Genomic DNA, 111,269 nt, shown 5'->3' with positions numbered 1-111,269 from the left:
GGCTCAACCCGAGGCACCTGCCGAGCCTGCGGCTCAACCCGAGGCACCTGCCGAGCCTGCGGCTCAACCCGAGGCACCTGCCGAGCCTGCGGCTCAACCCGAGGCACGCGCCGAGCGGGCCGTAGCTCCGGGACCCGCGAAGGAACCCGACACCAAAGCCCCGCCGAAAACGCCGCGAAAGCGTGGCCCTAGGAAGGCTGGCTCATGAGGGCTCCGGTCTCAACGTACAGGCTGCAGATCCGCCCCGAGTTCACACTGGACGACGCTGCTGCGCTGACGGGGTACCTCGCCAATTTGGGCGTCGACTGGGTGTACGTTTCGCCGATCCTGACGGCGGAAAAAGGCTCCCAGCATGGCTACGACGTTACTGATCCCACGGCCGTCGATCCGTCCCGTGGCGGCGCCGAGGGCTTGGCTGCCCTGGCAAAGGCTGCGAGGGAAGCGGGTCTTGGGGTCCTGGCGGACATTGTCCCGAACCACGTCGGCGTTGCTTCGCCTTGGCAAAACGCCTGGTGGTGGTCGCTGCTGAAGGACGGCCGCGACTCCCGTTACGCCGAAGCGTTCGACGTCGACTGGGAGGCTGGCGGCGGGCGGCTTCGGATCCCGGTTCTTGGAAGTGACCAGGACCTTGACCAGCTTCAGATAGTGGACGGCGAACTCCGTTATTACGACCACCGCTTCCCGCTTGCCGAGGGAAGCTACGCGCAGGGGGACAACCCGCGTGACGTCCACGATCGCCAGCACTATGAGCTTGTGTACTGGCGTAGGGCTGATGACGAACTCAACTACCGCCGCTTCTTCGGCGTCTCCACCCTGGCAGGGGTCCGGGTAGAGATCCCCTGGGTCTTCGATGAGACACATGCCGAGATCTCGCGTTGGTTCCGTGACGGACTGGTGGATGGCCTAAGGGTCGATCACCCGGACGGCCTGGCCGATCCTGCTGGGTACCTGCTGTGGTTGCGGGCAGCCACGGGCGGCGCCTATGTGCTGGTGGAGAAGATCCTCGAGCCGGGCGAAGAACTTCCGCCCAACTTCGAGTGCCAGGGAACCACCGGCTATGACGCGTTGGCCGACGTCGACCGTCTTTTTGTCTCCCCGGACGGGGAGGAGCCACTGAACGCGCTCGATGCCCGCCTCCGCGGCGGGACTGAGCCTGCCGATTACGCCGCCATGATCCACGGAACCAAACGCGGGATCGCGGATGGCATCCTGCGCTCGGAAATCCTGCGGCTCACCAGGCTGGTGCCCAAGAGCCCAGAGTTTCCGCCCGGTGAGGTTGCCGATGCGCTGGCGGAAATCATCGCGGCGTTTCCCGTGTACCGAACGTATCTTCCCCATGGCCGCGAGGTCCTGGTGGAGGCCGTCGAACAGGCTGAGCGAAGCCGACCCGAGCTCGCGGCGATGCTCAAAGGACTCCTACCCCTGCTCCTGGACGCCAAAGCCGAGCTTGGCCGTCGGTTCCAGCAAACATCCGGCATGGTGATGGCCAAGGGCGTTGAGGACACGGCCTTCTTCCGCTACACGCGGCTGGGGACGCTGACTGAAGTGGGAGGCGACCCCACGGAGTTCGCCATCACGCCGGAGGAGTTCCACCAGCGGATGGCCCGGCGGCAGTCCAAACTGCCGTTGTCCATGACTACGTTGACCACCCACGACACCAAGCGCAGCGAGGACACTCGGGCCCGGATCTCAGTGATTTCCGAGGCCGTTCCCGAGTGGGAAGCTTTCCTGGACCGAATGCAGGAACTGGCACCCGTCCCCGACGGTCCGTTGGCTGCGCTCGTTTGGCAGGGCGTTGTCGGTGCCTGGCCTGCCACCAGGGAACGACTCCAGTATTTCGCGCTGAAGGCGGCACGCGAGGCCGGAAACTCCACTCGCTGGACCGACCCCAACGCCGAGTTCGAAGCCAGCTTGAGCGCAGCCATAGACGGTATTTTCGACAACCCCGAAGTGTCCTCGGCACTGGAGGCATTCGTCGATCTGCTGGAACCGTATGGCACGTCGAATTCACTCTCAGCCAAGCTGGTTCAACTCACCATGCCGGGGGTACCTGATGTGTACCAGGGCACGGAGTTCCGGGACGGTTCGCTGACCGATCCGGACAACCGCCGGCCGGTGGATTTCCAGGCCCGCCGCGATGCGCTGGCAGACCTCGACGCCGGCAAAAAGCCCGAGTCTTACTCTGATGAGGCCGCCAAGCTATTGCTCGTGTCCCGGGCCTTGCGGCTGCGCCGCGATCGGCCAGAACTCTTTGGCGGCTACCATGCGGTGACCGTCTCGGGAGTGGCTGCCAACCACGCCATCGCGTTTGGCAGGGGAGCGGACGACGGCGGCACCGTCACCGTCGCCACAAGGCTGCCGCGCACCTTGGAGCGCGACGGCGGCTGGCGGGACACCGTCGTCGAACTTCCCCGGAGCGCCGTGGACGCATTCACCGGCAGGCAGTTCCCCGCGGGTCCAGTGCTCGTCGCGGACCTGCTCGAACAGTACCCGGTGGCCCTTCTGGTCCCCACAGACTGAAACAAAGGCCGCAGAGATCCCACGATCCAGGCAACCATCAAGCCACCGTTAGGGAGATACATGCCGCACCAAGCCACCACGCTGAACCGCTTTGACGTCTGGGCCCCCAATGCGGGTTCGGTAACCCTCCTCGCCGGAGGCACGGAATACGGTATGACGAAAGGCGCCGGCGACTGGTGGCGGGCGTCGAATGCTCCCGAGGGAAACGATGTCCAGTACGGCTATCTTGTCAACGGGGAGGGGCCCTTCTCGGATCCGCGGTCACGTCGGCAGCCTGACGGCGTGCATGGGCTGTCCGCGACCTTCGACGCCGGTGCCCACCAGTGGAAAGACGGTGCGTGGCAGGGCAAAGCGCTCAAAGGCTCCGTCATCTACGAATTGCACGTCGGTACGTTCACCCCGGAGGGCACGCTTGATGCCGCCGCAGGGAAACTGGATTACCTGGTTGAACTGGGTATCGATTTCATCGAACTGCTGCCCGTCAACGCCTTCAACGGAACCCACAACTGGGGCTACGACGGAGTGCTCTGGTACGCCGTTCACGAGCCATATGGTGGTCCGGCCGCCTACCAGCGCTTCGTGGACGCTGCCCATGGTGCAGGACTAGGCGTCATTCAGGACGTCGTTTACAACCACCTCGGACCAAGCGGGAACTACCTGCCGAAATATGGTCCCTATCTCAAGTCCGGGGAGGGCAATACTTGGGGCGACTCCGTCAATTTGGACGGTCCCGGATCTGACGAAGTGCGCCGCTTCATCCTGGACAATGCAGCCATGTGGTTGCGTGATTTCCACGTGGACGGGCTGCGGCTTGATGCAGTCCATGCCCTCAAGGATGAGCGTGCTGTGCACATCCTCGAGGACCTGGCGATCGTGGCGGACAGTATCGAAGCGGCGTCGGGAGTGCCGCGGACACTGATTGCCGAATCCGACCTGAACAATCCGCGGCTAATCTACCCCCGCAACTCCAACGGCTACGGACTGGAAGGGCAGTGGAGCGACGACTTCCACCACGCCGTCCACGTAAACCTGACCGGGGAAACTACCGGCTACTACGCCGACTTTGAGTCGTTGGCTGCGCTGGCCAAGGTTCTTGAGCACGGCTTCTTCCACGACGGCAGCTACTCCAGCTTCCGGGGGCGCCACCACGGCCGGGACATCAGACCGGACCTTGCGCATCCCACCGCGCTGGTGGTTTGCAGCCAAAACCATGACCAGATCGGCAACAGGGCCACAGGCGACCGCCTCACCGCAACACTCTCTCCGGGCAAACTGGCTTTGGCCGCTGTCCTAACGCTCACCTCTCCCTTTACGCCGATGCTCTTTATGGGCGAGGAGTTTGGGGCCTCCACCCCATGGCAGTTCTTCACCTCGCACCCCGAACCGGAACTCGGTGAAGCCACGGCAAAGGGCCGGATCAAGGAGTTCGAACGGATGGGCTGGGATCCGGCCGTGGTGCCGAACCCCCAGGATCCGGAGACTTTCCGCCGCTCCAAACTGAACTGGGAAGAGGCATCGAAGGACCACCATGCCCAGCTTCTGGGCCTCTACAAGGCCTTGATCCGCCTTCGGCGAACCGTTCCGGAACTTTCCGGCGGAGGTTTTGGCCAGGCCGGCGGTTTTGGCGGAGTCACTGTGGAGTTCGACGACGACGAAGGCTGGCTGAGCTTCTCCCGCGGTGACGTAACCGTGGCCTGCAATTTTGGCGCCGAGCCATTTGAAACCCCGTTGGATGGCGCAATCCTGTTGGCCACGGATACCGGCGCGGAGCTCAGCGACGGAGCTCTGAGGCTCCCGGGCGAGAGTGCCGCCGTCGTACGAGTCACGCGCTGAAGGTGACCACGACCACATTGTGGACGCTCACAACGCGTCCTCATCGGCGGTGGCAGGATTGAACGTATGACTTATTCGGCTGCGGAAAACCGCTACGAAACCATGCCCTACCGCCGCGTCGGACGCAGCGGACTCAAGCTTCCGGCTGTCTCCCTTGGTCTCTGGCACAACTTCGGCGACGACAAGCGCTTCGACGAACAACGCGCCATCCTGCGCCGTGCTTTTGACCTTGGAGTCAACCACTTCGACCTCGCCAACAACTACGGCCCGCCAGACGGCACCGCGGAAACAAACTTCGGCCGCCACCTGCAGGACGACTTCAAGCCTTACCGCGACGAACTGGTGATCTCCACCAAGGCTGGCTACTACATGTGGCCCGGCCCCTACGGTGAGTGGGGTTCCCGCAAGTACCTCATTTCCAGCCTTGACCAGTCCTTGAAGCGAATGGGCCTGGACTACGTGGACATTTTCTACAGCCACCGTCCGGACCCGGAAACACCGCTTGAGGAGACCATGGGGGCCTTGGATTACGCGGTCCGTTCGGGCAAGGCGCTGTATGCCGGCATCTCCTCTTACACCCCGGAACAGACAATCGAAGCAGCGCGGATCCTCAAGGAAATGGGTACGCCGCTCCTGATCCATCAGCCCAGCTATTCCATGTTGAACCGGTGGACGGAGAACGGCAGCCCCAACCTCTATGAGGCACTCGACCAGGTGGGTGCCGGGTCCATCGCATTCTCGCCGCTGGCGCAGGGCCTCCTCACCGATCGCTATCTGGACGGTATTCCGGAAGGATCCCGGGCTACCAAGGAACGTTTCCTGTCCGCCTCCTCGATCACGGAGGACAAGCTTGACCGGATTCGTGGGCTGAACAACATCGCTGCAGGACGCGGGCAATCGCTCGCCCAGATGGCGATCGCCTGGATCCTGCGTCAGCAGCCGAAGGGTTCGCCGGTGACCTCCGCGCTCATTGGTGCCTCCAGCGTGAAGCAGCTCGAGGACTCGCTTACTGCCGTGAAGAACCTCGACTTCAGCACTGAGGAGCTTACGGCGATCGATGAATTTGCGGTGGAATCGGACATTAATTTGTGGGCGCAGAGCCGCCATCAGCACGCAAACTGATATATTAGTCCTTGTCATAATTGGGCGGGCCTGGCTGGAACAAAAGCCAGGCCCGCCTGTGTTGGTTAGAATGCAAGGGCGCCGCTTGGCGCTAAGCCCGTGCGACGCCGCAGGCCCCGCAGGTCCCGTCGCGCACGGCAACCAAGGTTTGTCCTAAGGAGTTCCGTGTCTTCCAATCCGATCCGAGTTGCCATTGTGGGCGTGGGTAACTGCGCCGCATCACTGGTCCAAGGCGTCCATTACTATCGGGACGCCGACCCTGAAGCTACTATTCCGGGCCTGATGCACGTCGAATTCGGCAAATACCACGTCAACGACGTCCAGTTCGTTGCCGCTTTCGATGTAGATGGCAAGAAGGTCGGCGTGGACTTGGCTGACGCCATTACCGCCAGCGAGAACAACACCATCAAACTCGCGGACGTTCCGCCCACGGGCGTAACGGTGCAGCGCGGACACACGCTGGATGGCCTGGGACGCTACTACCTTGAAACCATCGAGGAGTCCACGGAGGAGCCGGTGGACGTTGTCCAGGCCCTCAAGGACGCCCAGGTGGACGTTATGGTGTGCTACCTCCCCGTCGGCTCGCAGGACGCCGCCGAGTTCTATGCCCAGTGCGCCATTGACGCTGGTGTGGCGTTCGTCAACGCCCTCCCGGTCTTCATTGCAGGCACCAAGGAATGGGCGGACAAGTTCACTGCTGCCGGTGTTCCGATTGTGGGCGACGACATCAAGAGCCAGATTGGCGCCACCATCACCCACCGCGTGATGGCCAAGCTGTTCGAGGACCGCGGAGTCACCCTCGACCGTACGTATCAGCTGAACGTCGGCGGCAACATGGACTTCAAGAACATGCTGGAGCGCGACCGCCTGGAGTCCAAGAAGATCTCCAAGACCCAGGCCGTGACCTCCAATGTCGAAGCTGAGCTGAAGGCCCGCGACGTACACATCGGCCCGTCTGACTACGTTGAGTGGCTCGATGACCGGAAGTGGGCCTTCGTCCGCCTTGAAGGCCGCAACTTTGGTGACGCTCCCGTATCCCTCGAATACAAGCTGGAAGTTTGGGACTCCCCGAACTCCGCCGGCGTGATCATCGACGCAATCCGTGCCGCCAAGATCGGCCTGGACCGCGGCATTGGCGGCCCCCTGCTTTCTGCTTCGAGCTACTTCATGAAGTCCCCGCCGGAGCAGTTCGACGACGACACTGCCCGTGAGAAGGTGGAGGCCTTCATCCGCGGCGACGTCGAGCGCTAAGCAACAACGCTCCCTCACCATTTTTGGTGGGGGAGCGTTTTGCTTTTGAAGGACTAAGTGGGGCTGTCGAAGCGTCGGATCGCGTGACTGGCCTGCGCAAGGGCCAGCATCTTGAGCATGAGTTGCGAATGCATGTGCATTCCTACCGCCGCCGTGAGGATCGCGTCGTCAGTACTTGTCGATGCTGCCGTCAGGTCAAGGTCGAACCCTGCCACGCCGTCCACCGCCCGGCTGTAGGCGTCCAGCAGGTCCATCGGCAACGTGATCCCCAAGCTCTCCATCACGGCGATGTGCCGGTTTAGGGCGTCCCGTGCGTCACTATCAGCGTCCGGCCAGTTGCGCAAACGTACGACGGCGTCTCCCGCTCGCGTGCGGGTGACGTCACCGTCGTCGACGGCAAGGTCAAGGACCACACGCTGGACCTGGGCCAACACCGCAAGGCGAGGGGCGCCGTCGTCGGCCATTGCCAGGATGCCACGGATCTGTTCGATATTGAGGTGGACTATGTGCCTCAGCGCTTGGATTATTTGGAGCCGTTTGATGTGCCGCTCTGTGTAGCTGGCGCGGGTGGCGTGAACGGCTTCTCCCGGAGGCAGCAGTCCTTCCCGCAAGTAGTACTTGATGCTGGCTGGCGTGATGCCTGTCCGCTCGCTGAGTTCCTTGAGTTGCAATTCGGGCCTCCGGGGACAAGATAGCGGGCGGCCAGCCAACTATCTTGATGTACATTCATTGGATAGTGGCTCTATCTTAGAGGCATGGAGCACTGGAATGTATTGCTTGTCAGCCACGTAGCGGCAGCTCTTTTCGCACTGGCAATAGGACCTGTTCAAATATTCAGGCGCCGTCGCGACCGGATCCACCGGACCGTGGGATACCTCTGGGTTGGGGCTATGTATTACGTCTGCTTCAGCAGTTTCGGGATAGTCTCGGCCGGTCATTTCACGTGGCTTCACGGGTTGTCCGCCTTCACGATCGTTACCGTGACCCTCGGCCTCATCAGCGCTATGAGGCGCAATATCCGCTCCCATCTGGGCAACATGGTGGGGAGCTATGTTGGTATCGCCATCGCGTTCGGATTCGCCGTCGGCGTCCCTAGCCGGAGCATTCCTCAGTTGCTCGCCTCGGATCCAGGCACGGCGATCTTTGTGGCGGCTCTGGTGCTCCTGAGTGTCGCGGCTTTGTATGTGTCCCTTTTCCGCGGCAATTCGAAGATGCCCGCTCCGCGCCAGGCCGCTGCTGGTCGTGGTCGCACCTTGGCGGACCACAAAGTCCGATGACCGGGTCCGGAGTCGGCTAGGGGTTTGGTCTCTGCTGTGGGCGGCTCGGTACCTCGTGTCGGTTTCGCGGAAGTGTAAATCCGACGACGGCGAGCCAAGCGAGGCCAACAAAACGGACCACAGGCAACACGTAAACCGCGGCGGGCCATAGGAGGCCGAGGAACGACAGCTCACCCAGGGCTGCCAGTACGAGTCCGGCCCAGGCCATCCAACGAGGCGTCAGCCCGAGGATAAGGGAAGGAACGGCGATGCCGGCTATCAGTAGCCCTATGCCGGTGGCGAATCCGATCCCGCCGAGGCCAAACGCGAGGTTGGCAATGAGGTGGACCACGGTGGCGGGTGTGTTAGTGGCGGCCTGCCCGAGTGTCCAGATCAAGAGGCCGGCCACTGCGAGGGTGAGCGAGGCTGCGATTGCGCCGAAGAAGCCGATGCCTGGACCTGGCACTCGCACGCCCAGCCTGAGAAGGCGCGCGTATGTGGTGGCTCCATAGATCCCAATCGGTACGGAGGCGCCGAAGGCCAAGAACCCGTTGAGTGTTGCCGGGAACGCATGGTCGAAGAAATAGCGTGCGACGACGTCCGGGGACGAAGCAGGCGCTGGGTAGGGGGCGCCGGAGAGCAGGAGGGGCACTATGACCGAGGCGATCGACAGGCCCAGCGTGACGATCGCGAGGATCCCCGCGTTGGGGCCGTCTGGTCGACGGCCTTGTCGGGCGGCTTCCTGGCCTGCAGGCGGAGTGGATAGATCAGTCATGTAATTAATTATTCAGCTAGTGAATCATTCAGTCAATGCTGTATTCTGGAGGCATGCCAGACAAAGGGCGCCCTGCCCGTATCGGATTCCTTCTCTCCCAGCTGGGAGCCCACGCAGTCGAGCTTTTCGCGACCCAAACCCGTGCCTTGGGTGTAACGCCTTCAGAGGCAGGCGTGATTCGGATTATTGGCCGGTCCCCGGGAATCAGCCAGCGCGAGCTTGCAGAACTTCTGGGATCGGTCCAGAGCAGGGTGGTCGCGCTCATCGACAGGCTTGAGGGCGCAGGCCTGGTCACCCGGACGCGTAGCGCCGCGGACCGCCGGGTTCAGGAGCTCCGGCTTACGCCGTCCGGGAATGACGTGCTTGGCAGTCTGCGGCATGCTGCGGAGGCGCAGGAGGCTGCGATTGTCGATGGATTGACGCGGGAGCAGACGGAAGAGCTCCTTGCGCTGCTATCGAAACTGAGTTCGCTGCGTGGCCTCGACGCTGACGTGCATGTTGGCTACCGCGACGCGGCGCATCACGATCCCGCGCGCTGAAAGGGCCCGGCGCGCTGAATGAGCCCGGCGCGCTGAGTGGGCCTGCCCGCTAAGGCGAGCTGAGGGTCCGCGCGCTGAAAGGGCCCGCGCGCTGAAAGGGTCCGCGCGCTGAATGGGTCCGTGGGCTGAACGAGCCCCGCGCGGTGAGTGGGCCTGCCCGCTAAGGCGAGCTGAGGGTCGGTGCGCTCAATGGGCCCGCGCGCTGGGGCCAACTGAGCTGGACAGGGGCTAGAACAGGCCTATCGGACGCCCTGTGGAATCAACATCCATTCGCATGGCCGCGGGCTCTTTCGGCAGCCCCGGCATGGTCATCACGGCACCGGTGAGGGCCACGATGAAGCCTGCGCCGGTCTTGGGGATCAGCTCCCGCACGTGGATGGTGAAGCCCTTTGGAGCGCCGAGCCGCGATGCCTCATCCGTAAATGAATACTGCGTCTTGGCCATACAGACCGGTAGCTGGCCCCAGCCGTTGCGCTCGATGTCAGCCAGCCTGCGTGTGGCTTGGACGGAGAATTCCACGCCGTCGGCGCCATAGATCTCTTGGGCGATTGTTCGAATCTTGTCCTCGATTGGGATGTCGAGGGGATAAAGGTGGCGGAACGCGGTAGGTGCGGCCAGTGCTTCCAAAACGACGCGCGCCAGGTCGTCTCCGCCGTCGCCCCCACCTCCCCGGCCCCAAACATCGGCGACGGCAGCCGGAACTCCCTCCTGTGCGCACCAGGAAAGCACCCAATCCAGTTCCTCTGGCGTATCCGTTGAGAAGTGGTTGATGGCCACCACAGGCGTGATACCGAACTTCTGCACGTTGCGCACATGGCGTCTAAGGTTCTCAACGCCGGTGGCCAGAGCGTCGATGTTTGGTTCTGCAAGGCGGTCCATCGGCACGCCGCCATGCATCTTCAGCGCGCGGACCGTTGCCACTAAGACGACGGCGGCCGGCGCCACATCTGCCACGCGGGACTTGATGTCCATGTATTTCTCCGCACCGAGGTCTGCCCCGAAACCGGCCTCCGTGACGACGATGTCGGCCAATTCCTGGGCAGTACGGGTGGCGATGAGCGAATTGCAGCCGTGCGCGATGTTGGCGAAGGGACCTCCGTGCACCAGCGCGGGAGTGCCGGCGATGGTTTGCACAAGGTTGGGTTTGATGGCGTCCTTCAGCAGCATGGTCAGTGCGCCCTGCACGCCAAGGTCCGCCACAGTGATTGGTTCCCGGCTGTAGCTGTAGCCAAACGTGATCCGGGCCAGCCGCTCACGCAGGTCGACAATGTCCGTGGCCAGGCAAAACACGGCCATGATTTCTGAGGCCACCGTGATGTCGAAGCCATCCTCCCTTGGCACTCCCTGGGCCGGTCCGCCCAGGCCGATCACGATGTCCCGCAGCGATCGGTCATTCATGTCCAGCACTCGCCGGAACGTCATGCGCCGAGGGTCAATGCCCAGCTCATTGCCTTGGAAGATGTGATTGTCTGCCAGGGCCATCAGTGCGTTGTTTGCCGAGGTGACCGCGTGGAAGTCTCCTGTGAAATGGAGGTTGATTTCGTCCATGGGCAGGACCTGGGAGTAGCCACCGCCGGTGGCTCCACCCTTCATGCCCAGAACGGGGCCCAGCGAGGGCTCGCGTAGGGCAATCATGACTCTTTGTCCCGCCCTGGCGAGCGAATCCGCCAGGCCGACCGTCGTCGTTGACTTTCCTTCGCCTGCCGGCGTTGGCGACATCGCGGAGACCAGGACCACCTTTCCGGGTGCCTTGTCCGGGAGAACCAGGCGCGAGGTGTCGATCTTGGCCTTGTACCGGCCGTATAGCTCGAGGGCATCGGGATTGATCCCGGCGACGGCGGCGATCTGCTCAATGGGTTTGATGGCAGCTTGCTGGGCGATCCCCAGGTCGCTGAGCGTCTCCGGCTGTGGGCTATCGGTTCCAGACATCATCGTCCTTCAACTGCGGTTGCACGTCCTGCGCGTCAATCTACCCGACGCCCTCGCGCGAGTTTCCATTTAAAGCGAATGTTGGGGCCAAACATTGGTATTAAATGCCAACTCGCGAGCGTTCGTGGGCGGCCGCGATGGCTTGCTGGTAGCTTTCCAGTGTGATGGCGGCGGTGCGCTGCCAACCGAAGGACTCGGCGTGGACGGCGGCGGAGTGGCCCATGTCGTCGCGTGTCCGGGGGTCGTCGTACAGGGCTTCCAGGGCGTCGGCCCAGTCGGAAGGGTTGTGGCCATCCACCAGCAGGCCCGTGCGGCCATCGGACACGGCCCGGGAAAGCCCGCCGACGTTGGTTGCAACAACCGGCGTGCCACAGGCCTGGGCCTCCAGCGCCACCAGTCCGAACGACTCGCTGAACGACGGCATCAACACGACGTCGGCGGCGCGGAACCAGCCAGCGAGCTCCGGAGCGCTGACCGGCGGGCGGTGGGTGACGACGTCGTCCAGGCCGTTTGCTGTGATCAGTGAGTGGAAGTTGAAGTCCTTCGCCCCGCTCAGCGCCCCAAGCACGGTCAACTGAAGGTCGATGTCGGGGCGCCTGGCACGCAACAGCGCGGCCGCCTCCAGGAAGATCTGCGGGCCCTTCAAACGCTGGAGCCTGCCCGCGAACAAGAGGTGGAAGCTACCTGCGCGGATGCCCCTGTCAGCGCGCGACTTCTTGCGAAAGGCCGGGGTGAACACGGACAGGTCGACGCCGGGCGGCGCGATATCGATCGCATCGAAGTCGGCTCCGTAGTGCGATACGAGTTCTTCTGCTTCGGCGGGCGTGTTGGCCATCAGGCGGGCGGCGCCGTCCACAATCCTGTGCTCGCCTTCCTCGCGCCGGCGAGGTTCGGGGTGCTCACCTGGGTGGAGGAGCAGGTTCTTGACCTTTGCCATGGTGTGCATGGTGTGCACCAAAGGCACATTCCATAACTCGGACAACTCCAGCCCGGCAACGCCGGACACCCAGTAGTGCGAATGGATAATGTCATAACGGCCGTGCGGCTGCCGCTGGCGGATCCGTTCGATCTGCTCAACCATCTGGTGCAACAGCTCCGGAAGCTGTTCCTTGGGCAGTTTCCTGCGCGGGCCAGCCATCACGTTGTGCACGCATACACCGGGGCTGGGATGCTCAACCAGCGGCTGACTGGGCGCCGTGGACCGAGTGAAGATTTCCACCTCCACGCCCCGGTCCGCAAGGGCGGAGGCGAGGTTCCGGACATATACGTTCATCCCGCCGGCATCTCCCGCACCCGGCTGCTCCATGGGTGAGGTGTGCAGTGAGAGGAACGCCACGCGGCGGATCAGGGACACGGCTCTCCTTCGTCAAGCAGGGACACCGATGTTCTGATGCTCCCGAGAAAACACTACTCCTGCCTGTCTTCCCGGGTCCCGGTGCGGGGGAGCGGCCCCGTTAGTCTCGCCCTCCTGCCCAGAGCTCCTGCAGGCCCGGGAATGCCGACTCATAGCCGTCAAGCAGCTTGCGTGCCAATTCCTCACTACCCACCAGCGGATGGCCTGCGAACGCCTGCAGGGCGGCGTTCCGGTCGCCGTCGACAACTGCCTTGATCGTCAGCCTCTCTACGTCCTTGACGTGCCGCATGAGTGTCAGCTGCGGGCCAGCGGGCCGCTCCTGTGGGAGGGGCCAGGCACCGTCGGTCCCCACTCGGCTGGGAACTTCGACGACGGCGTCGGCCGGCAGGCCGGGTATGGCGACCTCCTGGCCATCCGGGGTGGGCGAAGCCAGCTTGTTGGGGGTGTTGACGATGAGTTCCGCATCGCCGTCTCCGGTCACAGCGCGCATTACCGCCATGGCGACCCGTTCGTAGCCGCCGCCGGCCAATTCTTCTTCGCGCCGCTGTTCGCCTACGTTGCGGGATTCGGCCAGGTAGCCCTCTTCACGGACGCGGCGCGCGGCCTCCCATTGCCGGAGGGCGTCGCCGTCGGCGCCTGCGGTGCCCGGTGCTGCAAGCCGAGCGTAGAGGGCGGCCTGCTGTCGGTGCACTGACTCGCCTCGGGTTTGGTCCGCGGAGAGGATCGCGGACGTGGCCCGGTCGGTTTGGTAGTAGTAGAAAAGGTACTCATTTGGGAGGCACTTCAGCCGCTCAAGCTGCGCCTGGCCAAACAGCCGCCCTTCTTCGATGGAATGCAGCAATTCCGCATCGGCCAGCAGCCCTGGCAGGAGATCCGTCCCGTGGGGTGCCAGGCGGTACAGCCAACCCAGGTGGTTCAGTCCGTAATAGCCGGCCCCTTCAAGGTGCCCTGGTGCCAGCGGGGAGCCAGCGGTTCGGGCGGCCCTGGCCACCAGTCCTGAAGCTGAATCGCAGATGCCAACCACTTTACGGCCGAGCACCGGCACCAAGGCCTCCGTGACCATGCCTGCGGGGTTGGTGAAATTGATCAGCCAGGCGTTGGGGCACTGTTCGATCATTGACCGGGCAAGGTCAAGCATCGCCGGGATGGAGCGGAGCGCGAAGGAGATCCCGCCCGCCCCGATGGTCTCCTGGCCCAGGAGCCCGAGGTCCAGCGCCACGCGCTCGTCGAAGATACGTCCCGCGGTGCCGCCGGGCCGGACTGCCGCGAAGACGACGTCGGTTCCCTTGAGTGCCTCGGCCAACGTTGACGCGACGACGACGGCGGGGGGCTGTGCGCCTTCCGTCACCGGCATATCCCGGAGCACAGTTTCCATCGCTGCAGCCCGCTCGGCGTCGATGTCGTACAGGACAACCTGGTGAACGAGGCCCGAGAAAGCGCCCTCCGAAAGGGCACGATAGATCAGGGGAACTCGGAATCCGCCGCCGCCGGCGATCATCAGCCGCATATAGGGCAGTCTATGCACCCTGCCTTGGAATCGGCACCGCCAGCGGACGGACGTGTGGTTAACAAAGGGTGGCCGGCACGCCACTGGAACGAGTCCTGCCGACGAATCACAGGGCCACCCTCCCCATCCTGTGGTGCGTCCCTTTTACGGGAACCCGCTGCGGCGTAGTGTGCGGTGCATGGACGTCAAGCCCAGGGAACCGTTCGATCCTCTCGCCGCCGTCCGGAAACCCGGCAGCAGCTACTGTGACCTGCTGCTGGCCGGCACGGTGTTCCAAGACATCATCTTTACCGGACTGGACCACGCCCCGGAGCCCGGCACGGAGGTTTGGAGTGACGGGATGGGGAGCTGTCCAGGCGGCGTTGCCAATCAGGCCATCGCGGCAGCGCGGTTGGGACTCCGCACCAGCCTTGCCGCCGCCTTTGGGGACGATGGCTACGGCGACTACAACTGGAAGATCCTGGAAAAGCAGGAACACGTTGACCTGTCCCTGTCCCAGCGGATCCCCGGCTGGCATTCACCGGTCACGGTTTCGATGAGCGTCGACTCGGACAGGTCAATGGTCACCCACGGCCACCCCGCCCCCTTGACCGCCTCTGACCTGATCGGTACGCCGCCCAGCGCATTGGCCGCCGTAGCCGACGTTGAAGAAGAACCTGAGGACTGGGTGCTGGCTGCGGAGTCGTCGGGAGTGAAGCTCTTCGGTACCGTCGGCTGGGACCCCACCGGGCAATGGTCGGGTAGACGCCTGGAGCAGTTGGAACACTTCCACGCCTTTTTGCCCAACCAGGTGGAGGCCATGGCGTTCACCGGCAAGGACAATCCGTGGTCGGCCCTCTATGCCCTCGCCGAGGCCGTTCCCGTCGCTGTCGTCACGCTAGGTGCCCAGGGCGCCATGGCCGTGGACTCGGAAACAGGGGAGGAAGAGTGGGTGCCATCGCTCCCAGTCACGGCTTACGACCCCACTGGCGCGGGCGACTGTTTCGGAGCAGCGTTCATCATGGGTTGCCTTGCCGGTTGGCCGCTTGGAGACAGGCTCCGCTTTGCCAACCTGTGCGCTTCCCTGGCCGTACAGGAGGTGGGCGGTTCGCTGGCGGCTCCCGGCTGGGGCGATATTGCGGATTGGTGGCTGCGGGCCAACGCCCGCAAGGAGAGGCAATCCAGCCAATGGCTTAGGCGCTTCGCCTTCCTGGCGGAAATCGTCAAAGACGTGCCGCCGACGGCGCAGCGGCGCGCCACAGCGACTATCGCGCACCTTTCCGACGCCTAGGGCTGGCGGCTCCGACGCCCCAGGCTGGCGGCTCCGATGCCTGCGGCTGTCCGCAGCTGAGCTGCCTCAACACAGTGGCGTGCAGGCACGCGCGGCCGTGCCGTCGTCGGGAGCCACCGTGCTCCGCACTAGAATCTCTATAGTGACTTACCAAGCAAACGGTTCTTGGCCCGACGGCACCTCCGGGGCTGTCCTGGAGCGCTCTGCCGTGATCGACCTGGAAGCAATCCGCCATAACGTCCGTGTACTGACGGCCGTTGCTTCGCCTGCCCAGCTGATGGCCGTCGTCAAAGCGGACGCATACGGCCACGGTGCAATACAGGTGGCAAGGGCCGCGCTCCAGGCCGGTGCCAGCTGGCTGGGAGTCGCCCACATTTCCGAGGGGCTGGCGCTGCGTGCCGCTGGAATCGATGCCCCCATGCTGGCCTGGCTGCACACGCCGGAAAGCAACTTCGCCGCCGCCGTGGCAGCCGGCATCGACATCGGAGTCTCGGGATGGGAGCTTCCGCAAGTTGTGGCCGCGGCCCGCGCCCAACAGCGTCCCGCCCGTGTCCACCTCAAGTTGGACACGGGGTTGGGCAGGAACGGCTGCACCATCGAAAAGTGGGACAGCGTGGTTGGCGAGGCCGTGGACTACCAGGACCAGGGACTGCTGCGCGTCGTAGGAGTCTTCTCCCACCTCGCCGTGGCCGACGAGCCGCACCGCCCGGAAACCGACCAGCAGCTGGCAGCCTTCCGCGAGGCTCTGGCCATCGCCTCCGACGCCGGCGTGGACCTTGAGGTCCGCCACCTCGCCAACACCCCGGCAACCTTGTCCCGGCCAGACACGCACTTCGACCTGGTCCGGGTGGGCCTGGGCCTGTACGGGCTGTCGCCGTTCGAGGACCAGACCTCTGCCGAGCTGGGGCTGCGTCCCGCGATGACCGTCCGCACCCTCCTATCCAATTGCAAAACGGTCCCGGAAGGCCAGGGTGTGTCCTACGGGTTGAACTACCACACGCCGTCGGACAGCACGCTTGGCCTGATCCCATTGGGATATGCCGACGGCGTGCCCCGGGTGGCAACCGGTGGCCCCGTCCGTGTCAATGGGGTCAACTATCCTGTGGTCGGGCGGATTGCCATGGACCAGATGGTCATCGACCTCGGCCCCGACGCCGAGCGCTCCGCGGGCGGCAGCCTGATCGGTGCCGAAGCCGTGATGTTCGGGGACGGCAGCGACGGCGGTCCGACGGCGGACGATTGGGCCCGCGCGGCCGGCACCATCAACTATGAGATCGTCACGCGGATCAGCCCGCGCGTGCCGCGCAGCTACGTCAACGAACTACCGCTGGACGCCGCAGTCACGGGTTCGGCACCCCAGAAGGCTGCCCGATGACCGAACCCCGCTGGGAAAAGACAGTGGTGGTGGGCACGGCCGAGCAAACCCACGCCCTCGGTGCCACACTGGCCTCCGACCTGGTGGCGGGAGACCTCCTTGTCCTCACCGGAGAGCTTGGCTCCGGAAAAACCACGTTCACACAGGGTCTCGGCGAGGGGCTCGGCGTCCGCTCCGGCATCATCTCACCTACGTTCGTGCTGGTCAGGATCCACCCCAATCTGCCATCGGGGCCCCGGCCCGGAGGTCCTGATCTGGTGCACGTGGACGCATATCGGCTGGAATCGGACGAGGAAATCGACGGCATCGACCTGGAGAACACGCTCGATTCGTCCGTGACTGTGGTCGAATGGGGCCGTGGCCGGGTGGAGCATCTCTCGGAGAGCTTCCTGGACATCGAACTTCACCGCAACGCGGGATCCGCAATCACCGGCCCGGGCCACGGCGAATCCGAGGCGGGTGTACTGAACTTCGACGCCGACGACGATAACGAACCCCGCACCATCATCATCCGCGGCTACGGTCCCCGCTGGCCGGAACCGCCTGTGCTGGAAACCGACACTCAAGAGGGCCGTCCCTAAATGCTTATCCTCGCCATCGACACCTCCGCTGTGGCCAGCGCCGCTTTGCTGTCCGACGACGCCATGGAATCCGTCGTCGAATCGTTTGCCACCGAGGACACACGCAGCCACGCCGAGGTCCTGGCCCCGGGCATCCAGAAACTCCTTGGCGACGCCGGCGTTACCGGCGCTGACATCGACGCGGTGGTCACCGGCGTCGGACCCGGTCCCTTCACGGGGCTCCGCTCCGGGATCGCCACAGCCCGCACGCTGGCGTTTGTCTGGGGAAAGCCGCTCCACGGACTGATGAGCCTGGACGCCATCGCCCTGGAAGTTGCTGAATCCACCTCCGCCGCGCCCGAGTTCCTGGTGGTAACCGACGCCCGGCGCAAAGAGGTTTACTGGGCACGGTACACGTTGACGGATGGCCAGTTGCCCCGCCTAGCAGATGGCCCGCACGTCGGCTTCGCCACCGAACTGCCGGACCTTCCGGCCTTCGGTGCGGGCGCGGGGCTGTACAGTTCGGTCCTCCGTGCCGACGAGGATTTCAGCACACGCCAGCCGGATGCTGTGTCCCTGGGACAACTCGCGCTCGCTCGGCTATCCGCCGGAGAATCGCTTCTGGACTCCACGCCGCTGTATCTTCGCGAATCCGATGCCCAGGTCCCCGGCCCCCGAAAGCGGGCACTGTGATGCCAAACGTTCCCGCCTGGCCCGCCGGGGTGACCGTCAGGGACATGATGCTTACCGACGTCGAAGCCGTCGAGCTCCTGGAGCAGCGGCTCTTCCCGATCGATGCCTGGCCCACGCAGATGTTCCTCGACGAACTGGCACAAGTGGACACCCGCCGCTACCTGGTGGCCGAAGTGGAAGGCGCGATAGTCGCCTATGCAGGCCTCATGTGCATCCAGCCGATCGCCGATGTCCAGACGATCGCCGTTATTCCTGAATTCGAAGGCAAGGGCATCGGCTCGGCGCTCCTGACGGAGCTCGTTGAGGAGGCACGAAGGCGCCAAGCCGCAGACGTCCTCCTGGAGGTCCGCGAGGACAATCCCCGCGCCCAGGCCCTGTACCGGAGGTTCGGCTTCGAGCAGATCCACGTGCGCCGCCGCTACTACCGCGATGGGGCCGACGCCCTCATCATGCAGCTTCACCTGAACCAAAGTCGGAACGAAGGAACCGCCCTGTGACTCCCGTGAACACTTCCCAGCCGCTGGTCCTGGGGATCGAGTCCTCCTGCGACGAAACCGGCGTGGGCATCGTCCGGGGCACCACGCTGCTTGCCAACACGGTGTCATCCTCAATGGACGAACACGTGCGCTTCGGTGGCGTGATCCCTGAAATCGCGTCCCGCGCCCACTTGGACGCTTTTGTGCCAACCATGAAGCAGGCGCTCGCCGAAGCCGGTGTGGAACTCGACGACATCGACGCGATTGCCGTCACCAGCGGACCCGGGCTTGCGGGCGCCCTCATGGTGGGTGTCTGCGCGGCCAAGGCACTGGCCGTCGCCACGGGAAAACCCTTGTACGCCATCAACCACCTTGTGGCCCACGTTGGCGTCGGTCTGCTGGGACAGGACGGCGAACTGCAGGATGACCTGGGCGCACTGCTGGTCTCCGGCGGCCACACTGAAATCCTGCGGATCCGGAGCATCGTCGACGATGTCGAGCTGCTCGGGTCCACCATTGACGACGCCGCCGGCGAGGCCTACGACAAAACGGCGCGCATCCTGGGCCTCGGCTATCCTGGCGGACCTGCCATCGACAAGGTGGCGAAGAACGGCAACGCCAAGGCCATCCGCTTCCCGCGCGGCCTGACCCAGCCCAAGTACATGGGCACAGCGGAAGAACCGGGCCCACACCGGTATGACTGGTCATTCAGTGGCCTCAAAACTGCCGTTGCCCGTTGCGTGGAGCAGTTCGAGGCCCAGGGTGAAGAGGTCCCGGTGGCCGACATCGCAGCTGCCTTCCAGGAAGCGGTGGCGGACGTCATCACGTCCAAGGCTGTGCTCGCCTGCCGGGAGAACGGCATCAAGCACGTGCTGCTGGGCGGGGGAGTGGCCGCGAACTCGCGTCTCAGGGAGCTCACGGAGCAGAGGTGCCGCGCGGCCGGCATCACCCTGGAAGTGCCACCGCTGTCACTCTGCACGGACAACGGAGCCATGGTGGCGGCCCTTGGCGCCCAACTCATTATGGCTGGAATCGAACCCAGCGGCGTGACTTTTGCGCCGGACTCGTCGATGCCGGTCACCAGTGTGTCCCTTGCCGGGAGCGCCGCCTAGCGGCCGGCATCCCGGGCCGTTTAGGCCTCGGGTCCGCGCCGCATCTGCCGGACGAGGTCCAGTACGACAGCGGAAAGGTCGCCGCCGTGCTCGGCGGCCACGCGACGCTGGCGCTGGTAGCCGGAGCCGCGGGCGATGATCTTCTCGACGTCGGAGAGTTCCTCGCTGCAGCCTAGCTTGGCCGCGATCGGCTCCAGCCTGTTCAGGGTCTCCATGAGGTGCTCGGTGACCAGGCACTCGTTGCTGTCAGCGTCAAGGATGATGATGGCATCCATGCCGTACCGGGCAGCCCGCCACTTGTTCTCCTGGACGTGCCACGGCGGCATGGTGGGGATGCTGCCGCCGTTGTCCAGGATGGTGGAGAACTCGTGGACCAGGCACTGGGTGAGCGCCGCAATGGCACCAACTTCCTCCAGCGTTGACAGTCCGTCGCAGATCCGCATTTCAATAGTGCCAAGGGCGGGCACTGGCCGGATGTCCCAGCGGATCTCGGACAGGACATCTATCACGCCGGTCTTGAACATGTCGTCGACGTAAGACTCGTATTCTTCCCACGTGCGGAACTGGAAGGGCAGTCCGGCCGTGGGAAGCTGCTGGAACATCAGGGCGCGCTGCGAGGCGTAGCCGGTGTCCTCGCCGCCCCAAAATGGGCTGGAGGCGGACAGTGCCTGGAAATGGGGGAAATAGTTGATCAGGCCGTCGAGGACCGGCAGTGCCTTATTCCGGTTGTCCAGCCCGACGTGGACGTGGACGCCGTAGATCACCATCTGCCGGCCCCACCACTGCGTGCGGTCGATGAGCTTGGCGTAGCGTTCCTTGTCCGTGACGGGCTGCAGCTGGGGCGGGCTGAAGGGGTGGCTGCCCGCGCAGAACAACTCGATGCCCAAGGGATCAGTGACGTCACGCACGGCATCGAGGGACCGTTGCAGGTCTGCCTTGGCTTCCTTGACGGTCTCGCACACGCCAGTGACGAGTTCCACAGTGTTCAGCAGCAGTTCACGCTTGATGTGCGGGTGGTCTTCGTCCTCTTGCAAATCCGGGTGCTTGGCCTTGATCCCGGAGAGGACTTCATTGGCTGCAGAAACTAGTTCGCCGGTTTGGGAATTAACCAAGGCAACTTCCCACTCCACCCCCAGTGTTGACTGCCTGGATGACGCGAAATCAATCTGCACGTGGGTCCCCTCGATATTCTTCAATGCCCGTTGCTACGACCGCCCAGGGGCCGCCAGCGGATGGTTCAAGTCTAAGGCAGGGGTAGCATCGAGTTGATGGCTTCCCTTCCCGGCCGCCCCAACGGCGTGAACGCAAATGCCTCAATCCTCCTCATTTTCCTGGTCACCGCGCTGTCGATCGCCGTGGTCCTCGCTGCGTGCACTGCTGCCCCGGACGACGAGGACAGTCCATCAAGCAAACCCGATCGTCCTTCGGGCAGCCCCGCCTCGCCCGTGCCATACTCCGGTGGCGGACAATCCAGTGCAGCTCCGTCCACTGCGTCCGTCCCGCCGGGCGAGGAACCATTGGGCTGGGGACCACGGAGCAAGGACCTGGCCGCCGCACGTGCGGCAGTGGCTCACATGAGCCCGGCACAAAAGGCGGGGCAGGTGCTCATGGGCTACTACAAGGGAACGGACACCACAGCCCAAGCCAAGGCGATCCGGGAGCTTCACCTTGGCGGCAGCATCGTGATGAGGGACAACGTTCCGCGTTCCGGTGACGGTACCGTTGATACCTCTGCCCTCGCCCGGGCCACGGCAGAACTTGGCAAGGCGGCGCGGGAGGACGGCCGCTCCTGGCCCGCCCTGGTGGGCGTGGACCAGGAAGGCGGTGTTGTGGCAAGGTTGGGCGCACCGCTCACGGAGTGGCCGACACCGCTCAGTTACGGCGCGGCTGGCAGCGCCGATCTGGCGGCCCAGGGAGGGAAAGCCATGGGCGCCGAATTGGCGGGCCTTGGCTTCACCGTGGACTTCGCGCCGTCCGCGGATGTCACCATCGGGCCGAACGACCCCACGGTGGGTTCCCGGTCGTTCTCCGGGGATCCCGAAGCCGCCGCAATGCTTTCCACCTCGTTCGGCCGTGGCATGTTGGATGGAGGGGTGCTTCCGGCCAGCAAGCACTTTCCGGGCCATGGATCCGTGACCGTCGATTCCCATGACGAAATGCCTGTGCAGGACGCCACGGCCGCTCAGCTGCGATCACGCGACTGGAAGCCTTTCCTGGCCGCCGTCCAAGCTGGACAACCCATGGTCATGATGGGCCACATCGCCATGCAATCGCTGGAACCCGGCGTCCCTGCCTCGGTGTCTTCAGCAAGTTACAAAGCCCTGCGCAACCTGGGCTTCCAGGGCGTTGTGGTCACCGACGCTTTGAACATGGGTGCCATAACCAGCAAGTATCCCGGCGAGTCCGCCGCCCCGAAGGCGCTGGCTGCCGGTGCCGACCTGTTGCTGATGCCGGAGGATGTCCGTGCCGCCCACCGTGCCATCCTGGCCGCCCTCGACGACGGGTCGCTATCGGTTCAGCGCCTGGATGAGGCGACTGTCCGGGTTGTCACCATGATGCTGTGGCACGCCCGGACCCACTCGGTGTCTCCTGGCTCCCCATCAGCCGCGCCGCAGCCGAGCAGCACAGTACAGCAGCCGCGCAGCACAGCACCGCCCGGCAGCGCCGCGCCGGTTTCGCGGGGAGTGTCGGCCGCGGCCATCACTGTGGTGGATGGTCCCTGCACGGGCCGACTCGTCCCGGAAAGCGTCACCGTGACAGGTGGCACGACGGCGGACCGGGAGCGGTTCGCGGCGGCCGCACGCCGTGTGGGCGTCGCCGTCGGGAGCGGACCGGTGGTGGCCCTGGCGGGATTTGGCAGCGGCCCCGTGAATGGCGACGTCGCCGTTTCCCTCGACGCTCCGTGGCCGCTGGCCCGGTCGACGGCGCGCAGCAAAGTAGCACTCTATGGCCGTACCCCTGGGGCATACGATGCTTTGCTTGCGGTCCTGACGGGCGCGGCGACGGCGCCCGGGCGGCTGCCGGCCGTCGTCGGACCCTATCCCGCCGGTACCGGCTGCAAAAGGTAGCGCAGAATGTTTGGCCGCAATGGCGGCACGCGACTGGGGCAACATTCGCTAGCCGGCTCCGGTCAAGCGTTTAATGGGGACCGTGCCGATACTGAACAAAGACATGTCCCTGTGCATCTCCCTGGCCGCGCGGCCCAGCAACATTGGTACGCGCTTCCACAACTACCTCTACGATCTTCTTGGCCTGAACTTCGTCTACAAGGCGTTTGCACCGGTTGATATCGAGCAGGCGGTGGCCGGCATCCGTGGCCTGCCAATCCGTGGCGCGGCCGTTTCCATGCCCTACAAGGAAGCCGTGATTCCGCTGGTGGACGTACTGGACCCGTCGGCGAAGGCCATCGATTCGGTCAACACCATCGTTAACGACCACGGCACACTGACCGCTTACAACACGGATTACATCGCCATTGTCCGTTTGCTCAAGGACCACTCCGTGCCCACCACGCATTCAGTGCTCCTGCGTGGTTCCGGCGGAATGGCGAAGGCCGTCGCTGCCGCCTTGCGTGACACCGGGTTCACGGCGGTCACCATCGTGGCCCGCAACGAGGAGTCCGGGAGGGCCCTCGCTGGCCTCTACGGCTTTGGCTGGCGGCCCGAGGTCGACGGCGCCACCGCGGACCTGATCATCAATGTCACGCCGCTGGGGATGTCAGGGGCGGATCAGGATGCCCAGTCCTTTGACGACCAGACTGTCGCCGCATCGCAGATGGTGTTCGACGTCGTCGCGCTTCCCGCCGAGACCCCGCTCATCAAGGCAGCCAGGGCGGCCGGCAAGCCCGTGATCACGGGCGCCGAGGTGATCGCGATCCAGGCCGAGGAGCAGTTTGTGCTCTACACCGGTGTGCGGCCTTCAGCCGAGCAGGTGCGCGAGGCATCAGAGTTCTCCCGGCAGGCCTAGTCCTCCTTACTGAACCGGCCGCTTTCCTAAACCGGTTCTGCCCAAACGGCCACCCTGTCATCACCGATCCGCGTGAGGACCAGGGTGGCCGTTTTGGTCCCCCGGCCCTTGGCGGTGGCTTTACTTCCGGGCAACAGCTGCCTGCGCAATTCCTCCGGCGTCACGGCCGTGCCCCGCTTCTTGATGTCCAGGATGCCGATTCCGTTGTCCTTCACCCAGGCCTTCAGCACCCGGACGTTGTACGGCATGACCTTCAGGACGCGGTAGGCCCGGGCAAACGCCGTGTCATGGAACTGCGGGGCGCAAATGTAGGCAATGTGCTCGTCGACAAGATGGCCGCCGAGCTGCGCCGCCACGTCAGCCACGAGTCCCGCCCGGATCACCGCGCCGTCCGGCTCGTACAGGTAGCCTTCCACGGGCCCGACGGCGGCTGCCGGGCCGCCGTCGAAGTCCTCGCCGCTGGTGAGCTCCGCGGCGCCCTGCGGGCCCAGCACCAGTGCGGCGCGCCGGACGCCGCGGCGGGCGACGGCGTTGAACCACAGCGTGACTTCGGTGACGTCGCCACCAACGGAAACCCATTGTGCTTCGCAGTTGGCGGGGACAGACTCGTGCGGCATGCCGGGTCCCATTTTGACCCCGACGGCGCGGCCCGAATCGGCGAGCGACTCCACAAAGGACAGCGGGGGAGAGAATTCCTCCGGGTCCCAGATCCGCGTGGTGCCCGAGGACGAGGTGGTGCGCCGGGCCGGGTCCAGCCAGACGCCGTCGACGCCGTCCAGCGGGACCGACGTCGCGTCCGAATGGACTACGCTGGCATGCGGAAAGGGCATCAGGTTGATCGTGGCACAGGCTGCTGTGGTCTCATCCTTCTCCACCGCGGTGACCCGGATGTCCAGTGAGGCCAGGGCCATGGAATCGGCGCCGAGCCCGCAGCCCAGGTCTGCAACGTGGGAGACGCCGGCCCTCGCGAACCTGTCGGCGTGCCGTGCCGCCACGGTGAGCCGCGTGGCTTGTTCCAGCCCAGCCTGGGTGAACAGCATCTGCCGCGCGAACTCACCGAACTTCGCCTCGGCACGGGTCCTGAGCCGGGACTGGGTAAGAACGGCGGACACAAGGTCCGGGGAGTGCCCGGCTTTGCGCAGGGAGTCGTTGAGGCTGAAGGCATCTTTTTCGCTGTATGGCCCCAGGGACGCCAGTAGCTCCCACCCCTCGGTAGTGAGCAGCGGCGCGATCTGGTCCGGAGTTGTGTCAGCCATGGATTCAAGCCTAGCTGCGCTGCGTGGGTGGGCTCATGATGGACAACTCCGTCAACCCGCGCTTCACAACGGCTTCACAGCCCGGCGCGCGGAGAGAACAGCGCTATAGGGTTGAAACATGGTAGAAAGTGCAGCGCCGCGGCCCGATGACTATGACGACTACAACGAATCAGACACCCCAGCCCAAGTGCCCGCCCAGAAGCATTGGGCGGTAACCTTCGCCCGTCCGGCCCTCGCAGTCGGCATAGCCATCGCCGTTCTGTGCGCAGTGCTCCTGCTCATCATCTTCGCCCTGGATTCCTTCAACGCCACTGTGTATTCCGTGAATGGCAAGGACATCCAGGACGCCACGGAGGAGGCCCGGGAGATCCGGGACAGCTACTCAGGAACCCGCCTAGGCGGGATTATCGGACTGATCCTGGGTTGCGTACTGGCTGTTGCAGCGGGCGTCGTGCTGATGCTGAACCGCGGCGCGGGCCCGGCGGACGACGGTGACGACGTCGACTTTGATGACTTGGCGGGCAGCTAACGCGTCCGCCGGTGACGAAACTCTGGCACTCGCCTTGACCGAGTGCTAACGCCTTGCCTAAAGTCATCATTAGCACTCTCCCCCTGAGGGTGCTAACCCTCCGCCAGGCCCCTGCCGGCACCGCGACGACGGCAGGACACGGCATCCCTAGCTTGATAGTCCATGTACTAACTCATGAAAAGGAGAGATCCGAGTGTCGGTCTCGATTAAGCCTCTTGAGGATCGCATTGTTGTCCGCCCGCTCGAAGCTGAGCAGACCACGGCTTCCGGCCTGGTCATCCCGGACACCGCACAGGAGAAGCCGCAGGAAGGCGAAGTTGTCGCAGTAGGCCCCGGCCGCGTTGACGACAACGGCAACCGCGTGCCCGTCGACGTTGCCGTTGGCGACGTTGTCCTCTACTCCAAGTACGGCGGAACCGAAGTCAAGACCGGCGGCGCTGAGTACCTGGTGCTCTCCGCCCGCGACGTCCTGGCGATCGTCGTCAAGTAACTCCCTGGAGCCCGCACCGCAGTCCTGCCCGAATCAAATCCGGCGCAGTCTGCGGTGCGGGTTTTCCGTCTTGAAAGGACACAACCATGGCAAAGCAGCTTGCGTTTAATGACGCTGCCCGCCGCTCCCTTGAGGCTGGCATCGACAAGCTGGCCAACACCGTCAAGGTGACTCTTGGCCCGCGCGGCCGCAACGTCGTGCTGGACAAGAAGTGGGGCGCCCCCACCATCACCAACGACGGCGTCACGATCGCCCGCGAAGTCGAACTCGACGACCCGTACGAGAACCTTGGCGCCCAGCTGGCCAAGGAAGTCGCCACCAAGACCAACGATGTTGCGGGTGACGGCACCACCACCGCCACCGTCCTTGCGCAGGCCCTGGTCAAGGAAGGCCTCCGCAACGTGGCCGCCGGCGCAGCTCCGGGCGAGATCAAGCGCGGCATCGAGGTCGCGGTCGAGGCCGTTGCCTCCCGCCTGCTGGACAACGCCCGCGAGGTCGAAGGCAGCCAGGTAGCCAACGTAGCCGCCATCTCCGCGCAGAGCGAAGAAGTTGGCGAGCTCCTGGCCGAAGCATTCGGCAAAGTGGGCAAGGATGGCGTCATCACGATCGAGGAATCCTCCACCACCCAGACCGAACTGGTCCTCACTGAGGGTATGCAGTTCGACAAGGGCTACCTGTCCCCGTACTTCGTCACCGACGCGGAGCGCCAGGAAGCTGTCCTGGAGGATGCCCTCATCCTGATCAACCAGGGCAAGATCTCCTCCCTGCAGGACTTCCTGCCGCTGTTGGAGAAGACCCTGCAGGCCTCCAAGCCGCTGTTCATCATCGCGGAAGACGTCGACGGCGAGGCTCTGTCCACGCTGATAGTCAACCGTATCCGTGGCACGCTGAACGTGGTCGCCGTCAAGGCACCGGGCTTCGGCGACCGCCGCAAGGCCATGCTGCAGGACATCGCCACGCTCACGGGCGCCCAGGTGGTATCCCCTGAGCTCGGCCTGTCCCTGGACCAGGTTGGCCTGGAGGTCCTCGGTACCGCCCGCCGCATCACCGTCACCAAGGACAACACCACCATCGTGGACGGTGCAGGCTCGGCCGAGGACGTTGCGGCCCGCGTTGCGCAGCTGCGTGCTGAGGTCACCCGCACCGATTCCGATTGGGACCGCGAGAAGCTGCAGGAACGCCTTGCCAAGCTGGCCGGCGGCATCGGCGTGATCAAGGTCGGCGCCGCAACCGAGGTTGAACTCAAGGAAAAGAAGCACCGCATCGAGGACGCCGTGTCCGCAACGCGTGCCGCCCTTGAGGAAGGCATCGTTTCCGGCGGTGGCTCGGCCCTCATCCACGCACTCAAGGCGTTGGATGAGGATGCTGACGTCCAGGCCCTGAAGGGCGACGCCGCGGCCGCCGTCGGTATTGTCCGCCGCGCCCTGACGCAGCCGCTGCGCTGGATTGCGCACAACGCCGGCTACGACGGCTACGTGGTTGTGTCCCGGGTTTCCGAGCTCGAGGACAACCACGGCTTCAACGCCAAGTCCGGCGAGTACCAGGACCTCATTGCCGCCGGTGTGATCGATCCCGTGAAGGTCACCCGTTCGGCTGTCCGCAACGCCGCCTCCATCGCCGCCCTGGTTCTCACTACCGAGACCCTGGTCGCCGAGAAGGCTGCTGAGGAAGACGAGCACGCAGGCCACTCGCACTAGCCTGTAGCCCGTAACGTAGCGCTGCCAGCAACGGCCCCGTCCCGACGACTAGTTCGTACGGGACGGGGCCGTTGCTTTTTGCCTTGTGGGGCCTCGACGGCGGCGGTAGCCTGACGCTAGGACGACGGCGGCGCTCGCCGTTGCTCGTCCGCGCGGTGGAGTGTTCCACACCGCGCGCGGTTCCAATCGGGGTGGACCATGACGGTGCCGGCGACAGCGCTGGATCTTGGACGCTCGGCCTTCGCCGAGCACAGGTGGAGCGACGCCTTCGACTGTTTCGCGGAGGCCGACACGGAGGGCGGCCTTCCGGCCCAGGACCTGGAGCAGATGGCTTCAACGGCACTGCTTTTGGGACGTTCAACGGAGGGCGTGGATATCCTGTGCCGCGCCTACGACGAGTACCTGGTGCTGGGTGACGTGCCATCCGCGGCACGGTGCGCCGCGTGGCTTGTGCTTTACCTGTCAGAAAGCGGCGAACAGGCGCGAAGCTCGGGATGGATGGCCCGGGCGCGCCGCCTGCTGGATGACGTTGACGGCCCTACCCAGGCGGAAGGCTTCCTCCTCATTCCTCCGGCACTTGGCGCCCTCTACGGGGGAGACCCGGCTGCCGCCCATGAACTGTTCACCCAGGTGCTGGACATCGGCCAGCGGGTCCAGGACAGGGACCTGGTGGCACTCGGTCGGTTGGGACTCGGGACCTCGCGGCTGTCGCTCGGATTTCCACAGGAAGGCCTTCAGCTCCTGGACGAGGTGATGGTCGCCGTAACGGCAGGTGAGATCTCGGCGATTCCCTCGGGGATCATCTATTGCGCGGTGATCGGCAGCTGCCGGCTCGCCATGGACGTGCGCCGGGCACAGGAATGGACTGCGGCACTGGACCATTGGTGCGGCGGCCGACCGGACATGGTGATGTTCAGCGGACAATGCCAATCCCACCGGGCGGAACTCTTCATCCTGCACGGGGCCTGGGACGAGGCGCTGGCCGCGGCCCGGATCGCCCGGGACAGGGCCAGCAGGGGCGACCCTGACGCCGCCTACGGTGGGTGGTACCAGGAAGCGGAAGTCTTCCGCCTCCGGGGGGACCTCGAGCAGGCCGAACAGGCGTACCTTCAGGCAGGCCGGACAGGCTATGAGCCCTTGCCTGGCCTTGCATTGCTGAGGTTGGCCCAGCACAAGGCACCGCAAGCCCAAACGCTGCTGCGGCGGGCACTCTCCGTCGCGGATCCGGCAAATCGCTGCCGACTGCTGCCTGCCCTGGTGGAGGCCGAACTCGCTGTTGGTGACATTGCTGCGGCGCGGGCAGCTGCAGATGAGCTGTCACGTCCAATCCACCCAGGCAGCCTGACGTTAGAGCGGGCGTTAGGCGCCCAGTCAGAGGCCGCGGTGTTGCTCGCCGAGGGCAACCCGTCCGCGGCGTTGGCCGAGGCCCGGAAGGCATGGCGGCTGTGGTACGGGCTGGAGTCTCCGTACGATGCTGCGCGCTGCCGGGTCATGGCTGGCAGGGCCTGCGCGGCAATGCATGACAAGGACTCTGCCGCGATGGAATTTGAAGCCGCGAAAGCCGATTTCGCGGACATGGGCGCCGCTCTTGCACTGTCGGAGGTGGCAGGACTCAGCATGGACGCCGCGGGGGAGCGCCATGGCCCATTGACTGCCCGGGAGCTGGAAGTCTTGCGCTTGGTAGCCGCCGGCAGCCCCAACAAGGTCATTGCGAAGAAGCTCTACCTCAGTGAGAAAACGGTGGCACGCCATGTCAGCAACATCCTGACCAAGATCGGCGTATCTTCGCGCGTGGCTGCCACCACCTACGCCTACGAGCACGGCCTGATCACCTAGCCATCCGGCGCAGGCCTGCCCGCGGCGTGCGCCGAAATACCCATACCGTGCTGCATGGAATGGGTCATTTGTCCGACGCGGACACACCATCCCTGCTCCTAGCGTTGATGCCATGAACAACGTCCCAATGATCAGTGTCCCCGTGATTGCGGGCACCGTCTCCACGGTCCTCTTTGCGGCGAGCATGCTTCCCATGCTCGTGAAGGCGTCACGGACCAAGGACCTTGCCTCCTACAGCATCGGCAACATCGTTATCACCAACGTGGCCAACCTGGTGCATTCGATCTACGTGTTCGACCTCCCGGCCGGGCCGGTGTGGATGCTGCACTCCTTCTACGTGGTGACCTCGGCGCTGATGCTCGTGTGGTGCATTCGGTATCGCCACGAAGGTCATCCAGGGACTGTTCTATCCCCCGCAACAGCCGGCCCGGACTTAAAGGGCCTTCCAGAACAGGAGCCAGCACGATGAACACCACCTTAGACACCCTCGTCATCGGCGGAGGCCAGTCCGGCTTGGCCATGGGCTATTACCTGGCACAACAGAACCGGGACTTCGTGATCGTCGATTCCCACCGCAGGGTTGGCGATGCGTGGCGGCTCCGGTGGGATTCCCTGCGCCTGTTTACGCCGGCGAAGTACTGCGGCCTTCCTGGCCTGCCTTTCCCCGGCGATCCCCTGTCCTTCCCTACCAAAGATGAACTAGCGGACTACCTGGAGGTCTATGCGCGGCATTTTGAGCTTCCCCTGATCCATGGCGTCCGGGTGAACCGGCTCTGGCGCAAGGACGATCGCTGGGTGGTAGACGCCGGTGGGCAGCGCTGGGAGGCGCTGAACGTCGTCGTTGCCACGGGCGGCAACCAGGAGCCAAAGGTTCCTCCATTCGCCGATCAACTGGACCCCACCATCGTTAGCCTGCACTCAACGCAATACGCCAACCCCACCCAGATGCAGGAGGGCACAGTGTTGGTAGTGGGCGCCGGAAACTCCGGTGCGGAGATCGCCCTTGAGCTCAGCCGCACACACGCCACGTTGCTATCCGGCAAGCCCACAGCCGAGGTTCCCGTCCGCCACGGCCGGACTGGAGCGCGCTACGTCCTGCCGATCGTAAAGTTCGTCGGCCAGAACGTCCTCAATCTCAACAACCCGATCGGACGTAAAGCGGCGAAGGGAATATTGGCCCACGGTGCCCCGCTGGTCCGGACCAAGATCGCTGATCTGCTTGCTGCCGGAGTCCAAACCGTGCCCCGGATCGTAGGCGTGCAGGACGGCAAGCCCGTGACCGGTGACGGTCGCATATTGGATGTCGCGAATGTAGTCTGGTGCACTGGCTTCCGGGACGATTTTGGCTGGGTGGACGCTCCCATCCTTGACGACGACGGTCGCGTACTGCAGCGTCGCGGCGTGGCCTCCTCGGTGCCTGGCCTGTATTTCCTGGGCAGGGAGTTCATGTTCTCGGCAGTGTCTGCCACTCTTCCGGGCCTATGCCGTGACGCTCGCTACCTCGCTGGCCGGATTCCCGTACCTGGCAGCGCGGGCACTGGCCAGAGTAGGCACAGCGGACACTCTGGATCCTCCAAGGTTCCGGTGCCTTAATGGTTTAGGGATGGCCCGCGACTGCACTCGGTTTGGCAGGCTCTGCGTGGGTGCACCGAACGGCCCGGTTTGGCGGGACGGCCACTTGCGCCGATACCATGGATGTTTTGATTTCAGACAGCTTGAGGAAACTTTTTGGTCACGACTGCACGAATCCATGCTTCTCCCCGCAGACCCAGGCGGGCCGAAGGAGCCGCGGCCAAATCCAAGTTTCGTCCTGAAATCCAAGGGCTGCGTTCGTTAGCGGTCCTGATGGTGGTGTCCTACCACATCTGGTTCGGCCGGGTGTCCGGGGGAGTGGATGTCTTCCTGCTCATCTCTGCGTTCCTCATGACTCTGCAGTTCACGGGGCGCTTTGAGCAGCAGAGGCCCAGGGCCCTGATCCGGCATTGGCTCCATCTGTTCCGGAGACTTCTACCCGCCGTCGTAGTTGTCCTTACGGCTACGCTCCTGGCCGCATATTTCCTGATGCCGCGCAGCCGGTGGGTCGACATCCTCAATCAAGGTTGGGCGTCCCTTTTCTACTACCAGAACTGGGTGCTGCAGAAGGCAGCGGTCAACTACTACGCCACCGATCACAGCCTTGCCAGCCCGCTGCAGCACTTCTGGTCGCTCTCCATCCAGGGCCAGGTCTTTATTCTGTGGCCCATCATTTTTGCCGGTGCCGCGTGGTTGGCGCACCGGTACAAACTCCGTTACCGGGCACTGCTGACATACATTTTCGGCGCCATCTTCCTGGTGTCACTGACATACTCGATCATCTTCACCGCCACCAACCAGGCGCTCGCGTACTTCGATACGTTCGCCAGGCTGTGGGAATTCGCGCTTGGCACCCTGGTTGCGCTGGTCCTGCCGGGGCTCTACGTCGCCAAATCAGCGCGAGTCGTCCTGGGTTGGCTGGGTATTGCCGCCATGCTGAGCTGCGGCATTCTGCTGCAGGTCCAGACCGCGTTTCCCGGCTTCGTGGCGCTGTGGCCAACCCTCGCCGCGGCCTGCGTCATCGTTGCCGGGCAGTCGGGCAGCCGCCTGGGTGTGGACCGGATCCTCAGCTCCAAGTTCCTGGTGCGTCTTGGTGACAACTCCTATGCCCTGTACCTGTGGCACTGGCCGATCCTAGTCATTGCCTTGGCCTGGAGCGGCAAGGACCACGCCGGCTGGCTCTCCGGAACGGTTATTGTCGCGCTTTCCCTGGTGCTTGCCTTCCTCACCACAAAGTACGTGGAAAAGCCGCTCCGCGAATGGAAGTGGCCCGAGGTAAGGCGTAGGCGGGCAGCCATCGCCGTGGTCGCCTGCCTGGCCGCTGCCTGCGTGCCGCTGGGCGGATTCACGGGATACCAGCAGTGGGAGAAGGCGGCCGCAGCGGAGCGCGCTTACCGCGACAACCCCGGGGCCCGCGTCTTCGACGCGAACTACGTGGACCAGGCGGACAAGTCCGCTCCGCTGGCCCCCAGTGTGGAACTCGCTGCCGGCGACTGGCCGGTGTTCGACGGCGGCTGCAAATCCGACGACGCCGCCCTCACCAATATCTGTTCCAATGACAAGCCTTTCGCTTCGAAGCAGATCCTTGTCCTTGGCAGTTCGCACGCCCATGTCTGGTCTACGCCCCTGTTGGAACTGGCGGACAAACGCGGCTGGGATGTGCAGGTCATCACCAAGGGGTACTGTCCCGTCACCCTGACCAAGGACAAGAAGATCACCCAGGAGTGCGTGGACTTCAACAAGGAAACACTGGAGAAGGCGATAGCCATGAAGCCGGACCTCGTGCTGACCACCAGCACCAGGACGGACGCCGATCCCGGCACCAGTGAATTCGTGGACGCATCCTGGGTGTCCGAAATGAAGCGGCTTAACGACGCAGGCATCCCCGTGGTGGCCATCCGGGACACTCCCCGCATGAAGGAGCCGGTGCCGGACTGCCTGGCGAGCCACAAGGACAATTTCTCAGCCTGCGACGCCAACCGGCATGCCATCTTCGCCGACACGAACCCGGCCGATGCAATAGCCGGGCAAATACCGGCGACTGCCTTCCTCGACTTCACGTCCTTCTTCTGCAATGACAAGACCTGTCCGGCCGTCATCGGGAATGTGATGGTCTACAAGGACGACAACCACGTCACGCGGACCTACATGTCCACGTTGGCCCCGTACTTCGAGCAAATGTTCCTGTCAGCCACGGGGTGGACCTGATGACAGCCACCCGCACGGTCCCCTCACCAAGGAAAACCCCGACGGCGGCCTCCGCCTTTCGGCCGGAGGTGCAGGGCCTGCGGGCGCTCGCCGTTTTGATGGTGGCCACCTATCACATCTGGCTTGGCAAGGTGTCCGGCGGAGTGGACATCTTCCTGCTCGTCTCGGCATTCCTCATGACGCTTTCCTTCGTCAGGAAAGTGGAGGCCGGTAAGCCACTGCGACTTGTTCGGCACTGGCTGCACGTCTTCAAGCGCCTGCTGCCCGCCGTCGTCGTTGTGATCCTGGCCGTGCTGGTGGCCAGCCGGATCATCCTTCCCCAAAGCCGCTGGCCCGATGTCCTTAGCGAGGCCTGGGCCTCCCTGCTCTATCGGCAGAACTGGCTCCTGGCGGACACTGCCGTGGACTACTATGCGCAGGACCATTCCGGAGCCAGCCCGCTGCAGCACTTCTGGTCGCTGTCCATCCAGGGCCAGGTCTTCATCCTGTGGCCAATCATCTTTGCGGTGTCTGCCCTGGCGTTCCGGTTGTTGCGGAGACCATTCCCCAGACTCGGTTACGCTGCCGTCTTGTCCGTTCCCTTCGGCGGGATCTTCCTGGCCTCCCTGGCGTTCTCCATAACCGAAACTGCCGGCAACCAGGCTTACGCCTACTTTGATACCAGGACACGGCTCTGGGAATTCGCGCTCGGATCACTCCTGGCCCTCGCCATCCCGTACCTGAAGCCGGGACGTGCCCTGCGCGTCGTGCTGGGCTGGGCAGGGCTGGCGGCCATGCTTTCCTGCGGGCTGGTCCTCACCGTGGACCGCTCGTTCCCAGGCTTCGTCGCGCTCTGGCCCACCCTTGCTGCGGCGGCAATCATCGTCGCAGGCCAGAGCGGCAGCCCGATTGGCGTGGACAGGATCCTTTCGTCCCGTCCGTTGGTTGGGCTCGGGGACAACTCCTACGCCTTGTACCTGTGGCATTGGCCGGTTCTCGTGTTCTTCCTGGCTGCCACTGACACGCATGCGCCGAACCTGCTGCAGGGCCTGGGGGTCCTTGCCACGTCGCTGGTGTTGGCGGTTGGCACTACCCGCTTCGTGGAGCGTCCGCTGCGTGACTGGTCCTGGCCCGAGCGCCGCAGTTGGCGAACCGCCATCGTTATAGCCGCTTGCGGCGCCATCCTCGCCGGACCGGCAGCGCTATGGCAGAGCAACCTAACGGCCGAAACGGCGGCCATTGCCGCCCAGCCCAGGGAACTGACGCCGGGCGCCGCCGTGCTGGCACCGGAGAATGCCGGGAAACCGACGCCGGAAGCCAAGATCATTCCGGCGCCCGCCGCCATGAAAGACGAGTGGGCGGACATCGACGGGCTCTGCATCGACCAAAACGTCCCCAGTAATCCGTTGCTGCAGGGCTGCCTCCAGAACAGCAAACCGGAGAAGGTCACCAAGCGAATCGTGGTGCTGGGCGACTCCCACGCACAGCAGTACATGGCGGCCCTGGGACCCATCGCCAAGGAACGTGGCTGGGAAGTGGTGACGCTGCTTAAAGGCAACTGCCGCTTCGGCGCCGAATCCGCGGAACGGGATGCCGACTGTAACGCCTTCAACAAGGCCAGTGCCGCCTATGTCCTTGAGCACAAGCTCGATGCCGTATTCACGGTGGCCTCCCTGACACACGTTGAGGCGCCCTTCGAGACGGAAGTGCCCGGGTACCTGGAGGGCATCAAGCCGTTCACGGATGCCGGAATCGATGTGGTCGGCGTCCGGGACAATCCGCGCTTCTCCATGAACATGCCTGAATGCGTGCAGAAGAAGGGCCCGGATTCCCCGGACTGCAACGCGCCCCTTGCCGAATCCCTGGCAGAGTCATCGCCCTTGGACGATTACGTGGGCAAGGTTCCGCGGCTCCATCTCATGGACCTGAGCGACCTCATCTGCGCCAACGGAACCTGCCCGGCCGTGGTCGGCAACGTGTACGTCTACAAGGACGACAACCACCTGACCAAGACTTACGTGCAGACCATGATTCCCATGTTCAAGGAACGGCTCCTGGCTTCCACGGGCTGGGACTAGGGTGCCAACAGCGCCGGGGCCGTGCCATTGCTCACATTGCCTCCGTGGAATATGGGGAACGGCGCGAAGGTTCTAATATTTACTCAATACCCATGCACGGACCAGACCCGTAATGACGGGCTGGTCATCAGCTGCAACCCCTACCAGAGCAACCCCCAGAAAAAAGGTAAGAGGCGCACTCATGACCCAGCCCGAACACGATCCTTTCGGCTTCATTGGCCTGACGTACGACGACGTCCTGCTCCTCCCGGGGCACACTGAAGTGATCCCGTCCGAGGCTGATACCTCTTCGCGTATCTCCAAGCGCATCACCGTGCACACGCCGCTGCTGTCCGCCGCAATGGACACCGTGACGGAGTCCCGCATGGCTATCGCCATGGCGCGCCAAGGCGGCCTGGGAGTAATCCACCGCAACCTAGCCATCGATGACCAGGCTGACCAGGTGGACCGCGTGAAGCGCAGCGAGTCCGGCATGATCACCAATCCCCTGACCATCCATGCCGAGGCAACCCTCCTGGAGTTGGACGAACTCTGCTCCCGCTACCGCGTCTCCGGCCTGCCCGTCGTCGACCCTGACGGCCGCCTGCTGGGCATCGTGACCAACCGCGACACCCGCTTCGTCCCCGAGTCGGACTTCCCCATCCGCCGCGTCAGCGATGTCATGACCAAGATGCCGCTCATCACCGGCCACGTGGGTATCAGCCGTGAGGAAGCGTCCGCGAAGCTAGCCACCAACAAGATCGAAAAGCTCCCGCTGGTTGATGACCAGGGCCGCCTCAAGGGCCTCATCACCACCAAGGACTTCACCAAGGCCGAGCAGTACCCCCTCGCCACCAAGGACGACGAAGGCCGCCTGCGCGTCGGTGCAGCAATCGGCTTCTTCGGCGACGGCTGGGAGCGTGCCATGAAACTGGTGGACGCCGGCGTGGACGCCCTGTTCGTGGACACCGCCAACGGCCACTCCCAGGGTGTGCTGGACATGATCACCCGCCTCAAGAAGGAAAAGGCCGCTGCCCACGTGGACATTATCGGCGGCCAGGCAGCCACGCGCGAAGGCGCCCAAGCCCTCATCGACGCCGGTGCCGACGGCATCAAGGTTGGTGTCGGTCCGGGTTCCATCTGCACCACCCGCGTTGTTGCCGGCGTCGGGGTTCCGCAGATCACCGCCATTTATGAGTCCGCCAAAGCAGCCATTCCGGCCGGCGTTCCGCTGATCGCCGACGGCGGCCTGCAGTACTCGGGCGACATCGGCAAGGCCCTCGTGGCCGGTGCCGATACCGTGATGCTCGGTTCCCTGCTGGCAGGCTGTGACGAGTCTCCGGGCGAGTTGATCTTCGTCAACGGCAAGCAGTTTAAGAGCTACCGCGGGATGGGTTCGCTCGGTGCCATGCAGTCCAGGGGCAAGAACACCTCCTACTCCAAGGACCGCTACTTCCAGGCGGACGTCTCCGGCGACGACAAGCTCATCCCCGAAGGGATCGAAGGCCGTGTCGCCTATCGCGGTCCGCTCGCCTCTGTGGCGTACCAGCTTGTTGGCGGCCTGCGCCAGACCATGTTCTACACGGGTGCCCCCACTATTCCTGAGCTGAAGGCCCGCGGGAAGTTCGTGCGCATCACGGCGGCAGGCCTTAAGGAATCCCACCCCCACGACATCCAGATGACGGTGGAAGCACCCAACTACGGTTCGCGGTAACGGATTTGGCTTACAAAGGGGCTTCCCATTGTGGGAAGCCCCTTTGCAGCGCCGGGCTTAGGCTGGGTGCATGTCCACGCCGTCGCGGCATCCGCCTGAGTTCGGGCCCAAACGGGACCTGGCGCGCAAGCTCGCGTTCAAGCCCTATCTTCGCGCCGTAGTGCAGGTACTGCGCGTCAGTTTCCGCGCCTCGCCGGCCGCCGTCATCATGAAGGTGGCCGGTTCACTGGTTTCCGCCCTCCTTCCGCTTGTCACCACGTATTTCGCGGCCCTAACGACGACGGCGCTTGCGGCCGGTTATGCAGGTGACCCCGACGCCGGCGGACGGGCCGTCGTGTACGTCATAGTCACTGCCGCGCTGGGGCTGTTCTGGGGCGGCTTCAGCAGTGTTGACAGATTCATCCAGCAACTCATGAGCTTCCGGGTGGGCGCGATCGTGGGCGACCTGATGTACGAGCGCTTCCTGGCGCTGGACTTCTGGCGGTACGACGATAAGGAAACGGTAGACCTCTACGACCGCGCCAAGCGGTTCTCCGATTCGTATGCACGCGTCCTTGACCGCATCGCCGCGATCTTCACGCAGGCTGTCTCCGTGATCCTGGCTATCGGTGCCCTGGTCCTGGTCAGCTGGTGGATCGCCGCGATCGTGCTGGTGGCGATCGTGCCGAGCGTTTACCTGCAGTTCAAGCTCTCCCGCGAGCAGATGGCGCATTGGAACACGCAGGTGGATTCACGCCGCCAGCGGCGCATGATCGAGACGAACCTCCTGCGTCCTCAGCACATTGCGGAAATGCGGCTCTACGGAATTGTCGGTTACCTCATGGAGCTGCGGTCCAGGCTGCGCGACGCGGATGAACGGCGCAGGCTCGATTTCCAACGTCGTTACATCCCCAAGCAGCTGGCCGCAGACTCGCTCCAGTACGGCGCCGAAGTGGTGTCGCTCATCTGGGTGGTAGGCCAGATCATCTCGCGCGTTCAGCCCGTCGGGCAGTTCCTCTACGTACAGCAAATAGTCAGCCGGGCACTTTCCACTGCCAACAACCTCGTGTCTTCGCTCAGCTACATCGACGAAGACCTGGCCAACCTCAAGGACTATGAACTGTTCATGAACCTGCCCGCCCGTGCCGGGGCCGGCACTCCGCTGACAGCTCCTCCCCGCAGCGTGGAGCTCCGCGATGTCCGATTCAGCTACACGGGCAGCGATATCCAAGTCATCAAGGGTGTGTCGCTCACTATCCGCGAGGGCCAGCACATCGCCATCGTGGGGGAGAACGGTGCGGGTAAGTCGACGCTGATCAGGATTCTTGCCGGACTTTACACTCCGGACTCCGGCCAGGTCCTGCTCGACGGCGTGGACCTCGCCGACGTCGACGTCACCAGCTGGCACCGCCACCTGGCGGTGCTCAGCCAGGAGTTCCTGAAATACGAGTTCGCCACCGCCGCGGAGAACATCCACTTCGGAAACGTCGATGCGCCACGGGATGACGGGCGCATTCGCCAGGCTGCCGATGACGCCGAAGCGATGGACTTCATTAGGAAGCTGCCCAACGGCCTGGATAACCACGTCAGCAACTGGATGGAGGATCCCCGCGGACGCAAGGGCAGCGGCCTGTCTGGCGGCGAATGGCAACGACTGGCCATGGCACGGAATTTCTACCGCGAAGCGTCCTACATGGTGATGGATGAACCAACCTCGGCAATCGACGCCCTCGCCGAACACCGAATCTTCAGCCGACTGTTCGCGGACCACAGCCGCACCATGATCGCCATCAGCCACCGCCTGGCCACTATCGAAAAGGCGGACGTGATCTACATGCTGGAAGATGGCCGGATCGTGGAACAAGGCACCCACCGGGAACTCGTGGAGCTGCGTGGCCGCTACTACCGGATGTTCGAGTCCCAGCTGACAACCGCCGAATAGCGGCGCGGAAGCAGCGCCAGTTCTCGATCCGCCGTTGGGATAACCTAGTCCAGTGACTTATGAGATTGAGATTGGCCGTGGCAAGCGTGGGCGTCGTGCCTACTCCCTGGATGACATCGCGATTGTCCCAAATCGCCGGACGCGCGACCCCAAGGACGTCTCCGTCTCATGGCAGATTGACGCCTACAAGTTCGACATGCCCGTCATCGCAGCCCCCATGGACTCCGCCATGTCGCCGGCAACGGCCATCGCGCTCGGCAAGCTCGGCGGTCTGGGTGTCCTGGACCTTGAAGGACTGTGGACGCGTTACGAGGACCCGCAGCCAATCCTTGACGAGATCGCAGGCCTCGCGGACGAGACCAGCAGCCCCACGGTCACCCGCCGCATGCAGGAGCTGTACCAGGCGCCGATTCAGCCGGAGCTGATCAGCTCCCGCCTCGCCGAGATCCGGTCAGCGGGAGTCACCGTTGCCGGTGCCCTCACGCCGCAGCGTACCCAGGAGCATTACAAGACCGTGCTGGCTGCCGGCGTCGACCTCTTTGTTATCCGCGGCACCACGGTGTCAGCCGAGCACGTTTCCAAGAACCACGAGCCGCTGAACCTCAAGCAGTTCATTTACGAACTCGATGTTCCCGTCATCGTCGGCGGCGCCGCCGGCTACACACCGGCCCTGCACCTGATGCGCACTGGTGCCGCCGGTGTCCTGGTGGGCTTCGGTGGCGGCGCCACCACCACCACGCGGCGGGCGCTGGGCATCCACTCGCCCATGGCGTCGGCCATTTCCGACGTCGCTGCGGCCCGCCGCGATTACATGGACGAGTCAGGCGGTCGTTACGTCCACGTCATCGCCGACGGCGGCATGGGCACCTCGGGGGACATCGTCAAGGCCATCGCCATGGGTGCCGACGCAGTGATGCTGGGCAGCGCACTGGCCCGCGCCGATGAAGCGCCGGGCAAGGGCTGGCACTGGGGCCAGGAAGCCCACCACCTGGAGTTGCCGCGCGGCGACCGCGTCAACGTCGGTACCGTTGGTCCGCTCGAGGAGGTCCTGTTTGGGCCGGGCCACCACACCAACGGAACGTCCAACCTGGTGGGCGCGCTCCGCCGCTCAATGGCCACCACTGGCTACTCGGACCTCAAGGAATTCCAGCGCGTTGACGTGGTGGTTTCGCCGTACCACTAAACCTGCCGATCACCAGGGGAAGCCAGTAGGGTAGGGGAACTACGGGCATGTGTGCGATGGGAGGCACCCGATGAGCAACGATGCAGACGGCAGGCAAGGCAGGGATCCGAGTCCAGGAGCCCTCAGTCCTGAGTCCCGGGCAGCGTCGATCGAAGCCCTGAAGAGCACCAACGAACCTGGGAAAGAACTCGACATCCTCATCGTTGGAGGCGGAGTCGTTGGTGCCGGGGCCGCCCTGGACGCCGTCACCCGAGGACTCAGCGTTGGCATCGTCGAGGCGCGCGACTGGTCCTCGGGAACCTCTTCGCGATCCTCCAAGCTCATCCACGGCGGCCTCCGCTACCTGGAGATGCTGGACTTCGGACTGGTCCAGGAAGCCCTCCAGGAGCGGGGACTCCTGATCCAACGCATCGCTCCGCACTTGGTTCGCCCGGTGCCGTTCCTCTACCCGCTGACGCGACGCTTCTGGGAGCGGCCCTACGTTGGCGCCGGCATCGTCCTCTACGACACCCTCGGCATCACCAGCGGGCACAGCAGAGGAGTGCCGATGCACAAACACCTGTTCCGCCGGGGCACTCTTCGCGCCGCGCCGAGCCTCAAGGACGAGGCGTTTGTGGGCTCCATCCGCTACTACGACGCCCAAGTGGACGACGCCAGGTTCGTCGTTAACGTCGTCCGGACTGCTGCCCACTACGGCGCCCATGCCGTCAACCGCATGCGAGTGGTGGATTTCCTGCACGAAGGCGAGCGGGTGGTCGGGGCCAAAGTGGAAAACCAGGAGGACGGCAGCGTCTTTTCCGTGCGGGCCAAGCAAGTGGTCAACGCTACCGGTGTGTGGACTGATGAGACCCAGGCGATGGTCACGGACCGCGGACAGCTCAAAGTCCGGGCCTCCAAGGGCATACACCTGGTGGTGCCACGTGACCGCTTCCAGTCCACGGTGGGACTGATCCTTCGAACCGAGAAGTCAGTGCTATTTGTCATCCCGTGGGGGCGGCACTGGATTATCGGCACCACTGATACCGATTGGAACCTGGACAAGGCGCATCCGGCGGCCTCCAGCAAGGACATCGATTACGTCCTGGAACACGTCAATAGGGTCCTGAAACGGCCCTTGACGCGCGAAGACGTGGAAGGGGTCTACGCTGGTCTCCGCCCGCTCCTCGCAGGGGAGAACGAATCCACGGCCAAGTTGTCACGTGAACATGTGGTGGCGCACCCGGTGCCCGGGCTGGTGGTGGTGGCCGGCGGCAAGTTCACCACCTATCGCGTGATGGCCAAGGACGCCGTCAATGAGGCCACCCGAGCCATGGACGAACGGGTAGCCGCCAGTTGCACCGAAACAATTCCGCTGCTTGGTGCCGAGGGTTTTCGGGCCGCGTGGAACCGGCGGGTACGTTTCGCCGAGGCCTACGGGGTCCACGTCGCGCGCGTGGAGCACCTGCTGAACCGCTATGGTTCACTGGCGACGGAAGTACTGGATCTCATCGCGGAGAATCCGGAACTGTCGCAGCCACTGCCCGGAGCCGATGATTACCTCGCAGCTGAAGTTGTTTACGCCACCACGCACGAGGGCGCCCGCCACGTGCACGACGTTTTGACCAGGCGTACCCGCATCTCGATCGAGGCCTGGGACCGGGGTGTGTCCGCCGTGCCGGTAGTCGCTAAGCTAATGGGAGGAATTCTTGGCTGGAGCGAAGCGCAGCGGGAAGGCGAAATCAGGCACTATCTGGCCCGGGTTGAAGCTGAACGGCTGAGCCAGCAGCAGCCGGACGACGAGTCCGCCGATGCCGCAAGGATGGGCGTGGACGACATCGTGCCGCTGCGCTGAACGCTTTCCGGCTTGCGGTCCCTCCGGCCGCACCAATCTCCGGCCACCCCAAAATTACCGGCCGCAGCGAAGGGACACGACTTGGCGGAAGCATTCGACCGGTACGATGCCGATCTGACTACCCCGGAGATGGTGGTCCTCGAGATGGAGGCCACGGACAGGCTGGATGCCGCGGCCCAGCTGGCAACCCGGTTGCACGCTGCTGGCCGTGTGTCCGACCTTGAGGCATTCCTGGCGCAGGTCAATTCCCGTGAGCACCAGATGGCCACCGGGCTGCCCGGAGGGATCGGGCTGCCCCACGCGCGGAGCGAGCACGTGTCCCGAATCTCCATCGCCGTCGGGGTCACCAAGTTCGGCCACGCCCTCGATTTTGGCGCCGCCGACGGCCCCGCAAACCTCGTCCTGCTGATTGCAACGCCTGCCAGTTCGTTTTCCGACCACCTGGAAGTGCTGGCGACCATGGCACGCTCACTCTCCAAAGAGTCTTTCCGCGAATCCCTGCGCCGCGCCCATGACCCGGAAGTCATCTCCGAACTCATCAACTCCAGCCTGGTGTTCTTCGACCACTAGCGTCGGTAGGGGCAGTCCCTGTTCGCTCTTCTACACGAATACGAAGTACGGTTAAGGGGTGCTAAAAACCGCCCTGAAGCCCCGATGGATCGCCGGACTTGTGTTCGCGCTCCTGCTTTCCGGGGTATTCGTGCTGCTGAGCCAGTGGCAGTTTGGGCGGTCGACCCAGAACCAGTCACCTGTGGACACGTCCGTGGAGCAGGTCAAGCCGCTCACAGAGGTCCTCAAACCCGGCCAATTTTTCCCCGGTTCGGTGGCCGACCAAATGGTGCGCGCCACCGGTAGCTACGACGCCAGCAAACAGGTACTGGTTGAGGGACGTCTTCACGACGGCGCCAAAGGCTATTGGATCGTCACCGCATTCGCGGTCGACGGCGCCCCCGTCCTGAGCGGAAGCGGGGCCAGCCCGCGGACTTGGATACCGGTGGCCCGCGGTTGGATCGACGCACCCGAAAAGGCGGCCCCACCGCCGTCGGGCAGTATTGAACTCATCGGAAGGCTGCTGCCCTCCGAGGCGCCCGTGCCGAACACCGATCCGGGACCCGGCCGCGCGACTGCCGTCTCCGTAGCGGAACTGATCAACTCATGGGAAGTGTCCAGCTACCCGGGCTTCGTCGCGGCGACGGCGGAGAATGCCGGCGGAAAGGACGTCTCGGCGTCGGGTGACTTGAAGCCGCTGAATATCCCGGCCCAGCCGCCGGAACAGCAGGTCAATTGGCTTAACCTGTTCTACTCCGTCGAATGGGTGGTATTTGCCGCCTTCGCGCTGTACATCTGGTGGCGCCTGGTTGCTGATGATTACCGCCGCGACCTGGAAGACCAGGAGGAGGCCTACGGCCACCACGCAAACGACGACGGCCGCCCAGTTGATGGCGCGGCTGGCAATGGCGATGGTCTCCCCGAAGTGGAGGCAGGCCACGCGGGGCAGGATGCAGCCGGCGCCTCGAACAGCAATACAACCCCAACCAGCCAGCATGAACATAAGGTGCAGCCATGATCGAGCCCAAGCCCGCTATCCAGCCCGAACAGTCCGGTGAAACCGGCAAGGGAGGCGCGGCGAAGCCACGCAAGCGCCGCTTTGGCGGAACTGAGTCCCAGATCCGCTCAGCTCTGACTTTCTACAAGGTACTCGCCTACCTGACCGGTACCATGCTGCTCCTGCTCTGCGCGGAACTCGTGGCGCGATACGTCTTTGGCGTTTTTCTTTTCGCTGGCGGTACCGACGCCGCTACGGGGCAGCCCTTCGGATTCGGGTTTGCCGACGCCGAGTCCAAAGCAGTGTTGGGCGGATTCAATGTGTCCGTGGCAGTGCTGATTGTCCATGGCTGGATGTATGTTCTGTACCTGATCTCCAACTTCCGGCTCTGGTCGCTTATGCGGTGGCCTTTCAGCAAGCTCGTGTTTATGGCACTCGGCGGCGTTGTTCCGTTGATGTCGTTCATCGTGGAGAAGAGGTTCCACGCCGACGCCGAAGGCGAACTGGCTGAGCACCCACAGGCATCCAAGCGCTACTGAACCATTTAGCCGCCTTGGCTGTGTGAGATCCCTTACTCCGGCCCGTGATTCCGGGCTCCGGGAGCCGTCGTAAGATGCACCCGGGGTGCCCCGCAAAGTAGGCTTGGACGGTGACTAATCCCACCGCATCCCAGACTTCCCAGAAGCCGGTGCTGGTTGTTGACTACGGTGCCCAGTACGCGCAGCTGATTGCACGCCGCGTCCGGGAAGCGAATGTGTATTCGGAGATTGTTCCGCACACTTTCACCACTGAGCAGCTCCTCGCCAAGAACCCGGCTGCCATCATCCTTTCCGGCGGCCCTTCCAGCGTTTACGCGGAGGGTGCGCCGAGCGTCGGCGCTGACCTGTTCGAGGCCGGCGTTCCCGTCTTCGGTATCTGCTACGGCTTCCAGGCGATGGCGAACGCCCTGGGCGGCAAGGTGGCCAGGACCGGTCTGCGCGAATACGGCGCAACGGAAGCCACCGCCATTGGCGAATCCCGGTCCATCCTGTCCGGGCTACCGGCTACGCAGAGCACCTGGATGAGCCACGGAGACTCGGTTCAGGAGGCTCCCGAAGGCTTTGAGGTCCTGGCTACCACGGCCGCTGCCCCGGTAGCGGCGTTCGCGAACGAGGAGAAGTGCCTCTACGGCGTGCAGTGGCACCCGGAAGTCAAGCACTCCGCCCACGGCCAGCAGGTGCTTGAGAACTTCCTGTTCAAGGGCGCCAAGCTCCAGCCGAACTGGACCACCGGCAACATCGTCGAAGAGCAAGTGGAGCGCATCCGCGAGCAGATCGGCGACTCCCGGGTCATCTGTGGCCTATCCGGTGGTGTTGACTCCGCCGTCGCCGCTGCCTTGGTCCAGCGCGCGGTGGGTGACCAGCTCACCTGCGTGTTTGTGGACCACGGACTGCTCCGCGAAGGGGAAGCTGAGCAGGTGGAGCGGGACTTCGTCGCGGCAACAGGAGTCAACCTGTACGTCGCCAACGAGCAGGAACGCTTCCTGTCCGCGCTGGCCGGCGTCACCGACCCGGAAACCAAGCGCAAGATCATCGGCCGCGAATTCATCCGTGCCTTCGAGGAGGCCGAGCGCGCCATCATCGCCCAGGCCGCGGCCGAGGGCGAGAGCATCAAGTTCCTGGTCCAGGGCACGCTGTACCCGGACGTCGTCGAATCCGGCGGCGGCGAAGGTACGGCGAACATCAAGAGCCACCACAACGTGGGCGGCTTGCCGGAGGACCTGCAGTTTGAACTCGTGGAACCCCTGCGTGCCCTCTTCAAGGATGAGGTTCGGGCTGTTGGCGCCCAGCTTGGCCTGCCCCAGGAGATCGTCGGACGCCAGCCGTTCCCCGGCCCCGGCCTCGGCATCCGGATCGTGGGTGAGGTCAACCATGAGCGCCTGGAGCTGCTGCGCAAGGCGGACGCCATCGCCCGTGCCGAACTGACGGCTGCCGGCCTCGACAATGATGTGTGGCAGATGCCCGTGGTTCTCCTGGCAGATGTCCGCAGCGTCGGCGTGCAGGGTGACGGCCGCACTTATGGGCACCCGATCGTTCTGCGTCCGGTGTCCTCCGAGGACGCCATGACCGCGGACTGGTCGCGCCTGCCGTTCGAGCTGCTCGCCCGTATCTCCAACCGAATCACCAACGAGGTGGACGGCGTCAACCGCGTGGTGCTGGACGTGACCAGCAAGCCGCCGGGAACCATCGAGTGGGAATAGTCGGCTAAAGACCGGCCCCTTGTTCGCCTCACACCGTGCCCGCACACCGTGAGTCTGCAGCACGGGGCCGGTCTTCTGCGTTAAGGCCGTCTGAGCCTGCCAACTTTGGGCTAGCTGTGAATTCAGCGGCATTTTCTGCTTGCCGCAGTGTTGCGGCCCAAAGCCGCGGATGATTCCCGCTACCCTCGAAAGTATGCCGGTTTGGTCCAAGGCGTCCCGTGCTAGTTCAGAAAAGAAGGCAGCAGTGTCAATAGGTCAAAGCCACGAAGAGGGCTCGGAGGAGCTTCGGAAATGGCTCGCCGGGCTGAAGCCGGTCACGGGAGCTGACACCATGCTGAGGTTCGTGAAGACCCCGGAAGGCTCCATTGATCTCAGCTCAGCCCACCCTTCAGGCCTCGCCCAGTTGCTGGCGGGCCGGAAAACGCGCTTGTCCACGCTCATCCGAGACCGCCAGCAATACATTGTGGCCGCACGGGCGGCCCGGAACATCCGCTCCAAGATCTTTGAACTAGGTAATGACCGCGGTATCGACGTCGGCTATCTTGCCGCCGGGACCGTTGTTTGGACTTCCGCTGTTGGCGGCAAGCCGCAGCGCGTCTCCGCGCCGGTGATGCTCACGGCTATCTCCCTGACGCTGCGCCCGGGCGAGGACGACTACGAACTCCAGCTGACTGAGCAAGCCCGCATCAACCCAGCACTCGTCCGACACTTGAAGACCATCCATGGCATCGTCTTCGACGTCAACGCCGTCACACGCATGGCCTACAACACCGCACGCCTGGACCCGCTACCGGTGCTTGACCGCATCTCCACCCTCGTCAAGCCCATCCACGGCGCGGAGGTCAGTTTCAACCTCCTTGTCTCAACCTTTGCCGACCTGTCCGGCAACCTCGACGATCCGTGGATCAACCCCAGCAATCCCATCGTCGCTTCCCTTGCCACAGCCGCCTCGGGGGGCCATGTAGACGTGGATCCCATCCGCGCTGGACGATTTGCCCGGCTGGATGAGCGCGACCCATCAGAGGAAATGCTGCTCCTGGACGCTGACTCCGATCAGCAGTATGTCCTCGACGCAGTGGCGGCAGGCGATTCTTTGGTGGTGAGTACGCCTCCGGGCACGGGTCAATCCCAGACGGCGGTCAACACAATCGGCACCCTCGTGGCTTCCGGGAAGTCGGTCCTTGTTGTCGGGGACCGCCGAGCCAGCCTGGCCGCATTGTCTTCCCAGTTCGAGGCCCTCGGCCTCGAGTCCATGCTCTTCCGCCTAAATGGGGCGGCCACCCCGCAGCAGCTCAAAGGGCAGTTGATCAGGGCCATCATGCGGAACGAAAAGAGCAAGGAACCCCAACTAGGTACCCTGCACGCCACGCTTACGGAGCACAGGCACGCCCTGCTCGACCACGTTGCCTCGCTGCACAATGTCCGGCAGCGCTGGGGGTGCTCGCCGTACCAGGCAATGCAGTCCCTCGCCGAACTCACGTCCATTCATCCCGCACCGGCCACCACCGTCAGGCTCAAGCGAAGCGTCCTGGACAGCATCCGAGACAGGAGCGAGCTTGCCGAGAGGTTGCGCCGGGCGGCGGAACTTGGCAGCTTCAGCCGTGCCTCCACGTCCAGCCCTTGGCACGGTGCCCGCCTCATGACCCGCAAGGAGACTGAAGAAGCCCAGCAGTTGGCACGCAACGCCAAGGAGAAACTACCGGCGCTACGGGAACGCATGGAGCAAGTGGCGGACCACGCGGAAATCCGGCTCGGCCAGACCTTTACGGAGTGGGGTGCGCAACTGGACCTGCTCATGGCGGTGCGCGAAAGCCTGGACAAGTTCACGCCGGACATTTTCGATCGCCCGGTCCACGACCTCATTTCGGCCACGGCCAGTTCCGCTTGGCGCCGGGAGCGCGGTATCGAAATGCCATCGATGCAACGGTCCAGGCTTCGGCGGGTGGCGAAGGAATACGTTCGTCCAGGCGTGCACATCGCCGACCTGCACAGTTCGCTGCTGCTTGTCCAGGAACAGCGGGCCCTATGGTCCGAGTACGCCACCACGCAGCGGCACCCTGCGGTGCCTTCCGGACTGGCGGACCTGGGCGCCGGATACCGGGAATTTTCGCGGGAACTGACCCGTCTGGGGGAGGCCTTGCGGCACACGGCGGCTGGTGGTCGCCTGACCGAAACCCCATACCCTGAACTCATCGAGCGGCTTGAGTCCCTGGTTGCCGACACCGGCACACTGGAGACCCTTCCCGAGCGGACCCTCCTGATCGAAAACATGCGTGAGCACGGGCTCGGTGAACTACTGGAGGACCTGGCCGAACGCGAGGTACCCGCCGCCTCCGTGGCAGCAGAGCTGGATCTCGCCTGGTGGCAGTCCGCCCTGGAGGCCATGATCAGCGGTGATGATTACCTGGCCATGTCCGACGGCGAGGCCTTGCGCCAGCTTGAGGCGGAGTACCGGCTTGCCGACAGCGCCCATGTTGCCAGCGGAGCTGCCAAGCTTCGTTGGCAGCTTGCCGAATCGTGGCGCGAAGGAATCGCACAGTTCCCACGCCAGGCTGAGCTGCTGCGGAACCTGCTGAAGGACGGCCGGGTTACTTTGGCAGCCCTGAGCGCCCAGGCTCCGGACCTTGTGCCCAAGCTTGTTCCAGTGGCTTCGGTCAGCCCGTATCTGCTGACGGGGCTCCTTCCCGCAGAGCAAAAGTTCGACGCCGTGGTGATCCTCGATGCGGAATCGACTTCACTCCAGGCCGTCCTTCCGGCGATAGCGCGGGCACGACAAGTGGTGGCTTTCGGCGACGCCCGGATTGGTACGCCGCGAACGTTCAGCGTGGCCGTAGAACTGCCTGCTCCAGGCGACAACGTGCATCAACCGGTGGAGAGCGCCTTCAACGCCCTGACCCGCGTGCTTCCCACGTGGCAGCTCAATTGGGTCTACCGGGCTGTGGACGAGGATCTTGTCCTCCAGCTAAGCAAGAACTATTACGAAGGGCGGCTGCACAGGCTGCCTGAAGGCCAGTCCGTCACCGGACTCGACCGCGCAGTGCTGGTGGAATACATTCCGGACGGCACGGGCCTGCCGGGTTTCGATAAGGAAGGCGTCGAATCCGTTACGGCAGAGGTCAATCGCGTAGTTGACCTGGTCTTCGAACATGCGCAGCACCGTCCCCGGACCTCACTCGCGGTGGTAACGGCCAGCCTCCGCCACGCCGCCCGCATTGGTGAGGCGATCAGGCTCCAGCTTCCCAACCATCCACATCTTGCCGGGTTCTTCGGTGCCGGCAGCGAGTCGTTCCGAGTGGTCGACCTGGAGCGCGCGCAGGGACTTGTCCGCGACCACGTCATATTTTCCCTCGGTTATGGACGCACACCGCATGGGCGTGCCCTGCACAACTTCGGACCGTTGTCCGCAGAGGGAGGTCGGAACCGTTTCGCCCTCGCCATGACCCGGGCCCGGCAGTCGATGCACGTGCTGAGCTGCTTCAAGCCCGAGGACTTGGACCTGGATCGACTGTCGCACGGCGCCATCGACTTTTATGAGCTGTTGGACCGTGAGTTGTCCGGAAATACGACCCTTGGCACTCCCGCTTCCCGGGCCGCCGCTAGCGAGCAAGCCCTCGGGGAGGACCCGCTGGTCGCCGATCTGGGGGAGCGGCTGCGTGCCCGGGGCGCGAGGGTATGGCATCACTACGACGGTGCGCTGGACATCGTTGCGGCTGCGGACCCCATCCACACCATTGGACGTGACGACGCAGACCAGCCCACGCCCGTAGCCATCGAATCGGACGGTACCGAACGGTACCGCCGCATGAGCGTCCGCGAACGCAGCAGGCTGCGACCTCAACTCCTTGAACGCATGGGATGGCGTTATCTGACTCTGTGGACCATTGAGGTATTCACGGACCCCTCATCCTGCGCGGATCGCATCGGCTCCTATCTCGGGCTGGAGAAGTCGGCCAGCGGGGGCCACGATGGCACCACCGAACATGGCTTCCTGGACATGGATGTTGAACACTTGAGTATGGAGGGCTCCGCAGGGAGCTCGAAGGGATTTGCCATGAACCACAGTGTTCGCCCCGAAAACAATCAACCGGCCCCCAACCATCCAGGGTCCAGTCATCCAACGCCCAACCAACCAGCGTCTAATCAACCAGCATCCAATCAACCAGCATCCAATCCACCAGCATCCAATCAACCGGTGGCCTGGGAATCAGCGGATGCCGAAACAGACACCCAGCCAGTAGCGCGTGACGGGGGCTTTGCCTTGGCCTTCACCGGGGCGGGACCAGTCGATGAATCGGCCGAAACTGACGGCGATGCTTCTGGCTACGCAGCAACGGACGACCTAATCGGCGAGTCGGAGGCGACTGACGTCGAAGCCACCGAATCCTCAACCGAGAGCCCAGAGCATGACGAGGTCGCAAGGCTGCGCCCCCGAAAGGGATCCGGCAGGCTCATCCCCAACAAGGCCCGCGAAGATGATCCGCGCTCCTGGGGCGATCGTGACGGCTATGATCACGACGCTTGGCTGAAGGAGCAGCGCCCACCGCACTGGGGCTGAGCCGGGGAGCAGTATTGCCGGTTGGCATTTCACTACACGCGGACTGGTGAATAAGAGTCGTGTTCCGGTGTCGTTGTCGAGGTGTCCTCGTGCCGTCGTGGTGTCCGGGTTAGGGGCCGTTAACCAAGACAAAAAAGAGCTTGCCTTGAGTCGATGCTCCTGCCAACTTGCGGGATTGCTCTTGGTCGGCTGCCACCACAACGAGGCCTTCATGGTCGCCGGTGCCCAGCCACTGGCCCGCCGAACCGCCCCTCGCCGCGGTCCAGAGGACCGGCACGGATTGGGCAAGGATTTGGTTTCCAGGTCCACCGAGGCGGGAGTCCGACTGTGCCAGGACCACGTTGATGAGTTGACCAGGCGCCAAGAGTTGAATTGACGACGGATCGGCAAGTCGCAGTGGCACGGCCGCTGTTCCTGGGGAGGCTCCGCTAAGGAGCCCGGGGCCCAGCAGCTGTGCTTCCGTGGGGATCTGCCCCTGCCGTAAAGGTGAAGCGAGCTGCTTCCCTGCGACTTCCGCGATATCGATGAAGGCGCCACGGGGCGTCATCCCGGCAGCCACTGCGATTCTTTTCATATCGGTGGCACCAATCCTGGCGCCGGCAGGCAGATCCCTCGCGGCAGCAAGAGCTTCTGATTGGAGTTCCTTGGCTGGCGTGAGCTGATGGACTGCTATTCCACACGCGAGGCACAAGAGCAATGCGACCACAAGCCGCCGACGGCGGCGCAGACGGGCCACTACCCGTGACAGAACGCCCCTGCGGGGGTTGCGCGTGCTGGCGAAGCGGAGATTTGCGTCGAAGCGTGGCCCGACAGATGAACGTCCAAGTTGGTTACGGGCACCGAAAGGCGGGGTGCTATGAGGGAACGCTAGTGGCATAAAGCCACGCTATCGACAGCCAATTATTCGGGCACTGGCCGCGCCATCGTATGTGGAAAGCCAGGCCCGACGGAGCGCTATGTGGAGACCAGTCCAGCACGAGCGCCCTAAGCTTGGTGGCAAACTATGGCAGCCTGGGTCAGCGGCAAAAAGCGAAGCCCCGCCTTTCCCGGAAAAATCCAGTGAAAAGACAGGGCTCCCGAAAACTCTTAGCTTGCAGCCGGGGCGGCCGCGGCCGCTGCTGGCGCCGGTGCGGACGCAGGAGCGGATGAAGAAGCCGCAACTGTGCTGTTGCTCTTGGAATCACGCGAATCCGTGCGGTAGAAGCCAGAGCCCTTGAATACCACGCCCACACTGTTGAACTTCTTGCGCAGAGTACCTTGGCATTCCGGGCAGTCGGTCAGGGCGGTGTCTGTAAAGGACTGAACGGCATCGAAGGCGTGGCCGCAGTCCTTGCAAGCGTAGGCGTATGTTGGCACTGGTGATCCTCCTCAGGGACAAAACAACAGGTCCCGGACCGTTCGAGCGCATCCCTTTGGGCAAAACCACAGGATATGTGCTGTCTTAGCAGTCTCAGGGCCTGAGTGCCAATTCTATCATTGAAGGCTTCACCGTCCAGTGCTGCAGCTCACGCAGTGCCGCAGCTCACCCAAGCGACCCGCACCGCCAAACTACCCCACGCCAGCAAAACGACTCATGTCACCAAAACGGCCCACGCCGCAAAACGGCCCACGCCGCCAAACGACCCACCCCACCAACGACCCGCGCCGCCAACGACCCACGCACCCATCCGCTCCACTTCGCCAACGACCCACGCCACCAAAACGACCCGCGCCGCAAAACGAAGCACGTCACCAAAACGACCCACGGCAACGATCCGGCCAAGGCAGAATTACGAAACCGGGCCCGTGCTAAACCGCACCAGACCGCCTGGGGTGATGGCGCCGTCGACCTTCTGGTCAAAGGGCTCCGCTTCGATGCTGCCAGCCGGCAGGACTTCGCTGTCATAAACCACGGCTACCGTTGCGATGCGCCCATGGCCGGCACCGAGACTTCCCAGGAAGCGGTCGTAGTAACCACCGCCCTGGCCGATCCGGTTTCCAGAACGGTCCACTGCAGTTGCCGGCAGGAAGATTCCCGCAACTTCGCCAGCAGGGAACTCGTGCCGTTCGCCCTCGGGTTCGTCAATTGGGGCGTAGGCGGACCGCACCATCGCCGTCGTCGGAGTCCAGGCGACCCAGCTGAGCTGGCAATCCGGCTCGCAAATGGGCAGGATGACCCGGTGCCCGGCACTGAACAGTGAATGGATCAAGGGCATGGTTGGTGGCTCTGCCTTGCCCCCAAGATACACGGCGAAGGTCCGGGCATGACCAGCAGAAAGCGACTCGGCCCATTCCATTCCATGTCGTGCGATGGCTTCCCCCGCGGACGTCACCTGCTGCTCGTTCAGGCTGCGCCGCACAGTGCGGTGTTCCCTGCGGATCTGCTGCTTATTCACGCTTGCATCGCCACTTTCGCGCAATCGATTCCGGTACTGAAATGAGGTCCCCCGCAGGCAAGATTAGCCCGCCCGTCTTGGCGAGGTTTTAGCGGTAGCAGAGTCGCTTCCGATAGATTAGTCGTGTGACGTCCAATAATTCTGCAGTCCACAAGGCCGTGATTCCCGTAGCAGGATTGGGAACACGGTTCCTCCCAGTGACCAAAGCAATGCCCAAGGAAATGCTCCCGGTGGTGGACAAGCCTGCCATCCAATACGTGGTTGAGGAAGCCGTCAACGTCGGCCTCAATGACGTGCTGATGATCACCGGGCGGAACAAGCGCGCACTGGAGGACCACTTCGACCGTGTGCCGGCTCTTGAGGCCACGCTTGCTGAAAAGGGCGACACCAGCAAGCTGCAGTCCGTGCAGTCCACCAGCAACCTGGGGGACATCCACTATGTGCGCCAGGGTGACCCCAAAGGCCTGGGCCACGCGGTTTTGCGGGCAAAGCAACACGTGGGTTATGAGCCCTTTGCTGTTCTCCTGGGTGATGACCTCATTGACGCCCGGGACGAGCTTTTGAGCACCATGATCGAGGTTCAGGCGAAGACTGGTGGTTCGGTTGTTGCCCTCATCGAGGTAGAGCCGGAACAGATCAGCTCCTACGGTTGCGCTGACATCATCCACAACGGCGAAGACGGATACGTTCGCATCAAGGAACTCGTGGAGAAGCCGGCGCCGGAAGATGCGCCCTCGAATCTTGCGCTGATTGGGCGCTACGTGCTCCACCCGGCTGTGTTTGATGTCCTGGAGAAGACCGAACCCGGCCGGGGCGGCGAGATTCAACTTACCGACGCCCTGCAGGTCCTGGCGGCGGGCCAGGGTGAAGGTTACGGGGTGTACGGCGTTATTTTCCGCGGTCGCCGCTATGACACCGGCGACAAGCTGAGCTACCTGAAGGCCTGCGTGGAGTTGGCCTGCGATAGCGAGGACCTTGGACCGGGCCTGCGTGCCTGGCTGCCTGGCTTCGCTGCCAGCCTGGACAAGTAGTCCCAAATGTGGGGTCCGTCCATCTGGCCGGTCACGCTGGAGTGCGGAGACCTGGTTCTTCGGCCTATTCGCTACCGTGACCACAAAGAATGGACCCAGGTCCGATCGCGGAACAATGACTGGTTGGCTCCCTGGGAAGCGTCAAACCCTGCCCCGGGCGGTGGGTTGCCCAGCTATCGGCAGATGGTCCGCTCGCTGAACGCTCAGGCGCGGCAGGGAACTGCCCTGCCATTCCTCATCACGGAGTGGACGCCCGGTTTCACGGATCCGCTGATAGTTGGCCAGCTAACAGTGTCGTCCATTGTGTGGGGATCGGCGATGATGGCGACTCTGGGCTATTGGGTTGACCAGGCCCGCGCCGGGCGCGGGATAGCGCCCACAGCCGTGGCCATGGCAACCGATCATTGCTTCCGCGAGTTGGGTCTTCATCGGATGGAGATCAACATTCGTCCGGAGAACAGGGCCAGCCTCCGAGTGGTGGAGAAGCTGGGGTTTCGGGATGAGGGTTATCGCGAAAAGTACCTGCACATCAACGGCAACTGGGCGGACCACCGCTCGTTTGCCCTGACGAGCGATGAAGTGCCGCAGGGCCTCCTGACCCGATGGCTTCAGGGCCAGGCAACCAAGGAATAGCGCAGCCAAGGCTGCGCAGGCGAATTAACTCCATTGATTTGTGGGCAGTCCGGCGACACACCGCAGGTAATGCGGCTGCGGCTGTTGGAATGCTTCTACGGTTTTGAGTGTGGACTTCCCTCTCAGCAGCTCAGTGATCCTTATGGTCACTGTCGCGCTCTGGATCGTATGGGTTGCTCCTTACGTGCTCCGCAACCGGCAAGCGCAGCTGCAGCCAGCAGGTGACTTTCCGGATGCGGCCCGAGATGATGACTCCGTGGAAACGCAATCCGGGATGGTGTTGACGCTGGCCGATCAGCAGGAGAAGCCGATGGAACCTTCGAGCGTCCGCTCGTCGACTGAGAAAGCGTCCACTGAGAGACGGGACAATCCCGGAGCGGCGCAAAACAGTTCCGGGGCGGTTTCTGGTGCGCGCAATCGTACCGGTTCAGGCGTCTTTCGCATCCGCTATGGACGCCTGACCATGGCGTTGCTGGGACTAGTGATGATCCTGGCCGCTGCTGTGACGGCCGCCTTGCGCCTTTTCGGCGCCGGCCCGGCATGGGTGCCGGCCGTGTGTTTCGTCGGCGGCGTAGGGTCGGTGTTCCTTTTGCGTCGACTCGCCGTTCGAGATCGGCGGGCACGCTTGAACGCCGCCTTCCGCGCAGCCATGTCGACGCCGGCCGGTCCCCGGGATTCCGGGTCCTCAATGTTGCCTGAGTCGCCTGCAAGGGCCCCGCGCCAATCTGAGGTGTTCGACGCCGACAAAGCCGCCGCGGCCCCGCCGCCTCTGTCCGCTTTCGAGCTAAGGCAGGCGGCACTGGCCGTAGCTGCAGCCGCCGGTGACACTGCGGCCGGGCAGGACAGTTCGGATGCGTCCAAGGCTGGATCGCCGTCGCTGAGCGGTGAGTGGAAGCCAGTTGATGTTCCTAAGCCTGTGTATGTAGAGGCGGCGAAAGCCGAGCGGCCCGCTCCTGAGCCGTTGGACCTGCCCGAGTCGCCCAAGCCGACCGGCAAACCCTCCCTGCGGCAGCCTGCCGCTCCTCCAGCCGCCGCACCTGCGGCAGCAGCGGCTGCCAAGGGGTCCAGTGCGCTGAGCAACCTCGACGACGTCCTCCAGCGCCGTCGGGCCTAATGCGATGTTTCGACCGGCGGCGTAGGTGACCGTTATTTGCGTGGCCGGGGGAACCGGCCAAGTTGGGCGCGAAGTGGTCCGGCAGGCCGTCGCAGCCGGTCACACGGTCTCAGTAATTAGCCGGAAAATGCCGTCCCCAGAGGATACCGCATATGTCGACGGCGCCAGGTACTTTAGTGCCGACGTCGCCGCCGGCGGCGGGATGGTTCCGGCACTCGAGGGGTGCGCCGTCGTCGTGGACTGTCTTGAGGGCAAGACGGGGCGGGCACTGAAAACATATGTGGAAGCTGGGAGCCGCCTTCTGGCGGCTGCGGAAGCCGCAGGTGTTGCCAAGGCGGTGTCGGTGTCGATCATCAACTGCGACCAGAACGGGCTGGCGTTCTACCGGTCCAAGGCCGCGAAGGAACGCGTTTACGCCCGTTCGGGGCTGGAGACGATCGTGGTCCGTGCTACGCAGTTCCACAGCCTGCTTGCCGGCATCTTCGTAGTTGGTGCCAGGCTCGGGATCATCCCTGTGGTTCGGGGCGCGCGGTTCCAGACCATGTCGGCGTCAGAGGCGGCGACGGCCCTGCTGGAGGCCGCGCTTGAAGGGCCGTCGGACGAGCGCCATCGCCTTCGCACAGTGGGCGGGCCTGAGGTGCGCAGCATGCGCGACTTGGCTGAGAGTTGGCGCCGGCACACAGGCTCGAGGGGTTTGATTGTCCAGTTTCCCCTGCCGGGATCCGTGGGTAGATACCTGCAGGAAGGGCGTAACCTGATCCCCGAGCAGCGTTTCGGACAGGAGACATTCGAGGGCTGGTTGGCCAAACGCAAAGATACTTTGTAGCCTAAGGACACCGGCAGCACCGCAAGGGTTGCCCGGGGGCTATAGCTCAGTTGGTAGAGCGCTTCGTTCGCATCGAAGAGGTCAGGAGTTCGAATCTCCTTAGCTCCACTTTTTGTGATGTAGCGGGACGTCCTTCAAGGATGTGTCGGGACATCGTTGGCAGCCCGGTCTTTGGACCGGGTATTTTTTTGCCCGGATTCCGGGCCGAAAGCTGCAGCGACCTTAAGCGGCTTCCGTCCCTACAGGAGCATTGTGAAACAATCCGGGCGATCATGCGGCTCTTTGTTGAACTGCCTCAACCAGCCAGAACTTACTACCGCTGCTTCAGCGCGCGATTCCCGGTCTATGAGGTTGGGCGCTGATCAAAGCGGTCCAGCACTGCTGCGGTGTACCTCGCAATGTTCGGAAGGTCACCCTGTCTTTCAGCATCCGGAATAATCCGCACGGTCCTGCCCGCCGCGGCTGCCAGGAAGATCATGCTTTCACCCGACTCCGTCATGAATTTCTTGCTGGCGGGGGAGGGTAGGGGGCCCCATGGCTCCCGGAACCGAAAACCCAACGTAGAGACTTGGATCCACGGCAGGATGACATCAAGCTGATCAGGTTCTGGTTGGAGATGTCCTGACGAACTGACAGGCCCCAGCACTGCAACACCATCCTCCATCACCACAAACAGCACATTCGGTGTCCGAAGGTTTCCTGTCACTACTCTGCAGGGGAGGATAATCCGGATTCGTGACTCGATATAGGCGCGGACGTCGAACCGTTGAATCGCTGTCACTAATTTCAGCGAGACCATGTGCACGTCTTCCTCGGAAAGAGGCGGAGGAGTGCGGTATTTGGCCTCGAGCGAACTCCCTCGCAGTTCGTCGCGATGCTTTTTCTGCCGTGACGCCATGGCCACAGATTAGACGCACTCTTCGATGTCTTACAGGGCAACACATATTTCAGCCGGCGGATAAGGGTGCCTTACTGGGGATCCTTTCGCCTCCATCAGATGCTGCGCCCACACGGGGCACAATTGGGGGCGCATCCTTCGTCGGGTCCGGCGCGACACGTCGGTGCGGGGGACCGGTTGGGCGCAACCGGCTGGAGGGATGCTCACACCAGAGATGCGAGCAGCGCCGCTGGGACGATCATGAGGGGCACGAGAACGAGCCCGGCGGCAGCATAGCCCCACCATGAGATGCGCACGCCGAGCCTCCGGAGCTGTTCGTGCCAGATGAGGGTCGCGAGCGAAGCCCACGGGGTGATGAGCGGACCGACGTTGACGCCCACGAGGAGCGCAGCGAGGCGGGCCGGGCCGCCCGCGGCCTGCTCCAGTGCAAGGTAAGCAGGCAGGTTGTTGATCACGTTCGACGCGAGCGCGCCCACGGCGGCGACCCGGACCAGATCGAATGGTCCGTCACCAGAGCCCAGGAGGCCCGCTGCAAGGGCCTGCGCCCCAAGACCACGGAGCGCCTCCATGATCACGAAGAGTCCGCTGGCAAAGAGGATGAGCTGCCATGGCACGAGCGACCATGCCAGGGCTGAGCGCTGCCGCAACCAGAATGCCGCAACGAGGATGACGGCCGCCGCGAGTGACGGGATCCAGACCGGGATGCCTGAAACGAAAGAGGGGAGCAGGAGTGCGAGCACGGCCCCTCCGATCCTTAGCAGCGCGGTGTCGGCAGGCGGATCGTTGGCGTCGACGAGTACCTGGGCTGGGCGCTGCGTGGTGTACCGACGGGCCAGTTCTTTCCGGAACAGGAATGCCACGGCGACGGATGGCACGAGTGCGCACCACGCCGCGGGCAGCGCCATGCGTGCAGCGAACGCCGCCGGAGACGCACCTCCGAGCGTGTTCAGAGCGAGCAGATTGGTCAGGTTCGAAACCGGCAGGAGCAGCGACCCGGTATTCGCAAGCCACACGGCCGTGAGCGCGAACGGCAACGGGGCAAGCCCACAGCGCCGCGCGAGGATCACGACAATGGGCGTTAGGAGGACCGCCGTCGTGTCGAGGGATAGAAAGATGGTCGCCGCGAGCGAGAGAGCCGTGACGAGGATCCACAACGCCCACGCGCGTCCACGTCCCCAGCGACGAAACTGCCGGGCGATCCACTCGAACAGCCCGGATGCGTTCAGCAACTCTGTAACGACCGTTATGGCGGCGACGAACACAAGGATCGGCACCACGCGGTCCGCCAGCGCGCCGAGGGCAGCCAACGGAAACAGCCCGGAAGCCACCGCCGCGAGTCCGAGGGCGAGCAGGACGGCACCCGTGACTACTAAAGGCATCCTGTCAGTCTAGGGCCACGCGTCAGTGTGACCGATGGTCCTGGACAGTGAGTCCTTGGCGGCAGGATTCGGCTTCGCGATCGCTGACCCGCAACTTGCGCGAATGTACGACTGGAACGATGTCAGTGAACACCCCTAGTTCCCGGTTCTGCTTGAACTTGAAGTGCTCCAAGGGCTTTGTGTCCCTCATCCAGAACACTGCAGCAAGAATCTGAGCCACTCCGAGCCTTTGCCCGGCGGCCTGGCCAACAGCTGGGTGCCCGGACTGATTTCCGTCACGAACGTGCCGCTACTTCACGGGCAGCGAGCGGGCGTAGTCGACGCCGACCTGCACCCACTGCTCGAGCGTTTCGTCGGAGGCAATGGTCGTCTCCGCGACGCGGAGCCAACCGTCCATGGCGCGCCCTTGCATGATGGCGCGCTCGACGCCGGGATTTGAGCAGAGTTCGTCGCTTGCCGCTGGATCGGCCCGGAGGAGCATTCCACCATGCCCACTCGCACTCACGGCCATGTTTCCGCCGATCAGAAAGGCCAGCCCGCCGAACATCTTCTTCTCGGTGAAATCAACTTTCCCCAACAGGACACCGCGAATCCTGTCAGCGAGTTCGGTGTCGTATGCCACGAACTCATTCTTCCAGCGGGTAAACCTTCGCAGCAATCGGCCGACCCGTGGAAGGGTGGTCACTGGGTAGGCCCTCAGGGTACGTGAACGAGTCAGGGCCCCGTCCTTCAGGACGGGACCCGGACTCGTTAGTCGCGTCGTTGGCGAGTTGAGGCGGATCCTTCTAAGAATCCGGGCTCGCCGTCGCGGGTTCCACTAACCGATCGGTGCAGGCGGTCGTTCCCCGGCGAGCACGGCGAGCGCATTGTCGGCGGCGAGCATCGCCATTGCGGTGCGCGTCTCCACGGTGGCGGAGCCCAGGTGCGGCAGGAGCACTACGTTGTCGAGCTCCAGCAGCTCAGGATGAACCCGGGGCTCGTGCTCATAGACGTCCAGCCCGGCACCGGCGATGACGCCCTCGCGGAGTGCGGACGCGAGTGCCGCTTCGTCGACGATGGGTCCGCGCGCCGTGTTGACGAGGTACGCTGAGCTCTTCATAGCCGCGAGCTGCTCGGCCCCGATCAGGTGATGGGTGGCAGGTCCGTAGGGGCAGTGCAGCGAGACGACGTCGGAGATAGCCAGCAACTCGTCGAGGTCGACCCGTCGGGCCCCCAGTTCCGCAGCAATTTGGGTATCGATCTCGCTACGGGACTGGTAGACGATCTCCATACCGAAGGCCTTGGCCCGGCGCGCGGTCGCCTGGCCGATGCCGCCCATGCCGACGACGCCGAGGGTCTTGCCCTGCAGGCCGCTGCCTAGCAGGAAGAACATGCCCCACTTCCAAGCCTGGCCCGAGCGGATGAGCCGTTCCCCTTCGCCGAGCCGGCGGGTCGCCATGAGGATGAGGCTTAGCGCGATGTCGGCGGTGGCGTCCGTAAGCACGCCGGGTGTGTTGGTGGCCACGACGCCCCGTTCAGCGCATGCTGGAACGTCGATGTTGTCATAGCCGACGGCCACGTTCGTGACGACCTTGAGCTGCGGGCCAGCGGCGTCGAGCAGTTCGGCGTCGATGCGCTCGGTGAGCAGGCTCACGACGGCGTCGGCGCCGGCTACGCGGCGCAGCAGCTCCTCGCGGCCGATCGATTCGGTGCCGGTCCAGGCATCCACCTCGTGCTCGGCGCGGAGCTTTTCGATTGCGGTTTCAGGCACACGTCCCGTGACGACGATCCGGCTCATGCTGCCTCGATCCAGTTGCGCAGGAGGCCGAGGCCGTCGCGGATGTCGGCGACGTCGATACCCGAGTAGGCGAGCCTGATGTACTGCCGCTCCTCGCCGGGTTGGCGTCGGCCGAAGTGCTCACGCGTGCAGAAGGAGACGCCGGTCTTGTAGAGGGCTTCCGTGGCGAAGTCACCAACTGCGGTGTAGCCCATGCGCTCCATTGCCTCGGTGACGTCGGGGAACAGGTAGAACGTCGACTGCGGTACGGCGACGTTCATGCCGGGGATCGCGTTCAGGAGCTCGCATGCGGCATCCCGGCGCTCGCGCAGGACGTCGAGCATCTGCTGCACGGGTTCCTGAGGACCGCGGAGTGCTTCGATGCCGGCCCATTGCACATAGTGCGTCGTGCACGATTCGTCGTTGGTGTTGAGCGTGCTGAGCACCTTGGCGATCTCCACCGGGGCGACGGCGCAGCCAAGGCGCGAACCGGTCATGGCGAACTTCTTGCTGAAGGTGTACAGGATGACGGTGCGCTCAGCCATGCCGGGGAGCGACGCGATGGAGCTCGAGACTCCCTCGTAGCGCGTTTCGAAGTAGGCCTCGTCGGAGAGCACCCAGAGATCGTGCTCCTGCGCGATCTTTGCGATGGCCTCGCGCTCGGCCGCCGTCGACTCGGCCGAGATCGGGTTCTGCAAGTCGTTGTAGATGATGGCAACCGTGTTCGGGGTGATCGAGGCGCGCACCTGGTCGAGGTCGATTGCGAAGCCCGTGCTCGTGGGCACGTAGCGGTAAGGCACGGCAGTTCCGCCGAGATACTCGATCTGCGATTCATAGATCGGGAATCCGGGGTTCGGGTAAAGCACTTCCTGGCCGGGGTTCATGACTGCCTGCAGGAACTTGGTGATGACCGGCTTGCCACCCGTCATCACTACGACGTTGTCGGGGGAGAAGCTGATGCCACGGCGCGAGCCGAGGTCTTCGGCGAGGGCCTCCCGCAACTGCGGAATACCAGGGCCTGGGCAGTAGCCCGTGTAACCATCTGCGATTGCCCGGTTCATCGCCTCGACGATGTGCGGGGCCGTCGGGATATTGATGTCGCCTAGGTGGAAGGGAAACACGCGGTTCCCCTGAGCCTTCCAAGCGGCCGCGGCCTGAGCAACACTAAAGGCGGTTTCGGTGCCCAGCCGTTCGAGCCGGTGCGCGAGTTGCTGCATGCTATTCCACTCCTCATCGAGTCTTATCGATCCTGTGCGGATTCAGGTCTAGTATAGGACTAATATATCAGACTTCGAAGTCTGATCTGCAAATGAAATCTCAGACGGTGTCGGTGTCTCGTTGAGTATCGCGATGTGCACCGAACGCGTGCGGCGCCACCCGCTTGGCACCTCGGGCTCCGACACCGTGGAACCTCTGTGCGTACCTCTGTGCGCTCTCTTCGGCCTGGCGTAGGATCGCAGGCATGGCATCCAAGACTTTTCATGAAATGTTGGCCGATCAAGTAGAAATCGAATTCTCGGCGTCCCAGCAGTACATTGCCGTGGCGGTGTATTTCGACAGTCAAGACCTGCCGCAGCTGGCGCGCCACTTCTACCGCCAGTCACTTGAAGAGCGCAACCACGCGATGATGATGGTTCAGTACCTCCTAGACCGAAACATCCCGTTCACCATCCCGGGAATTCCCGATGTCCGGAATGACTTTGGAACTGCCAAGGAACCCATCGCTTTGGCGCTGGCTCAGGAGAAGGAAGTCACGGGTAACATCGAGGCCCTGTTCCGCGCTGCCCGCGACCAGAACGACCCGCTGGGGGAGCAGTTTATGCTGTGGTTCCTGAAGGAGCAGGTGGAGGAAGTTTCGTCCATGACAACGCTGCTGAACATCGCGGAGCGGGCGGACAACCTCTTTGATATCGAGAACCACCTGGCCCGCGAGTCCGTGGGCGACGCCGGCCGCGACCCCTCGGCTCCTGCGGCCGCCGGTGGCGCCCTATAGGAACCTTTATGGCCTGCACCTGGGCTTTATAGCCAGCCTTTCTTCTTGAATATGGCGTACATCAGGAGAGCGGCTCCGAACATCATGCCGATGGCCATCGGATATCCGAACAGCCAATGCAGCTCTGGCATGTAGTCGAAGTTCATACCGTAAATTCCTGCCACAAAAGACGGCGCGAAGAAGATCGCTGCCCAGGACGAGATTTTCTTGACCTGCTCGTTCTGGGCTGCGCTCGCCTCGTTTTGGCGGTTGGCAGTCAGTGTGCCGTCCAGTGTGAGCGCATTCTGCAGAAGGTCGCGGAAAGAGTTCACCTTGGATATGAGGTGGTGGACGTGGTCCTCGACGTCGCGTAGGTAACGCTGCAATTCGATGTCCACTTTGTATTTCTCAAAACCGCGGCGGAGTGAATCGATCATGTCCGGAAGCGGAAGGATGGCCCGCTGGAACTGGATGACCTCGCGGGCAAGCTCATAGATCCGGCGGGACACGGCAGTATCGCCGCTGAACAGCTGGTCTTCGATTTCGTCGATGTCGTTTTCAAGCCCGGCAACCACAGGCGCATAGTCGTCCACCACTTGGTCAAGCAGGGCGTACAACACAGCTTCGGGCCCATGGCACAGCAGGTCTGGACGCCCTTCCAGACGTCGGCGTACGCGGGCCACGCCTGCTGTTTCCGCATGGCGAAGGGTCACTACGAAGTTGGGTCCGGTGAAGATATGGAGCTCGCCAAATTCCACCGTCTCCGTGTCGTCGAGGTAGCGGGCAGGGCGAAGAACCGTGAAGAGGATGTCGTCATACCGTTCCATCTTCGGCCGCTGATGAGCGACAATCGCATCCTCTACGGCCAGTTCGTGCAGGCCGAATTCCCTGGCCACCGCGGACATTTCGTCGGTGGTCGGCCGGTAGAGGCCGATCCATGCCATACCGCGGTGCACCGCCAGCGTCTCGAAAGTTTGCTCAAGGCTCTGGGGAGTCGCGGTCCGCACGCCGTCGACGTATACGGCGTTGTCGATGATTGTCACGGGCCAATTATGCAACGGCACAACTACCCGCCGTCGCAGCAGGGCAATGGATTCCCCGGAAACTATTGGGCTCGACGGCGCGTGTCCTCCGTTGGGCCAGCGAGCCTGCCAAGCAGGGGCTCGGCCCGGTATCCGATGTGCGTGTGCAGTGCCAGCACCGTCTCCGTTCGAATAACGCCTCGGGTCCTGAGAATCGAGCGCAACGCGGTTTGAAGATTGTGCGTGTCAGTGGCTACAACCCGGCACATTAGATCACCTCGGCCGGAGATCTCATGGACCTCAAGAACCTGGGGAATGAGCCGCAGCGCACCAATCACGGCATCCAGCTCGCGGTGCGTGACCTCGATGGTGACAAAGGCCAGGACATCGTAGCCAATCTTCTCCAGGTTAATCTCCCGTCCACCCTCGTGGAGGATTCCCGCTCGGAGAATACGTTTCAGCCGTGACTGGGCCGTGTTGCGGGCAATTCCCAGGGCTTCACTGAGCTCGCCGATCTGTACACGAGGGTCACGGATCAGTTCCAGCAGGATTTGTAGGTCAGTGTGGTCGAGCTTGTCCAAATCATCACTCCAGATCAGCGAGAAGGCCAAACTTTGCGTATTTTGATCAATTTTGCCATCTACTCCTGATTCCTAAGTCAGTCAAAGCACATGATGTTGCTATCCATCAGGGCACCACTCCCAGGCCCGGGGCAAATCCCACAAGGAGGCGCTTCGACTGCCGCTTTCCACGGAGGCAACCACATGACTGTCTTTGGCGAACTCAGGATGCGCCCGGCGTCGGCCGACCGGCCCGGCTGGGACGCTTCCACTACCGCCCGGCTGGTGCTGGCCGGCGTCGTAATTTTTACGTTGCTGACGGGGGCCAACCTGGCCACGCCGTTGTATCCGCTCCTACAGGAGCAGCTCGCCATCCCGCCTGTGGGGATCACCGTGGCCTTCGCCAGTTATGTCCTGGCCCTCGTGGGCGCCCTCGTCCTTGCGGGCCACTGGTCGGACCACATCGGACGGCGGGCAGCCCTGGTGCTTGCCGTCGTCGTTGGCCTCGCAGGATGCCTGGTATTTGGTAGCGCCACGAACATCACCGCGCTCTGTGCCGGCCGGGCGCTGCAAGGCATCGCCGTCGCCCTGGCCACCGGCGCCAGTTCGGCGGCCCTGCGGGAGCTTCTGCCGCACAGACCGGAATGGGCTTCGCGCTTCACTTTGCTCTCCTCGGCTGGAGGGGTTGCAGTTGGACCGGCCATCGGTGGAGCCCTCTCCCAGCTGACGGAATCCACGGCGACGCCCTTCTACCTGCACGCCATCGTCCTCGTAGCACTTCTGATTCCGCTGTGGCTCCTCAAAGCCCGTCCAGCGCTGAAGCCCGCCCTTGGCCCCCGACCGCTGGCCCTTCTTGCACCGAGGCGTCCCGAGGTGGCCCGCGGGGCACGCGGAGCCTTCTGGCTTGCCTCCGGCGTCGGCTTCCTCAGTTTCGCCGTGTTTGGGTTCTGCCTGTCACTGGCACCCGGCTACTTCGCCAATGTTGTGGGGACGGATTCAAGGCTTGTCATCGGCGCTGTTGCCGGCCTGTCGCTGGGCGCCTCCGCACTCAGCCAGCTCACTGGGATCAGGAGCCGGCTATCTGTGCCGGTGGGCTTGGTGGTTATGGGTGGCTCCGTTGTCCTGATGGTCGCATCGGTGTGGTGGTCCAGCCCTTGGCTTCTGCTCGCTGCGAGCGTTTTTGCCGGACTCGGCCAGGGCGTGGCCTTTAGGACCGCTTTCAACGACGTCGCCGCGCGCACCTCGCCGGAACGGCACGCCCAAGTGGTTAGTGCCGTATACATCCTTACTTACCTGGGCAGCGCACTGCCCGTCGTCGGCCTAGGCATTGCAACGGCGGCGTGGGGAATTACGACGGCGGTGGCAGCCTTTGCATGGAGCTGCGGCGGAGCAGGGCTACTCCTGGCAGGCATCGCACTCAGGGCAGCTCGAAAGTAGGGCAGCCTGCCGCAGTACTTCAGTACGGCGGGGCCGCAGCCCAGAGGCAGGCGTTATTCAGGCAGCGGTCCGTGGTTCCCCTGCATGTGCTCGAATACGAGCGTGGTTTCCGTGTGTCCAACCACGGGATCCGTTGCCAGGTTGTCCAGCACCCAATCCCTTAAATCCTCGGTGCTGGCGACTGCGATGTGCAGCAAGTAATCCACCGAGCCAGAGGTGTGGAAGGTGGAAAGCACTGCCGGGAGCTGCGGAACGCGGGATGTAAAGCGATCGATCTGGTCCCTGTCGTGTGCCCGCAGCCGCACCGCAATAAGGGCCTGGACAGAACGCCCTATCGAGGAAAGGTTCAGGATCGCCTCGAATCCCCGGATGATGCCACGCTCTGACAAGGCCCGGGTCCGCATCAGTGCCGTGGACGGCGCTATGCCCACAAGTTCCGCAAGCTGCTTGTTGGAGATACGGGCGTCGTCTACCAAAGCCGCGAGAATTCGTTCATCAATTGCGTCCAGGGGTTCGTGGGGACCGCTGATAGGCCGAATATTCTTCATCGCGTTGCTCAACGAAACCTCCCGGAATTGCTCTGCGTTCATAGTAATCCGCAGATAAGGGGCGATCCATTCACACGCTCCCAAGAACTGCCGAATATTTGCCAGCACAGAAGGACACGCCGGACCGAAAAATTCAGGGCTACCGGTGCGCCACCACGGCCACTGCAGCCATAACGGTAGCCAACACAGCGACGCCACCCGCCATCCAGACCCAACCGAAGCTCTCATACACCAATCCGCCGGCCCAGCCCAGCACACTGGAACCAAGGTAGTAAGCCAGGTTGTAGAGCGATGCAGCCTGGGCCCGGGCGGCCGGAGCGAGGTCACCGGTCCATCCTGATCCGATTCCATGGGCTGCAAAGAACCCGGCCGTGAATATCACCAGCCCGGTGAGTATTGCAGCAAGGACCGGAACAGTGGTCAGCAGGATGCCTGTGATCATGACGGCTATTCCTGCGGTCAGCACACGACGGCGGCCCCAGCGGGAGGTCAGTTCTGCCGCCCAGCGGGAGGAGACCGTTCCAGCAAGGTAGGCCAGGAAGATCAAGCTCACCATGGTTGTGGGAAGCCCAAAAGGGTCCCGCTCAAGGTGGAAGCCGAGGTAGTTGTAAACGGCCACGAAGCCGCCCATCAGGAAGAAAGCCTGGGCGTAGAGGGCCAACAACCGGCGCTCGCGGAGGGCCCCAACCAAGGCCCTCATGGCCGGACGCAAGCCCGCCCGACGGGAGGGGCTGAAGCCTTGCGGTCTAGGCACGAGTAGAACGAACATCAACGCTGCCGTTGCCGCCATCACGGCAACGGCACCTGTGGCGGCACGCCAACCCAGCGCTTCACCAACAGGGCCTGCAAGGAGCCGTCCAGAAAGCCCGCCCAGCGTGGTGCCCGCAATGTAGCTGCCTGCCGCCATCGCGGTGTGCGATTTGTGCACTTCTTCACCGAGGAATGCCATGGCCACTGCGGGTATGCCTCCCAAGGCGGCACCTTCGAGGAAACGCAGGACAAGTACCGCTTCGAAGAAGGGCGACAACGGGACCAGAAGCCCCAAGATGGTGGCCGCCGCAATGGCGATTGCCATGGCCCGAACCCGTCCAATCCGGTCGGCTACGAAGGACCACGGCAGCACCGCTGCTGCCAGGCCGATCGTCGCCAGCGATACAGTCAGCGCGGCCTGCGAGGCGGGGACCGCGAGATCCTCGGCCATGAGGGGAAGGACGGCCTGCGTTGAATACAGTTGCGCAAACGTGGCTACGCCGGCGCAGGCCAACGCAAGCAGGATGCGCCGGTAGCCGGGCGAGCCCTTGGGATGCCCTGCCCAGTCGGATGTATTCAGTTCCCCTGAGCGGGGCAAACCTGCGACTGGAGTTTTGCTCACACTTCCACGGTAGGCCTGCACTATGGGATGCTTCCAATGCATGAATGAATCAGAAAACATGCTAATTGTGGATGAATTGACCTCCGATGGACCTGGAACACCGCCAGCTAACCCAGCTGTTGCCCCTTCTGCCGGTCCTGGCCGAACTCGGCCGGACCAGGCACGTGACCGAAACGGCCGAAGCCCTGGGGCTCCCGCAGTCCACGGTGAGCCGGGCGCTGGCGCGGGCGAGCGCCGTCGTCGGGACTGAACTCCTGGTCCGCGACGGGCGGGGTATCCGCCTCACCCATGCGGCAGAGACACTCCTGCCGTACATTGAAGCGGCGCTCGGTGAGTTCCGCAGCGGGCTGGACAGGGTGCGCACGGAATCGGAGGTGGTTCGGGGACGGATTTCCGTGTCCTTCCAGCACACGTTCGGCGAAGCCACCTTGCCTCTTCTGATCAGCGAGTTCCGTCGCCGCCACCCACAGACCGCGTTCGCGCTCAGCCAGGGGGCACGCAACAGTTGCCTGGACGAACTTGCCGCAGGCGATGCGGATTTTGCGCTGACTGCGCCCGTAGCGGTACCAGGCAGATCCATCCAGAGCGCCGTCCTGTACCGCGAACCGTTACGACTGCTGGTGCATCATCGGCACCCGGCCGCGACCCGCGACAGCGTGGCCCTCCGGGACATGCGCAACGAGCTCTTTGTCTCCATGGGACCGGGCTATGGCCTGAGGGCACTCACGGATGCGTTGTTTCGTGACGCAGGTTTCCGCCCGCGCACAGCGTTCGAGAGCCAGGATTCCCACACCGTTCGGGGCCTTGTGTCCGCGGGGCTTGGTTATGGCATTGCACCGCCGGGAGGTTTGGGCAGGGGACCGCACGGTCTCCAGCCGGGAACGGACCTTGGCTGGGTGGAACTTCCGATCGAGTCCGGGCTGGCATTCCGGGAAACAGGGCTGGCCTGGCGGGAGCGCGCCAAGGAGCCACGCCAACTGAAACTCTTCAGGGAAATGGTTGTCAAGGAGGGGCCGTCCATGCTGGAAGGGTTGGTGAGGTCGCGTTCCGCCTGAACCGGGGGAGTGCCGGCGCCAGCCACTTTCGCTTACGGTTCCCTCGCGTACGCTGTACCGGTGAACACTTCCCAGACGCCGGCGGTCGACAATCCCACTCCCATGCAGGGGATCGTGATTGGCCTGGATATTGGCGGCACCAAGACGCACGGCGTCCGCTTCGAGGACGGCGTCGTCGTCCGGGATGACAGCACCGGCAGTTCCAATGTGCAGAACGTCCCGCGCGAGGTGGCGGCTGCCAATATCGCCGAGCTATTTTCCCGGATAGGTGGTCCTGGCACAGATGGGCGGAAGGTTTCGCGCGTCTATGTGGGCTCCGGCGGCATTGACACCGACGACGACGCCCGCGCGCTGGCCGCGTTGATCGAACCCCACGTCCCGGGCGCCGATGTGACGGTTGTCCATGATTCCCGGCTGCTTCTGGCGGCAGGCCGCAGCAGTACGGGCGTAGCTGTTATAGCGGGAACCGGTTCAGCCGCGTGGGGAAAGAACGACGACGGCGATGAGGCCCGCGCGGGCGGCTGGGGCTATCTGCTCGGAGATGAGGGTAGCGGTTACTGGCTTGGCCGGGAAGCCGTCCGCCATAGCCTGCGGCGGATGAACCAGGGGCTTCCCCCGGACGAGCTAACGCAGGCCCTGTTGACCGCGTGCGGGCTGGACGACCCCAACAAGCTCATTGCCATGTTCCACTCAGCGGCCACGGGTCGCCGGCATTGGGCGCAGCAGGCCCGGCTGGTCATTGAGGCTGCCGACGCGGGCCACGCCGCTAGTCGGCTGCTCGTGGAACAGGCAGGACAGGACCTTGCGGACCTGGCAGCCCAGGCGGCACGGCAACTGCGGATCCGGGGGCCTGTAGTGCTGGGCGGCGGCCTGGGCATGAACGTGCCACGCCTCCAAGACGCCTTCCGGGCTGCGCTCGCAGCCCATGGAATCACGGATGTCCGCGTGCTGGACCAGGAGCCCGTGATGGGCGTACTCCATCTCCTCGCTGAAGAGAGCTAACTGCTGGAGTTTGGTACATTCGTACCGCTTGATGGCGATTTACGTGGCTGTACACAAACGCCGTGGAAGGGCGTTGGAACCTAACCGCGGGTGCGCGGACGCAGCCGGACACTGGGGAGTTCCGGGGCGGGAATCCTTCCAGCTTCAACTCCGGCATCTGGTCCATGGCCCTTAACCAAGCCAAACCTGGACTGCTCGGCCTCGCCGTTTGGTTGGGCCGCCAGGCTCTCCCACTGGCTCCGGGCCTCCACCACCTCTTCGTGTGTCCGGGCAACGAAGTTCCACCACATCAGGATGTCCTCTTCGAACGGCCGACCACCCAGCAGCAGCAGGCGCGTCTCCGGCTCGGCGTCGGCGTTCAGTGAGTTACGGCCCGCACCAAGGTAGGCGAGTGGGCCCGGCGGGACACTTTCACCGTCCAGGGAGAGGCCGCCGTCGAGAACCAGGACGGCGTGTTCGAAGTCCGGGTCAAGGGGAAGTTCAACGGACCCCGACGCGTTCACGTCAGCTCCAACAATGGGGCTGTACATGGTTGCGGGCGACGTTTTGCCAGCAAAGGTTCCCACCATCACTGTTGCCTCAAAGCCCGGGCCGGTCACTTGGGGCAGGTCCTTGTGTTGCTCAAAGGCCGGAGCCCGGTGCCGCTCAGCATCCGGCAGCGCAACCCAGAGCTGAAGGCCCCTTGCTACAGGAATGTCCGCTGGATCCGCCGCGGCGGCGGGCGCAGGGGCACCCTCGCCGCCATCGCCGGTGCCCCGGCCTTCGGTGACCGTTCCGCCGTCGTGCGGTTGATCTTCGCCACCTGGATTGCTGCCGCTGGGCAGCACCGAAAACTCCGAGTGGGAAATGCCCCGGCCGGCGGTCATGATGTTCAATTCGCCCGGCCGGACAACGACGTCGCTTCCCACGCTGTCACGGTGCCGCACGGAGCCCGTCAACGGCCACGTCACTGTTTGCAGACCCATGTGCGGGTGGGGGAGAACGCTCATGGCCACGCGATCGGGTCCGAAGCTGTCCAGGAAGCACCAGGCACCCACCGTCGGGAGCCCTCGCTGTGGCAGGGTTCGCGACACCGTCATGGCCCGGACGCCGCCCAGCGGCACGTTGCGGGCCGGCCAAAGTTGTACGCATGGCCCCTGTCCCGGGTGGGCTGCAGGGCAGATTTCCTGGGCTGGCGCCGTTTCGAGGTTGGTCATCCTCCCAGCCTAGGCCCGCCGCGACAATGCGGGAATGCGGCTTGGTACGGCAGGCTGCCGGCAACGGCTTCAGCAAGGCTGGGGATAGGCTGGGCGAATGAGCCTGCAATTCGACACCCGACCAGCCGCCTACGGTGTCATCATCCACAACGGCTCCATCCTTCTGGCCTATTGGAAGCACAAAGGTCGCGAAGCGTGGACGCTGCCAGGCGGTGGCCTGGACGTTGGTGAACATCCCGTCGATGGCTGTCGGCGGGAAGTTTTCGAGGAAACCGGGTATCACACCTCCATAGGCCCCATGCTTGGAGTTGACGTCCACGTGTGGTCCTCAGCGGAAAGGCCCGCCGCCGGCTGGACCGATACTGATACGAACGGTGTGGACGAGCCGGAAGACGAATCGGGTGATGGTCCCGCCGCGGGCAGGCCCCTCGAGGCACTGCGTCTGATCTACCAGGCCACCATCACAGGAGGCGAACTCACCCACGAAGTGAACGGAACCACCACCCACGCGGCTTGGTTCAAGCTTTCCGAGGTGGACTCGTTGAATCGCCTTCCCCTGGTGGACGCGGGCATCAGGCTTCACGAAGAACGGCCGCCCAACGGTCTGCTCCGATCGTCGCGCCAACCGCAGCAAAGCCATGGTTGACGCTCCGTCCGGCCCGGGAGGGCGTCCGGTTGGCATTGCCGATTCATTACGGTGCCAGCGGCGTCGCTGACAATGTCGGTGGTGCTGACTACGCTGGGTTCAGTTACAGCCAACGTGTCAGCATGGCCAAAACCCGTGGCTTAGCGTCCGATGCCGCCGACAGTGAGGTATGCCGGGAATGGTTGAAGCCATGATCGAGTTCCAGAGCGTTACCAAGCAGTACCAAGGCGGACACCCTGCTGTAGACAGTCTCACCATGTCCATCGACAAGGGCGCCATTACGGTCTTCGTGGGACCTTCCGGCTGCGGCAAGACCACATCGCTCCGGATGATCAACCGGATGGTGGAGCCGACGTCCGGCACCATCACCGTGGGAGGAAAGGACATCTCAACGGAGCCCCCTGCACGTCTGCGTCGGTCCATGGGATATGTGATGCAGTCCGCCGGCCTCCTGCCGCATCGCTCAGTGCTTGACAACATCGCCACGGTGCCCCGGCTCATCGGCGTACCCAAGGCGGCGGCCCGAAAGCGGGCGGCGGAACTGCTCGACGTCGTCGGGCTGGCTCCGGCACTCGGCAAGCGGTACCCGGCGCAACTGTCAGGCGGCCAGCAACAGCGCGTCGGTGTCGCGCGGGCGCTCGCGGCGGATCCGCCCGTGCTGCTGATGGACGAGCCGTTCAGCGCCGTTGACCCGGTGGTGCGCGAGGAGCTGCAGCAAGAATTGTTGAGGCTGCAGCGGGACCTGGCCAAAACCATCGTGTTCGTTACCCACGACATTGACGAAGCCACTGTGCTTGGCGACAAGGTGGCCGTTTTCGCGGTGGGCGGCAGGCTGGCACAATACGCCACTCCCGAGGAAATCCTTCGTGCCCCCGCAAACGACTTTGTCGCTTCGTTCGTGGGCCGGGACAGGGGCTTCCGTCACCTCGGTTTCTCGGGAGCCGACGGCGTTCAGCTCCACTCGGTGTCCACTATCCGCAGCAGTGAGCTGAAAGCTGTCGCCGAGGGCGGCGCCAACGGTCACTGGGCCCTTGTTGTGGACGACGATTCCCGACCGCTGGGCTGGGTGTCTCCGCGAGGTGGCGATTTGATTCCCGGTGGCTCGCTGTTCCGCCCGGGAGACACCCTGCGCCGCGCACTTGATGCCGCGCTGTCCTCGCCGTCCGGAATCGGAGTTGCCGTGGACGGAAACGGACGGCTCGCAGGGGTGATCAAATCCAACGAAGTCATGGAGTTGATCGAGGAAGTCCGCCGGCGCCGTGAGGACGGCAGATAATGGACTGGTTCCTTGCCAACATCTCCATGGTGCTGGACCTCGCTGGCCAGCACCTGGTACTGGCGCTCGTGCCCATGCTGCTGGGCCTGGCCATTTCCATACCCCTTGCCCAGGCCGTGCGCGGGAACAGGGCCCTTCGAACTACAGTGCTGACCGCAAGTTCGCTGCTTTACACGATTCCCTCACTTGCGCTGTTCATCATCCTGCCGCCAATCCTCGGCACCCTTATCCTCAGCCCGGTCAACGTCATCGTCGCCCTCACCATCTACGCTGTGTCGCTGCTGGTGCGAGCCGCGCTGGATGCCTTTGACTCGGTGGACGAGGACCTCCGTGACGCCGCAACAGCAATGGGCTTCCAACCGGCGGCCCGCTTCCTTTTCGTTGACCTGCCGCTGTCCCTCCCAGTCCTGTTTGCAGGCTTGCGTGTTGTCTCTGTCAGCAATATCTCCCTGGTGAGCGTCGCCGCACTCCTGGGCATCGGCAACCTTGGAATGCTGTTCACTGCCGGACTTCAGCGGGACTTCGTCACCGAGGTTGTGGTTGGCATCGTGGCGATCCTCCTCCTGGCGCTGCTCACCGACGGTGCGCTGGTCCTGCTGGAGCGGCTGTTGACGCCGTGGACGCGCGCGACGGCGGGACGCGTGCGGCCCTCGGGGCTTGAGGCAGTGCAACTCGAGTCAACACCCACCCGGCCCAGAGTGGAGCGCCGCGCATGAGCAACGTCTTCACCGATACGTTCGCCTGGCTCGCGGATCCGGCACACTGGTCCGGTCCTACCGGGATTCCGGTGCGGGTTGCGGAGCATCTGGCGTATACAGGGCTCGTGATGCTTATCGCTATCGCCATCGCCGTCCCTGTAGGGCTGTACGTGGGGCATACGGGACGCGGACGCGTGGCGGTGGTGGCGCTCGCGGGCGCCCTGCGTGCGCTGCCCACGCTCGGCCTGCTAACGCTCTTCGTGCTTGTTGCGGGCATTGGCCTCATGCCTCCCATTTGGGCGCTGGTCATACTGACAGTTCCTCCATTGCTCGCTGGAACGTACGCGGGCATTGCCAGTGTGGACCGCAACGTCGTCGATGCCGCGCGTGCAATGGGGATGACGGAGTGGCAGATCCTTTTCCGCGTCGAGGTTCCGAACGGCCTTCAAGTGATGTTTGGGGGGTTCCGGACCGGAGTGCTGCAGGTCATCGCAACAGCTTCCGTGGTGGCATACATCAATCTTGGAGGCCTGGGTAGGTACCTCTTCGACGGCCTGGTGCTGTCCGACTTTTCGCAAATGTTTGGCGGCTCGCTGATGATTGCAGCCCTGGCCATCGGGGTTGACCTCTTACTCGGTCCGCTTCAGAACGTCCTCACGCCGCGGGGGCTCTCCATTAGGACTTCCGGCCAACGGCCGGCTGAAAACCACAACATGGAACCGGCAGCGGCCGGGACTGTCGCTCAAGGAGGTAGGTCATGAAGGAAAACCACCACACCCCAACGGACTCCGGAAGCCGTTTTCCGCAGCTTGGCCGCCGTGCATTCGGTGGCCTGGCCGCCGGAACGGGGCTGGTCCTGGTGCTGACGGCATGTGGCGGCGGTTCCAGCCCGCTCAACACCGGAGCAGCCAGCAATACGGGGGGAAGCAACCAGGCCCTTGTAGTTGGCTCGGCAGACTTCCCTGAGAGCCAGATCATCGCCGAGATCTACGCCGGAGCCCTCAACGCCGCGGGAGTCACCGCGAGCACCAAGCCGAACATTGGGTCCCGTGAGGTCTACTTCAAGGCGGTTCAGGATGGTTCCGTGGACGTTGTCCCGGACTACAGCGGCAATCTTCTCCTCCACGTGGACAAGGAAGCCAAAGAAGTTTCCGCGGATGACATCTCCAAGGCGCTGCCCGGCAAGCTTCCCAATGGCCTCGCCGTGCTGGACGCCTCAAAGGCTGAAAACAAGGACGCGATGGTGGTCACCAAGGCCACTGCGCAGAAGTACCAGCTCAAGTCCATCGAGGACATGGCCAAGGTTTGCAGCGAGCTCTCAATTGGCGCGCCGGCTACCTTCGCAGAACGCGCCTACGGTTTCCCCGGGCTGAAGAAGAACTACAACTGCGTGCCAAAGAAGCTGGAGCCCTTCACCGACGGCGGGGGCGCAGTGACCCTCAAGGCGCTTCTGTCCGACCAGGTCCAGGTGGCTGATATTTACACCACCACGCCATCCATTGCGGACAACGATCTTGTGGTTCTGGAGGACCCGAAGAACAACTTCATTGCCCAGCAAGTCCTGCCCCTTTACAACAAGGCGAAGGTGACGGACCAGGCCAAGAACGCCCTCAATGCGGTGTCCAAGGTCCTCACTACGGAGGACCTCATCAACCTGAACCGGGCCGTGAGCGGCAGCCAGAAGCAGAACCCCAAAGATGCGGCGGCGGCCTGGCTCAAGGACAAGGGCCTGGTGAAGTAATCGGCGGCGCGCATTAGGCGCTCGCGTTCGGCGGTAGCCACAGTACGACGGCGGACGTGTCCTTCGGGGCCGTCCGCCGTCGTCGTGACTGTGAGCGTTGTCTCAGCGGTTCTACATCCTCCATATGGCATATTTGAGGAATGGCAGAATTCAAACAGTCCACCAAGCTTCATAATGTCCTTTACGACATCCGTGGACCGATTCTGCAAGCCGCCCAGCAGATGGAGGCCGAAGGCCACCGCATCCTCAAGCTGAATATCGGCAATCCCGCTCCCTTCGGCTTTGAGGCCCCCGACGCCATCCTGGTGGACATGATCCGGCACCTGCCGCATGCCCAGGGTTACAGCGATTCCAGGGGCATCTTCTCGGCGCGGACAGCTGTGTCGCAGTACTACCAGACACGCGGGATCCAGAACATCCATGTTGACGACATCTACCTCGGTAACGGCGTCAGCGAGCTCATCACCATGTCCCTCATGGCCCTCCTCGAGCCGGGCGACGAGGTCCTTATCCCGACGCCGGACTATCCGCTGTGGACTGCCTCCGTCGCCCTGGCCGGCGGTCGCCCGGTTCACTACCTGTGCGACGAGGACTCCGGCTGGCAGCCGGACCTGGCCGATTTGGAATCCAAGATCACATCGCGCACCAAGGGCATCGTGGTCATCAACCCGAACAACCCCACGGGCGCCGTTTACCCGGCCCAGACGCTTCGCAGCATGGTGGCCCTGGCGGACAAGCATGGCCTGGTGATTTTCGCCGACGAGATCTACGAGAAGATCCTCTACGACGATGCCGTGCACGTGAACATGGCAGGCATCACCGGGGAAGACGTGCTCTGCCTTACGTTCTCCGGACTCTCCAAGGCCTACAGGGTGTGCGGCTACCGCGCCGGCTGGATGGCGATCTCCGGGCCCAAGGCCGAAGCCGCAGATTACCTCGAAGGCATCAACCTGCTTGCCAACATGCGGCTATGTGCCAACGTTCCTGCGCAGCACGCCATCCAAACAGCGCTTGGCGGCTACCAGAGCATCAATGACCTCATCCTGCCCGGCGGCCGCCTTCTGGAGCAGCGCAACAAGGCCTACGACCTGTTGAACGCCATCCCCGGAGTCAGTACCCAGCAGGCACGCGGAGCGCTCTACCTTTTCCCCAAGCTCGATCCGGAGGTTTACCACATCCGGGATGATGAGAAGTTCGTCCTGGACCTCCTCAGGGAACAGAAGATCTTGGTTTCCCATGGCCGCGCCTTCAACTGGGTCCGCCCTGACCACTTCCGCATGGTGACACTGCCCAACGTCAAGGACATCGAAGAGGCAATTGGCCGCATGGCGGACTTCCTCGCCCGCTACGCCGGCAACTAGCCTGATCCCAAGTGCCGCGTAACGCTGCGGCAACGGCTGAGGGAGGCATTGCATGTCCGGTCCAGTGGAGTTCCTTGCCAGTCCAAGCGAGACCTTGAGAGTAGCTCAGGGCTTCCAACTGGGTGACGTGGACCCGGACGCAACTCCTGGCTACGCCGGCGGCAAGGCTGAAGGCGTGGCGCTGCTGTCTGCCCAGGACAGCAAGCTCGCAGAACTCCAGGAAATGCTGTTTGCCTGTGGCAGGTTCGGCTCTGACCGGCGCGTCCTGCTGATCCTCCAGGCTATGGACACTGCAGGCAAAGGCGGCATAGTCGCTCACGTGGTGGGAAGCATGGATCCCCAAGGTGTCCAGCTAAAGGCATTTAAGGCGCCCACGGAGGAAGAACGGGCCCACGACTTTCTGTGGCGCATCGAGAATGCTGTTCCCGGGCCCGGTATGGTCGGCGTCTTTGACCGCTCTCACTATGAGGACGTGCTGATTCACCGTGTCCATGGTTGGGCGCGCGGCCCGGAGCTGGCGCGTAGGTACGCCGCAATCAACGACTTCGAAGAGCGCCTGGTCCAGAAAGGCACGGCGGTAGTCAAAGTCATGCTCCACATCAGCAGGGACGAACAGCGGAAACGTCTCCTGGCGCGCCTTGATGACCCCACAAAGCGATGGAAATACAACCCGGGCGATGTGGAAGAGCGTGCTTTCTGGGAGTCCTACATGGAGTCATACCAACTGGTATTCGAGAAAACCAACAGCCCGGCACCGTGGCACGTTATTCCCGCAAACAAGAAATGGTACGCGCGCATCGCCGTGCAACAACTTCTCCTGGAAACTTTAGGGAGCCTTGGCCTGGAGTGGCCGACGGTGGAGTACGACGTCCAAGCGGAGCGACTGCGGGTTCTTCAGTAGTCAGTCCCTGCGGTTTCAGCCGATGAACATGCGGAGGATACTCCGTAGGATCCCTTGGGACGAGGACCCTTGCGACGCGGATCCCTTAGGACGCGGATCCCTTAGGACGCGGAGTCCTGCTCTTCACTCGGAGCCTCTGAACGTGCCGCTGCGAGCCTCCGGCGGGCGCCCTCAAGCCATTCCTCGCAATGCCTGGCCAAAGCCTCGCCCTTTTCCCAGAGGGAGAGGGATTCTTCAAGGCTTGCACCACCAGCCTCCAGGCGGCCGACGATGGCCACTAGCTGTTCACGGGCTTCCTCGTAGCTGAGGCCCTGTAACCCGTCTGCGGTGTGATGGCGGGTGTTGTTTGGTGTTTCGGTCACGTACTGCTCCTCCTGCGACGTTAAGCGCAACGCTCTCGCCGTGCACTTCTTGCGGTCTTAATCCTCATTAATCTCCCCGTGCCCTGCGGACACGGCTGCGAAGCGGCCTTCCGCAACACGCACAGCCAAGGCGGTGCCTTCCGGAGCCTGCTCCGGACTGCGGACCACGTCATGCGGTGCCCCGTTGCTGAGTTGGACTACGGCATAGCCCCTGTCCAGCGTCTTCTGCGGGGACAACGCCCGCACCTGGGCGCGGAGGTGGTGGACTTGGTCCAGGGCGCGGACGACGGCGGAGCTGACGGCCGTGTGGGCATGCCTCCGCAGCCGTTCCACCTCGTCGGACCGGAGTACCAAAGCAGTTTCAGGGCTCGCGAGTACCGGCCGGGAACGGAGAGCGTGCAGCCGATCGGCCTCGCGGTCGACCAGCCGTTCTACCGCCCGTCTTAGCTGCGCCCTTGCCTGCCTTACCCGGGCGAGTTCTTCGGCGACGTCAGGAACTACCCGCTTGGCTGCGTCGGTGGGAGTGGAGGCCCGCAAGTCCGCCACGTCGTCCAGGATCGGATGGTCCGCTTCGTGCCCAATGGCGCTGACCACGGGCGTCGTTGCCGCCGCGACTGCACGGATGAGGTCCTCGCTGTTGAACGGGAGCAAGTCTTCCAATGCGCCGCCACCGCGGGCGATGACGATCACATCGATATGCGGGTCTTCGTCAAGGGACTTCAGTGCGCGAATGATTTGGCCCACGGCAGTATTGCCCTGGACAGCAACTTCCCGGACATCAAAGTCGACTGCGGGCCACCGGAGGGCGGCGTTGCGGAGGACGTCCTTCTTTGCATCGGAATCGCGTCCGGTAATTAGGCCAATGCGATGGGGGAGCAGTGGGAGCCTGCGCTTCCGGGACTCGGCAAAGAGGCCTTCTGCACCGAGGGCCTGGCGCAGCTTCTCTATTCGTGCCAGCAAGTCACCAAGGCCTACTGGGCGGATGTCCTTGACAGACATGTTCAGCCGGCCCGTCTTGATCCAGAACTCCGCTTTGAGCAGGGCGACCACCCGGGACCCACGTTCCAAATGAATTCGCTTGCGATTGAGCACCGTTGACCAGACGGAAGCCGGCAGGGAGGCTTCCCGGTCCACGTCCCTAAGGGTCAGGAAGGCATTGCCGCCGCGACGGCTGAGTTCGATTACCTGGCCTTCCACCCACACCGCGGGGGTCCTGTCGATGTGCTGCTTTAATTTGCCCGAGAGCACATGTAGGGGCCATGGATTGTCCGGCGAGGTCTCCGCGGCAGTTGCCGGGAGCGTGGACGCGGGCTTGGGTGATTCGGTCTGTGAACCACCCGGGACCAGGCTGTCGTCGCCATGCAGGTCGTCCATGTCTCCCGTCCCGTAATACGTCTGCTGTGCTGCCGTTGCTGGCAACTCCGCCTAGGATCTTGCTCGCAGCGCGGGCTCACGATTCGATGCGTGAGCCTTCCTTCTGCCGTCCAACTCTATCCGTAGCACCCGGTACTGACATTTCGGGTTGTGGGTATCGCTCGCCGCTGAACCGTCAGGTGCTGCCGGAAGGCGCCGGTAGCATGGAATCATGACCAGCACAGCAGTCTCCATCCCGATGCCCACCGTTCCCCGGAGGCGGCGCACACCGGAAGAGGTGCTTGCCGCAGCTCCGGTCACAAGCCCCAAGAAAGTCTTGCTGGCTGCTCCCCGCGGGTATTGCGCCGGTGTGGATCGGGCCGTCATTGCTGTAGAAAAAGCGCTTGAGCACTATGGTCCTCCCGTCTACGTGCGCAAGCAGATCGTCCACAATGTACACGTCGTCTCTTCCTTGGAGGAGAAGGGCGCCATTTTCGTCGATGAGACTGACGAAGTTCCCGAGGGTGCGCTGGTGATTTTCTCCGCCCACGGTGTCTCTCCTGCAGTGGTGAAGTCTGCCGAGGACCGCGGATTGCGGACGATCGACGCAACGTGCCCGCTGGTAACCAAGGTTCACCGGGAGGCCGTGCGCTTCGCCCGGGAAGACTATGACATCCTGCTCATCGGACACGAAGGCCACGAGGAAGTGGAAGGCACGTCCGGCGAGGCTCCAGAACACATCCAGATCATCAACGGTCCGCACGAAGTGGACAAGGTCACCGTCCGCGACCCTGAGAAGACCATCTGGCTTTCGCAGACCACGCTCAGCGTGGACGAGACCATGGAGACGGTTCGGCTGCTGAAGGAGCGTTTCCCCACTCTCCAGGACCCGCCCAGCGACGACATCTGCTATGCCACCACCAACCGACAGGTCGCCATCAAGAAGATCGCGCCTCACGCGGATCTTGTGATCGTTGTGGGTTCGGCAAACTCATCCAACTCCGTTCGACTGGTTGAAGTTGCACTCGAGTATGGAGCTAAGGCATCCCACCGAGTGGACTTCGCCAATGAGGTGGATGAGTCCTGGTTCGAGGGTGTGGCCACCATCGGCGTCACCTCCGGTGCGTCCGTACCCGAGGTTCTCGTTCAGGACGTCCTGCGCCTGCTCGCCGACTACGGCTACGGCACTGTCGAGGAAGTTGTGACGGCCGAAGAAGACCTCCTCTTCTCGCTGCCCAAGGAACTCCGAGCCACACTCAAGGAAGCTGGGGACGTCTCCCGCGCCCTGGGTGGGCGCGGGAACCGCCCCGTTTCCTGAGGTCCTCCTCGGCTTTCGGCACGGTATCGCGCCAAATAGCCTCTAAGGTTCCCTGGGGCCGCTAGGCCGCGGATTCCTCTTCGTCGCTGTCCCCCTGAGCTGTGGATGCCTGCACAGCCAGTAGCTCCGGGGCGGCAAGGGTTCTTGGTGCTACGTCCACCGCAGGTGGAACGCTGAGTCCTGCTGTGTCCATAGCGTTCAGTTTCCGTGCCGTGGGAAGCACCCGGGCCTCCAAGGTGCCCACCAGCGCGTTGTAGCGGTCGACGGACGTCTTCAGGGACGACCCGAGCTTGCCCACGTTGTCTCCCAGCGTTCCCATCCGTTCGTACAACTGCCTGGCGAGGTCGAACAATTCACGAGCGCTGTCAGTCAGGACGTCCTGCCGCCAAGTAAAGGCGACTGATTTGAGCACCGCCAGCAGGGTGCCGGGGGACGCAAGCACCACGTTCTTGGACATGGCGTGGTCGAGGAGCGAGGGGTCAGCGTCGAGAGCCGCCGCCAGAATGGACTCGGCAGGCAGGAAGCAGATGACCAATTCGGGGGAGTTTCCTTGAATGTCCCAGTACTTCTTGGACCCCAAGGCATCCACGTGTGCCTTCAGCGCCTTGGCGTGCGCAGCCAGCAGCCCCGCCGGCGTGGTCCCCGAGGCATGAGCGCCGCCGTCGACCGTTCCGTGGGACGGGACCGCAGCGTTCAGCAATTCCTGGGCCTGAAGGTACGACGCCAGAGGAACTTTGGCATCAACTACTAGCTGCTTGTCCCCAGGAAGCTGGACAACAAGATCGGGACGAAGAGCCGTGTCCCCGGACGTTGCATGAACCTGTTCGTTGAAGTCCACATGCCTGAGCATCCCGGCGGCTTCCACGACTCGGCGGAGCTGAATCTCGCCCCACTGTCCGCGGGCACTGTTGGACCGCAACGCCGCAGCGAGTGCGTGTGTGGATTGCAAGAGCTTCTCGTCGGAAAGCCTGGCGTCCTGGAGTTGCTGGGCAAGCTGGCCGTACTGCTCCACGCGGTCCCGTTCCAGCAGGGAAACCTGCTGCTGGACTGCGGACAGCTTTTCAGCGACAGGCGCGAGCGCCCGCAGGATGCTGCCGTCCTGGGCGCGGGAGTCGCTGAGTTCGCGGTTCTGCGTGCTGAGGAGGCGCCGCTCTGCATCTGCTGCCGCCAGCTGGGCGGTAACGTCGGCGAGCCGGCTCGAGACGCCGTCGAAATCCTCTTCCAAGGCGCGCGCCCGCCGGCTGTTCACAACAAAGCTTCCCCAGGCGCCGGCCGCGGCGCCAAGTATGAGCATCAACAACGCAAGAACCACTGCAAATCCATCCATGCCTTCACCATCGCACGGGGGTATGACAATCTTTGTCGGGACGCTCCCAAAGTGCCCCCAAACGCTTTCCACACTGCGTCAGCAGCGTGCGGGCGGCGGATGCGGGACCGGTAGAATGGATGCTCGTGGCTCTTACTATTGGCATCGTCGGACTGCCCAACGTCGGCAAATCAACACTCTTCAACGCACTGACCCGCAACCAGGTGCTCGCAGCGAATTATCCGTTCGCCACCATCGAGCCCAACGTCGGCGTGGTCAACCTGCCGGATCCGCGCCTCCAGAGGCTGGCGGAGATCTTCGGTTCGCAGCGGCAGCTGCCCGCTGTGGTGTCGTTTGTGGATATTGCGGGCATCGTCAAGGGCGCGTCGGAAGGTGAAGGCCTCGGCAACCAGTTCCTGGCCAATATCCGCGAGGCACAGGCGATCGCCCAAGTGGTCCGTGTCTTTGACGACCCGGATGTGGTCCACGTCGACGGCAAGGTAGACCCGAGCTCGGACATCGAGACCATCAACACTGAACTGATCCTGGCGGACCTGCAGACCATCGAAAAGGCCCTGCCCCGCATCGAAAAAGAAGTCAAGATCAAGAAGCGCGAGGCTGCCGAGCTGTCGGCCATCCAGGCTGCCAAGGTGGTCCTGGAGCGTGGCGACACCATCTTCTCCTCCATCGCCAAGGACAAACTGGACATGGAGCACTTGAAGGAGCTCAGCCTGCTCACGGCCAAGCCCTTCATCTACGTTTTCAACGCGGACGAAGGCATCCTGGGCAGCAAGGAGAAGCAGGACGAGCTGCGGGCAATGGTTGCCCCGGCAGATTGCGTCTTCCTGGATGCCAAGCTGGAGGCGGACCTCGTGGAGCTCGACGAGGAGGAAGCCCGGGAAATGCTGGAAATGAACGGCCAGGATGAATCGGGACTGGACCAGCTTGCCCGTGTTGGCTTCCATACCCTCGGCCTGCAAACCTACCTGACCGCCGGCCCCAAGGAAGCCCGCGCCTGGACCATCCGCCAGGGCGACACGGCACCGCAGGCAGCAGGCGTGATCCACTCCGATTTCCAACGCGGGTTCATTAAGGCCGAGGTGGTCTCCTTCGAGGACCTCGTTGCGGCTGGTTCCATGGCGGAGGCCAAGTCCCGCGGCAAAGTCCGGATTGAGGGCAAGGAGTACGTGATGGCCGACGGCGACGTGGTGGAGTTCCGCTTCAACGTATAGCCGCTGTCAGCTCGCGGCGCTGCCGGCTTGCTATCCGGCACAGCAGCGGCGTTGAATCGATGCGTGGAATGCGTGCAGGGGGAGTTCCGTGGCTGAGCCCATCCGTGGCGGCCGAGTGACCGTCCTGGAGGCCAACGCCTTCACGTCCTTCAACGCGGCTTCCGCGTCGGGCAACACCGACATCAACGCGAAGATCGCCCATGCCACGAGGTCCGGGTTCGGCTATGTCAGCCCGGACCGGGCGATCGTCCGCAATGAGCGATTTGGCACGTATCGAAAGCAGTCCGACGATCCGTTCACCGTTCAATACACGGTGAGTCCCGGCGTCGTATGGTCAGACGGCACGTCCATTGACGCCGTCGACCTCGTGCTGGCCTGGGCCGCAGGCTCAGGCTACTTTGACGACGACACGGCCGATGGCAGGGGCACACGGTATTTCGCTCCTGCCGGGGGAGTGCTGCGCCTTGCCCAGACCGGCTTTCCGGAGATTGGGGACGATGGCCGTTCAATCACTTTGACGTTTACCAAGCGCCCGACCGAATGGGAGCTGGCTCTTGTCGTCGACGTCCCCGCGCACGTGGTTGCAGAGAAGGTTGGTCTACCCGGCAAGGCATCCCTGATCTCGCTCTTCAGGCAGACTCCAAAGGGAAACCGCAGGGCGCCTCAAACATTTTCTTCGCCGCGGCTCCTGGCGGTCGCGCAAGTGTGGAACACAGGCTTCGACGCGACCACCCTCCCTACTGATCCCGTACTGACGCTGTCTTCCGGACCGTACCGCGTTCAATCCCTCGTGCCTGGCACGTCCATGACGTTGGTACGCAACTCCACCTACGCCTGGGGCCCCGACCCTGCGCCCGACGAGATTGTGGTGGGCTTCGTGCCTTCCACAGCGGCGCAAGTGGCCGGACTCATGGATGGGTCCGCGGACGTCATAGTGCCGCAGGCTGCAATGGACGGCATCACAGCGCTTGAGGAACTCGGTTCCTCCCCGCACGCGGTGCAGCGCTTCGAGCAGCCCGGCTACGAGCACTTGGACCTGAGTTTCAGGGGACCGTTCAAGGATCGTGCGGTAAGGGAGGCGTTTCTGCGGACCGTTCCCCGCTCGGAGATCGCCCGTGCCATCGTCGGCGCCCTGGACCCCGATGTAGCGCCGCTGGACTCCCATTTTTTCCTTCCCGGACATCCGGCCTACCAGAGGGTCGTCAAGGATAACGGCTCCGCAGACTATCGGGAGCCCGACGTCGACCGTGCCCGCCGTATGCTCGGAGACACCGCGCCTCGCGTGCGCATCCTGTACAACACCGACAACCCCAACAGGGTGGCCGCTTTCCGCCAGGTCAGGGCTGCGGCCGAAAAGGCGGGCTTCGTCGTCGTCGACGGCGGACGGGGCGGTTCAGCATGGACCCGCGCCTTGGCCGGAGGAGACTACGACGCCGCCATCTTCGCTTGGGCTGTTCCGGAACCTGCCGCTTCGGTCGCCGGACAGATTTTCGCGTCGGATGCCCCGAACAACTTCAATGGATTCTCCGATTCCGAAGCAGATTCGTTGATTGCAGACATTGCTGTCACGGCGGAAACCGAGAAGCGGGATCAATTGCTCGCACGGCTTGACCGCAAATTGTGGGATTCGGCGTATGGCCTTCCCTTGTATCGAACTATCGGCGTTGTCGCCCACAATGCTGAGCTTGCTGGCGTGGCACCTGCAGGCACCGTCCTGGGCATTTGGTCCAGCCTCTACGATTGGGGTTGGCTGGCTCCGCGGAGCGGCTAGCGGCCTGCTGGAGAAAACGCTCTCCGCCTTGGTCCTCAAGGTTGTCATCACTGTCAAGTCATCTTTTCTACCGCCGAGTAACCCGTCAGTCTACCAGCGGGTAACCCGTGCTTTGTAAATGCGGGCGATTTGCCATGCATAGTGGTTACGGTTTGGCAACATCGTCCATTATTTGGACTTAGTGTGGTTAGGCTAAAGGCATATGTAGGCCACGTCACAGTCCGTACACAGCACGATCCTGTACCGGGCCTAGGGGATTTCACGACTTTTCCCCAACTAACTCCAACAACTCAGAGGAGGCGGAATGCGTTTCAAGCGCACTTCCACAGTGTTGGGCATGGCGGCTGCTGCCGCCCTTGCCCTTAGCGGTTGCGGTGGCGGCGGCGGTACTACCGGCGGCGGCACTGCCAGCACTGATCCCAACAAGGTCATAACCGCGTATAGCAATGAGCCGCAGAACCCGCTCCTGCCCGCTAATACCAACGAAGTTTACGGCGGGCGCGTCGTCGAGTTGCTGTACGAAGGCCTTCGCGCCTACGACCCCAGCGGTAAGCCGATCAACGCCCTCGCTGAGTCGATCGATTCGAGCGATGCCCAGAACTGGACCATCAAGGTCAAGAAGGGCTCCAAGTTCACCAATGGCGAGGAAGTTACGGCCAAGACCTTCGTGGACTCCTGGAACTTCGCCGCGCTGAGTACCAACCTGCAGAACAACGGCTCATTCTTCGAATCCGTCGAGGGCTACGACGCGGTGAGCGCCGTAACCAAGAGCACCACACCGGATGGCAAGACCACCAGCACGCCGGCGCCGAAGGCCCAGACGATGTCCGGGCTGGTCCTGAAGGACGACTCCACCATCCAGGTGAAACTGGCCCAGCCTGAGGCTGACTGGTCCCTGCGTCTTGGCTACTCCGCCTTCTACCCGCTGCCCTCCGCTGCCCTGAAAGATCCCAAGGCGTTTGGCGAGAACCCGATCGGCAACGGACCCTACAAGATGGCGAAGACGGGAGCATGGGTCCATGACCAGTCCATCTCCCTTGTCCGGAATGACGACTACAACGGTCCGCGTAAGGCCAAGAACGGTGGCGTGACCTTCAAGTTCTACACCGACCCGGGCCCGGCCTATACAGATATGCAGGCTGACAACCTCGACGTCACCGACGTCCTGCCGTCCAATGCGTTGAAGACGTTCACCAGCGACTTCCAAGGCCGGAACCTCATCAAGCCTGTGGCATTGAACGCAACGCTGAACATTCCGCCGTACAACCCCAACTTCCAGGGTGAAGCAGGCAAGCTGCGCCGCCAGGCGCTGTCCTATGCGATCAACCGTGAAGAGATCTGCAAGGTGGTCTTCAACGGAACGCGTACGCCGGCCACCGAGTACACCTCCCCGGTGCTGGACGGCTACAGCGACAAGATCCCCGGCAACGAAGTCCTGAAGTTCGACGCCGCCAAGGCGAAGGATCTCTGGGCCCAGGCTGAGAAGATCAAGCCGTATGACGCCTCCAAACCTCTCCTGATCGCCTCCAACACTGATGGCGGCAACAAGGAATGGATTGACGCCGTAGCAAATGGCTTCAAGAACAACCTCGGCATCCAGGCTGAAATCCAGCCATTTGCCAAGTTTGCCGAAGTCCTGAACTTGCGCAAGTCCCAGAGCCTGCCCGGCCTGACCCGCGCCGGCTGGCAGGGCGACTACCCGTCGCTCTACAACTTCCTCGGTCCTGTATGGAAGACCGGAGCATCCTCGAACTACGAGAAGTTCTCGTACCCGGAGTTCGACAAGCTGCTTCAGGAAGGACTTGCCGCTAAGTCCACCGCGGATGCCAACGCCAAGTTCAACAAGGCACAGGAAGTCCTGTTCAAGGAACTTCCCGGCCTGCCCCTGTGGTACCAGACACGCCCGATTGTGTGGAGCAACAACGTTGTGTCAGCTGAAACAGGCTGGAACGGCGCCGTCCTCTACTACAACATCCAGGCAAAGTAGTCCACAGGATCTGAACTTGCCGTGAGGCAGTGGGGGTCCGGCCTCGTGCCGGGCCCCCATTCGCCTGCAGCGCGGCAGGAAGGCAACCATGAATCTCCCTCGCATCCCCGCCGGAAGGAGCGCCAAGTGACCCGCTATATCCTTCGGCGTCTCTTACAGGTGATCCCCGTTTTCCTGGGTACCACCCTTCTCGTCTACTACATGGTCTTCGCCTTGCCGGGCGACCCCATTGCCGCGCTGTTCGGTGACAAGCAGCCGCCGCAAAGCGTGATCGACGCATTGCGTGCCCAGTACCACCTCGATCAGCCCTTCTTGGTCCAGTACGGCATCTTCTTGAAAAACCTGTTCACCTTTGACCTTGGCGTGGATTACACACAACAACCCATCGCAGCCACGCTGGCCCGGATATTCCCCGTGACAGCTATGCTCGCCATCGAAGCGCTCATTATTCAGGCAGTGTTCGGCGTGGCCTTTGGGCTGTTCGCCGGCCTCCGCCGTGGCAAATTGTTCGACTCCACTGTACTGGTGGCCTCCCTGGTCGTGATCGCTGTCCCCACATTCGTGCTCGGCTTCGTCTTCCAGCTGATTTTCGGCGTCCAGCTTGGCTGGGCCAAGCCGACGGTTGGAGCCAATGCCAACTGGGAAACACTTATCCTGCCGGCTGTGGTGCTGGGACTTGTCTCCTTCGCCTACGTCCTGAGGCTGACGCGTACCTCGGTAATCGAAAACATGAACGCCGACTACGTGCGAACTGCCACAGCCAAGGGCCTGTCCCGCCCGCGCGTGGTGATGACCCACATCCTGCGGAACTCGATGATTCCCGTGGTGACCTACCTCGGCGCCAACCTGGGAAGCCTCATGGGCGGTGCCATCGTGACGGAAGGCATTTTCAACGTTCCCGGAGTGGGAAACAAGCTCTACCAAGCCGTGCTGAGGGGCGAAGGGCCCACGGTGGTCATCATCGTGAGCGTGCTGGTCTTGGTGTTTGTTGTGGCCAATCTCCTTGTAGACCTTTTGTACGCCTGGCTTGACCCGAGGATCCGCTATGAAAAGTAACCGCCAAATTGAGCATTTCGTCGCTCCCGTCGATGAAACGCCCTTGCTGCCGACGGACACCCTCAGGGTTGAAGCGGCGCCGCTGAGCCTCTGGGCCGATGCGTGGCGGAAGCTCCGCCGTCGTCCGCTGTTCATCATCTCGTCCGTGATGATCCTGCTGATCATCACTGTGGCCCTTTTCCCGGGCCTGTTCACCCAAACTCCGCCCAACCAGAACTGCCTGTTGGCGAACTCTGAGGCCGGGCCCACCGCAGGGCACCCCCTGGGTTTCACCTTCCAGGGCTGCGATGTCTATTCGCGCATCATCCATGGCACCCAGGCGTCCCTGAGCACCGGTGTCTTGTCAGTTTTGTGCGTCCTGGTCATCGGAGTCACCTTTGGCGCCCTCGCCGGCTACTACGGGGGTTGGATTGACGCAGTCCTGGCCCGCCTGGGTGACATCTTCTTTGCCCTACCCATCCTTCTGGGCGCACTGGTCATCACGCAGCTGCCGTTCTTCCGGGAAAACAAGAGTGTCTGGACCGTGGTGCTGGTCATCTCCATGCTGGCGTGGCCGCAGATGGCACGAATCACTCGAGGCGCAGTGATCGAGGTCAGGCACGCTGACTTCGTCACGGCGGCGCGGGCCCTGGGGGTTTCGAAGTTCGGAGCCCTGGCCCGCCACGTGCTGCCGAATGCCATCGCCCCGGTGATCGTGCTCGCAACGCTGGAGCTCGGGGTGTTCATCGTGTTGGAGGCAACGTTGTCGTTCCTCGGCGTCGGCATGCCTGAGTCGATCATGAGCTGGGGCCACGATATCTCCGCGGCCCAGACTTCCATTCGGACGAACCCGATGATCTTGATTTATCCGGCCATTGCCCTGTCCGTCACTGTGCTCAGCTTCATCATGCTGGGCGACGCCGTGCGCGACGCACTCGACCCGAAGAGCCGCCAGCGATGAAGGACTCGACTATGAAATCCACCCAGATCACCATCGAAGAGGCCAGTTCGCTGGCTGAGCGTCCGCTCTTGGAAATTAGGGACCTGGATGTCTCCTTCAAGACAGGCAGCGGAGAGTTCAACGCCGTCAGCGGCGCCCACCTCACCATCATGCAGGGCGAGACAGTTGCCATCGTGGGCGAGTCCGGTTCGGGAAAATCGACGACGGCGCTGGCCGCCATTGGTTTGCTGCCGCCCAATGGGCGAGTGTCCAGGGGGCAGATTCTGCTTGACGGCGAGGACATTGCCCACGTTCATGAAAGACGCATGATCGAACTGCGCGGCAACACCATCGGCATGGTGCCGCAGGATCCGATGTCCAACCTCAATCCGGTGTGGAAGATTGGCTATCAGGTCAAGGAAACGCTACGAGCCAACGGGAAACCCGACGGCCCTGCCGACGTCGCCAAGGCCCTGGCGGAGGCAGGCCTGCCCGATTCGGCCCGCCGGGCAAAGCAGTATCCCCATGAATTCTCGGGCGGTATGCGCCAGCGGGCGCTCATCGCTATCGGCCTCTCGTGCCAGCCGCGGCTGCTCATCGCCGATGAGCCGACGTCGGCCCTGGACGTCACTGTCCAGCGTCAGATTCTCGACCACCTCGAGACAATGACGTCGGAGTTGGGCACGTCGGTCCTTCTCATCACCCACGACCTTGGCCTGGCCGCGGAACGCGCAGACAGGGTGGTTGTGATGTACCGCGGAAACGTCGTTGAATCCGGTCCGTCACTTGAGTTGCTGCGCAATCCGCAGCACCCGTACACCAAGCGACTGGTAGCCTCTGCGCCCTCGCTCGCATCCCGGCGCATCCAGGTGGCCAAGGAACGTGGCATCGAGAGTGAGGAGCTTCTTGCGCCCAGCGAAGCGGTCGTGGAAAAGCACCTTCCCGCCGACGTGCTGCAGGTGGAAAACCTCACCAAGGTGTTCAAGCTGCGTTCCGGCCTGGGCAGGGGGACGGACTTCACCGCAGTGGACGACGTTTCGTTCAGCGTGCAGCGGGGAACGACGACGGCGATCGTGGGAGAGTCAGGTTCGGGCAAGTCCACAGTGGCCCAGATGGTGTTGAGCCTCCTCGCACCAACGTCAGGGAGGATTGTGTTCGACGGCGTTGACACCTCCACGTTGACCCCAAAGCAGCTCTTCGCCTTCCGGAGGCGTGTCCAACCGATCTTCCAGGACCCGTACGGCTCCCTCGATCCGATGTACAACATCTACCGGACCATCGAAGAGCCCTTGCGTACCCATAAGATCGGGGACAGGACCACGCGCGAGATCAAGGTCCGGGAATTGCTGGATCAGGTCGCTTTGCCGCAGTCCACGATGCAACGATACCCAAATGAGCTATCCGGTGGTCAGCGTCAGCGCGTAGCGGTCGCCCGCGCCCTCGCGCTTGATCCGGAAGTGATCATTTGCGACGAGGCCGTGTCTGCCCTTGACGTGCTGGTGCAGGCCCAAGTCCTCAACCTTCTGGCAGAGCTTCAATCCAACCTGGGACTGACGTACCTCTTCATCACCCATGACTTGGCCGTGGTGAGGCAAATTGCGGACCACGTTTGTGTGATGGAGAAGGGCAAGCTGGTGGAAACGGGCACCACTGACGACGTGTTCGAATCGCCGGAGATGGACTACACCAAGGCCCTGCTCAACGCGATCCCCGGCGGGAAGCTCATGCTGCCGCCCGAGGTCGCCTAGCGGGCCGCCCAGCGGTCGACGAGAGCGCCAAAAGAACAAAGAAGGAGCCGTTGCCTACTGCAATTCGCAGTACGGGCAACGGCTCTTCCGCACTTCCCCTTGGAGTTTGTGCACAACTCGTACTCTTTGGATTGGTCCAAAATGGAGTGATCTGTACACACAGCGGCGGTTATTGAGCCGCGGGCGTAACCAATCCCAACGTGTCCGAGACCCTGCCATTGGCGGGCTGCAGCGTGAATCCGGCGGCGGTGAGTTCTTTCGTGAGGACCACGGCCAGTTTGTTATGTCCTGTCTGCGTCATGTGCGTCCCGTCGACCAAATCCTGGACGGCGTTATATTTGCTCAGCCAGTCGCCCACGGAGATAAACGCTAGCCCCGCCCGTTCCGCAACGTGGCCCAGCAGCGTGTCCACTTGGGTGCGCCGGCCCCCGCCGTAGTTGGCACCGCGCGCCAGAGTTCCGATCATCGCGATTTTGGCGCCGGGGTAACGGGCCTTGATCGCGGTGATGAGCCGCTCGGCGTTGGCTACGATCTGTGCGTCGGTAGCGCCGTGGGCGGCGTCATTGCCGCCGCCCTGGATGACTATGAGGGGCGGAGCGCCATAGGGCAACAGCCAATCGCCGCGCTGAAGGGCGTCGATGTAGTTGCCGGTCTTGCCATTTGAGGCCACGAAGCCTGTTCCACCCATCCCGGCGAAGTACACCTCATATCCGCAGGCTTTAAGCGCCTGGCGCGGCCAAGAGTTGGATGGCTGCGATTGGGAGTCCCCAATCAGCACTGCCGTGTGGCGCACGTCGCCCACTATGACTTCGTCCCTGCCGGTGGCTGGGTTCCGGTAGACGGTGCCGACGGGAAGGTTGACCGGTGCCTGCTGCACTGCCTTTTTGGATTTGGAGGCCGCCGCTGCTTCTCCAGGTGCGGCGGCAGGCGCAGGCTGCCCAGCCGTCGTCGACGGCTGGGGGGAAGGTGCAGCCTGTCCGCAACCGACCGACAGAACGCCAACGGCGATCAACGGTGCGACCAGGCGGGACAGGGCCGAAGCTTTGCGCATCGAAGGTCTCCGAAAGGGCTCGTTTTTATCACAGCCATAATGAAGTACAAAGTCATGAAAAGCCAGCTTTCGGTCATATCGCGTAGAGCACATCCGAGAGGGCGCTCTTGCACGGGCCTAGGCCATTTAGGCCTCCGATGGCTAAGCCTTTAGACTAAATAAAGGTGCCCTGTGTCCCTGGGTCTCTTCCGTCGTCGATTCCGATGTGGAAATGCGGCGATCCATTAGCTGACTTCACCACTGAAACGAGTCATTACGCATGTCTGAAACTACCGCTACGGCAGGTACCGCAACGGCGTCGCGGAGCGATCTGCGCAACGTCGCAATCGTCGCGCACGTTGACCACGGCAAGACCACCCTGGTGGACGCCATGCTCAAGCAGACCAACTCCTTCGCCGCCCACGGCGAGGTTGAGGACCGCGTGATGGACTCCGGTGACTTGGAACGCGAAAAGGGCATCACCATCCTCGCCAAGAACACCACCGTCGCGTACGGTGGACCCGCAGCCAACGGCGAGACCATCACCATCAACGTCATCGACACCCCGGGTCACGCCGACTTCGGCGGCGAGGTGGAGCGCGGCCTGTCCATGGTGGATGGCGTCGTCCTCCTCGTGGACGCCTCCGAAGGTCCCCTTCCGCAGACCCGCTTTGTCCTCCGCAAGGCGCTGGCTTCCCACAAGCCGGTGATCCTTGTGGTCAACAAGACGGACCGTCCGGACGCCCGCATCGAAGACGTCGTCCACGAAACCATGGACCTCCTCCTCGGCCTGGCTTCAGACCTGGCCGACGAGGTGCCGGACCTGGACCTGGACAAGGTCCTTGACGTTCCCGTTGTCTATGCGGCCGCCCGCGTCGGTGCGTCGTCGCTCGAGCAGCCGGCCGACGGCGCGGTTCCGGGCAATGACAACCTCGAGCCCCTCTTCGAGACGATCATCAAGCACATTCCGGCTCCCACGTACAACCCTGAAGGCGTGCTCCAGGCCCACGTCACCAACTTGGACGCTTCGCCCTTCCTGGGCCGCCTGGCGCTCCTCCGCATCTACAACGGCACGCTGCGCAAGGGCCAGCAGGTTGCCTGGGCCCGGCAGAACGGTGAACTGAAGACCGTCAAAATCACCGAACTCCTGGCCACCAAGGCACTGGAGCGGGTCCCGGCCGAATCAGCCGGACCCGGTGAGATTGTCGCCGTCGCCGGCATCGAGGAAATCACCATCGGCGAAACGCTGACGGACCTCGAGAACCCGCAGCCGCTGCCGCTTATCACTGTGGATGACCCCGCCATTTCCATGACCATCGGAATCAATACCTCCCCGCTGGCCGGCAAGGTCAAGGGTGCAAAGGTCACGGCCCGCCAGGTCAAGGACCGCCTGGACAAGGAATTGATCGGTAACGTCTCCATCCGCGTCCTGCCCACCGAGCGTCCTGACGCCTGGGAAGTCCAGGGCCGTGGCGAGCTCGCGCTGGCCATCCTCGTTGAGCAGATGCGTCGTGAAGGCTTCGAGCTGACGGTTGGCAAGCCGCAGGTTGTCACGAAGACCATAGACGGCAAGCTGAACGAGCCGATGGAACACATGACCATCGACGTGCCTGAGGAGTTCCTCGGTGCAGTCACCCAGCTGATGGCCGCTCGCAAGGGCCGCATGACCAACATGTCCAACCACGGCACCGGCTGGGTCCGTATGGAGTTCAAGGTTCCTGCCCGCGGCCTCATCGGCTTCCGTACCAAGTTCCTCACCGAGACCCGCGGTGCCGGAATCGCGTCGTCGATCTCCGAAGGCTACGAGCCGTGGGCCGGCGACATCGAATACCGCACCAACGGATCCCTGGTGGCCGACCGTGCAGGCGTAGCTACGCCGTTCGCCATGATCAACCTTCAGGAACGCGGCTCATTCTTTGTGCAGCCCACGGCAGAGGTATACGAAGGCATGATCGTGGGTGAGAACTCGCGTGCTGACGACATGGACGTGAACATCACCAAGGAGAAGAAGCTCACCAACATGCGCTCCTCCACCGCGGACAGCTTTGAGGGCCTCACGCCGCCCAAGACGCTGACGCTGGAAGAGTCCCTCGAGTTCGCCCGTGAGGACGAGTGCGTGGAGATCACTCCGGAGGACATCCGCATCCGCAAGGTCATCCTGGACGCCAACGAGCGCGTCAAGGCTGCCCGGGCACGCGCCCGCGCGTAGCAGCGCCCGGTGCCGAGCAAAGTGTCAAGGAGAAGTGCCGCCGGAACCGCAAGCCTGCTTGCCGTTCCGGTGGCACTTTTCGCCGCTATCGCCGGCACGGCGCTGCACCGGCAGTCGGTGGAAGCCAGCGGTACGTCCCTCGCTTGGGGGCTCGCCGCAGCGCTGGTGCTGCTCGGCTCGTTCCAGCTTTGCCTTGGCGCCTGGTCCAGATCAGTCATCCCGACGGCGGTGGCCGGCGTCGTGTGCTATGCCGCCGTCGGCTATCTGGCGACTGCGAGTCCGGGAAAACAACTGGTGATTGGGGACGTTTCAGGAAACGTCTGGCTTTTCGGGATCCCTGCGCTGACGCTTGTGATGCTGTGGTGGTGCCGCAGGTTTAGTATCAGCCCCCGAGGCACGGAACGCCCGGTGCCCCAAGCAACAACGCGCTAGGTGCTACGGCGGGCCGTCCGCCGCGGCGGGGGTGGCGGGACCTCCTTGGCGGCCACCACGAGCTCCAGGGGAATTTCGACGTCGGACAGCCGCGTGCGGACAACGCAGCTTTCCTCGGAGACTTGGGACAGGTAGCCCAAGGCGTCAGTCAAGCCGCCTTCGATTCTGTAACGGACCACAACCCGCGTTCCTTGTGGCGTATTAAGCAGGAATTCGCGGGGCGGCAAGATCATCAGTTCATAGTAAGTCGTCTGGCTAGGTTGGCGGGAACCGCCTGTTGGATAATAGGCTCAGAATTTAGCAGTCCGGCGGGACGCCTGGATCGATGAATGGAAATCGACCGGCGCTGGGCCGGAACCCAAACTGGAGAGGCAATAGGGACGTGACGTACGTAATCGCGCAGCCGTGTGTGGATGTCAAGGACAAGGCATGCATTGAAGAATGCCCGGTCGACTGCATCTACGAAGGTGAGCGGTCCCTCTACATCCACCCCGACGAGTGTGTTGACTGCGGTGCCTGCGAGCCCGTGTGCCCCGTCGAGGCTATCTACTACGAAGACGACACCCCGGAGGAGTGGGCGGACTACTACAAGGCCAACGTAGAGTTCTTCGACGACCTCGGCTCCCCGGGTGGCGCCGCCAAGATCGGCAACACGCACAAGGACCACCCCTTCATCGCTGCCCTGCCCCCGCAGAACCAAGACCACTGAGGACGGCTCCTTCCTTGATTTCCGCGGCACCGGCGTTTGGCCTGAACCTGCCTGACTACCCGTGGGAAGCGATGGCGCCATATGTCGCCAAGGCTGCCCAGTATTCCGGAGGAGCGGTAAACCTCTCCATCGGGACGCCCGTTGATCCGACCCCTGAGCTCGTGCGCCAGGCGCTGGCTTCCGCGTCGGACGCCCACGGCTATCCAACCGTGCACGGGACGCAGGCGCTCCGCCAGGCCGTGGTGGATTGGTTCGCCAGTCGCCGCGGAGTGCCCGGCTTGGATCCCAGGGACGTCATGCCCACCATCGGCTCCAAGGAACTCGTGGCCTGGCTGCCGTTCCTTCTGGGTCTCAGGCCCGGTGACGTCGTGGTTCGACCGCGTGTGGCCTACCCCACCTATGACATCGGCGCGACGCTGGCCGGCGCCACCGCCGTCGCGGCAGAAGACCTCGACGAGCTTGATGCCGCCACCCGCGCCCGCGTTCGACTGGTCTGGATCAACTCGCCGGGAAACCCCACCGGAGGCGTGCGGGATATCGAGTCCCTGCAGGCCATCGTGCGGCAGGCCCGCGAAGTGGGCGCCGTGGTGGCGTCCGATGAATGTTACGCGGAACTGGGTTGGGGGGAGTGGGACGCCCAGCGAGGTGGTGAAGCCGTGCCCAGCATCCTCGATCCCCGCGTAAGCAATGGCTCCACCGATGGACTGCTCAGCGTCTACTCGCTGAGCAAGCAGTCAAACCTGGCTGGCTACCGTGCGGCCTTTGTGGCCGGTGACTCGGCAATTGTCGAAAACCTGGTCAACAGCCGCAAGCACGCGGGAATGATTGTGCCGTTCCCCATTCAGGAAGCCATGCGCGTTGCCCTAGGGGACGCCGGCCACGTGCTGGCCCAGAAGGACCTGTACCGCTCCCGCCGGGAACGCCTGGTTCCTGCGCTGGAAGCTTTTGGCTTGGAGATCCACGAATCCAAGGCCGGACTCTACCTGTGGTCCACGGCCGGTGAAGGTACCTGGGACACCGTGGGCAGGATGGCTGACCTTGGCATCGTCGTTGGCCCCGGAGTGTTCTACGGGGACGCCGGCAACGGCTTCATCCGAGTTGCGCTGACGGGCAGTGACGAGCGTATTGATGCCGCAGTGGAGCGCTTGGCCGGCGCCTGACAAGCTCAGAGCTTCGCCTCATAACAATGGTGTGACTTGTACCACAATGCCCGGAAATCTGCCGGTAACCAAGGACTGCGGATTAGTTTCGGGAAGGATGCTGGCGGTAACTTTGAACTGACAATCAATGGTGGCTTTCAACAAGAAGGTAGCCGGCGTGTTGGAAGCCTGTCCCGGCAGGCTCCTGCGCGGCGTCACCAGATGAGGGTTGGATCAAGCTTTCTACAGAGGCCCAGAAGCCTCATGAAGGGGACTCCATGACTGAGACCACCAGCGCAACCCTGCGCCATGCCGGCGGGGAACTCGAACTCCCCCGGATCAAGGTTGTAGAAGGAAACGAAGGCTACGACGTTTCCAAGCTGCTGAAGCAGACGGGCGCCGTTGCCTATGACCCCGGCTTCATGAACACCGCAGCCACCACGTCGGCCATCACGTATATCGACGGTGACGCGGGGATCCTGCGCTACCGCGGATACCCGATCGAGCAGCTGGCCGAACACTCAAGCTTCCTGGAAGTGTCCTACCTGCTGATCTACGGCAACCTTCCCAGCCCGGCGGAGCTGGAGTCTTTTGACCAGCGCATCCGCCGCCACACCCTGCTCCACGAGGAGCTGAAGGGCTTCTTCGGCGGGTTCCCGCGCGACGCCCACCCGATGCCCGTCTTGTCGTCGGCTGTCTCCGCTCTGTCCACCTTCTACCAGGACTCGCTGGACCCGTTCAACGACGAGCACGTTGAGGTCTCCACCATCCGCCTGATGGCCAAGCTGCCCGTCATCGCGGCCTATGCCCACAAGAAGTCCATCGGTCAGCCCATGCTGTACCCGGACAACTCCATGAACCTCGTGGAGAACTTCCTTCGCCTGAGCTTTGGCCTTCCGGCCGAGCAGTACGAACTGGACCCCGTAGTGGTCAAGGCCCTGGACCTGCTGCTCATCCTGCACGCCGACCACGAGCAGAACTGCTCCACCTCCACGGTCCGCCTGGTAGGTTCCTCCAACGCCAACCTGTTCGCCTCCGTTTCCGCAGGCATCAACGCCCTGTTCGGTCCTGCCCACGGCGGCGCCAACGAGGCCGTCCTCAAGATGCTGCGCCAGATCCAGAGCGATGGCATCAAGCCCGAAGCGTACATGGAGAAGGTCAAGAACAAGGAAGCCGGTGTCCGTCTTATGGGCTTCGGACACCGCGTGTACAAGAACTACGACCCCCGCGCAAAGATCATCAAGGCCACGGCCCACGAGGTCCTCAGCAAGCTCGGCGGCAACGACGAGTTGCTGGAGATCGCCATGCGCCTGGAAGAGAAGGCCCTCGCGGACGACTACTTCATCCAGCGCAAGCTCTACCCGAACGTCGACTTCTACACCGGCCTGATCTACAAGGCCATGGGCTTCCCGGAGAAGATGTTCACGGTGCTGTTCGCGATTGGCCGCCTGCCCGGCTGGATTGCCCAGTGGCGCGAAATGATCAAGGACCCGCAGACCAAGATCGGCCGCCCGCGCCAGCTCTACACGGGCGAACCGGAGCGCAGCTACCCGGTCCAGTAGTCCCGCGGACCCAAGTCCACAAAAGTACGACGACGGCCGGTGCCTTTCACGCGAAAGGCGCCGGCCGTCGTCGTACTTTTGGTACCGGAAACACGCGCCCCGCCGCCACGCACGGACCGTTAACCTTGGCGTTCTTCGGGAATAGACTGTGACGGTACGGTAAACCTGCCAAGGGAGGCAATCGGATGCACGACACGGGCGGCCCGGGCTGGCGGATCACCATGGACACTTCCGGGCCGATGCTCATTGCGCTGTACCTGCGCGATGTAGCGGGACTCGCCGGGGCAGGGAAACCTTCCGTCTCACATGCCTCTCCCAAGATCAGGCAGGCTGACCATAGCCATTTGACCGCCGACGTGGGCGGCGTCGCCGCGCTCCGGACGGAGTGGGAAGCGTGGTGGGAGCAATTGGTCAAGGCCTACCCTGAGACCACTCCGGAACTGAGCCCACCTTCGTTCAGTGCGTTCATCAACTCCCCGGCTCTCCGGAAAGTACTTCAGGCGCATTTTGGCGCTGCCCTGACTTGGGCCCGCGAGCGTCGGGCTGAATACGCCCAGATCGAGGCCGAGCGTGAGGCCAGTGGTTCGACGCTGCTCGTCGGGGACCTTGTGGAGGACAGGCTCCTGGAAGTGGGACGCAGCTCGCGGGACTTCAACCTCCGCATTATTGAGCTGCCGCTCAACGAACAGCGGGCCTGGTACCTGGAACCGGACAAGATGATCATGAGCCACCGCCTGCTATCCCAGCCCGAGGTCTTCCGCAGCTACGTTCAACCCGTTGTGGAGCTCCTCGTCTGACTCAGGCCGCAGATTCAGGCAGTGATAGGCGCAGACACAGTGATGACCACGGAACCGGGTGGCTGGGCTGAGGTTTGCCAGCCGTCGCGTTCCTGCCTGCTCCATCGTTTGCCATCAACATCTACCTGGGTCACCGACAGTTCCTTTGCGTTGGCCACTGCCCATTGAGCCAGGGCCCACGCCTGCACACCGCTGGCCGCGATAGTCACTGTCCTGCCTCCCGTCGCCGTGGGCAGCGCACCGAATTCCGCCGCCAACTTGTCGGCGACAACATCCGGATCACCCACTGTGGTGGCAGTTTTCAGGACACAGTCGAGGCCTTCCGCGGAGTGTCCCGTAAGGGCTGAGGCGTAGGCGCGCCCCATGGCTTCATGCTGGGCGTAGGCACGCGGGAACGCCGACTTTTGCACGAGCTGCGCAGCCTGCGTGATCTCCATGGTTTCGTAACCCGGGACCTTCACCAGTCCGTCGTAGAACGCGTTGCTAGCGTACTCCGGGTCCATGATCTGGGCTTCCGTGCCCCAGCCTTGGGACGGGCGTTGCTGGAACAGCCCCCTGGAGTCCGGCCCTGCCTGGTCACCGTGATCGATGTTTCGCAGCTTTGATTCCTGCATGGCAGTGGCCAAGGCGATGGTGGCCGCCCGGGGCGGCAGGCCACGCCGGACGGAGACAGCGGTGATCAGGGCGGCGTTGCCCGCCTGGTCAATGTCCAGTTCGTAGCGGTCGGAGCCGACGACGGCGGTGCAGCGCTCGGTGACCAACGTCTCCGAGCGCTGCAACACATCCGCGACACCGTAAACCGCCCCGGCCACGAGTGCCAGAGCCGCCAGCAGGACAGCGGACCTGAGCAACCGGCGGCGCCGGGAAATGCGGCGCATAACGGGCTTAGTTGGCGTGCAGGGCTTCGTTAAGCTCCACGGTCTGGCCCTTGCGCGGGAGCACTTCTACTTCACCGGTCGTGGAGTTCCGGCGGAACAGCAGGTTGGGAACGCCGGAAAGTTCCACGGCCTTGATGATCTTGCTGGTGTCCTCACCGTTCTCGTCCTTCGGGCCGCTGACCCTCACGCGCGTGCCAGCGGTGACGTAGAGGCCGGCCTCCACTACGGAATCGTCGCCGATGCTGATGCCTACTCCGGAGTTGGCGCCGAGGAGTACACGCTCGCCCAGGGAGATGCGCTCTTTGCCGCCGCCGGACAGGGTACCCATGATCGAGGCGCCGCCGCCGACATCGGTGCCATCCCCGGCCACGACGCCGGCAGAGATACGTCCTTCCACCATGGAGGCGCCCAGTGTGCCGGCGTTGAAGTTAACGAAGCCTTCATGCATAACGGTGGTGCCTTCGGCCAGGTGGGCACCGAGGCGGACGCGGTCTGCGTCGGCGATGCGCACGCCGGAGGGGATCACGTAGTCCACCATGCGCGGGAACTTGTCCACACCGTAAACCACCACTGGACCGCGCTTGCGGAGCTTGGCACGGGTCAGCTCGAAACCTTCCGGGGCAGCCGGGCCGTAGTTGGTCCACACAACGTTGGGAAGCTTGCCGAAGATGCCAACCAAGTTGATGCTGTTGGGCTTCACCAGGCGGTGGGAGAGCAAGTGCAGCCGAAGGTAGGCGTCGGCTGTGTCCACCGGGGCTTCATCCAGGTCGATCTGGACGAACACTACTTTTTGCTGGGTGCGGCGGGCTTCGTCGGTGCCGCTTTCTGCCAGTGCCGTCAGCTCGGGGTCGGCGTTTTCAACGTCGCGAAGGGCCTCTGCAACGGTTCCAAGGGCCGGTGCCGGGTACCAGACGTCCAGGACAGTGGCCTCGCCGGAGGCAGAGGTTGCGATGGTGGCCAGGCCGAAGCCATGGGCGGTACGGGTATTTTCGGGCACGGCAGAGGTGGTGGAAGCGGCGGTTTCAGTCATGATCCAAGTCTATCGAGAGGGATTCTCATGCCTGAAAACCGCATCCACAGCGCAGGGTTGTATTTCGTGCGCGGGTAAAGTGGTGGGGTGACCGTGGAACCAACGCCCTTTATCGACCTGCGCCAGGATGTGGCGCTCCTGACCGCCGCTCTGATCGACATCAACAGCGTCTCCGGAAGCGAGCGAGTGCTTGCTGACGCGATTGAATTGGCACTCCGGGGTGTTCCCGGCCTCAAGATCGTCCGTGACGGGGACGCGATTATTGCCCGGACCGAACTGGGCCGCCCAGAGCGCGTGATCCTGGCCGGCCATCTGGACACTGTGCCGCTGCCCGCCGTCGACGGTTCCCTCGGTACGGTTCCGTCCACCTGGACCTCCGGCGTCCCAGGCGAGGGCCTCCTTTACGGCCGCGGCGCGACCGACATGAAAAGCGGCGTGGCCGTGCAGTTGGCCCTGGCCGGAACACTGTTCGACGACGGCGCGGAGCCGGCCAAGGACGTCACCTTTGTTTTCTATGACCATGAGGAAGTGGAGGCAGCCAAGAGCGGCCTCGGTAGGCTGGTCCGGAACCACGGAGTCCTGTTGAACGGTGACTTCGCCATCCTGCTGGAGCCCACCGATGGCACTGTGGAGGGCGGCTGCAACGGCACTATGCGGTTCGAGGCCAGCACCGTAGGTGAGGCCGCCCACTCTGCCCGGGCCTGGATGGGCAGCAACGCCATCCACGCAGCGGCGCCCATCCTGACCAGGCTAGCTGCGTACGAACCCCGGACTATCGCCGTCGATGGCCTGGACTACCGGGAAAGCCTCAACGCTGTCCGCATCCACGGCGGAACGGCAGGCAACGTCATTCCGGACCGCTGCGTTGTCGAGATCAATTACAGGTTCGCCCCGGACAAGACGATCGAACAGGCCGAAGCCCACGTCCGTGAACTGCTGAACGGTTTTGATGTTGTCCGGACTGATGCCGCCGCCGGCGCACGCCCTGGACTCAACCATCCAGCGGCTGCCTCGTTTGTGGCCGCCGTCGGTGCGGACCCCAAGCCGAAGTACGGCTGGACGGACGTGGCACGCTTCAGCGAGCTTGGCATCCCTGCCGTGAACTTCGGCCCGGGGGATGCGCTGCTGGCCCACAAGGACAACGAGCATGTCCATGCCGATGCGATCCGCAAGTGCCTGCGGGCCCTGAGGACGTGGCTGGCAGCCTAAGCGCAGACAAACAAGAAAGGTCCCGCTGGCGGGACCTTTCTTGTTTGCGGACATCCGCTACTTGGCTGTTGGCACAGCCCCGGCAGCAGTTGCGTGTTCCACGCCGCCAGCTGCCTTCTTGGAGCCGCGGCGCTCAATCGCGATAGCCAGGCGCGACACCGCGATGTTGATCAGGATGTAAATCGCGGCGCCCATAAAGAATGCCGGGAACAGGAAGTTCGGCCCCAGGAAGTCGGCCATGATCTGGATCTTCCGAAGGAGTTCCTCATACCCGACGATGAAGCCGAGCGAGGTGTCCTTCAGGAGTACCACCAGCTGTGCCACCAGCGACGGCAGCATGCGCCGGATGGCTTGGGGCAGCTCAATGATCATGCGCGACTGGAAGCTCTGCAAGCCGATGGCCAGGCCCGCTTCGCGCTGGCCCTTGGGCAGGGACTGGATACCGGCGCGCAGGATCTCGGCGAAAATCGCGGAGTTGTAGAGGACCAAACCCGCAACAACAGCGACGAACTGGCTGGTTGCGAAGACCAGCAGCACGAAGAACATCATGAGCACCACGGGCATTCCCCGGAGGAACTCGAGGACCACCTGGGTAGGCACCCGGATCCACGGCACCAGCGAGATGCGCAGGAGGCACAGGGCCACGCCCAGCGGGAAGGCGATTACGGCGGAGACCGCTGCGGCGGCCAGCGTCGCACCCAGACCTTGAAGGATCAGGTTCCAGACGTCGGGCGCCTCAGTTCCGTAGAAGATCTCCCAGCGGTTGGCGTCGAAGATACCTTGTTGAGCCAACGTAAACACTGCGATAGCCAGGACACCCAGGATCACCAGCGTGCCTGCCACTGAACCGAAGAACGAATAGAGCCGGGCCTTAGGGCCGGGAACGTCGTAAAGGACGGAGCTCATCGCGCGATCGCCACCTTTCGTTCAACGAAGTGGGCGAGGATACCCAACGGAACCGTGATCAGGAGATAGAAGAACGCGACGCCGACCAGAACCCATAGGACTTTGTCGCCATACTCGTTGGCCAGCTGCTTGCCGTAGCCAAACAGCTCCAGCACGAAGAACGCACCGGCAACGGAGGAGTTCTTCACGAGCGCGATGATGATGTTGATCATGGGCGGGACCACAGTACGCAGGGCCTGCGGGAGGATGATGAGGCCGAGTACCTGGGTGAAGGTCAGCCCGATGCTGCGTGCTGCCTCGGCTTGACCGACCGGCACGCTGTTCACGCCGGAACGGACTGCTTCGGCCACAAACGCCGAGGTGTAGCCGCTCAGGGCAATAATGGCGGCTACCTCGAACTGGTCGAACTTGATGCCGAGGCGGGGGAGGACGATGGCTGCGAAGAAGAAGATGATGGTGAGTGGCGTGTTCCTTGCGACTTCAACAAAGAACATGCTGAAGCCGCGGAGTGCGGCCACTGGGGAAACCCGCATGGCGGCAAGCAGGGTGCCGATCACGAGGGCGATGATGCCGGAGACAGCGGCAAGGAACAGGGTCCTTAGGAACCCGTCCCAGTATTGGGGAAGACTGGCAAAGATGGCGTCCATGGTTTCCTTTGGCTGTGGACGGTCAAGAAAAGGCCCGGTGAAGCAATTTGCCGGCGTCCGCGAAGCTGCGGACCGCCGGCAAAAGCTGCGGGATGCCTAGTAGCGGTCGATCTTCGGCAGGCTTGGAACGGTCTTGATGACCTTCCCCGCCGTGCTCTCCCAGGCCTTCTTGTAGGTGTCGTCCTTTGCGAATGCTTCCAGCTGGTCGTTGATCCAGCTGCGGAAGGCGGTGTCGCCCTTCTTCAGGCCGATGCCGTACGGTTCCTTGGTGAACGTCTGGTCCGATGCCAGCTTGAAGGCGTCGGGCTCCTTGTCCACGTAACCTGCCAGGATCACGTTGTCCGTGGTCACGGCAACTACCTGCTTGTTGCGGAGCGGTTCGAGGCAAGCGGTGTACGTTGCGGCAGGTACCAGCTCGGCACCGTACTTCTCAACGATGGTCTTGGCAGGGGTTGAACCCGTGACGGAGCAGACCTTCTTGCCCTTGACGTCTTCCGGCTTGGTGATGGAGGAGTCGCTCTTGTTCACCAGCAGGGCCTGACCGGCCTCGTAGTACGGGCCTGCGAAGTCGACCTTCTGCTTGCGGGCGTCGTTGATGGTGTACGTAGCGATGACCAGGTCCACACGGCCTTGCTCGATGAAGGACTCGCGGTTGGCGGAGACCGTCTCAACCCATTCGATCTTGTCAGCTGCAATGCCCAGCTTGGCGGCAATTGCCTTGCCGATCTCGACGTCGAAACCAACCGGCTTGCCGTCCAGGCCCTTCTGGCCGAACAGCGGCTGGTCAAACTTTGTGCCGATCTTGATGGTGCCGGCGTTGGCCAACTTCTCCATGGACGATCCTGCGGCGAAGCTCGGCTTCTGGACCGGGGAGGGGTTGCTTCCGCTGGAACCGCCACAAGCGCTCAGGGTCAGGGCGAGTGCGGCAGCGGCTGCTACCAGGAGAGATTTCCTCCGGGTGATGGGAGCCTTCATGACATTCCTTTCATTGACGGCCGCTCTTCATCGGCCTGGGTACGCGAATACGGAAAGTGCTAGTGGGTCAGGAGCTTTGAGAGGAAGTCCTTGGCACGGTTGCTTTGGGGATTCGTGAAGAAGGATTCAGGATCGGTGTCCTCGACGATCTGTCCGTCTGCCATAAAGACCACCCGGTCTGCGGCCTTGCGCGCAAAGCCCATTTCGTGCGTGACCACAATCATGGTCATGCCCTCTTTGGCCAGCTGGATCATCACGTCCAGGACCTCGTTGATCATTTCCGGGTCGAGGGCGGACGTGGGCTCGTCAAACAGCATGACCTTGGGCTTCATGGCAAGAGCCCGTGCGATCGCCACGCGCTGTTGCTGCCCGCCGGAAAGCTGAGCGGGCAGCTTGGGGGCCTGCTGGCCAACACCCACGCGCTCCAGAAGGGCCATGGCATCCTTCTCAGCCTTGGCCTTGTCCACTCTCTTCACCTTCATGGGTCCGAGGGTGACGTTCTCCAGGATCGTCTTGTGCGCGAAGAGATTGAACGACTGGAAAACCATTCCTACGTCAGCGCGCAAGTGGGCAAGATCCTTGCCCTCTTCGGGAAGCTTCTTGCCATCAATGGCGATGTCGCCGTTGTCGATGGTTTCCAGGCGGTTGATGGCGCGGCAGAGCGTGGACTTACCCGAGCCCGACGGTCCGATGACCACCACCACTTCACCTTTTTGGACCTGGAGGTTGATGTCCTTCAGAACATGCAACTGGCCGTAATGCTTGTTGACGCCATTCAGGGAGACCAGCGGATTGCCGGACACTTGAGTAGTCATACGAAGAATCTAGCGAACTATTCAGTAAATATGACCGGAGTCACCGCAAGTTCAGCCAGATCGTGACTCAAGAGATACCTGCTGGGCGGCCGGACCACGCCACCGTTATCCCGGGCACTGTGAACAGGCGGGAATGGTGGCACATCCGCGCTAGCCTTGGTCAATGAGTACCGACGGACAACCCCTACCTTCCCCGGACGCCAATGCTGTATCCGGCCCGGTGCAGTCTTCCCTTGCTTCTGCCGTGCACAGCGAAGTGCCGGCCAGGCACAAGGGGCCGTTGGAGCTGCGCCGCAAACAGGCGGCTGTGGCCATGTCAGACCAGCGCCTGCTGGACACCAGGGGACCGGATCAGTTCATCCACACGGATCCGTGGAGGGTCCTCCGCATCCAAAGCGAATTTGTGGAAGGTTTCGGTGCGCTGGCGGAACTGGGCCCCGCAGTTAGCGTGTTCGGTTCAGCGAGGACCAAACCCGGCAGCGATTACTACGAGATGGGCGTCGCAGTAGGGCGGAAGCTTGCCGAATCCGGAGTGGCAGTCATTACCGGCGGCGGTCCTGGCTCCATGGAGGCAGCCAACCGTGGCGCCGTCCAGGGCAACGGCGTCTCGGTAGGGCTGGGCATTGAACTGCCGTTCGAACAGGGCCTTAACGAGTGGGTGGACCTGGGTATCAACTTTCGGTACTTCTTTGCAAGAAAGACGATGTTCGTAAAGTACGCCCAAGGCTTCGTTGTCCTTCCCGGCGGCCTGGGTACCCTGGACGAACTGTTCGAAGCCATGGTCTTGGTACAGACGCGCAAGGTGACGTCATTCCCCATTGTCCTGCTCGGAGTGAAGTTCTGGAGCCCGATGATCGACTGGATCAAGAGCACGTTGGTCGCGGAAGGCATGGTTTCGGAAAAGGACCTGGATCTGATCCAGCTCGTCGACGACCCGGAGGACGCAGTTCACCGTGTGCTGCACGGTGTGCCGCTTCCGGCACGGACCAACGGGGACCAGCGTCCGGAGTAGGGCCGCTGCCTGACGGTCGGGGCGAAAATGCCGTTCCGGCGGACCGGGACCCCCTTTCTCAGCCTCGCCGCATGAATCTGGCACGATGGTTGGTGTGAGTTTCTTCCTGGTTTTCTTAGCCATCGCGCTGATTGGCGGCGCCCTGTTCCTTGGGACGACCATGTCCGGCCGGGAACGCAGCGCGGGCGACGGGCTGGGTGAGCCGGTAGCGAACCTGCCACCGGTTCTGCTGCCGGAGCATGCGACTGCAGCGGACATCGACAGGATCAAGTTCTCCCTGGGGCTGCGGGGATACCGTATGGACCAGGTGGACCAGGTCCTGGACGAATTGCGGAACCAGCTGGAACAGCGCGACCAGGAAATCAGGCAGCTCAGGCACGCTTTGGCAGGTGACGGTCATTCGGTGGATGGGGGCTCGGCAGAAAGCGGAGACATAGAAGGCCGTTCGACCGAAAAGGGGACAGCTGACCAAGGTACGGGGCAATGACAACCCCGACGGCGGTGGGCGGCAGAGGCCGATGGGCCGCTGCTGCGAGGACGCGGTCGCAGGCGGCGCTGCGTGCCGCGGCGCGTTGGCCGTGGTGGGTGCAGACCCTCCTCCTCTACATAGCGGCCAGGGCTCTCAGCGCCGCCATCTTCGTTGCGGCGGCCCGGCAACAGGGACCGAATCCGTGGTTCGCCCCGCACCCTGATTATTGGAACTTCATCTCGATCTGGGACGGCCGGTGGTACCAGGAGGCCGCGGATAACGGCTACCCCTCCAATCTCCCGCTGGGGCCAGATGGCGAGGTCCAGGAAAACGCGTGGGCGTTCTACCCCATCTTCCCGATGCTGGGCCGCGTGCTGTCCGCTGTCACGGGCATGGGGACACTTCCGGCGCTGACGCTGATCGCGATGGTTGCCGGTGCTGCCGCTGCCTTGGTTGCCTACCAGTTGTTCCGCGAATTCGCTGGCGTCCGGACTGCCGTGTGGGGCGTACTTTTTGTCTCGACATTCCCGGTGTCTCCGGTCCTGCAGGTTCCTTATGCCGAATCGCTCAACCTCCTCCTGCTGGCGGGCTCCCTGCTCCTCGTGGTGCGCCGACACTGCCTGACGGCCCTGCCGGTTGTAGTCCTTATGTGCCTTTCCCGGCCCACGGGGGTGCCGTTTGCGGCCATGGTCGGGCTGCTCTTCGTGGCAAAGGCCTGGCAGCACTTCCGATCACCGCGGGACCAGCGGGACAGCGTGACTTCGTTGTGGCCGCTGGCCGTGCTGGTTGTTGTCAGTGCTGCCGCCGCGCTGGCCTGGCCGGGGATCGCCTGGGCTGTCACCGGCGAAGTTGATGCCTACACCCGCACTGAGACCGTGTGGCGCGGACACGACCTTGTTCCGTTCAAACCCTGGTTCGACACCGGGGTGATGCTCTTCGGGCCTGTGTTGGGGGTAGCGGCACCAGTCGTCTTCGCAGCCGCGTTTGCCGGTCTCCTGATGTCCCCGCCCGTGCGAAAGCTTGGGCCCGAGCTGCGGCTTTGGTGCGCCTGCTACATGGGCTACCTGTTGGTTTTCCTGCATCCGCAGACCAGTACTTTCCGCATGCTGTTGCCGCTGTTCCCGCTGGCGTTGGCCACCGCATTTGTTTCCCGTTCCAAGGCCTACCGCGGAGCCGTACTGGTTATGTTCATCCTCCTGCAGGTGGTGTGGGTGGTCTGGCTCTGGGCCTGGGCGCAACTGCCGGGCGGCGGCGACTATCCACCGTGACCTGCGGCGATTTCCGCTACAAACGCCAACTGCTCCCAGCACGCAGCCGCCTTCGGAGAAAGTCCAGCGATTAGCTACGGGCGGGTAAGTACGGGATAATGGATACCAAGCAAGGACAATGGCACCCCTGGGTGCCCAGCCACGGCGGCTCTCCATGGACGGCCGTTGTGGCCGTCAGTGCCACGCGGACGCTGCCCGGCCGGGCTGGCGTGATCTGGGACAACTGGAGGGGATTTTCCTAATGGCGGCTATGAAACCACGTACTGGCGACGGCCCTATGGAAGTTACCAAGGAGGGCCGCAGCCTGATCATGCGTGTGCCGCTCGAAGGTGGAGGGCGGCTTGTCGTCGAGCTTAACGCAGCGGAGGCGGCGAACCTGAAGGAATGCCTCGTAGGCGTTACTGAATAGCGTGGATAGGCAGGTTCCGGCGGGTGCCGGGACCTGCCTTCCGCATTTAAGGGGCGGCCGCCTATTTTTTCACTGCTACCAGCAGACCGTCTCCCGTGGGCAGCATGGCGGAGGCCAGCCTGTCGTCGTCGCGAATTGCTTTTCCAACTTGCCGCAGGACCACTGTGGTGGCCTCGCGCGCAGCTGGGTTCGAAACCCGGTCCTTGTCCAGGGCGTCGTTGACCACCAGGGTTCCGCCGCGCTTCAGCAGCCTCACTGCCTGCTCCACATAGCCGGGAAAGTTTGGCTTATCGGCGTCGATAAACACCAGGTCGTAGGCGGAATCGGTGAGGCGCGGCAAGACGTCCGCGGCCCGACCGGAGATGGTGCGGGTCCTGTTGGCCGGGCTGCCGGATTCCAGGAAGGCTTCCCGGGCGGCTTTAAGGTGTTCGACGTCGACGTCGATGGTGGTCAGGACGGCCTGAGGTCCGAGTCCACGCAGCAGGCACACCCCGGACACTCCGGCCCCGGAGCCGATCTCAACGGCCGTCTGTGCCTTGGACGCAGCCGCAAGTACGGTGAGAACAGCGCCGACGCCTGGACTGACGGGAGTCACACCCAGTTCAAAGGACCTCTCGCGGGCGCGCATCAAGACCTCGTCCTCGGCAGGCAGACCTTCTGCGTAGGACCAGCTGGTGGACTTGTCGGCACTCATGGAGGATTCACTTTCCAGGCATCGGGGGGTGTTTGTACCAGACTACTGTGTCGGTCCCCGCCCGCGGCGCGTTGGCCGCCATGTGTCCGGTGGAAGTTTCGCCTTGCGTGGAAATTGACCCAACGGTCAGGAAACTCCCAGCCAAACTTGCAATGATATGTATCCGGTCATCCAAGTGATGGGCGGCGCCGAATCACTGGGGTGACAACCGGTAACGAGGGGAGCGGACATGGCGGCATCTCGTGCTGCAGACGTCCACACACTAGACACTGCCAACGCCACTGACGCTGCGTGGGAGCAGCCATCGTGGGAAGAGGTGGTGAACAACCACTCTGCCAAGGTCTATCGCCTGGCTTACCGCCTGACCGGTAACAGATTCGACGCAGAGGACCTCACCCAGGAAGTCTTCGTTCGCGTCTTCCGGTCCTTGGACAACTTCAAGCCCGGCACCCTGGATGGTTGGCTTCACAGGATCACCACCAACCTCTTCCTGGACCAGGCCCGCCGTCGGAACCGTATCCGCTTTGATGCGCTGGCAGAAGACTCCGAATCGCGCCTACCCGGCCGCGAGCCCGGCCCGGAGCAGAGCTTCGAGCTGAACAACCTGGACCTTGACGTCCAGCGCGCCCTGGAGGAATTGCCGCCTGACTTCCGTGCCGCCGTCGTTCTTTGCGACCTCGAGGGGTTGTCCTATGACGAAGTCGCTGAGGCCTTGGGCGTCAAGCTGGGCACCGTACGGTCGAGGATCCACCGCGGCCGGACCATGCTGCGCGAAAAGCTGGCGCACCGGGCCCCGCGGCCTACCCAGGCACTCAAGCCGCGCCTCAAGATGCCCCGGATCGCCGGCATTCTGTAAGCCTGGATGGGACAGCTGCTGAACCGGCTGCGTGGGGGACTGTCGAAACTTAGGAATGTTGGGGAACGCCATGCCCGTACCCCTTCTCATGTGGAATCCTGCTGGGAATGTCGCGCTGCCTTGCAGCGCGAACGCCAGTATCTTGAGCGATTGCGCAGTGCTGCCGTACCCCAGGCGAGTCACGACCTTAGATCACGGCTTCTGGAGCACACCCGGCAACTTGCCGCGTCCCCACCGGCAGGACGCGGAGCACTAGCGGATCCCGCCTTCGCCAAGGCCCAGCCACCCCGACTCCGCCTTGGCATTGGAGTGGCAAAGATGGCGGGAGCCGGTGCCGGCGGAGCAATCTTGCTTGCTGGCGTCCTTGCTGTTGCCGCGTATGCCGTGGCGGGCGATCCGCTGTCGAAGACCAGCCAGCCTGTGGCTGACGGAGCAAAGTTGCCAGCCTCCACGACTTCCGCCGCACAGGCTCATGTCGCCCTTCCGCTCACCCGGGACACCGCCACGCAAGGCAACGGACAACCGGCAGATCCGGATCCAGGCACGGACGACTTCGCTCGCTACTTCGTTTCCGGAAAAACTGTGCAGCTGGCGCCAAGCGACCTCGCCCTGTTGCGAACGCGTGGCTGGGCATGCCCGGAACTGGATGATCTGGGATTTCGTTTGGTTGCTGCCCAGGCTTCGGTGCGCAGCGGTCATGCAACTGTGGAACTCCACTTGAGCAACGGCAACCATAACGCCACGGTGGTTGAGGAGCATCCCCGCACCGATGCGGCCCGTCTAGGCAGCGATGCCTTGCAGGTATCCGGGGGAACGCCATGGCACGCTGTTTACCGGACACCCGACGCCGTGTTCACTTACGATTCCGACCTCCCAGCGGCGCAGGCCGACGATGCAGTTCCGGAGTTGATGCAAGCCGCTGATGCCCTGAACAACCCGTCGGAGTCCACTGCAAGGCCCTCGGAAAATGTGCTCGACCGGATTCAGCGTGGACTGCGCAGCATCGCAGGACTGGCCGGTTTCTAGGGCAGGCTAAGGACAAGGTAATCTTCGTAAAGTGTTCGGAATCAACGGCCCGGAGTTCCTCATACTGCTGATCATCGGCGTTCTAGTGATCGGCCCTAGCAGGCTGCCCGAATATACGCAGAAACTGGCCAATTTGGTCAAGGAAGTGCGCCGGATGGCGTCGGGCGCCCGGGAGCAGATCAAGGAAGAAGTCGGCATCGACATCGACCAGGTCGACTGGAAGAAGTACGATCCACGGCAATACGATCCGCGCCGCATCATCAAGGAAGCACTCCTCGACGACGATACAAAGCCCGTCAGTGAGGGCGCGCCTCAGCCGGCGGCTGTGGCCCCTGCTATTGAGCCGACCCCTCAGCGCACCGTCGAGCGGTTGCCCGTTGGTCAGGCTGCACCGTTCGATACCGAAGCAACCTGATTCCGTCTGAAGTTACGCTGCGCAGCAGCCTCCGAGGCTCCGCTGCACGGCAAGCGGAAAAGATCCGGCTACTTGGGCTGGATCCCCAGGGGCAGCCCGGCAAGGCCCCGTGGCCGGGCCGATAGCGTCTCCGCGATGTCGCCCAATGCGACAGCCGCCGGTGATTCAGGGGCTGCCAGCACTACGGGACGGCCGGCGTCGCCGCCCTCACGAAGCCGGATATCAAGGGGAATCTGGCCCAGCAACGGGACGGGCTTGGCAACTGTCGCGCTAAGCCTCTCGGCGAGGGCCGTGCCTCCACCGCTGCCGAACAATTCCATCGTGGTGCCGTCCGGCAGTTCGAGGTAGGACATGTTCTCTACTACGCCAACCAGGCTTTGTCCCGTCTGAGTGGCGATGGACCCGGCACGCTCGGCGACGTCGGCTGCGGCTGCCTGTGGTGTCGTGACCACCAGGATTTCCGCCTTGGGAAGCAACTGGGCCACGGAGATGGCGATATCGCCCGTTCCCGGGGGAAGGTCGAGGAACAATGCGTCGAGGTCGCCGAAGTACACATCCGTTAGGAACTGCTCCAACGCACGATGCAGCATGGGGCCACGCCACGCAACGGGTTTGTTGCCGCTGACGAACATCCCGATGGAGATGACTTTCACGCCGTAAGCCACCGGAGGCAGGATCATGTCGTCCACGCGGGTAGGCGCCTGGGTGATGCCCATCAGGGAAGGGACCGAGAAACCGTGCACATCGGCGTCGACGATCCCCACACGGAGGCCCTTTTCG

General features: G+C 63.4%; 102 protein-coding genes and 1 tRNA gene (1 of these 103 running past the window's edge). 70 read left to right on the top strand and 33 right to left on the bottom strand.

The features are described from left to right. From LD110_RS06480 to LD110_RS06460, 5 genes are all read left to right on the top strand, one after another. Nucleotides 1-208, top strand: a 208-nt coding sequence (locus tag LD110_RS06480) for a hypothetical protein (protein WP_225497289.1), incomplete at its 5' end; no start/stop codon positions are given. After that, a complete protein-coding gene (gene treY, locus LD110_RS06475) occupies nt 205-2,520 on the top strand; it encodes a malto-oligosyltrehalose synthase (RefSeq protein ID WP_225497287.1) in 2,316 nt (771 codons plus the stop codon). The genes LD110_RS06480 and treY, both read left to right, overlap by 4 nt. A gap of 60 nt (nt 2,521-2,580) precedes the next feature. Further along, nucleotides 2,581-4,353, top strand: a complete 1,773-nt coding sequence (treZ, locus tag LD110_RS06470) for a malto-oligosyltrehalose trehalohydrolase (RefSeq protein ID WP_225497285.1) — start codon at nt 2,581-2,583, stop codon at nt 4,351-4,353. A 66-nt stretch (nt 4,354-4,419) separates the two neighbouring features. Further along, the gene (mgrA, locus tag LD110_RS06465; protein ID WP_225497283.1) at nt 4,420-5,475 is read left to right on the top strand and encodes an L-glyceraldehyde 3-phosphate reductase; all 1,056 of its coding nucleotides are present in this window, start codon (nt 4,420-4,422) and stop codon (nt 5,473-5,475) included. 165 nt (nt 5,476-5,640) lie between these two features. Beyond that, nucleotides 5,641-6,726 carry an inositol-3-phosphate synthase gene (locus tag LD110_RS06460; RefSeq protein WP_225497281.1) on the top strand — a complete coding sequence of 362 codons (1,086 nt, stop codon included), beginning with the start codon at nt 5,641-5,643 and terminating at the stop codon, nt 6,724-6,726. Between the two features lie 53 nt (nt 6,727-6,779). Here the strand turns inward: LD110_RS06460 and LD110_RS06455 are convergent, their stop codons facing one another. Beyond that, nucleotides 6,780-7,397 carry a MerR family transcriptional regulator gene (locus LD110_RS06455; RefSeq protein WP_225497279.1) on the bottom strand — a complete coding sequence of 206 codons (618 nt, stop codon included), beginning with the start codon at nt 7,395-7,397 and terminating at the stop codon, nt 6,780-6,782. Between the two features lie 84 nt (nt 7,398-7,481). Between LD110_RS06455 and LD110_RS06450 the strand changes: the two genes are divergently transcribed. Next, a complete protein-coding gene (locus tag LD110_RS06450) occupies nt 7,482-8,003 on the top strand; it encodes a DUF2306 domain-containing protein (protein WP_225497277.1) in 522 nt (173 codons plus the stop codon). Between the two features lie 16 nt (nt 8,004-8,019). On the opposite strand, the gene LD110_RS06445 is transcribed toward LD110_RS06450, so the two are convergent. After that, a complete protein-coding gene (locus LD110_RS06445) occupies nt 8,020-8,757 on the bottom strand; it encodes a hypothetical protein (RefSeq protein ID WP_225497275.1) in 738 nt (245 codons plus the stop codon). Nucleotides 8,758-8,810: 53 nt separating this feature from the next. Here LD110_RS06445 and LD110_RS06440 point away from each other — a divergent pair, with 53 nt between their 5' ends. Next, a complete protein-coding gene (locus tag LD110_RS06440; protein WP_225497273.1) occupies nt 8,811-9,296 on the top strand; it encodes a MarR family winged helix-turn-helix transcriptional regulator in 486 nt (161 codons plus the stop codon). Nucleotides 9,297-9,524: 228 nt separating this feature from the next. Here the strand turns inward: LD110_RS06440 and LD110_RS06435 are convergent, their stop codons facing one another. The 3 genes from LD110_RS06435 to LD110_RS06425 form a co-directional block, all read right to left on the bottom strand. Further along, nucleotides 9,525-11,225: a formate--tetrahydrofolate ligase gene (locus LD110_RS06435; RefSeq protein WP_225497271.1), complete on the bottom strand. Its 1,701-nt coding sequence runs from the start codon at nt 11,223-11,225 to the stop codon at nt 9,525-9,527. A gap of 100 nt (nt 11,226-11,325) precedes the next feature. Further along, on the bottom strand, nt 11,326-12,579 hold the full coding sequence (gene mshA / locus LD110_RS06430; RefSeq protein WP_225497269.1) for a D-inositol-3-phosphate glycosyltransferase: 1,254 nt from the start codon (nt 12,577-12,579) through the stop codon (nt 11,326-11,328). Between the two features lie 100 nt (nt 12,580-12,679). Further along, nucleotides 12,680-14,086: a 6-phospho-beta-glucosidase gene (locus LD110_RS06425; RefSeq protein WP_225497267.1), complete on the bottom strand. Its 1,407-nt coding sequence runs from the start codon at nt 14,084-14,086 to the stop codon at nt 12,680-12,682. A gap of 178 nt (nt 14,087-14,264) precedes the next feature. On the opposite strand from LD110_RS06425, the gene LD110_RS06420 reads away from it, so the two are divergent. The 6 genes from LD110_RS06420 (at nt 14,265) to tsaD (ending at nt 19,572) form a co-directional block, all read left to right on the top strand. Beyond that, nucleotides 14,265-15,356, top strand: a complete 1,092-nt coding sequence (locus LD110_RS06420; RefSeq protein WP_225497265.1) for a carbohydrate kinase family protein — start codon at nt 14,265-14,267, stop codon at nt 15,354-15,356. 142 nt (nt 15,357-15,498) lie between these two features. Continuing rightward, nucleotides 15,499-16,731 carry an alanine racemase gene (gene alr, locus LD110_RS06415; RefSeq protein WP_225497263.1) on the top strand — a complete coding sequence of 411 codons (1,233 nt, stop codon included), beginning with the start codon at nt 15,499-15,501 and terminating at the stop codon, nt 16,729-16,731. Continuing rightward, nucleotides 16,728-17,312 (top strand): tRNA (adenosine(37)-N6)-threonylcarbamoyltransferase complex ATPase subunit type 1 TsaE, encoded by a 585-nt coding sequence (gene tsaE / locus LD110_RS06410; protein ID WP_225497240.1) that lies wholly within the window; start codon nt 16,728-16,730, stop codon nt 17,310-17,312. The genes alr and tsaE overlap by 4 nt, the downstream gene beginning before the upstream one ends. Further along, entirely contained in the window at nt 17,313-17,984 is a 672-nt protein-coding gene (tsaB, locus tag LD110_RS06405; protein WP_225497238.1) for a tRNA (adenosine(37)-N6)-threonylcarbamoyltransferase complex dimerization subunit type 1 TsaB, read from the top strand. Further along, entirely contained in the window at nt 17,984-18,481 is a 498-nt protein-coding gene (rimI, locus tag LD110_RS06400; RefSeq protein WP_225497236.1) for a ribosomal protein S18-alanine N-acetyltransferase, read from the top strand. The genes tsaB and rimI overlap by 1 nt, the downstream gene beginning before the upstream one ends. A 5-nt stretch (nt 18,482-18,486) precedes the next feature. Next, on the top strand, nt 18,487-19,572 hold the full coding sequence (gene tsaD, locus LD110_RS06395) for a tRNA (adenosine(37)-N6)-threonylcarbamoyltransferase complex transferase subunit TsaD (RefSeq protein WP_225497365.1): 1,086 nt from the start codon (nt 18,487-18,489) through the stop codon (nt 19,570-19,572). A 20-nt stretch (nt 19,573-19,592) separates the two neighbouring features. On the opposite strand, the gene LD110_RS06390 is transcribed toward tsaD, so the two are convergent. After that, nucleotides 19,593-20,744: a glutamate--cysteine ligase gene (locus tag LD110_RS06390; RefSeq protein ID WP_225497235.1), complete on the bottom strand. Its 1,152-nt coding sequence runs from the start codon at nt 20,742-20,744 to the stop codon at nt 19,593-19,595. A gap of 96 nt (nt 20,745-20,840) precedes the next feature. On the opposite strand from LD110_RS06390, the gene LD110_RS06385 reads away from it, so the two are divergent. Together LD110_RS06385 and LD110_RS06380 are read left to right on the top strand one after the other, a co-directional pair. Further along, the gene (locus LD110_RS06385) at nt 20,841-22,640 is read left to right on the top strand and encodes a glycoside hydrolase family 3 N-terminal domain-containing protein (RefSeq protein ID WP_308012411.1); all 1,800 of its coding nucleotides are present in this window, start codon (nt 20,841-20,843) and stop codon (nt 22,638-22,640) included. An 82-nt stretch (nt 22,641-22,722) separates the two neighbouring features. Beyond that, complete coding sequence (locus LD110_RS06380) at nt 22,723-23,538, top strand: shikimate 5-dehydrogenase (RefSeq protein WP_225497233.1); 816 nt, start codon at nt 22,723-22,725, stop codon at nt 23,536-23,538. 26 nt (nt 23,539-23,564) lie between these two features. Here LD110_RS06380 and LD110_RS06375 read toward each other — a convergent pair whose 3' ends face one another. Next, on the bottom strand, nt 23,565-24,794 hold the full coding sequence (locus LD110_RS06375; RefSeq protein ID WP_225497231.1) for a class I SAM-dependent methyltransferase: 1,230 nt from the start codon (nt 24,792-24,794) through the stop codon (nt 23,565-23,567). Nucleotides 24,795-24,912: 118 nt separating this feature from the next. Here LD110_RS06375 and LD110_RS06370 point away from each other — a divergent pair, with 118 nt between their 5' ends. The 17 genes from LD110_RS06370 to LD110_RS06290 all read left to right on the top strand — a co-directional run bounded on the left by LD110_RS06370 (nt 24,913) and on the right by LD110_RS06290 (nt 50,151). Continuing rightward, a complete protein-coding gene (locus LD110_RS06370; RefSeq protein ID WP_225497229.1) occupies nt 24,913-25,323 on the top strand; it encodes a hypothetical protein in 411 nt (136 codons plus the stop codon). Nucleotides 25,324-25,516: 193 nt separating this feature from the next. Further along, nucleotides 25,517-25,813, top strand: coding sequence for a co-chaperone GroES (groES, locus tag LD110_RS06365; RefSeq protein ID WP_225497227.1), 297 nt, complete (start codon nt 25,517-25,519; stop codon nt 25,811-25,813). A gap of 86 nt (nt 25,814-25,899) precedes the next feature. After that, nucleotides 25,900-27,510, top strand: coding sequence for a chaperonin GroEL (gene groL / locus LD110_RS06360; RefSeq protein ID WP_225497225.1), 1,611 nt, complete (start codon nt 25,900-25,902; stop codon nt 27,508-27,510). 198 nt (nt 27,511-27,708) lie between these two features. Then, nucleotides 27,709-29,346: a helix-turn-helix transcriptional regulator gene (locus LD110_RS06355; RefSeq protein ID WP_225497223.1), complete on the top strand. Its 1,638-nt coding sequence runs from the start codon at nt 27,709-27,711 to the stop codon at nt 29,344-29,346. A 112-nt stretch (nt 29,347-29,458) separates the two neighbouring features. Then, entirely contained in the window at nt 29,459-29,815 is a 357-nt protein-coding gene (locus LD110_RS06350) for a hypothetical protein (protein WP_263854939.1), read from the top strand. Beyond that, nucleotides 29,812-30,939, top strand: coding sequence for an NAD(P)/FAD-dependent oxidoreductase (locus LD110_RS06345; protein WP_225497221.1), 1,128 nt, complete (start codon nt 29,812-29,814; stop codon nt 30,937-30,939). The genes LD110_RS06350 and LD110_RS06345 overlap by 4 nt, the downstream gene beginning before the upstream one ends. A gap of 135 nt (nt 30,940-31,074) precedes the next feature. Further along, nucleotides 31,075-33,126 carry an acyltransferase family protein gene (locus LD110_RS06340; RefSeq protein ID WP_225497220.1) on the top strand — a complete coding sequence of 684 codons (2,052 nt, stop codon included), beginning with the start codon at nt 31,075-31,077 and terminating at the stop codon, nt 33,124-33,126. Further along, nucleotides 33,126-35,183 carry an acyltransferase family protein gene (locus LD110_RS06335; RefSeq protein ID WP_225497218.1) on the top strand — a complete coding sequence of 686 codons (2,058 nt, stop codon included), beginning with the start codon at nt 33,126-33,128 and terminating at the stop codon, nt 35,181-35,183. Before LD110_RS06340 ends, LD110_RS06335 begins: the two co-directional genes overlap by 1 nt. 181 nt (nt 35,184-35,364) lie before the next feature. Then, a complete protein-coding gene (gene guaB, locus LD110_RS06330) occupies nt 35,365-36,876 on the top strand; it encodes an IMP dehydrogenase (RefSeq protein WP_225497216.1) in 1,512 nt (503 codons plus the stop codon). 70 nt (nt 36,877-36,946) lie between these two features. Next, nucleotides 36,947-38,797 carry an ABC transporter ATP-binding protein gene (locus LD110_RS06325; RefSeq protein WP_225497214.1) on the top strand — a complete coding sequence of 617 codons (1,851 nt, stop codon included), beginning with the start codon at nt 36,947-36,949 and terminating at the stop codon, nt 38,795-38,797. 52 nt (nt 38,798-38,849) lie between these two features. Then, nucleotides 38,850-39,980: a GuaB3 family IMP dehydrogenase-related protein gene (locus LD110_RS06320; RefSeq protein ID WP_225497213.1), complete on the top strand. Its 1,131-nt coding sequence runs from the start codon at nt 38,850-38,852 to the stop codon at nt 39,978-39,980. A gap of 70 nt (nt 39,981-40,050) precedes the next feature. Further along, nucleotides 40,051-41,811 carry a glycerol-3-phosphate dehydrogenase/oxidase gene (locus tag LD110_RS06315; RefSeq protein WP_225497211.1) on the top strand — a complete coding sequence of 587 codons (1,761 nt, stop codon included), beginning with the start codon at nt 40,051-40,053 and terminating at the stop codon, nt 41,809-41,811. Nucleotides 41,812-41,892: 81 nt separating this feature from the next. After that, entirely contained in the window at nt 41,893-42,381 is a 489-nt protein-coding gene (locus tag LD110_RS06310) for a PTS sugar transporter subunit IIA (protein ID WP_225497209.1), read from the top strand. A 58-nt stretch (nt 42,382-42,439) separates the two neighbouring features. Next, complete coding sequence (locus tag LD110_RS06305; RefSeq protein ID WP_225497207.1) at nt 42,440-43,378, top strand: SURF1 family protein; 939 nt, start codon at nt 42,440-42,442, stop codon at nt 43,376-43,378. Next, nucleotides 43,375-43,896: a DUF3817 domain-containing protein gene (locus tag LD110_RS06300; protein ID WP_225497206.1), complete on the top strand. Its 522-nt coding sequence runs from the start codon at nt 43,375-43,377 to the stop codon at nt 43,894-43,896. Before LD110_RS06305 ends, LD110_RS06300 begins: the two co-directional genes overlap by 4 nt. A 110-nt stretch (nt 43,897-44,006) precedes the next feature. Then, on the top strand, nt 44,007-45,596 hold the full coding sequence (gene guaA / locus LD110_RS06295; RefSeq protein ID WP_225497204.1) for a glutamine-hydrolyzing GMP synthase: 1,590 nt from the start codon (nt 44,007-44,009) through the stop codon (nt 45,594-45,596). Between the two features lie 193 nt (nt 45,597-45,789). Continuing rightward, the gene (locus LD110_RS06290; protein WP_225497202.1) at nt 45,790-50,151 is read left to right on the top strand and encodes a DUF4011 domain-containing protein; all 4,362 of its coding nucleotides are present in this window, start codon (nt 45,790-45,792) and stop codon (nt 50,149-50,151) included. 109 nt (nt 50,152-50,260) lie between these two features. Here the strand turns inward: LD110_RS06290 and LD110_RS24025 are convergent, their stop codons facing one another. The 3 genes from LD110_RS24025 to LD110_RS06275 form a co-directional block, all read right to left on the bottom strand. Further along, nucleotides 50,261-51,028, bottom strand: coding sequence for an RcpC/CpaB family pilus assembly protein (locus tag LD110_RS24025; RefSeq protein ID WP_374200307.1), 768 nt, complete (start codon nt 51,026-51,028; stop codon nt 50,261-50,263). A gap of 209 nt (nt 51,029-51,237) precedes the next feature. Continuing rightward, a complete protein-coding gene (locus tag LD110_RS06280) occupies nt 51,238-51,507 on the bottom strand; it encodes an FmdB family zinc ribbon protein (protein ID WP_225497199.1) in 270 nt (89 codons plus the stop codon). Nucleotides 51,508-51,920: 413 nt separating this feature from the next. Then, complete coding sequence (locus tag LD110_RS06275) at nt 51,921-52,526, bottom strand: 5-formyltetrahydrofolate cyclo-ligase (RefSeq protein WP_225497197.1); 606 nt, start codon at nt 52,524-52,526, stop codon at nt 51,921-51,923. Between the two features lie 125 nt (nt 52,527-52,651). On the opposite strand from LD110_RS06275, the gene galU reads away from it, so the two are divergent. From galU to LD110_RS06250, 5 genes are all read left to right on the top strand, one after another. Then, on the top strand, nt 52,652-53,557 hold the full coding sequence (galU, locus tag LD110_RS06270; RefSeq protein WP_225497195.1) for a UTP--glucose-1-phosphate uridylyltransferase GalU: 906 nt from the start codon (nt 52,652-52,654) through the stop codon (nt 53,555-53,557). A gap of 6 nt (nt 53,558-53,563) precedes the next feature. After that, the gene (locus tag LD110_RS06265) at nt 53,564-54,190 is read left to right on the top strand and encodes a GNAT family N-acetyltransferase (protein WP_225497194.1); all 627 of its coding nucleotides are present in this window, start codon (nt 53,564-53,566) and stop codon (nt 54,188-54,190) included. Nucleotides 54,191-54,299: 109 nt separating this feature from the next. Further along, nucleotides 54,300-55,304, top strand: coding sequence for an NfeD family protein (locus tag LD110_RS06260; protein ID WP_225497192.1), 1,005 nt, complete (start codon nt 54,300-54,302; stop codon nt 55,302-55,304). Between the two features lie 40 nt (nt 55,305-55,344). After that, nucleotides 55,345-56,130, top strand: coding sequence for an NAD(P)H-binding protein (locus tag LD110_RS06255; protein WP_308012410.1), 786 nt, complete (start codon nt 55,345-55,347; stop codon nt 56,128-56,130). A gap of 35 nt (nt 56,131-56,165) precedes the next feature. Beyond that, nucleotides 56,166-56,238, top strand: a tRNA-Ala gene (locus LD110_RS06250). Nucleotides 56,239-56,473: 235 nt separating this feature from the next. On the opposite strand, the gene LD110_RS06245 is transcribed toward LD110_RS06250, so the two are convergent. From LD110_RS06245 to LD110_RS06225, 5 genes are all read right to left on the bottom strand, one after another. Beyond that, nucleotides 56,474-57,028, bottom strand: a complete 555-nt coding sequence (locus tag LD110_RS06245) for a hypothetical protein (RefSeq protein ID WP_225497188.1) — start codon at nt 57,026-57,028, stop codon at nt 56,474-56,476. 203 nt (nt 57,029-57,231) lie between these two features. Then, nucleotides 57,232-58,407, bottom strand: coding sequence for an SLC13 family permease (locus tag LD110_RS06240; protein ID WP_225497186.1), 1,176 nt, complete (start codon nt 58,405-58,407; stop codon nt 57,232-57,234). A gap of 289 nt (nt 58,408-58,696) precedes the next feature. Further along, complete coding sequence (locus LD110_RS06235; RefSeq protein WP_225497184.1) at nt 58,697-59,029, bottom strand: TfoX/Sxy family protein; 333 nt, start codon at nt 59,027-59,029, stop codon at nt 58,697-58,699. 195 nt (nt 59,030-59,224) lie between these two features. Next, the gene (locus tag LD110_RS06230) at nt 59,225-60,184 is read right to left on the bottom strand and encodes a D-glycerate dehydrogenase (RefSeq protein ID WP_225497182.1); all 960 of its coding nucleotides are present in this window, start codon (nt 60,182-60,184) and stop codon (nt 59,225-59,227) included. Next, complete coding sequence (locus tag LD110_RS06225) at nt 60,181-61,380, bottom strand: pyridoxal phosphate-dependent aminotransferase (protein WP_225497180.1); 1,200 nt, start codon at nt 61,378-61,380, stop codon at nt 60,181-60,183. The genes LD110_RS06230 and LD110_RS06225 overlap by 4 nt, the downstream gene beginning before the upstream one ends. 245 nt (nt 61,381-61,625) lie before the next feature. On the opposite strand from LD110_RS06225, the gene LD110_RS06220 reads away from it, so the two are divergent. Next, nucleotides 61,626-62,156 (top strand): ferritin, encoded by a 531-nt coding sequence (locus LD110_RS06220; protein ID WP_225497178.1) that lies wholly within the window; start codon nt 61,626-61,628, stop codon nt 62,154-62,156. A 26-nt stretch (nt 62,157-62,182) separates the two neighbouring features. Here LD110_RS06220 and corA read toward each other — a convergent pair whose 3' ends face one another. Then, complete coding sequence (gene corA / locus LD110_RS06215) at nt 62,183-63,178, bottom strand: magnesium/cobalt transporter CorA (RefSeq protein WP_225497177.1); 996 nt, start codon at nt 63,176-63,178, stop codon at nt 62,183-62,185. A 62-nt stretch (nt 63,179-63,240) separates the two neighbouring features. Continuing rightward, nucleotides 63,241-63,738 (bottom strand): Lrp/AsnC family transcriptional regulator, encoded by a 498-nt coding sequence (locus LD110_RS06210; protein WP_225497175.1) that lies wholly within the window; start codon nt 63,736-63,738, stop codon nt 63,241-63,243. Nucleotides 63,739-63,921: 183 nt separating this feature from the next. Here LD110_RS06210 and LD110_RS06205 point away from each other — a divergent pair, with 183 nt between their 5' ends. Continuing rightward, nucleotides 63,922-65,154: an MFS transporter gene (locus LD110_RS06205; RefSeq protein WP_225497173.1), complete on the top strand. Its 1,233-nt coding sequence runs from the start codon at nt 63,922-63,924 to the stop codon at nt 65,152-65,154. Nucleotides 65,155-65,207: 53 nt separating this feature from the next. Here LD110_RS06205 and LD110_RS06200 read toward each other — a convergent pair whose 3' ends face one another. After that, nucleotides 65,208-65,714, bottom strand: coding sequence for an Lrp/AsnC family transcriptional regulator (locus tag LD110_RS06200; protein WP_225497359.1), 507 nt, complete (start codon nt 65,712-65,714; stop codon nt 65,208-65,210). 127 nt (nt 65,715-65,841) lie between these two features. Further along, nucleotides 65,842-67,074: an MFS transporter gene (locus tag LD110_RS06195; RefSeq protein WP_374200306.1), complete on the bottom strand. Its 1,233-nt coding sequence runs from the start codon at nt 67,072-67,074 to the stop codon at nt 65,842-65,844. An 86-nt stretch (nt 67,075-67,160) separates the two neighbouring features. Here LD110_RS06195 and LD110_RS06190 point away from each other — a divergent pair, with 86 nt between their 5' ends. Both LD110_RS06190 and LD110_RS06185 read left to right on the top strand, forming a co-directional pair. Further along, entirely contained in the window at nt 67,161-68,129 is a 969-nt protein-coding gene (locus tag LD110_RS06190) for a LysR substrate-binding domain-containing protein (protein ID WP_225497171.1), read from the top strand. A 102-nt stretch (nt 68,130-68,231) separates the two neighbouring features. Further along, nucleotides 68,232-69,131: an N-acetylglucosamine kinase gene (locus tag LD110_RS06185; protein WP_225497355.1), complete on the top strand. Its 900-nt coding sequence runs from the start codon at nt 68,232-68,234 to the stop codon at nt 69,129-69,131. Between the two features lie 80 nt (nt 69,132-69,211). On the opposite strand, the gene LD110_RS06180 is transcribed toward LD110_RS06185, so the two are convergent. After that, on the bottom strand, nt 69,212-70,327 hold the full coding sequence (locus tag LD110_RS06180) for a pirin family protein (RefSeq protein ID WP_225497169.1): 1,116 nt from the start codon (nt 70,325-70,327) through the stop codon (nt 69,212-69,214). 97 nt (nt 70,328-70,424) lie between these two features. On the opposite strand from LD110_RS06180, the gene LD110_RS06175 reads away from it, so the two are divergent. The 7 genes from LD110_RS06175 (at nt 70,425) to LD110_RS06145 (ending at nt 76,950) form a co-directional block, all read left to right on the top strand. Then, nucleotides 70,425-70,973, top strand: coding sequence for an NUDIX hydrolase (locus LD110_RS06175; RefSeq protein ID WP_225497167.1), 549 nt, complete (start codon nt 70,425-70,427; stop codon nt 70,971-70,973). A 178-nt stretch (nt 70,974-71,151) separates the two neighbouring features. After that, on the top strand, nt 71,152-72,249 hold the full coding sequence (locus LD110_RS06170) for an ATP-binding cassette domain-containing protein (protein ID WP_308012409.1): 1,098 nt from the start codon (nt 71,152-71,154) through the stop codon (nt 72,247-72,249). Further along, entirely contained in the window at nt 72,249-72,965 is a 717-nt protein-coding gene (locus LD110_RS06165) for an ABC transporter permease (protein ID WP_225497165.1), read from the top strand. The genes LD110_RS06170 and LD110_RS06165 overlap by 1 nt, the downstream gene beginning before the upstream one ends. Next, complete coding sequence (locus LD110_RS06160) at nt 72,962-73,708, top strand: ABC transporter permease (protein WP_225497163.1); 747 nt, start codon at nt 72,962-72,964, stop codon at nt 73,706-73,708. Before LD110_RS06165 ends, LD110_RS06160 begins: the two co-directional genes overlap by 4 nt. Then, the gene (locus LD110_RS06155) at nt 73,705-74,688 is read left to right on the top strand and encodes an ABC transporter substrate-binding protein (protein ID WP_225497161.1); all 984 of its coding nucleotides are present in this window, start codon (nt 73,705-73,707) and stop codon (nt 74,686-74,688) included. Before LD110_RS06160 ends, LD110_RS06155 begins: the two co-directional genes overlap by 4 nt. A 140-nt stretch (nt 74,689-74,828) precedes the next feature. Beyond that, nucleotides 74,829-76,049, top strand: a complete 1,221-nt coding sequence (locus tag LD110_RS06150) for a pyridoxal phosphate-dependent aminotransferase (protein WP_225497159.1) — start codon at nt 74,829-74,831, stop codon at nt 76,047-76,049. A gap of 52 nt (nt 76,050-76,101) precedes the next feature. Further along, entirely contained in the window at nt 76,102-76,950 is an 849-nt protein-coding gene (locus LD110_RS06145) for a polyphosphate kinase 2 family protein (RefSeq protein WP_225497158.1), read from the top strand. Between the two features lie 101 nt (nt 76,951-77,051). Here the strand turns inward: LD110_RS06145 and LD110_RS06140 are convergent, their stop codons facing one another. Together LD110_RS06140 and xseA are read right to left on the bottom strand one after the other, a co-directional pair. Continuing rightward, the gene (locus LD110_RS06140; protein ID WP_225497156.1) at nt 77,052-77,312 is read right to left on the bottom strand and encodes an exodeoxyribonuclease VII small subunit; all 261 of its coding nucleotides are present in this window, start codon (nt 77,310-77,312) and stop codon (nt 77,052-77,054) included. A gap of 57 nt (nt 77,313-77,369) precedes the next feature. After that, entirely contained in the window at nt 77,370-78,686 is a 1,317-nt protein-coding gene (gene xseA, locus LD110_RS06135; protein ID WP_225497154.1) for an exodeoxyribonuclease VII large subunit, read from the bottom strand. A gap of 211 nt (nt 78,687-78,897) precedes the next feature. Between xseA and LD110_RS06130 the strand changes: the two genes are divergently transcribed. After that, a complete protein-coding gene (locus LD110_RS06130; RefSeq protein WP_225497152.1) occupies nt 78,898-79,983 on the top strand; it encodes a 4-hydroxy-3-methylbut-2-enyl diphosphate reductase in 1,086 nt (361 codons plus the stop codon). Between the two features lie 61 nt (nt 79,984-80,044). Here LD110_RS06130 and rmuC read toward each other — a convergent pair whose 3' ends face one another. After that, complete coding sequence (gene rmuC, locus LD110_RS06125) at nt 80,045-81,310, bottom strand: DNA recombination protein RmuC (RefSeq protein ID WP_225497151.1); 1,266 nt, start codon at nt 81,308-81,310, stop codon at nt 80,045-80,047. 125 nt (nt 81,311-81,435) lie between these two features. Between rmuC and ychF the strand changes: the two genes are divergently transcribed. The 6 genes from ychF (at nt 81,436) to LD110_RS06095 (ending at nt 90,002) form a co-directional block, all read left to right on the top strand. Next, nucleotides 81,436-82,521, top strand: coding sequence for a redox-regulated ATPase YchF (gene ychF / locus LD110_RS06120; RefSeq protein WP_225497150.1), 1,086 nt, complete (start codon nt 81,436-81,438; stop codon nt 82,519-82,521). 88 nt (nt 82,522-82,609) lie between these two features. Next, entirely contained in the window at nt 82,610-84,292 is a 1,683-nt protein-coding gene (locus LD110_RS06115) for an ABC transporter family substrate-binding protein (protein ID WP_225497149.1), read from the top strand. Between the two features lie 304 nt (nt 84,293-84,596). Continuing rightward, nucleotides 84,597-86,279, top strand: a complete 1,683-nt coding sequence (locus LD110_RS06110) for an ABC transporter substrate-binding protein (RefSeq protein WP_225497147.1) — start codon at nt 84,597-84,599, stop codon at nt 86,277-86,279. Nucleotides 86,280-86,405: 126 nt separating this feature from the next. Further along, the gene (locus LD110_RS06105) at nt 86,406-87,335 is read left to right on the top strand and encodes an ABC transporter permease (RefSeq protein WP_225497145.1); all 930 of its coding nucleotides are present in this window, start codon (nt 86,406-86,408) and stop codon (nt 87,333-87,335) included. Further along, nucleotides 87,325-88,275, top strand: coding sequence for an ABC transporter permease (locus LD110_RS06100; RefSeq protein WP_225497143.1), 951 nt, complete (start codon nt 87,325-87,327; stop codon nt 88,273-88,275). Before LD110_RS06105 ends, LD110_RS06100 begins: the two co-directional genes overlap by 11 nt. Nucleotides 88,276-88,286: 11 nt before the next feature. Further along, nucleotides 88,287-90,002 (top strand): ABC transporter ATP-binding protein, encoded by a 1,716-nt coding sequence (locus LD110_RS06095; protein ID WP_225497141.1) that lies wholly within the window; start codon nt 88,287-88,289, stop codon nt 90,000-90,002. A 169-nt stretch (nt 90,003-90,171) separates the two neighbouring features. Here the strand turns inward: LD110_RS06095 and LD110_RS06090 are convergent, their stop codons facing one another. Continuing rightward, nucleotides 90,172-91,053: an SGNH/GDSL hydrolase family protein gene (locus LD110_RS06090; protein ID WP_225497139.1), complete on the bottom strand. Its 882-nt coding sequence runs from the start codon at nt 91,051-91,053 to the stop codon at nt 90,172-90,174. Nucleotides 91,054-91,312: 259 nt separating this feature from the next. Between LD110_RS06090 and typA the strand changes: the two genes are divergently transcribed. Beyond that, entirely contained in the window at nt 91,313-93,241 is a 1,929-nt protein-coding gene (gene typA, locus LD110_RS06085) for a translational GTPase TypA (RefSeq protein WP_225497138.1), read from the top strand. Nucleotides 93,242-93,250: 9 nt separating this feature from the next. Beyond that, nucleotides 93,251-93,673 carry a hypothetical protein gene (locus tag LD110_RS06080; protein WP_225497136.1) on the top strand — a complete coding sequence of 141 codons (423 nt, stop codon included), beginning with the start codon at nt 93,251-93,253 and terminating at the stop codon, nt 93,671-93,673. Here LD110_RS06080 and LD110_RS06075 read toward each other — a convergent pair. Then, on the bottom strand, nt 93,670-93,906 hold the full coding sequence (locus LD110_RS06075) for a hypothetical protein (protein ID WP_225497134.1): 237 nt from the start codon (nt 93,904-93,906) through the stop codon (nt 93,670-93,672). The two genes, LD110_RS06080 and LD110_RS06075, sit on opposite strands and share 4 nt — an antisense overlap. Nucleotides 93,907-94,055: 149 nt before the next feature. Here LD110_RS06075 and fdxA point away from each other — a divergent pair, with 149 nt between their 5' ends. The 4 genes from fdxA to LD110_RS06055 all read left to right on the top strand — a co-directional run bounded on the left by fdxA (nt 94,056) and on the right by LD110_RS06055 (nt 97,880). Beyond that, on the top strand, nt 94,056-94,382 hold the full coding sequence (gene fdxA, locus LD110_RS06070; protein WP_225497133.1) for a ferredoxin: 327 nt from the start codon (nt 94,056-94,058) through the stop codon (nt 94,380-94,382). A gap of 14 nt (nt 94,383-94,396) precedes the next feature. After that, nucleotides 94,397-95,542, top strand: a complete 1,146-nt coding sequence (dapC, locus tag LD110_RS06065; RefSeq protein WP_225497132.1) for a succinyldiaminopimelate transaminase — start codon at nt 94,397-94,399, stop codon at nt 95,540-95,542. A 257-nt stretch (nt 95,543-95,799) separates the two neighbouring features. Continuing rightward, nucleotides 95,800-97,083 (top strand): citrate synthase, encoded by a 1,284-nt coding sequence (locus LD110_RS06060; protein ID WP_225497131.1) that lies wholly within the window; start codon nt 95,800-95,802, stop codon nt 97,081-97,083. 185 nt (nt 97,084-97,268) lie between these two features. Then, complete coding sequence (locus LD110_RS06055) at nt 97,269-97,880, top strand: hypothetical protein (protein ID WP_225497129.1); 612 nt, start codon at nt 97,269-97,271, stop codon at nt 97,878-97,880. A 14-nt stretch (nt 97,881-97,894) separates the two neighbouring features. Here the strand turns inward: LD110_RS06055 and LD110_RS06050 are convergent, their stop codons facing one another. Both LD110_RS06050 and dapD read right to left on the bottom strand, forming a co-directional pair. Beyond that, nucleotides 97,895-98,758 carry a hypothetical protein gene (locus LD110_RS06050; protein WP_225497127.1) on the bottom strand — a complete coding sequence of 288 codons (864 nt, stop codon included), beginning with the start codon at nt 98,756-98,758 and terminating at the stop codon, nt 97,895-97,897. Nucleotides 98,759-98,765: 7 nt separating this feature from the next. After that, nucleotides 98,766-99,788 carry a 2,3,4,5-tetrahydropyridine-2,6-dicarboxylate N-succinyltransferase gene (dapD, locus tag LD110_RS06045; RefSeq protein ID WP_225497125.1) on the bottom strand — a complete coding sequence of 341 codons (1,023 nt, stop codon included), beginning with the start codon at nt 99,786-99,788 and terminating at the stop codon, nt 98,766-98,768. Nucleotides 99,789-99,875: 87 nt separating this feature from the next. Between dapD and dapE the strand changes: the two genes are divergently transcribed. Beyond that, nucleotides 99,876-100,997 carry a succinyl-diaminopimelate desuccinylase gene (dapE, locus tag LD110_RS06040; RefSeq protein WP_225497124.1) on the top strand — a complete coding sequence of 374 codons (1,122 nt, stop codon included), beginning with the start codon at nt 99,876-99,878 and terminating at the stop codon, nt 100,995-100,997. Between the two features lie 57 nt (nt 100,998-101,054). Here dapE and LD110_RS06035 read toward each other — a convergent pair whose 3' ends face one another. The 4 genes from LD110_RS06035 to LD110_RS06020 all read right to left on the bottom strand — a co-directional run bounded on the left by LD110_RS06035 (nt 101,055) and on the right by LD110_RS06020 (nt 104,340). Then, entirely contained in the window at nt 101,055-101,903 is an 849-nt protein-coding gene (locus tag LD110_RS06035; RefSeq protein WP_225497122.1) for an amino acid ABC transporter permease, read from the bottom strand. After that, entirely contained in the window at nt 101,900-102,550 is a 651-nt protein-coding gene (locus LD110_RS06030; protein WP_225497120.1) for an amino acid ABC transporter permease, read from the bottom strand. Before LD110_RS06030 ends, LD110_RS06035 begins: the two co-directional genes overlap by 4 nt. A 96-nt stretch (nt 102,551-102,646) precedes the next feature. Further along, nucleotides 102,647-103,525: a glutamate ABC transporter substrate-binding protein gene (locus tag LD110_RS06025; protein ID WP_225497118.1), complete on the bottom strand. Its 879-nt coding sequence runs from the start codon at nt 103,523-103,525 to the stop codon at nt 102,647-102,649. Nucleotides 103,526-103,584: 59 nt separating this feature from the next. Further along, nucleotides 103,585-104,340, bottom strand: a complete 756-nt coding sequence (locus tag LD110_RS06020; RefSeq protein ID WP_308012408.1) for an amino acid ABC transporter ATP-binding protein — start codon at nt 104,338-104,340, stop codon at nt 103,585-103,587. Nucleotides 104,341-104,503: 163 nt separating this feature from the next. Here LD110_RS06020 and LD110_RS06015 point away from each other — a divergent pair, with 163 nt between their 5' ends. The 5 genes from LD110_RS06015 (at nt 104,504) to LD110_RS05995 (ending at nt 107,498) form a co-directional block, all read left to right on the top strand. Then, nucleotides 104,504-105,352 (top strand): TIGR00730 family Rossman fold protein, encoded by an 849-nt coding sequence (locus tag LD110_RS06015; protein ID WP_225497116.1) that lies wholly within the window; start codon nt 104,504-104,506, stop codon nt 105,350-105,352. Nucleotides 105,353-105,437: 85 nt separating this feature from the next. Then, nucleotides 105,438-105,839 (top strand): DivIVA domain-containing protein, encoded by a 402-nt coding sequence (locus LD110_RS06010; RefSeq protein WP_225497114.1) that lies wholly within the window; start codon nt 105,438-105,440, stop codon nt 105,837-105,839. Beyond that, nucleotides 105,836-107,089 carry a hypothetical protein gene (locus tag LD110_RS06005; RefSeq protein ID WP_225497112.1) on the top strand — a complete coding sequence of 418 codons (1,254 nt, stop codon included), beginning with the start codon at nt 105,836-105,838 and terminating at the stop codon, nt 107,087-107,089. Before LD110_RS06010 ends, LD110_RS06005 begins: the two co-directional genes overlap by 4 nt. A gap of 98 nt (nt 107,090-107,187) precedes the next feature. After that, complete coding sequence (locus LD110_RS06000) at nt 107,188-107,331, top strand: hypothetical protein (RefSeq protein WP_225497369.1); 144 nt, start codon at nt 107,188-107,190, stop codon at nt 107,329-107,331. Continuing rightward, entirely contained in the window at nt 107,331-107,498 is a 168-nt protein-coding gene (locus LD110_RS05995; RefSeq protein ID WP_009357720.1) for a DUF3117 domain-containing protein, read from the top strand. The genes LD110_RS06000 and LD110_RS05995 overlap by 1 nt, the downstream gene beginning before the upstream one ends. Nucleotides 107,499-107,559: 61 nt before the next feature. Here the strand turns inward: LD110_RS05995 and LD110_RS05990 are convergent, their stop codons facing one another. Further along, nucleotides 107,560-108,192 carry an O-methyltransferase gene (locus tag LD110_RS05990; protein WP_225497110.1) on the bottom strand — a complete coding sequence of 211 codons (633 nt, stop codon included), beginning with the start codon at nt 108,190-108,192 and terminating at the stop codon, nt 107,560-107,562. A 229-nt stretch (nt 108,193-108,421) separates the two neighbouring features. Here LD110_RS05990 and sigE point away from each other — a divergent pair, with 229 nt between their 5' ends. The 3 genes from sigE to LD110_RS05975 all read left to right on the top strand — a co-directional run bounded on the left by sigE (nt 108,422) and on the right by LD110_RS05975 (nt 110,489). Further along, nucleotides 108,422-109,048, top strand: coding sequence for an RNA polymerase sigma factor SigE (gene sigE / locus LD110_RS05985; protein ID WP_225497108.1), 627 nt, complete (start codon nt 108,422-108,424; stop codon nt 109,046-109,048). A 309-nt stretch (nt 109,049-109,357) separates the two neighbouring features. After that, nucleotides 109,358-110,074 carry a hypothetical protein gene (locus tag LD110_RS05980; protein ID WP_225497106.1) on the top strand — a complete coding sequence of 239 codons (717 nt, stop codon included), beginning with the start codon at nt 109,358-109,360 and terminating at the stop codon, nt 110,072-110,074. Between the two features lie 31 nt (nt 110,075-110,105). After that, nucleotides 110,106-110,489: a Sec-independent protein translocase TatB gene (locus tag LD110_RS05975; protein ID WP_225497104.1), complete on the top strand. Its 384-nt coding sequence runs from the start codon at nt 110,106-110,108 to the stop codon at nt 110,487-110,489. Between the two features lie 68 nt (nt 110,490-110,557). On the opposite strand, the gene LD110_RS05970 is transcribed toward LD110_RS05975, so the two are convergent. Continuing rightward, nucleotides 110,558-111,269 carry the 3' portion of an Mrp/NBP35 family ATP-binding protein gene (locus LD110_RS05970; RefSeq protein WP_225497102.1) on the bottom strand. It continues 416 nt past the right edge of the window, so the window shows 712 of its 1,128 coding nt (coding positions 417-1,128); the start codon falls outside the window, past its right edge; it ends in the stop codon at nt 110,558-110,560.

This window comes from Arthrobacter sp. M4 (genome assembly GCF_020251205.1).
Lineage (GTDB): Bacteria > Actinomycetota > Actinomycetes > Actinomycetales > Micrococcaceae > Arthrobacter.
This window is presented reverse-complemented; position numbering and strand designations above follow the sequence as displayed.

What these genes read in the sequence shown, in the direction of transcription:
- treY (WP_225497287.1), top strand. Translation starts at nt 205, where the DNA reads ATGAGGGCTCCGGTCTCAACGTACAGGCTGCAGATCCGCCCCGAGTTC.
- treZ (WP_225497285.1), top strand. Translation starts at nt 2,581, where the DNA reads ATGCCGCACCAAGCCACCACGCTGAACCGCTTTGACGTCTGGGCCCCC.
- mgrA (WP_225497283.1), top strand. Translation starts at nt 4,420, where the DNA reads ATGACTTATTCGGCTGCGGAAAACCGCTACGAAACCATGCCCTACCGC.
- LD110_RS06450 (WP_225497277.1), top strand. Translation starts at nt 7,482, where the DNA reads ATGGAGCACTGGAATGTATTGCTTGTCAGCCACGTAGCGGCAGCTCTT.
- LD110_RS06445 (WP_225497275.1), bottom strand. Translation starts at nt 8,757, where the DNA reads ATGACTGATCTATCCACTCCGCCTGCAGGCCAGGAAGCCGCCCGACAA.
- LD110_RS06440 (WP_225497273.1), top strand. Translation starts at nt 8,811, where the DNA reads ATGCCAGACAAAGGGCGCCCTGCCCGTATCGGATTCCTTCTCTCCCAG.
- LD110_RS06435 (WP_225497271.1), bottom strand. Translation starts at nt 11,225, where the DNA reads ATGTCTGGAACCGATAGCCCACAGCCGGAGACGCTCAGCGACCTGGGG.
- LD110_RS06425 (WP_225497267.1), bottom strand. Translation starts at nt 14,086, where the DNA reads ATGCGGCTGATGATCGCCGGCGGCGGCGGATTCCGAGTTCCCCTGATC.
- LD110_RS06420 (WP_225497265.1), top strand. Translation starts at nt 14,265, where the DNA reads ATGGACGTCAAGCCCAGGGAACCGTTCGATCCTCTCGCCGCCGTCCGG.
- tsaE (WP_225497240.1), top strand. Translation starts at nt 16,728, where the DNA reads ATGACCGAACCCCGCTGGGAAAAGACAGTGGTGGTGGGCACGGCCGAG.
- tsaB (WP_225497238.1), top strand. Translation starts at nt 17,313, where the DNA reads ATGCTTATCCTCGCCATCGACACCTCCGCTGTGGCCAGCGCCGCTTTG.
- rimI (WP_225497236.1), top strand. Translation starts at nt 17,984, where the DNA reads ATGCCAAACGTTCCCGCCTGGCCCGCCGGGGTGACCGTCAGGGACATG.
- LD110_RS06385 (WP_308012411.1), top strand. Translation starts at nt 20,841, where the DNA reads ATGGCTTCCCTTCCCGGCCGCCCCAACGGCGTGAACGCAAATGCCTCA.
- LD110_RS06375 (WP_225497231.1), bottom strand. Translation starts at nt 24,794, where the DNA reads ATGGCTGACACAACTCCGGACCAGATCGCGCCGCTGCTCACTACCGAG.
- LD110_RS06370 (WP_225497229.1), top strand. Translation starts at nt 24,913, where the DNA reads ATGGTAGAAAGTGCAGCGCCGCGGCCCGATGACTATGACGACTACAAC.
- groL (WP_225497225.1), top strand. Translation starts at nt 25,900, where the DNA reads ATGGCAAAGCAGCTTGCGTTTAATGACGCTGCCCGCCGCTCCCTTGAG.
- LD110_RS06355 (WP_225497223.1), top strand. Translation starts at nt 27,709, where the DNA reads ATGACGGTGCCGGCGACAGCGCTGGATCTTGGACGCTCGGCCTTCGCC.
- LD110_RS06350 (WP_263854939.1), top strand. Translation starts at nt 29,459, where the DNA reads ATGAACAACGTCCCAATGATCAGTGTCCCCGTGATTGCGGGCACCGTC.
- LD110_RS06345 (WP_225497221.1), top strand. Translation starts at nt 29,812, where the DNA reads ATGAACACCACCTTAGACACCCTCGTCATCGGCGGAGGCCAGTCCGGC.
- LD110_RS06335 (WP_225497218.1), top strand. Translation starts at nt 33,126, where the DNA reads ATGACAGCCACCCGCACGGTCCCCTCACCAAGGAAAACCCCGACGGCG.
- guaB (WP_225497216.1), top strand. Translation starts at nt 35,365, where the DNA reads ATGACCCAGCCCGAACACGATCCTTTCGGCTTCATTGGCCTGACGTAC.
- LD110_RS06325 (WP_225497214.1), top strand. Translation starts at nt 36,947, where the DNA reads ATGTCCACGCCGTCGCGGCATCCGCCTGAGTTCGGGCCCAAACGGGAC.
- LD110_RS06315 (WP_225497211.1), top strand. Translation starts at nt 40,051, where the DNA reads ATGAGCAACGATGCAGACGGCAGGCAAGGCAGGGATCCGAGTCCAGGA.
- LD110_RS06300 (WP_225497206.1), top strand. Translation starts at nt 43,375, where the DNA reads ATGATCGAGCCCAAGCCCGCTATCCAGCCCGAACAGTCCGGTGAAACC.
- LD110_RS06290 (WP_225497202.1), top strand. Translation starts at nt 45,790, where the DNA reads ATGCCGGTTTGGTCCAAGGCGTCCCGTGCTAGTTCAGAAAAGAAGGCA.
- LD110_RS24025 (WP_374200307.1), bottom strand. Translation starts at nt 51,028, where the DNA reads ATGCCACTAGCGTTCCCTCATAGCACCCCGCCTTTCGGTGCCCGTAAC.
- LD110_RS06265 (WP_225497194.1), top strand. Translation starts at nt 53,564, where the DNA reads ATGTGGGGTCCGTCCATCTGGCCGGTCACGCTGGAGTGCGGAGACCTG.
- LD110_RS06245 (WP_225497188.1), bottom strand. Translation starts at nt 57,028, where the DNA reads ATGGCGTCACGGCAGAAAAAGCATCGCGACGAACTGCGAGGGAGTTCG.
- LD110_RS06240 (WP_225497186.1), bottom strand. Translation starts at nt 58,407, where the DNA reads ATGCCTTTAGTAGTCACGGGTGCCGTCCTGCTCGCCCTCGGACTCGCG.
- LD110_RS06230 (WP_225497182.1), bottom strand. Translation starts at nt 60,184, where the DNA reads ATGAGCCGGATCGTCGTCACGGGACGTGTGCCTGAAACCGCAATCGAA.
- LD110_RS06225 (WP_225497180.1), bottom strand. Translation starts at nt 61,380, where the DNA reads ATGCAGCAACTCGCGCACCGGCTCGAACGGCTGGGCACCGAAACCGCC.
- LD110_RS06220 (WP_225497178.1), top strand. Translation starts at nt 61,626, where the DNA reads ATGGCATCCAAGACTTTTCATGAAATGTTGGCCGATCAAGTAGAAATC.
- LD110_RS06205 (WP_225497173.1), top strand. Translation starts at nt 63,922, where the DNA reads ATGACTGTCTTTGGCGAACTCAGGATGCGCCCGGCGTCGGCCGACCGG.
- LD110_RS06190 (WP_225497171.1), top strand. Translation starts at nt 67,161, where the DNA reads ATGGACCTGGAACACCGCCAGCTAACCCAGCTGTTGCCCCTTCTGCCG.
- LD110_RS06185 (WP_225497355.1), top strand. Translation starts at nt 68,232, where the DNA reads ATGCAGGGGATCGTGATTGGCCTGGATATTGGCGGCACCAAGACGCAC.
- LD110_RS06180 (WP_225497169.1), bottom strand. Translation starts at nt 70,327, where the DNA reads ATGACCAACCTCGAAACGGCGCCAGCCCAGGAAATCTGCCCTGCAGCC.
- LD110_RS06175 (WP_225497167.1), top strand. Translation starts at nt 70,425, where the DNA reads ATGAGCCTGCAATTCGACACCCGACCAGCCGCCTACGGTGTCATCATC.
- LD110_RS06170 (WP_308012409.1), top strand. Translation starts at nt 71,152, where the DNA reads ATGGTTGAAGCCATGATCGAGTTCCAGAGCGTTACCAAGCAGTACCAA.
- LD110_RS06165 (WP_225497165.1), top strand. Translation starts at nt 72,249, where the DNA reads ATGGACTGGTTCCTTGCCAACATCTCCATGGTGCTGGACCTCGCTGGC.
- LD110_RS06160 (WP_225497163.1), top strand. Translation starts at nt 72,962, where the DNA reads ATGAGCAACGTCTTCACCGATACGTTCGCCTGGCTCGCGGATCCGGCA.
- LD110_RS06155 (WP_225497161.1), top strand. Translation starts at nt 73,705, where the DNA reads ATGAAGGAAAACCACCACACCCCAACGGACTCCGGAAGCCGTTTTCCG.
- LD110_RS06150 (WP_225497159.1), top strand. Translation starts at nt 74,829, where the DNA reads ATGGCAGAATTCAAACAGTCCACCAAGCTTCATAATGTCCTTTACGAC.
- LD110_RS06145 (WP_225497158.1), top strand. Translation starts at nt 76,102, where the DNA reads ATGTCCGGTCCAGTGGAGTTCCTTGCCAGTCCAAGCGAGACCTTGAGA.
- xseA (WP_225497154.1), bottom strand. Translation starts at nt 78,686, where the DNA reads ATGGACGACCTGCATGGCGACGACAGCCTGGTCCCGGGTGGTTCACAG.
- LD110_RS06130 (WP_225497152.1), top strand. Translation starts at nt 78,898, where the DNA reads ATGACCAGCACAGCAGTCTCCATCCCGATGCCCACCGTTCCCCGGAGG.
- rmuC (WP_225497151.1), bottom strand. Translation starts at nt 81,310, where the DNA reads ATGGATGGATTTGCAGTGGTTCTTGCGTTGTTGATGCTCATACTTGGC.
- LD110_RS06110 (WP_225497147.1), top strand. Translation starts at nt 84,597, where the DNA reads ATGCGTTTCAAGCGCACTTCCACAGTGTTGGGCATGGCGGCTGCTGCC.
- LD110_RS06100 (WP_225497143.1), top strand. Translation starts at nt 87,325, where the DNA reads ATGAAAAGTAACCGCCAAATTGAGCATTTCGTCGCTCCCGTCGATGAA.
- LD110_RS06095 (WP_225497141.1), top strand. Translation starts at nt 88,287, where the DNA reads ATGAAATCCACCCAGATCACCATCGAAGAGGCCAGTTCGCTGGCTGAG.
- LD110_RS06090 (WP_225497139.1), bottom strand. Translation starts at nt 91,053, where the DNA reads ATGCGCAAAGCTTCGGCCCTGTCCCGCCTGGTCGCACCGTTGATCGCC.
- typA (WP_225497138.1), top strand. Translation starts at nt 91,313, where the DNA reads ATGTCTGAAACTACCGCTACGGCAGGTACCGCAACGGCGTCGCGGAGC.
- LD110_RS06075 (WP_225497134.1), bottom strand. Translation starts at nt 93,906, where the DNA reads ATGATCTTGCCGCCCCGCGAATTCCTGCTTAATACGCCACAAGGAACG.
- LD110_RS06060 (WP_225497131.1), top strand. Translation starts at nt 95,800, where the DNA reads ATGACTGAGACCACCAGCGCAACCCTGCGCCATGCCGGCGGGGAACTC.
- LD110_RS06055 (WP_225497129.1), top strand. Translation starts at nt 97,269, where the DNA reads ATGCACGACACGGGCGGCCCGGGCTGGCGGATCACCATGGACACTTCC.
- LD110_RS06050 (WP_225497127.1), bottom strand. Translation starts at nt 98,758, where the DNA reads ATGCGCCGCATTTCCCGGCGCCGCCGGTTGCTCAGGTCCGCTGTCCTG.
- dapD (WP_225497125.1), bottom strand. Translation starts at nt 99,788, where the DNA reads ATGACTGAAACCGCCGCTTCCACCACCTCTGCCGTGCCCGAAAATACC.
- LD110_RS06035 (WP_225497122.1), bottom strand. Translation starts at nt 101,903, where the DNA reads ATGAGCTCCGTCCTTTACGACGTTCCCGGCCCTAAGGCCCGGCTCTAT.
- LD110_RS06030 (WP_225497120.1), bottom strand. Translation starts at nt 102,550, where the DNA reads ATGGACGCCATCTTTGCCAGTCTTCCCCAATACTGGGACGGGTTCCTA.
- LD110_RS06025 (WP_225497118.1), bottom strand. Translation starts at nt 103,525, where the DNA reads ATGAAGGCTCCCATCACCCGGAGGAAATCTCTCCTGGTAGCAGCCGCT.
- LD110_RS06020 (WP_308012408.1), bottom strand. Translation starts at nt 104,340, where the DNA reads ATGACTACTCAAGTGTCCGGCAATCCGCTGGTCTCCCTGAATGGCGTC.
- LD110_RS06015 (WP_225497116.1), top strand. Translation starts at nt 104,504, where the DNA reads ATGAGTACCGACGGACAACCCCTACCTTCCCCGGACGCCAATGCTGTA.
- LD110_RS06010 (WP_225497114.1), top strand. Translation starts at nt 105,438, where the DNA reads ATGGTTGGTGTGAGTTTCTTCCTGGTTTTCTTAGCCATCGCGCTGATT.
- LD110_RS06005 (WP_225497112.1), top strand. Translation starts at nt 105,836, where the DNA reads ATGACAACCCCGACGGCGGTGGGCGGCAGAGGCCGATGGGCCGCTGCT.
- LD110_RS06000 (WP_225497369.1), top strand. Translation starts at nt 107,188, where the DNA reads ATGGATACCAAGCAAGGACAATGGCACCCCTGGGTGCCCAGCCACGGC.
- LD110_RS05995 (WP_009357720.1), top strand. Translation starts at nt 107,331, where the DNA reads ATGGCGGCTATGAAACCACGTACTGGCGACGGCCCTATGGAAGTTACC.
- LD110_RS05990 (WP_225497110.1), bottom strand. Translation starts at nt 108,192, where the DNA reads ATGAGTGCCGACAAGTCCACCAGCTGGTCCTACGCAGAAGGTCTGCCT.
- sigE (WP_225497108.1), top strand. Translation starts at nt 108,422, where the DNA reads ATGGCGGCATCTCGTGCTGCAGACGTCCACACACTAGACACTGCCAAC.